The organism is Pseudomonas sp. GW822-FHT01E03 (genome assembly GCF_058802985.1).
On the sequence record NZ_JBXAOQ010000012.1, the window covers coordinates 1 to 111,982 of the forward strand.

Sequence of the window (111,982 nt, forward strand, 5' to 3'; positions counted from 1 at the left end):
CTATGGAGCAAAAAGCGGCATAAACACCGTAATCGGTGTCTGGGATTACTTGACCAGTTCAGGCTCGCTCCTACAGGGGGGGGCTTCGTTGTTAGTTGAGTTGTGAATAACCCCTATTCCAAACCAGTCTCCAAACCTGCTGCATTTTCCCCCGCCAGATAGCGTCCAATCTGGAGAACCCGGCTGATCGGAACTAGATTTGACTCAGCACCAGACAGGCACTCAACGAAAGGAAGGAATCGGCTATGAACAGGTTGTTTCGCGTTTTACTGCTGTTGAAGGTGATGGTGATGCTCTCGCTCGGAGCTTCGACGGCGTGGGCCGAGTGTATCGATCACGGGGAGCAGGCTTCGAGCGGGCAGGCGGGTTATGCGGGGTTGATGATCGCCAAGTCTGAATCGGAACCGGGAGATCAGGGGCAGGGCGGTGCGGACAACGACGATGACTCGACCACCGACGAACCGGACTCCGATGAGGAAGAGGGCGACAGCCAGACGTAGTCGCTCTATTGCAGGCAAAAGAAAACCCCTTCTACCTGAGTGATGCGCATTCGAGGCAGAAGGGGTTTGGTTAACGCGTAATTACTTGAGCTACTCAATCCCTGTGGGAGCGGGCTTGCTCGCGAAAGCGATCTGTCAGTCGACATTGAGGTTGACTGGAATGACGCCTTCGCGAGCAAGCCCGCTCCCACATTTTTATGCCGCGCCGTCGAGGAATTGCTCGGCGTAGTGGCAAGCCACCTGGCGGCCGGCGATCAGGCGCAGGGCCGGCTCTTCAGTGCTGCAACGCTCGGTGGCGTACGGGCAGCGCTTGTGGAAGGCGCAGCCGGACGGCGGGTTCAGCGGGTTGGGCAATTCGCCGACGATCTTGATTTTCGGCTTGTCCGGATCCGGGTGGATGGCCGGCGTCGCCGACAACAGCGCCTGGGTGTAAGGGTGCAGAGGTCGGGAGTAAATGTCCTCTTTCGTGCCCATTTCCACCGGACGACCGAGGTACATCACCATCACATGGTCGGCAACGTGGCGTACCACTGCCAGGTTGTGGGAGATGAACACATAGGCGGTGTTGAACTCTTGCTGCAAATCCATGAACAGGTTGAGCACCTGTGCCTGAATCGACACGTCCAGTGCCGAGGTCGGTTCGTCCGCCACCAGCACTTTCGGTTGCAGCATCATCGCGCGGGCCAGGGCGATCCGCTGGCGCTGACCACCGGAGAACATGTGCGGATAACGCTGATAGTGCTCGGGACGCAAGCCCACCTGCTTCATCATCGCCTGGACTTTCTCGCGACGTTCCGCGGCGCTCAGGTTGGTGTTGATCAATAATGGCTCTGCAAGCTGATCACCGACTTTCTGCCGAGGGTTCAACGAGGCGTACGGGCTCTGGAACACCATCTGTACGTCTTTGCGCAGTTGCTTGCGCTGGGCCTTGTCGGCACCGGCGACTTCCTGCCCGGCAATTTTCAAGGAGCCGGAGGACGGCTCTTCGATCAGGGTCAGGGCACGGGCCAGGGTGGATTTGCCGCAACCCGACTCGCCTACGACAGCGAGGGTCTTGCCGGCTTCCAGTTCGAACGACACGCCGTTGAGGGCGCGCACGGTGGCGTGACCCTTGAACAGGCCTCGGGACACCTCGTAGTGACGGGTAAGGTCGCGGGCGGTAAGAACGACGGCCATTACGCCACCTCCTGGTTCAGCGGGTAGAAGCAGCGAGCGAGGCTGTTGCTTTTCTGGTCAAGGGCCGGACGTTGTTGACGGCAGTTGTCTTTCACGTACGGGCAGCGTGGCGACAGCAGGCAACCTTGCGGGCGGTCGTAGCGACCGGGAACGATGCCCGGCAGGGTCGACAGGCGCGAGGCACCCAGGCTGTGTTCCGGAATTGCCTTGAGCAACGCTTCGCTGTACGGGTGTGCCGGAATGTCGAACAGTTGCGGCACCTGGCCGACTTCGACCGCCTGGCCGGCGTACATCACGCACACGCGCTGGGCTGTTTCGGCCACGACGGCGAGGTCGTGGGTGATCAGCACCAGGCCCATGTTCTGCTCTTTCTGCAACGCCAGCAGCAGGTCCATGATTTGCGCCTGGATGGTTACGTCCAGCGCCGTGGTCGGTTCGTCGGCGATCAGCAGTTTCGGTTCGCCGGCAATCGCCATGGCAATCGCGACACGCTGGCTCATGCCCCCGGACAGTTGATGCGGGTAGGCGTCCATACGGCTGGCGGCACCCGGGATTTCAACTTTTTCCAGCAGTTCGATGGCGCGCTTGCGCGCAGCCTTGCCGGACATTTTCAGGTGCAGGCGCAGCACTTCTTCAATCTGGAAACCGACGGTGTAGCTCGGGTTCAGGGCAGTCATCGGATCCTGGAAGACCATGGACAGGTCTTTACCCACGATCTGGCGACGCTGGCGATTGTTGAGCTTGAGCATGTTCTTGCCGTCGAAATTCAGGGCGTCAGCGGTGACGATCCCCGGATGCTCGATCAGGCCCATCAGCGCCATCATGGTCACGGACTTGCCGGAACCGGACTCGCCAACGATGGCCAGCACTTCGCCCTTGTCCACTTGCAGGTCGAGACCATCGACGACTGGCGTGGCGTTTTTGTCGCCGAAGCGAACGTTGAGATTCTTGATTTCTAGCAGTGACATGGGAATCTCCTCAGGCGGCGTTCTTGAGTTTCGGGTCCAGCGCATCGCGCAGGCCGTCGCCCATCAGGTTGATTGCCAGCACGCTGAGCAAAATGGTCAGACCAGGCAGGCTCACTACCCACCAGGCGCGTTCGATGTAGTCGCGGGCCGAAGCCAGCATGGTGCCCCACTCAGGGGTTGGCGGTTGTACGCCAAGGCCGAGGAAGCCCAGTGCGGCGGCATCGAGGATCGCCGAGGAGAAGCTCAGGGTGGCCTGAACGATCAGCGGCGCCATGCAATTAGGCAGCACGGTGACGAACATCAGGCGCGGCAGACCGGCACCGGCCAGGCGCGCGGCGGTTACGTAGTCGCGGTTCAGTTCGCCCATCACCGCAGCGCGGGTCAGACGAACGTAGGACGGCAGGGACACCACGGCGATGGCGATCACGGTATTGATCAGGCCAGGGCCGAGGATGGCGACGATCGCCACGGCCAGCAGCAGGGACGGCAGGGCCAGCATGATGTCCATCAGACGCATGATGCTCGGGCCAAGTATGCGCGGGAAGAACCCGGCGAACAGACCCAGCAGGATCCCAGGGATCAGCGACATCACCACCGACGACAAACCGATCAGCAACGACAGGCGCGAGCCCTGGATCAGGCGCGACAGCAGGTCGCGACCCAGTTCATCGGTGCCGAGCAGGAACTGCATCTGTCCACCTTCCAACCAGGCCGGCGGGGTCAGCAGGAAATCACGGTATTGCTCGCTCGGGTCGTGAGGGGCAACCCACGGGGCGAAGATGGCGCAGAAAATCACCAGCAGCATGAACATCAGGCCGGCGACGGCACCTTTGTTCTTGGAAAACGCTTGCCAGAATTCTTTGTACGGAGACGGGTACAGCAGGCTTTGATCGACTGCTACCGATGGAATTGGAGTGGTCATGGTCATGATCTCAGCGCTGATGACGGATGCGTGGGTTGGCAAAGCCGTAGAGGATGTCCACTACGAAGTTGACCACAATCACCAGGCAGGCGATTAACAGGATGCCGTTTTGCACAACGGGATAATCCCGGGCGCCAATGGCTTCGATCAGCCATTTGCCGATGCCGGGCCACGAGAAGATGGTTTCGGTCAGGACCGCACCGGCCAACAGGGTGCCGACTTGCAGGCCGACCACGGTGAGCACCGGGATCAGCGCGTTGCGCAGGCCGTGTACGAACACCACGCGTGCCGGCGACAGGCCTTTGGCCTTGGCGGTGCGGATGTAGTCTTCACGCAGCACTTCGAGCATCGACGAACGGGTCATCCGCGCGATCACGGCCAGCGGAATGGTGCCGAGCACAATGGCCGGCAGGATCAGGTGGTGCAGGGCGTCGAAGAAGGCGTCCGGCTCGTCGGCCAGCAGCGTATCGATCAGCATGAAGCCGGTGCGTGGCTCGATGTCATACAGCAGGTCGATCCGCCCGGATACCGGGGTCCAGCCCAGACTTACCGAGAAGAACATGATCAGGATCAGGCCCCACCAGAAGATCGGCATCGAGTATCCCGCCAGGGAGACACCCATCACTCCATGGTCGAACAGGGATCCTCGCTTGAGTGCCGCGATCACCCCGGCCAGAAGGCCCAGGATGCCGGCGAACAACAGGGCGGCCATGGACAGTTCCAGGGTCGCGGGGAACAGGGAGGTGAATTCGCTCCACACGCTTTCACGGGTACGCAGGGATTCCCCGAGATCGCCGTGGGCCAGCTTGCCGATGTAATCCAGGTACTGGGCATACAGGGGTTTGTTCAGACCTAGGCGTTCCATTGCCTGAGCGTGCATTTCGGGATCGACCCTACGTTCTCCCATCATGACTTCTACGGGGTCGCCCGGGATCATGCGAATCAACGCGAAAGTCAGCAAGGTGATGCCGAAGAACGTGGGGATCAGTAACCCCAGTCGGCGGGCAATAAAACTAAACATCGTGTGTTGTACCTCATCAGCCGGTTAGGCGTGCCCGGCATGCCTGGGTCAGGAATGCCGGGAGTTTTCTTATTACTTCACCTGGGTGGTGGCGAAGTTATTCGTGGTGAGGGGGCTAATGTGATAGCCCTCTACGTTGTTGCGCATTGCGGTAAACATTCTAGTGTGCGCCATGCTGATCCACGGCTGGTCCTGGTTGAAAATAACCTGGGCCTGTTCGTAGAGCGCTGCGCGTTCGGCCGGATCGGTTTTTTCCCGGGCCTGGTCGAGCAGCGCCTGGAACTTGTCATTGCACCAGCGTGCGTAGTTTTCTCCGTTCTTGGCCGCTTCACAACTGAGCATAGGCGTCAGGAAGTTATCCGGGTCGCCGTTATCACCCGCCCATCCGGCGGAAACCATGTCGTGCTCGCCGTTTTTGGCGCGTTTGAGCATTTCGCCCCATTCCATCACGCGGATGTCGATCTTGATCCCGACCTTGGCCAGGTCGGCTTGCATCATCTGCGCGCCGAGCATCGGGTTCGGGTTGGTCGGACCGCCACCGTTGCGGGTGAACAGGGTGAAGGTGGTGCCTTCCGGTACGCCGGCTTCCTTGAGCAGGGCGCGAGCCTTGTCCAGATCACGGGCCGGGTTTTTCAGGCTGTGGTTGTAGCCCAGCAGGGTGTCCGGGTACGGGTTGACCGCGGCGGTCGCATTGCCCTTGCCGAACAACGCATTGACGTATGCCTCTTTGTCGAAGGCGATGTCGATGGCTTTGCGCACCCGCACATCACTCATGTATTTGTGCGTGGTGTTCATGGCGATGTAGGAAACGGTCATCGCGTTCAGTTCATCGACTTTCAGCTTGTCGTCTTTCTTGATGCTCGGAATGTCATCCGGCTTTGGATAGAGCGCGACCTGGCACTCGTTGGCCTTGAGCTTCTGCAGGCGCACGTTGTTGTCGGTGGCGATGGCCAGGATCAACGCATCGGCTGGCGGTTTGCCACGGAAGTAGTCCGGGTTGGCCTTGAAGCGGACCTGGGCGTCCTTGTTATAGCGCTGGAAGACGAACGGGCCAGTGCCGATCGGCTTGTTGTTCAGGTCGCCGGTCTTGTTCGCTTTGAGCAACAGGTCGGCGTACTCGGCGGAGTAGATCGAGGAGAACGCCATGGCGATGTCGGCCAGAAACGGTGCTTCGCGACGGGTCAGGGTGAACTTGACCGTGTTGTCGTCGACTTTCTCGACGCTCTTGAGCAGTTCCTTGAAGCCCATGCTTTCAAAGTACGGGAAGCCCACGCTCGACAGCTTGTGCCACGGATGATTCGGGTCCAGCTGACGCTGGAAGCTCCAGACCACGTCGTCGGCATTCATGTCGCGGGTCGGCTTGAAGTATTCGGTGGTGTGGAACTTGACGCCTTTACGCAGATGGAACGTGTAGCTCAGGCCGTCTTCGCTGATGTCCCAGGAGTCGGCCAGTGCCGGAATCACGTCGGTGGTGCCGGGCTTGAAGTCTGCCAGGCGATTGAAGATGGTTTCGGCCACGGCATCGGCGGTGACTGCAGTCGTGTACTGGACCATGTCGAAGCCTTCGGGGCTGGCTTCCGTGCAAACCACCAGGGGCTTGGCCGAAACACCGACAGCGACACTGAGCAACGCGGCCGCGATGGCCGCACGTAGGGGAAGCATTTTCATCAAGAACCCTCTGCAATCAGTTAAAGGACAAAAGCCGAACGGCCGATTCGTCACTGAATCAGCCGTTCGGCACGGGCATTACAGGATGTTGAACGGAACCGTGGTCACGAGGCGGAACTCGTTGATGCTGCCGTCAGCCTGGTTTTCGCTGGCACGGTGAGCGGTGTAGGTGCCGCGAATCGTGGTGGCCTTGAGCGGGCCGCTCTGCACGGCGTAGGTCGCGCCGATGCCGTATTCATAATGGTGTTCGCCATCCTGGGACTGGATGCCGTCGTAACCCTTGCCTGCCACGCCGCCGTTGCCGGTGTAGTGAGTGCCGTCGATACCCCAGCCGCGAGCCTGGTAGATGTTGAACTTCAGGCCCGGCACGCCGTATTCGGCCATGTTCAGACCGTAGGCAACCTGGAACGATTTTTCGTTCGGGCCGTTGAAGTCCGACAACAGGGAGTTGGCCAGGTAGATGCCGTTGGTTTCGTGCAGGTAGTCGAAGTACTCGTTACCGTTCACTTCCTGGTACGAGAAGGTCAGGGTGTGGGCCTGGTGGGTCAGGCCGAACGACAGCGAGTAGGTGTCGTTGTCGATGTCGCCGATCAGGGCTTTACCGGTTTCCTTGGTTTTGTAGTAGTTCAGGCCGGTGGTCAGGCTCAGTACCTGGCTGTCGCCCAGTACGTGAGAGGCGCCGAAGTAGTACTGGTTCCAGATATCTTCAGCCTGGGTCGCCCAGAGACTGGTGGTCAGGCTGGCGAACGGGTTGTAGGTGATACCGCCGGTGTAGACGTGGTCGGTTTCGACGATGCCGTTTGCGTATTCGGTGCGGAATTTGCGCTGGCTTTCTTCGGTACGCGGTGAGTTGCGGTCGAAGGTGGCCAGGTCGAAGGCCAGGTTGTTCAGCTCTTCGCTGTGGAGGGCCACGCCCTGGAAGCTCGAAGGCAGTGCACGGTTACCGATCACGTCGACCATCGGGCTGCTGAAGTTCATGCGGCCGGCGGTCAGGGTGCTGTTGGAGACACGAGCCTTGACGTTGGCCAGGCCCAGTTTGCTCCACTGGCCTTGAGCGTCGCCGCCCTCTTTGGTCAGGGTACGGTTGTTGCCCGCGCCTGGACGAGTGCCCGGTGCGCCGCCGTTGTTGGACGCCAGGTCTTTGCGGTCCTGGTCCAGTGCGATGGCGTTGTACGCCGCCACCTCAGTGCTGAAGCCAACGGTGCCTTCGGTGAAGCCCGAGTTGTACTTGAGGATGGTGCCCTGGACCCAGTTGATCCGGCGATCGGTCGGGGTCGAAACGCCGTCTTTCTTGTAGGCGAACTTTGCGCCGCGTTGCAGTTGTTCGTTGGCGTACCAGTTGCGCGTGGTGCCGGTGATCGACTGGCCTTCGATAAAGCCGGTGGCTTCGCTTTGGGCGCTTTTCTCGTTCACGGTAACCGGGGTGAAAGCCTGGCTTTGGGTTTCTGCGTAAGCCGTGGCGGTTACGCTGCTGATGGCCATGGCCAATAACGCGGTGCTGCTCAGTTTCATGGGTAAAGCTCCTTACTTTCTTTTTTTTATGCCGGTCTTTTTTTGTGATCCGGCTATTGGTTTAGAACTCATTCACGGCATCGCAAACGTTTGCTGTCAGCCAAATTGGCAAAAGACGGCAAAGCGTCTGCGTGAGGGCGGAAAATCCGCCCTCCGGCATTTCTGGCTAATCGGTTATTTTTCTATGCTGACACCCGAGAAAACATTGCGACCGAACGGGCTCACCTTGAACCCTTCGATTTTGGCGCTCAGCGGCTGGTTGACCGTCGAGTGGGCGACTGGCGTCATCGGCACTTGCTGCTTGAGCAATTGCTGCGCCTGTTTGTAGAGCAGGGTGCGCTGGTCGCGGTCGGTGACGACCTTGGCCTGTTTGATCAGCTTGTCGTAAGCCGGATCACACCACATCGAGTAGTTGTTGCCGCCAATGGCGTCACAGCTGTAGAGCGTGCCCAGCCAGTTGTCCGGGTCACCGTTGTCGCCGGTCCAGCCGATCAGGCTGATGTCGTGTTCGCCATTCTTGGTGCGCTTGATGTACTCGCCCCACTCATAACTGACGATCTTGACCTTGAGGCCGATCTTCGCCCAGTCAGCCTGGAGCATCTCGGCCATCAACTTGGCGTTGGGGTTGTACGGACGCTGGACCGGCATGGCCCAGAGGGTGATTTCGGTGCCTTCCTTGACGCCGGCAGCTTTGAGCAATTCCTTGGCTTTTTCCGGGTTGTAGGCGGCGTCCTTGATAGTCTCGTCGTAGGACCATTGGGTCGGCGGCATGGCGTTGACCGCCAGTTGCCCCGCGCCCTGGTAGACGGCATTGAGAATGCCTTGCTTGTTCACCGCCATGTCCAGCGCCTGGCGTACTTCAAGCTGGTCGAATGGTTTGTGGCGCACGTTGTAGGCGATGTAACCGAGGTTGAAACCGGGCTTCTCGATCAGTTGCAGGGCCGTGTCGTTCTTCAGTGCGGGCACATCGGCAGGGCGCGGGTGCAGGGTGATCTGGCACTCGCCGGCCTTGAGTTTCTGCACGCGCACCGAGGCGTCGGTGTTGATGGCGAAAATCAGGTTATCGAGCTTGACCCGGTCAGGGGCCCAGTAATGCTTGTTGCCGGTGTAACGGATGTTCGAGTCTTTCTGGTAGCTCTTGAACACGAACGGCCCGGTGCCGATCGGCTTCTGGTTGATGTCGCTCGGCTTGCCTTCGGCCAGCAGCTTGTCGGCGTATTCGGCCGAAAGGATGGCGGCGAAGCTCATGGCGATGTTCTGGATGAACGCGGCGTCCACGCTATTGAGCGTAAAGACCACGGTCAGTGGCCCGGTCTTTTCGACCTTGGTGATGTTCTTGTTCAGGCTCATGCCGTTGAAGTACGGAAACTCTGTCGGATAAGCCTTACGGAAAGGTTGCTGCGGGTCGAGCATGCGATTGAAGGTGAACAGCACGTCATCGGCATTGAAGTCTCGGGTCGGCGTGAAGTATTTGGTGGTATGAAACTTCACCCCTTCGCGCAGGTGAAACGTGTATTTGAGGCCGTCCTCGGAAATATCCCAGCTCGTGGCCAGGCCCGGTACGACGTTGGTCGCGCCTTTTTCGAACTCAGCCAACCGGTTGTACAGCGGCTCGGCGGCGTCGTTGTCGGTCGCAGTGGTGTACTGCGCCGTGTCGAAACCGGCGGGGCTGCCTTCGGAGCAGAACACCAGGCTGTTGTTGGCGGCCTGGCTGATGGAAGTGGCGGCCAACAGGCCGGTGCCCAGCAATGCGGATAAAACCAAGGTATGGCGCATAACGCTCCCTTCTCTCTCAAAGTGTTTTCAATGAGTCGCCGTCCCGTCCGCGGACGTAGAGGCATCACTGATTTCAAGCCATGCGCGCAGCATTAACCGATGACCCACGCGTGCACTGGTCAGATCCCGACGGTATGAGCCACGGGTCCGGCAGTAAATGCGTAGAGTCCTAAAGACTCGTAGGAAATGGCAACGCGTCCTCGCCCGATGCTGTAGTCAGCTGCGGACTAGGATGTAGGCGAATTCCTGCTTTCTCGGAAGATAAAGCAACGGCGACGTCAGGAACGTCGCCGTTGCAAAACCTTATTTGCTGACGCTGACGCCGTAGAAGGAGTTCAAGCCAAATGGGCTGATCTTGAAGTCCTGCACGTTGGCGCGCATGGGTTGGAACACCGTCGAGTGAGCGATAGGTGTCATAGGCACAGCATCCTTGAGGACGTGTTGCGCCTGTTTGTACAGTTCGGTGCGTTTGCTTTGGTCCGAAGTGCGCTTGGCTTGCTTGACGATGTCGTCAAACTTCTTGTCGCACCATTTGGAGAAGTTGTTGCCTTCCAGCGAGTCGCAGCCGAACAGCACGTTCAGCCAGTTGTCCGGGTCACCGTTGTCGCCGCTCCAGCCAATCAGCATCGCGCCGTTCTCGCCGCCCTTGGAGCGCTTGATGTACTCGCCCCACTCGTAGCTCTGGATCTTGACCTTGAGGCCGATCTTGGCCCAGTCGGACTGCAGCATTTCTGCCATCAGCTTGGCGTTCGGGTTGTACGGACGCTGAACCGGCATCGCCCACAGGACGATTTCGGTACCTTCCTTGACGCCGGCTTCCTTGAGCAGCTCCTTGGCTTTCTCGGGATCGTACTTGGCGTCCTTGATGGTGGTGTCGTAGGACCACTGGGTCGGCGGCATGGCGTTGACCGCCAGTTGGCCGGCGCCCTGGTACACGGAGTCGATGATCTGCTGCTTGTTGACGGCCATGTCCATTGCCTGGCGCACTTTCAACTGCGACATCGGGTTTGGCTTGTCGTCGCCCTTGATCTTGTCCATCACGTTGTAGGCGATGTAGCCCAGGTTGAACCCCGCCTGCTCAGGCATCTTCAAGGACTTGTCTTCCTTGAGCGCCTTCAGGTCGGCCGGACGAGGGAACAGGGTGACCTGGCACTCGTTCTTCTTCAGCTTCTGGATGCGTACCGACGGGTCGGTGGTGATGGCGAAGATCAGGTTGTCGATCTTCACGTCGTCAGGCTTCCAGTAGTCCTTGTTCCCTGTGTAGCGGATGTTGGAGTCTTTCTGGTAGCTCTTGAACACGAACGGGCCGGTGCCGACCGGCTTCTGGTTGATGTCGGCGGCCTTGCCTTCCTTGAGCAGCTGGGCAGCGTACTCGGCGGACTGGATCGAGGCGAAGCTCATGGCCATGTTCTGGATGAACGCGGCATCAACGTCCTTGAGGGTGAACTTGACCGTGTGGTCGTCGACTTTATCGATCTTGGTGATGTTGGTATCCATCCCCATGTCGGTGAAGTACGGGAATTCGGTCGGGTACGCTTTGCGGAACGGATCATCCTTGTTAATCATGCGATTAAAGGTGAACAGCACGTCGTCGGCGTTGAACTCACGAGTCGGTTTGAAATACGGGGTAGTGTGGAACTTGACGCCTTCACGCAGGTGAAAGGTGTAGGTCAGGCCGTCATCGGAAACGTCCCACTTGGTCGCCAGCCCAGGAACCACGGCGGTGCCGCCACGTTCGAACTGGGTGAGGCGGTTGAACATGGTTTCTGCAGAGGCGTCGAAGTCGGTTCCGGTGGTGTATTGACCTGGATCGAAACCGGCCGGGCTCCCTTCGGAGCAGAACACCAGGTTAGTCGCTGCTTGGGCGAACGGTGCGCTGGCTAACAAGCTTGCGCCAACTAAGAACGGAATGACCGCGTGTTTAAGCATGGTGGCCTCATGATTTGTTGTCATTTTTGGAATTAGAGGACGACCTCGTGAGTCGTGCCTGCGGATACTTATGCAGGGGCCATACCCAATGCAAGATCCAGAGTGACTACAAGCCTTAAACGGTGGCACGAACGTACCTTAATGTCGCATTTGTATAATTCCTGACGCATTTGACCGTTTGCGCGGCGTTTTTATGGTGCAAATGACGCACTTTTACAGTGCGCTCTTGACTCGGGTTGCTCCCGCGTGGGGCGGGGGTGTTACTTATTCATACCCCGAATTGTGGGGTGGGCATGGCGTGAATAAGAGTGGTTATTGTTGTACCGATAGTGGCCAATCGACGGCTTTTCTCGGGGGACCTATCCAGTTATAGCTCATGCCTGAAAACTGCCAAAAAAAACGGCGATCATTTTCATGATCGCCGTTTTTGTTTACGGGCTACCGATTCAAGGCATCAGCACTTCAATCGAGCCATCGGCGGTCATGCTGACCTGGCTGGTGCCGGCCTCGACATCCGGCGTCACCGGTGCGCTGTCCATGGCGGCGGCTTTCATCATCATCGGCGCGCGCATGTAAGGCTGTGGATAACCGTTGCTGTTGAGGTTCAGGTTGACGATTTTGTAGCTCTTGCCGCCAAGGGCGTCGGTGGCCAGTTGGGCGCGGGCCTTGAAGGCGGTCACGGCGTCCTTGAGTAGGGCATCTTCGCTGGCCTTGCGGGTCGGGGTGGCGATGGCGAAGTCCATGCCGCCCATTTTCAGGTCGGTGAGCAGTTCGCCGGTCAGCTTCGACAGCGCAGCGAAGTCCGGGCTTTCCAGGCGCAATTCGGCGCGCTCGCGCCAGCCGGTGATTTTCTGGCCCTTGGTGTCATAGATCGGGTAGCTGTTGCGGCTGCCCTGGCGCAGAGTGATGTCCTTGACTTGCTTGGCCTTGGCCAGCGCCTTGTTCATGGTGGTGCTGACATCGGCGGCGAGTTTGGCCGGGTCGGTGTTCTGTTCTTCGGTGTAGAGGGTCACGATCATCAGGTCGCGGGCCACTTCCTGACTGACTTCGGCGCGCAGGGAAATCTGGTTGTAATGAAGCTCGTCGGCGGCCAGGGCCGGGAGGCTGGCGACGGTGCCAACGCTCAGGGCGAGGACGGCGGCGCTGCGGCGGAATGTGTGCATGAAGGCTCCTTGAAAGGTGCGCAGGGGCATGGTCCGGACCTGCGTGAAACCATCAGACTCTAGCTTTTAAGTTTCGGTTCGCACAGTTACAACTTCTATACAGATGGAACTCAGGTGGCCCTGTGGCGAGGGGGCTTGCCCCCGTTGGACTGCGCAGCAGTCCCAAAACCTGCACCGCGTAATGACAGTTAGACCGCATCGACCTATTTGCGACTGCTTCGCAGCCTAACGGGGGCAAGCCTCCTCGCCACAGTTGTCATCGCCCGCGAAATTATGGGTAGCACTGTGGCCGTTTGCCGCACTTTTGCCTGTCAGCCCCCGCGCTTGGTTATACTCCCTGCGATCCGCCTGGAGCGCTCATCAGGAGAGCTCATGCTCGCCCCCGTTCAAATCACTTCCGCCACTCGCCAGAACCTCTGGCGGCTGACGTTCATCCGCACGTTGGTGCTGGCCGCCCAGGCCGGTTCCGTTGGTCTGGCCTACTGGCTCGAATTGCTGCCACTGCCCTGGTTTCAATTGGCGGCGACGCTCGCATGTTCAATGCTGCTGTGCGTGTTCACGGCCATTCGTCTGCGTACCTCGTGGCCGGTGACCGAGCTCGAATACGCCGTGCAACTGGCCTGCGATCTGTTTATCCACAGCGCATTGCTGTATTTCTCCGGTGGTTCGACCAACCCCTTCGTCTCCTATTACCTGGTGCCGCTGACCATTGCCGCCGTGACCTTGCCGTGGCGTTACTCGGTGATCCTGTCGGGTATAGCGCTGACGATGTACACGCTGTTGCTGGCGCAGTTCTACCCGCTGCAAACCTTCCCGATCGCCCGGGAGAACCTGCAGGTGTACGGAATGTGGCTGAGCTTCGCCCTGGCTGCAGCGGTGATCACGTTTTTCGCCGCGCGCATGGCCGAAGAGCTGCGTCGTCAGGAAGAGTTGCGCGCCATTCGCCGCGAAGAAGGCCTGCGCGATCAGCAACTGCTGGCCGTCGCCACCCAGGCCGCCGGTGCGGCCCATGAACTGGGCACGCCGTTGGCGACCATGAGTGTGCTACTCAAGGAAATGCGCCAGGATCATCATGATCCGATGTTGCAGGACGACCTGAGCGTGCTGCAGGATCAGGTCAAGCTGTGTAAAGAGACCTTGCAGCATCTGGTACGCGCCGCCGAGGCCAATCGCCGGTTGGCGGTGGAGATGCAGGACGTCACCGATTGGCTTGATGAAGCCCTCAATCGCTGGCACCTGATGCGCCCGGAAGCCAGTTATCGCTTCCAGCGCCTCGGCCAGGGCCCGGTCCCCCGGATGGCGCCGCCGCCGGACCTGACCCAGGCTTTGCTGAATCTGTTGAACAACGCTGCCGATGCCTGCCCCGAAGGGCTGCAAGTGACGCTGGACTGGGATTGGGAAAACCTCACCATCAGCATTCGTGACCATGGCGCCGGTGTGCCGCTGGCCATCGCCGAGCAAATCGGCAAGCCGTTTTTTACCACCAAGGGCAAAGGCTTCGGCCTGGGCCTGTTTTTGAGCAAGGCCAGCGTGACACGCGCCGGCGGCTCAGTGAAACTCTACAGTCATGAGGAAGGTGGCACGCTCACCGAGCTGCGCCTGCCCCGTGTCGCCCGAGGAGACGAACATGAGTGAAGAGATCCAAGTCGAAGGCGAAGAACTGCCGCATTTGTTGCTGGTCGATGACGACGCCACATTCACCCGCGTCATGGCCCGTGCCATGGCTCGCCGCGGTTTTCGCGTCAGCACTGCCGGTTCCGCCGAGGAAGGCCTGGAGCTGGCCAAGGCCGATCTGCCGGATTACGCCGCCCTTGACCTGAAGATGGACGGCGATTCCGGCTTGGTGCTGCTGCCCAAGTTGCTGGAAATGGACCCGGAAATGCGCGTGGTGATCCTCACCGGTTACTCGAGCATCGCCACTGCCGTCGAGGCGATCAAGCGCGGTGCCTGCAACTACCTGTGCAAGCCGGCGGACGCCGACGACGTGCTGGCGGCGCTGCTGTCCGAGCACGCCGACCTCGACAGCCTGGTGCCGGAAAACCCGATGTCCGTGGACCGCCTGCAGTGGGAGCACATCCAGCGCGTGCTGACCGAACACGAAGGCAACATCTCCGCCACCGCCCGTGCCCTGGGCATGCACCGCCGCACCCTGCAGCGCAAACTGCAGAAGCGTCCCGTTCGCCGCTGAACCTGCGCTGAACGAATGCGGGCCGTATCTCGCGAAAAACCGGACCGATCATCTATGATCGGTTCGTGTGTGTACTTTTTTCTATCGAGCCTTATCCATGAATCAGAACGCTGAGTATTCCGCGGTCAACGACGCTGTGCGCGGGCAGTTTTTTCGCAAAGTGTGGGCGATGATCACGCCTTACTGGCGCAGTGAAGAAAAGGTCAAAGCCTGGACTCTGCTGATCGCCGTGATTGCGCTGTCGCTGATCAGCGTAGGGATCTCGGTGTGGTTCAATACCTGGTACAAGGATTTCTACAACGCGCTGCAACAAAAGGACGAGGAGGCATTCTGGCGGCTGATCCTGTATTTCTGCGGGATTGCTGCGGTGGCGATCGTCGGCGCGGTGTATCGGCTGTACCTGACGCAGATGCTGACGATCCGCTGGCGGGCATGGCTCACCGAAAAGCATTTCACCCGCTGGCTGGGTGACAAAAACTACTACCAGCTGGAGCAGGGCGGTTACACCGATAACCCGGACCAGCGGATTTCCGAAGACCTCAACAACTTCACCTCCAACACCCTTGAGCTGGGTATCGGGCTGCTGCGCAATATCGTCAGCCTGGTGTCGTTCTCGATCATCCTGTGGGGTGTGTCAGGCAGTATTGAAGTATTCGGCATCACCATTCCCGGCTACATGTTCTGGTGCGTGCTGGTTTACGCGGTGGTCGGCAGCTGGTTGACGCATTTGATCGGTCGTCGCCTGATCGGCCTGAACAACCAGCAACAACGCTTCGAAGCTGACCTGCGTTTCTCCATGGTGCGAATTCGCGAGAACGCCGAAAGCATCGCGTTGTACAACGGAGAGCCGAACGAAAACCGCCGGTTGAGCAGCCGCTTCGGGATGGTCTGGCATAACTTCTGGGACATCATGAAGGTGTCCAAGCGCCTGACGTTCTTCACCGCTGGTTACAGCCAGGCCGCGATCATCTTCCCCTTCATGGTTGCCGCCCCGCGTTACCTTTCCGGCAAGATCGAACTGGGCGAACTGATGCAAATCAGCTCGGCGTTCGGCAATGTGCAGGAGAGCTTCAGCTGGTTTATCAGTGCCTACCAGAGCCTCGCTTCCTGGCGCGCCACCTGCGATCGTCTGTTGAGCTTCCACCAGGCCATGCGTGACAACGAAGAACGTGCGCCGGCCATCGACGTCCAGAATTCGGGCTCGGTGCTGAAGGTGCACAACCTCGGCCTCGACCTGGCTGAAGGTCGTCACCTGCTGACCAACGCCGACATGACCGTGAAGGAGGGCGAGCGTGTGATGCTCAGCGGTCGTTCCGGCAGCGGCAAGTCGACCCTGCTGCGGGCGATGGGGCATCTGTGGCCGACCGGCCACGGCAGTATTCGCCTGCCATCGGCGCGCTACCTGTTCCTGCCGCAAAAACCGTATTTACCGATTGGCACCCTGCGTGATGTCCTCAGTTATCCACAGCCCGGCGATACCTATCCGAACGAGCGCTACGCGCAGGTGCTGGAAACCTGCCGCTTGCCGCACCTGATTGCCCGTCTCGACGAAGCCAACCACTGGCAGCGCATGTTGTCGCCGGGTGAGCAGCAGCGCCTGGCCTTCGCCCGTGCGCTGCTTTATGCACCGCAATGGCTGTACATGGATGAAGCCACCTCGGCGATGGACGAAGAAGACGAGGCCACGCTTTATCAGGCGCTGATCGACGAGTTGCCGGGGCTGAGCATCGTCAGCGTCGGCCATCGCAGCAGCCTGAAGCGCTTCCACCCTCGGCACATTCGTATCGAGAATGGCCATCTGGTGGACCAGGCTGTGACTGCATAACACCACAATCCCTTGTAGGAGCGAGCTTGCTCGCGATGGTGGCAAACGATAACGCGTGCTTCCTGTAAACACGCGGCGCTTGCCAGTCCATCGCGAGCAGGGGTGGTGGTGATCGTACAACCGCGTTGCGCTATGATGCGCTTTCAGCCGCCGATTTTTTCGAGACAGATGTTCACCATGGAAAACCCGAACGACGTACCACGCCTCCCACGCAAGCGCCGCAGCCTCGCTCAGGAACTGGTGACGGTGCTGTCGGAGCAGATCCGCGACGGCCATCTCAAGCGTGGCGACAAGTTGCCCACCGAGTCGGCCATCATGGATGCCCATGGTGTCAGCCGCACGGTGGTGCGCGAGGCGATTTCCCGTTTGCAGGCGGCAGGGCAAGTGGAAACCCGCCACGGTATCGGCACCTTCGTGCTCGACACGCCGAGCCCGAGCGGTTTCCGTATCGACCCGGCGACTGTGGTAACCCTGCGAGATGTGCTGGCGATCCTGGAACTGCGCATCAGTCTGGAAGTGGAGTCTGCCGGGCTGGCGGCGCAACGTCGCAGTCCGGAACAACTGGCCAACATGCGCGCCGCCCTCGATGCGTTGAATGAAAGTGCCGCTCACGCCAGTGACGCCGTGGCTTCGGACTTCGCCTTCCACCTCGAAATCGCGCTGTCCACCGGCAACCGCTACTTCACCGACATCATGACCCACCTGGGCACCAGCATCATTCCGCGCACACGGCTGAACTCCGCGCGCCTGGCTCATGACGACCAGCAGCACTACATGAGTCGCCTGAGCCGTGAGCACGAAGAAATCTACGACGCCATTGCCCGTCAGGATTCCGATGCGGCGCGGGCCGCCATGCGTTTGCACCTGACCAACAGCCGTGAGCGGTTGCGTCATGCCCATGAAGAGGCTGAGGCGCAGCGCGGATAAGAAATCTGACTCCGGTAATCCCTCGCCTGATCTGCCGCCATCGCGAGCAAGCTCGCTCCCACAGTGTCTTGTGTCGATCGTAGAATCGAGATCACACACAGCCCCTGTGGGAGCGAGCTTGCTCGCGATTGGGCCGTAAGCCACACCAGAAAAAGCCTCGTTCCTACTGACTTCTCTTCTGACAACGTATCTCTGATACGCCTACGGTCGCGACTTTTTTCCTCCGCGCTCTTAGGTCGGAGAGCCTCTGATTTGCTGGTTTCCTGATCCGGTTGTCCAACAATTTTCACCCGCAGCGATGAAATGCAGTTGACGGTTGTATTTTAAGTTGTACGATGACCTACAACTTCAGCGCAGGCTGAACGGTTTTCTCACACAACGTCGCAATCCAGGGTGTTCGAATAATGAATCCACAAGAACTGAAGTCCATCCTCTCTTCCGGTCTGCTGTCTTTCCCGGTTACCGATTTCAATGCACAGGGCGACTTCAACCGCGCGGGTTACATCAAGCGTCTGGAGTGGCTGGCCCCATACGGCGCCTCGGCTCTGTTCGCCGCAGGCGGCACCGGTGAGTTCTTCTCTCTGGCGGCCAGCGAATATTCGGAAATCATTAAGACTGCGGTCGACACTTGCGCCACCAGCGTGCCAATCCTGGCCGGGGTCGGCGGTTCGACCCGCCAGGCTATCGAATACGCACAGGAAGCCGAGCGTCTGGGCGCCAAAGGTCTGCTGCTGCTGCCGCACTACCTGACCGAAGCCAGCCAGGACGGCGTTGCCGCCCACGTTGAAGCCGTGTGCAAGTCGGTAAACATCGGCGTGGTGGTCTACAACCGTAACGTCTGCCGCCTGACCGCGCCGCTGCTGGAACGTCTGGCCGAGCGCTGCCCGAACCTGATCGGCTACAAGGATGGCCTGGGTGATATCGAGTTGATGGTGTCGATCCGTCGCCGCCTCGGTGATCGCTTCAGCTACCTGGGTGGCTTGCCGACCGCCGAAGTCTACGCCGCGGCCTACAAGGCACTGGGCGTGCCGGTCTACTCCTCGGCGGTGTTCAACTTCATTCCGAAAACCGCGATGGACTTCTACCACGCGATCGCTCGAGAAGATCACGCCACCGTCGGCAAGATCATCGACGACTTCTTCCTGCCGTACCTGGACATCCGTAACCGCAAAGCCGGTTATGCCGTAAGCATCGTCAAGGCCGGGGCAAAAATTGCCGGCTACGACGCAGGTCCTGTGCGTGCACCGCTGACCGATCTGACCGGCGAAGAGTACGAAATGCTCGCCGCGCTGATCGACAAGCAGGGTGCGCAGTAATACATCCGTTCAAGTAAGGCCGCTGAGCAATCAGCGGCCTTTTGCGTGAGGAGATCTCAAAGTGGCAGATGCAAAGCGTTTCGATAACTACATCAACGGCGAATGGGTTGCCGGTGGCGATTATTCGACCAACATCAACCCGTCCGAACTGACCGACGCCATCGGCGACTACGCCAAGGCTGATCTGGCTCAGGTCCACGCTGCCATCGACGCCGCCCGTGCCGCGTTCCCGGCCTGGTCCACGTCCGGCATTCAGGCGCGTCACGATTCCCTGGATAAAGTCGGCACTGAGATCCTCGCCCGTCGCGAAGAACTCGGCACCCTGCTGGCCCGGGAAGAGGGCAAGACCCTGCCTGAAGCCATCGGCGAAGTGACCCGCGCCGGCAATATCTTCAAGTTCTTCGCCGGCGAGTGCCTGCGCCTGTCCGGCGACTACCTGCCGTCGGTGCGTCCGGGCGTCAACGTTGAAGTCACTCGCGAAGCTTTGGGCGTGGTTGGTCTGATCACCCCGTGGAACTTCCCGATCGCCATCCCGGCATGGAAAATCGCCCCGGCCCTGGCCTACGGCAACTGCGTCGTGCTGAAACCCGCAGACCTGGTTCCAGGTTGCGCCTGGGCCCTGGCCGAAATCATCTCCCGCGCAGGCTTCCCGGCCGGTGTATTCAACCTGGTGATGGGCAGCGGTCGCGTGGTGGGCGATGCACTGGTTCACAGTCCGAAAGTCGACGGCATCAGCTTCACAGGTTCCGTGGGCGTGGGTCGTCAGATCGCTGTCAGCTGTGTATCGCGCCAGGCCAAAGTCCAGTTGGAAATGGGCGGCAAGAACCCGCAGATCATTCTCGACGACGCCGACCTCAAACAAGCGGTCGAGTTGTCAGTGCAGAGCGCGTTCTACTCCACCGGCCAGCGTTGCACGGCTTCCAGCCGCTTTATCGTCACCGCCGGGATTCACGACCAGTTCGTCGAAGCCATGGCCGAGCGCATGAAGTCGATCAAGGTCGGCCATGCATTGAAGGCGGGTACCGATATCGGTCCGGTGGTCTCGCAAGCGCAACTCGAGCAGGACATGAAGTACATCGACATCGGCCAGTCCGAAGGTGCGCGTCTGGTCAGCGGCGGTGGTCTGGTGACGTGCGACACCGAGGGCTACTTCCTCGCGCCAACCCTGTTTGCCGACAGCGAAGCTTCGATGCGCATCAGCCAGGAAGAGATCTTCGGCCCAGTGGCCAACATCGTCCGCGTCGCCGATTACGAAGCCGCGCTGGCCATGGCCAACGACACCGAGTTCGGGCTGTCGGCGGGCATTGCCACCACCTCGCTGAAGTACGCCAATCACTTCAAACGGCACTCCCAGGCCGGGATGGTGATGGTCAACCTGCCGACCGCCGGTGTGGATTACCACGTTCCGTTCGGTGGGCGTAAAGGTTCATCCTATGGATCACGTGAGCAAGGTCGCTATGCGCAAGAGTTCTACACGGTCGTGAAGACCAGCTACATCGGTTCGTAACAAGAAACACCGCGGTATTGGCAACGATACCGCACCCCCTGTAGGAGCGAGCTCTGCTCGCGATGGTCTCGAGATCGCGAAGTTCAGCCTGATGCCCAGCGTCATCGTTGACGACCATCGCGAGCAAGCTCGCTCCTGCAAAGCACCGTTATTACCCGCATAAAAATAATCAGTGGGAGTACATCTACATGCAATCGACCCAGAAGCCGACTCACGTCCGCTATTTGATCCTGCTCATGCTGTTTCTGGTGACCACAATCAACTACGCCGACCGGGCTACCATCGCAATCGCTGGCTCCAGCCTGCAAAAAGACCTCGGCATCGACGCCGTGACCCTCGGCTACATCTTCTCCGCATTCGGTTGGGCCTATGTGGCCGGGCAAATCCCCGGCGGCTGGCTACTGGACCGTTTTGGCTCGAAAAAAATCTACGCATTGAGCATCTTCACCTGGTCGCTGTTCACCGTGCTGCAAGGCTTCGTCGGTGAATTCGGCATGTCCACGGCGGTGGTTGCGCTGTTCATGCTGCGCTTCCTGGTGGGCCTGGCTGAAGCGCCGTCTTTCCCTGGTAACGCCCGAATCGTTGCGGCGTGGTTCCCGACTGCTGAACGCGGTACGGCCTCGGCGATCTTCAACTCGGCGCAATACTTCGCCACCGTGCTGTTCGCTCCGCTGATGGGCTGGATCGTCTACTCCTTCGGCTGGGAGCACGTGTTCATCGTCATGGGTATCCTGGGCATCATCTTCTCGCTGGTCTGGCTGAAAGTGATCTACAGCCCGCGCGAACACCCACGGATCAACGATGCTGAGTTCAAGCACATCTCCGAAAACGGCGGCATGGTCGACATGGACCAGAAGGGCAAGAAGTCCGACGGTCCGAAGTGGGATTACATCCGCCAATTACTGACCAACCGCATGATGCTCGGCGTGTACCTGGGCCAGTACTGCATCAACGGCATCACTTACTTCTTCCTGACCTGGTTCCCGGTGTACCTGGTGCAGGAGCGCGGCATGACCATCCTCAAGGCCGGTTTCATCGCGTCCTTGCCGGCAATCTGCGGCTTCATCGGTGGTGTGCTCGGCGGGGTGATTTCCGATTACCTGTTGCGCAAGGGCCATTCCCTGACCTTCGCCCGCAAGGCGCCGATCATTGCTGGCCTGCTGGTTTCCAGCAGCATCGTGGCGTGCAACTACGTGGACGTAGAATGGATGGTCGTCGGCTTCATGGCCCTGGCGTTCTTCGGCAAAGGCGTCGGCGCACTGGGCTGGGCCGTGGTGTCCGACACTTCGCCGAAGCAGATCGCCGGTCTGAGCGGTGGCCTGTTCAACACCTTCGGTAACATTGCTTCGATCACCACTCCAATCGTGATCGGTTACATCATCAGCTCCACCGGTTCATTCAAGTGGGCGTTGGTGTTTGTCGGTTGCAACGCACTGGTTGCGGTGTTCAGCTACCTGGTGATCGTGGGCCCGATCAAGCGCGTGGTGCTCAAAGAGCCACCAGCGAACGGTACTGAAGCCCCAGGCAAATTGTCTCAAGCGCATTCCTGAGGAGCGGCGTCATGCAGTTGATTGAACATTCCGACTCGCCGCGCTACATCCGCCTGCACGAGCGGGACAACGTAGTGATCGTGGTCAATGATCAGGGTGTACCGGCCGGCACCGAGTTTGCGGACGGTCTGGTTACCGTGGATTTCGTGCCGCAGAGCCACAAGGTCACCCTGGAAGACATTCCCGAAGGTGGCCAGGTGATTCGTTATGGCCAGGTCATTGGCTATGCCTTGCAGCCGATTCCCCGCGGCAGTTGGGTCAAGGAAGATCAACTGCGCATGCCGACCGCGCCACCGCTGGACAGCCTGCCGCTGTCCACCGACGTGCCGGCCGCGCAGGCACCGCTGGAGGGCTTCACTTTCGAGGGTTATCGCAACGCCGACGGCACCGTCGGCACGCGCAACATTCTCGGCATCACTACCACCGTGCAGTGCGTGACCGGAGTACTGGATCATGCGGTCAAGCGTATCAAGGACGAGTTGCTGCCCAAGTACCCGCACGTCGATGACGTGGTGGCGCTGACCCACAGCTACGGCTGTGGCGTGGCCATCACCGCCACCGACGCGTACATCCCGATCCGCACCGTTCGCAACCTGGCGCGCAACCCGAACCTGGGTGGCGAAGCCTTGGTGATCAGCCTGGGCTGCGAGAAACTGCAGGCCGGGCAAGTGATGCACGAGAACGACAGCTCGGTGGATTTGAGCGAGCCATGGCTGTACCGCTTGCAGGATTCCAGTCACGGCTTCACCGAGATGATTGAGCAGATCATGGAACTGGCCGAGACGCGCTTGAAGAAGCTCGATCAACGTCGCCGGGAAACCGTGCCGGCATCCGAGTTGATCCTGGGCATGCAATGCGGTGGCAGTGATGCGTTCTCCGGCATCACCGCCAACCCGGCGCTCGGCTATGCCTCGGACCTGCTGCTGCGCGCCGGTGCGACGGTGATGTTCTCCGAAGTCACCGAAGTGCGCGATGCAATTTATCTGCTGACCTCCCGCGCGGAAAATCAGGACGTCGCCCAGGAACTGGTGCGGGAAATGGACTGGTACGACCGCTACCTGGCCAAGGGCGAAGCGGATCGCAGTGCCAACACCACGCCGGGCAACAAGAAGGGCGGGTTGTCGAACATTGTCGAGAAATCCCTGGGATCGATCGTCAAGTCCGGCAGCAGCGCGATCAACGGCGTGCTTGGCCCTGGCGAGCGATTCAAGCGCAAAGGCCTGATCTTCTGCGCGACCCCGGCCAGCGACTTTGTCTGCGGGACCTTGCAGTTGGCGGCGGGGATGAACCTGCACGTGTTCACCACCGGTCGCGGCACGCCTTACGGGCTGGCCATGGCGCCGGTGGTGAAGGTATCGACCCGGACCGAACTGGCGCAACGCTGGCCGGACCTGATCGACATCGACGCCGGGCGTATTGCCACCGGCCGGGCTTCCATCGAAGATCTTGGCTGGGAGTTGTTCCACTACTATCTGGACGTGGCGAGCGGCAAGAAGCAGACGTGGGCCGAGCAGCACAAGCTGCATAACGACATCACCTTGTTTAACCCGGCGCCGATCACCTAAGACCGAGTCGCCTTCATCGCGAGCAAGCTCGCTCCCACAATGGATTTTCGCCGTGCACAGATTTTGTGTTCGGCACTGGAAAAATGTGGGAGCGAGCTTGCTCGCGATATCGGTCTAACAGACGCCAGGGGACTTGGTGGCTTATCATTAGCCCCCTAACGACGCCCACCCCAAGGTCCTCCCGGCATGCTGGCAATTTTCCTCGAAACCCTGAACATCACCGCGCCGGTGTTCGTCATGCTGTTTCTGGGTGTGCTGCTCAAACGCATCGACTGGATCAACGACAACTTCATCCACACCGCGTCGGCATTGGTGTTCAACGTCACCATGCCGGCGTTGCTGTTTTTGGGCATCCTGCATGCCGACCTGCACGCGGCGTTGCAGCCGGCGCTGCTGATCTATTTTTCCCTTGCGACCCTGGTGTGTTTTGCCATCGCCTGGGTTTGGGCGATCTGGAAGTGCCCGCGGGAAGATCGGGGGATCTACACCCAGGGTGCCTTTCGCGGTAACAACGGAGTCATCGGCCTGGCGCTGGCGGCAAGCATGTATGGCGACTACGGGATTTCCCTCGGGGCGATCCTCGCGGCGCTGGTGATCCTGTTCTACAACACGCTGTCGACCATCGTGCTGGCGGTGTACAGCCCGGTGATCAAGTCCGATCCGTGGAGCATCTGTAAAAGCGTGTTCAGCAATCCGCTGATCATCAGCGTGATTGCGGCTGCACCCTTCGCCTATTTCAAGATCGGCTTGCCCGGCTGGCTGGAAACCTCCGGCCAGTACCTGGCGCAAACCACGTTGCCGCTGGCGCTGATCTGCATCGGCGGCACGCTGTCGCTGGCGGCACTGCGCAAAAGCGGTTCGATGGCGTTCAGTTCGAGCCTGGTGAAAATGCTCGGTCTGCCGATCCTGGCGACACTCGGTGCGTGGCTCTGGGGCTTCCGTGGTGCGGAGCTGGGGATTCTGTTTTTGTACTTCGGCAGCCCGACGGCAGCGGCCAGTTTCGTCATGGCCCGGGCGGCGGATGGCAATCATGAACTGGCGGCGGCGATTATCGTGATCACCACGTTGATGGCGGCGGTGACCACCAATATCGGGATCTTTTTGTTGCAGTGGGGTGGGTGGATTTAGCTTCCGGATTGTCGCTGTGCTTTAGGGCCTCATCGCGAGCAAGCTCGCTCCCACAGGTTTCTTTGTTGCTGATCAAATTCTATTCACACCGAATACCCCTGTGGGAGCGAGCTTGCTCGCGATGGCGCCAGATCAGGCAGCCTGAATTTCTTTGATTCACTCTGGCTTCTGGTAACTGTCGATCACTTCCTGCGCCGCCCGAAACGCATCGATCGCCGCCGGCACACCGGCATACACCGCGCAATGCAGCAGCGCTTCGCGAATTTCATCCACAGTGCAGCCGTTGTTCAGCGCACCGCGCACGTGACCTTTCAACTCCTGCGGGCACTTGAGTGCGGTCAGGGCTGCGAGGGTAATCAGGCTGCGGGTTTTCAGCGGCAAGCCTTCGCGATTCCACACGCCGCCCCAGGCGTGTTCGTTGACGAAGTCTTGCAGCGGCTGGGTGAACTCGGTGGCGTTGCCCAGTGCGCGGTCGACGAAGGCGTCGCCCATCACTTGGCGGCGGACTTCAACGCCGGGTTTTTTATTCTCGGTCATGGGACTTCCTTCTTATGGTGTTGGCGACGCCAGGCGCGAAGTGACGTGAACAGCAAAAACGCTACCAGCGCTGGCAGGACGAATAACAGCATCAAGTGTTCCAGCTTGCCGGCCAGTGGCATGCCGGTGGTGAACGACACCACGTGCAGCCCATACGCCAGGTACAAACCCAGAAACAGCAGGCCTTCGGCGCGGGTCACCCGATAGCCGGAGTAGAACACCGGCAGGCACAGCGCCGCGATGCCGAGCATCACCGGCAGGTCGAAATCCAGGGCGTTGGGCGACACCGACAGCGGTGACGGTGCCACGAGCGCGGTAAAGCCGAGCACGCCCAGGAGGTTGAACAGGTTGCTGCCAATCACGTTGCCCACGGCAATATCGCGTTCGCCGCGTATAGCTGCGATCAACGAAGTGGCGAGCTCAGGCAGTGAGGTGCTGACGGCGACGATGGTCAGGCCGATGATCCGCTCCGACAGCCCAAGGTCGGTAGCGACCGCAACGGCTGCCCCCAGCAGCAAGTGTCCGGCGTACACCAGCATCGCCAGTCCGGCGACGATCATCAGCAGGCTGCTCAGCCATGACGCCTGGCCGTTGTGATCATGGCTCGATACCGGGCGTGCCGAGTGTCGCGACTGACGCAGTAACAAGCCCAGGTAAATCGCCAGCGCCGTCAGCAACATCACGCCGTCGGCCCGGGTCAGTTCTTCATTCCAGGCGAGTACGAACACCAACAGGCTGGCGCCGATCATCAACGGAATATCCAGGCGCACCAATTGTCGGGAAACCCGCAGCGGAATGATCAGTGCAGACAACCCGAGGGTGACGAGGATGTTGAAAATGCTGCTGCCGATCACACTGCCGACGGCGATGTCGGCATTGTGCGCCAGGGTCGCTTGCAGGCTGACCGCCATCTGCGGTGCGCTGCTGCCGAGGGCGACGATAGTCAGGCCGATGATCAGCGGTCGTATGTGCAACCGCGCGGCGATGCGTACGGCGGCGCGCACCATCAATTCCGCACCGACAATCAGCAGGAGCAATCCGCTGAGCAATTCGATCACGCTGATCAGGGGTAAATCGGCTAATCCGAAAATGGTCGGGGCTCCATCGGTCAGTCGTCGAGGGCTTGCACGCGAACCCGCGCGGTGCCGCTGCGCAGCATGCCCAGGCGCTCGGCGGCTTCCTTGGACAGGTCGATCAGGCGGCCCCGGGTGTGCGGCCCGCGATCATTGATGCGCACCACGCAGGATTTGTCGTTATTCAGATTGGTGACCTTCACCCGTGTACCGAAGGGTAGCTGGCGATGGGCGGCGGTCATGGAATTCATGTTGAAACGCTCGCCGTTGGCGGTGCGTTTGCCTTGGTGTTTGGCGCCGTAGTACGAAGCCACGCCGGTTTTGTCGTAGCCATGCGGATCGACGGTGTCGGTGCTGGCGCAACCGGCCAGGAGCGAAAGGAGGGCGCAAAGTCCAAGTAGACGCTTCATTTGAAAGCTTCCGAAAACAAATGTGGGAGCGAGCTTGCTCGCGATTGGCATTCTGACAGTCAACTTTGTGTTGAGTGCCGGACCGCTATCGCGAGCAAGTCGAATCGTCGCACCGTCGCTCCCACAGGGAATGGAGCCAGATTTTAGGGCTGGCTCCATTCTCATCAGCCTTCGAGCTTGCTTTTGAGCAGTTCGTTGACCTGTTGCGGGTTGGCCTTGCCTTTGGAGGCTTTCATGGCCTGACCGACGAAGAAGCCGAACATCTTGCCGCGCTTGGCTTCGTCTGCCGCGCGGTATTGTTCGACCTGCTCGGCGTTGGCCGCGAGCATTTCGTCCAGCACCGCCGAGATGGCGCCGGTGTCGGTCACTTGCTTGAGGCCGCGCTTGTCGATGATCTCGTCTGCGCTGCCTTCGCCGTTGGCCATCGCTTCAAACACCACCTTGGCGATCTTGCCGGAGATAGTGTTGTCCTTGATGCGCAGCAGCATGCCGCCCAGAAGCTCGGCGGAAACCGGCGACTCTTCGATGTCCAGACCTTGCTTGTTGAGCAGGCTGCCCAACTCGACCATCACCCAGTTCGCCGCCAGTTTGGCGTCGCCGCCGATGCTCGCGACTTTCTCGAAGTAATCGGCTTGCTCGCGGCTGGTGGCCAGCACGCTGGCGTCATAGACCGACAGACCGAATTGCTCCTGGAAGCGCTCGCGCTTTTGCGGTGGCAATTCCGGTAGGGTGGCGCGCACGTCGTCGAGGAAGGAGTTCTCTATGACCACTGGCAACAGGTCAGGATCGGGGAAGTAACGGTAGTCGTTGGCTTCCTCTTTGCTGCGCATTGGACGGGTCTCGTCCTTGTTCGGGTCGTACAGGCGGGTCTGCTGGATCACCTTGCCGCCGTCTTCGATCAATTCGATCTGACGCTGGATTTCGCTGTTGATCGCCTTCTCGATGAAGCGGAACGAGTTGACGTTCTTGATCTCGCAGCGGGTGCCGAACTCGGCCTGGCCTTTCGGGCGGATCGAAACGTTGCAGTCGCAACGCAGCGAACCTTCAGCCATGTTGCCGTCGCAAATCCCTAAGTAACGCACCAGGGCGTGGATCGCCTTGACGTAGGCCACGGCTTCCTTGGCACTGCGCATGTCCGGCTCGGAAACGATTTCCAGCAGCGGCGTGCCGGCACGGTTCAGGTCGATGCCGGTGGCGCCGCTGAATTCTTCGTGCAGGCTCTTGCCGGCGTCTTCTTCCAGGTGCGCACGGGTGATGCCTACGCGTTTGACCGTGCCGTCCTCGAGGGCGATGTCCAGGTGGCCCTTGCCGACGATCGGCAGCTCCATCTGGCTGATCTGGTAGCCCTTGGGCAAATCCGGGTAGAAGTAGTTTTTACGGGCGAACACGTTGTGCTGGCCGATCTCGGCGTCAATCGCCAGACCGAACATCACCGCCATGCGTACCGCTTCCTGGTTCAGCACCGGCAATACGCCCGGCATGCCCAGGTCTACCAGGCTGGCCTGGGTGTTCGGCTCGGAACCGAAGGTGGTGGAACTACCGGAAAAGATTTTCGACCGGGTGGTGAGCTGGGTATGAATCTCCAGCCCGATCACGACTTCCCATTGCATGTGTGTCTCCTCAGAAGCCGGTTGGGGTGCGGGTGTGCCAGTCAGTGTTCAACTGATACTGGTGGGCAACGTTCAACAGGCGACCTTCCTGGAAATACGGAGCGAGCAATTGCACGCCGACCGGCAGGCCGTCGACAAAACCGGCCGGCATCGACAGGCCGGGCAGGCCTGCGAGGTTGGCGGTGATGGTGTAGACGTCTTCCAGGTACGCAGCGACCGGGTCGCTGTTCTTGGCGCCAAGCTTCCAGGCCGGGTTCGGCGTGGTTGGGCCGAGGATGATGTCGACCTCATTGAAAGCGGCCATGAAGTCGTTCTTGATCAAGCGACGAATCTTCTGCGCCTTCAGGTAGTAGGCGTCGTAGTAACCGGCGGACAGGGCGTAGGCACCGACCATGATCCGGCGCTGCACTTCTGTCCCGAAACCTTCGCCACGGGAGCGCTTGTACAGGTCTTCCAGGTTTTTCGGGTCTGCGCAACGGAAGCCGAAACGTACGCCGTCGAAGCGCGACAGGTTGGAGGACGCTTCCGCCGGGGCGATCACGTAGTACGCAGGAATCGCGTGCTGCATGTTCGGCAGGCTGATTTCCTTGACCACGGCGCCGAGTTTTTTCAGCGCTTCGACGCTGGCCATGACCAGGTCGGCAATGCGCGGGTCGAGACCGGCGCTGAAGTACTCTTTCGGCACACCGATACGCAGGCCTTGCAGCGAACCGTTGAGGCTGGCGCTGTAGTCCGGCACGGGTTCGTCGATGCTGGTGGAGTCATTCGGATCAAAGCCAGCCATACCTTGCAACAAAATTGCGCAGTCTTCGGCCGTGCGCGCCAACGGGCCGCCCTGATCGAGGCTGGAGGCGTAAGCGATCATGCCCCAGCGCGATACGCGACCGTACGTCGGTTTCAGGCCGGTGAGGTTGGTCAATGCTGCTGGCTGGCGGATCGAGCCGCCGGTGTCGGTGCCGGTAGCCGCAGGCAGCAGACGAGCGGCAACCGCCGCCGCCGAACCGCCGGACGAACCACCCGGAACGTGTTCCAGGTTCCACGGGTTTTTCACCGCGCCGTAGTAGCTCGACTCGTTGGCCGAACCCATGGCGAATTCGTCCATGTTGGTCTTGCCCAGGGTCACGGCGCCGGCAGCGGCCAGCTTGGCGACGACGGTGGCGTCGTACGGGGCCTTGAAGTTGTCGAGCATCTTCGAGCCGCAGCTGGTGCGAATGCCCTGGGTGCAGAACAGGTCCTTGTGGGCGATCGGCGCGCCGAGCAGGGCGCCGCTCTCACCATTGGCCCGGCGGGCGTCAGCGGCTTTCGCCTGCGTCAGCGCCAGGTCTTCGGTGAGGCTGATGAAACTGTTGAGCTGCGGATCGAGCTGGGCGATGCGCGCCAGCAGGACCTTGGTCAGCTCTTCGGAGGAAAACTTTTTATCGGCGAGTCCGCGGGCGATCTCGGCCAGAGTCAATTGATGCATTGCAGGCTCTTTCCCTATTAGTCGATGACTTTCGGAACCAGGTACAGGCCGTTTTCGACCGCTGGTGCGATGGACTGGTAGGCCTCGCGGTGATTGGTCTCGGTCACGACGTCTGCGCGCAGGCGCTGGCTGGCTTCCAGTGGGTGGGCCAGCGGTTCGATACCATCGGTATCGACCGCCTGCATTTCGTCGACCAGCCCGAGAATGCTGTTAAGGGCCGAAGTGATGTGTGGAAGATCGGCATCATTGAGGCCAAGGCAGGCCAGATGAGCGATTTTTTCCACGTCGGAGCGTTCAAGCGCCATTGGGATTCTCCAGTGGAAAACAAAACGGACGGCGTCCGTGTGTTAGATTGTCGGAACACTACCGCACTTCTACGGTCATAAGGCCGCGATTGTGGGGCTTGGTGCACAGAAAAGCGGCCAATTTAACATATTGGCGCCTTGCCCAAAATCCCTGTCGTTGTTAGAGTTTGCCGCACTTTTTTACCCACGCGTTGCCTAGGGTCCCTTTCCCATGTTCAAGAAACTGCGTGGCATGTTTTCCAGCGATCTTTCCATTGACCTGGGCACTGCCAACACCCTTATTTACGTGCGCGAGCGCGGTATCGTCCTGAATGAGCCCTCCGTTGTGGCCATTCGGACACACGGTAACCAGAAAAGTGTCGTTGCTGTCGGCACCGAAGCCAAGCGCATGCTGGGCCGTACGCCGGGCAACATTGCTGCCATTCGTCCGATGAAAGACGGCGTGATCGCCGACTTCAGCGTGTGCGAAAAAATGCTGCAGTACTTCATCAACAAGGTTCACGAAAACAGCTTCCTGCAGCCTAGCCCACGCGTGTTGATCTGCGTTCCATGCAAATCCACCCAGGTTGAGCGTCGTGCCATCCGTGAATCGGCCCTTGGCGCCGGTGCCCGTGAAGTGTTCCTGATCGAAGAGCCAATGGCCGCTGCGATCGGTGCCGGCCTGCCGGTTGAAGAAGCTCGCGGTTCGATGGTCGTGGATATCGGTGGCGGTACCACTGAAATCGCGCTGATCTCCCTGAACGGTGTGGTTTACGCCGAATCCGTACGTGTGGGCGGCGACCGCTTCGACGAAGCGATCATCACCTACGTGCGTCGCAACTACGGCAGCCTGATCGGTGAATCCACCGCCGAGCGCATCAAGCAGGAAATCGGTACCGCGTATCCGGGCGGCGAAGTTCGCGAAGTCGACGTTCGCGGCCGTAACCTGGCCGAAGGCGTTCCACGCGCATTCACCCTGAACTCCAACGAAGTGCTGGAAGCTCTGCAAGAGTCCCTGGCAACCATCGTTCAGGCCGTGAAAAGCGCCCTGGAGCAATCGCCTCCGGAGCTGGCTTCCGATATCGCCGAACGTGGCCTGGTACTGACCGGTGGTGGCGCCTTGCTGCGTGACCTGGACAAATTGCTGGCCCAGGAAACCGGTCTGCCGGTGATCGTTGCCGAAGACCCGCTGACCTGCGTTGCTCGCGGCGGTGGCCGTGCATTGGAAATGATGGATAAACACACCATGGACCTGCTTTCCAGCGAATAAGTCGCCGGATTGCCTCTATGCTGTTGAGCGCGCAGGCGGCACTTTGCAGTGCTGCCTGTTCGCGTTTATCTTCTGTCAGTCTGCATCCAGGCCGGATTGCTGCCGTATGAATAAACAGAACATTTGCCTGGGAGGAGCGGCTTATTAAACCGCTTTTCACCAAGGGCCCTTCACTTGGCGTGCGCCTGTTGGTGCTGGTCGTGCTATCGGTCGCGCTGATGGTGGTCGATGCCCGTTTCAGTCTGCTCAAGCCTGCACGCAGCCAGATGTCGCTGGTGCTGATGGACGCCTACTGGATCACCGACCTGCCCGGACGACTGTGGGAAGGCGTTGCCAGTCAGTTTGGCAGCCGGACCGAACTCGTCGCCGAAAACGAAAAACTCAAGACCGAGAACCTGCTGTTGCAGGGGCGCATGCAGAAGCTTGCCGCCCTGACCGAGCAGAACGTTCGGCTGCGCGAGTTGCTCAACTCTTCGGCCCTGGTCAACGAGAAGGTCGAAGTGGCCGAGTTGATCGGCATGGACCCCAACCCCTTCACCCATCGCATCATCATCAATAAAGGTGAGCGCGATGGCGTGGTCCTCGGTCAGCCGGTACTCGATGCCCGTGGCCTGATGGGGCAGGTGGTCGAGTTGATGCCCTACACCTCCCGCGTCTTGCTGCTGACCGATACCACCCACAGCATTCCGGTGCAGGTGAACCGTAACGGTTTGCGGGCGATTGCCAGCGGCACCGGCAACCCGGAACGTCTCGAGTTGCGGCATGTGGCCGATACCGCCGACATCAAGGAGGGCGACCTGCTGGTCAGCTCCGGCCTCGGTCAGCGTTTCCCGGCGGGTTATCCGGTGGCGACGGTCAAGGAAGTGATTCACGATTCCGGCCAACCGTTTGCCATTGTCCGCGCCGTTCCGACCGCCGCCTTGAACCGTAGCCGTTACCTGTTGCTGGTGTTCAGCGACAACCGGACTGCCGAAGAGCGCGTCAACGCTGCCGCCCAGGCCCAGGAAAGCCTGGATGCGCAGGGCGGTGGGCCGATCATTCCGTCGACGGTTCCGAAACCGGTCAGCCCCGCGGTCCCCGCTGCACCGGCCGCCGCACTGGCGATTCCTGCGACGGCGGCACCTGCGGTCACCGCGCCAGCCAAGCCAACCACCACGCCAGCCAAGCCTGCGGCCTCGCATCCTGCGGCGGCTAAACCGCCGGCGGCGCAACCCGCTGCCGCGAAGCCTGCCGCCAAACCGCCAGTGTCCGCGCCGGCCACTCCAGTGGGGAGAGAATAATGGGCGGTGTGAAAGCATCCCGAAACGGCTGGATAGTCTGGCTGACGTTCGCCGTCGGTCTGCTGTTGAGCGTTTCGCCTCTGCCGCAATTCATGGAAATCCTGCGCCCGCTGTGGCTGGCGTTGTTGCTGGCATTCTGGGCGTTGAACCTGCCGCAGACCGTCGGGATGGTGACGGCGTTTTGCCTGGGGCTGGCTGAAGACGTGCTCTACGGTACCTTGCTGGGTCAGAATGCCTTGATCCTGACGCTCATCACCTATCTGGTGCTGGCGCTGCAGCAACGCCTGCGGATGTTCCCGATGTGGCAGCAGAGCCTGGTGATCCTGGTGATCTTCGGCCTCGCCCAGCTAGTACAGCTGTGGCTCAGTGCCTTGACCGGCAATCGTCAGCCGACGTTGGCGCTGGTGCTGCCGGCACTGGTCAGTGCGCTGCTCTGGCCCTGGATCAGTTTCGGTTTGCGCGGACTGCGTCGACGCTACAAAATCAATTAATTCGCTCAGGCATTGGACAGGGAGAGGTCTTGATGAAACGGTTGTACCTCGCCTCTGGTTCGCCGCGTCGACGTGAATTGCTCACGCAGATCGGCGTTGCGTTCTGCGCCGTCAATGCGGACATCGATGAAACTCCATTAGCTCAAGAATCCCCATCGGCCTACGTCGAGCGTCTGGCACGCGGCAAGGCCGAGGCCGGGCGCGTCGTCGTCGTGTCTGACGAACCATTCTGCGTGCTCGGTGCCGATACCGCCGTGGTGCTCGATGGAAAAATTCTCGGCAAACCGGTTGATCAAGCGGATGCGTGCGCCATGCTGACGATGCTGTCAGGGTGTGAACATGAAGTCCTGACCGCGATTGCCGTGCTCGATGGCGGACGTTGCGAATCCCGGGTTGTCACCAGCCGGGTGCGTTTTCGAGATATCAGTCGTGAGGAAGCCGCAGCCTACTGGGCCAGCGGCGAACCACGGGACAAGGCGGGCGGTTATGGCATTCAAGGACTGGGTGCGGTGTTTGTCGCCGGGCTCGATGGAAGTTATTCAGCGGTGGTCGGACTACCGCTTTGCGAAACCGCGGAACTGCTCGGCCATTTCGGCATACCCTGTTGGCAACCCCGGAACGCACACCAAGCAACGTTCTGAACAGATGCGGCCATTATCGTGAACATGCCTGAACGAGACCCTGCCATGAGTGAAGAGATTCTGATCAACATCACGCCGATGGAGTCGCGCGTGGCGGTGGTCGAAAACGGTGTCCTGCAAGAGGTCCACGTCGAGCGTACGCAAAAGCGCGGGATCGTCGGCAACATCTATAAAGGCAAAGTCGTGCGGGTATTGCCTGGAATGCAGGCGGCATTCGTCGATATCGGCCTGGACCGTGCCGCGTTCATTCATGCGTCGGAAATTTCCGTGCGAGAAGGCCCGGCGGTCGAGAGCATCAGTGCACTGGTGCACGAGGGCCAGAGCCTGGTGGTGCAGGTGACCAAGGATCCGATCGGTTCCAAAGGCGCACGCCTGACCACCCAGCTTTCGATTCCTTCACGTTATCTGGTGTACATGCCGCGCACGGCCCATGTCGGTATTTCTCTGAAGATCGAAGACGAAGCCGAGCGCGAACGCCTCAAACAGGTGGTCACTGATTGCGTGGCCAAGGAAGGTATCAAGGAAGCTGGCGGTTTCATCCTGCGCACGGCAGCCGAAGGCGCCGGCGCGGATGAAATCCTCATGGACATCCGTTATCTGCGCCGTCTCTGGGATCAGATCAACGCCCAGATCAAAACCATCAGTGCGCCTAGCGTAATCTACGAAGACCTTGGCCTGGCGCTGCGCACCCTGCGTGACCTGGTGAGCCCGAAAATCGAGAAGATCCGCATCGACTCCCGGGAAACCTTTCAGAAAACCACGCAATTCGTCGCTGAACTGATGCCCGAGATTGCTGACCGCCTGGAGCATTACCCGGGCGAGCGGCCGATTTTCGACCTGTATGGCGTCGAAGACGAAATCCAGAAGGCACTCGAACGCAAGGTCCCGCTCAAGTCCGGCGGTTATCTGGTGGTCGATCCGGCGGAAGCCATGAGCACCATCGACGTCAATACCGGGGCGTTCGTCGGCCATCGCAATCTCGAAGAGACCATCTTCAAGACCAACCTCGAAGCCGCGACGGCCATCGCCCGTCAATTGCGCCTGCGTAATCTGGGCGGAATCATCATCATCGACTTCATCGACATGGAAGATGAAGAGCACCAGCGCCAGGTGTTGCGCACGCTCGAAAAGCAACTGGAGCGCGATCACGCCAAGACCAACATCATCGGTATCACCGAGTTGGGCCTGGTGCAGATGACCCGCAAGCGCACTCGCGAAAGCCTTGAACAGGTGTTGTGCGAGCCGTGCAATGCCTGTCAGGGACGGGGCAAGCTCAAGACCCCGGAAACCGTTTGCTACGAAATCTTCCGTGAAATCCTACGCGAGGCTCGCGCCTATCAGGCGGAAGGCTATCGTGTATTGGCAAACCAGAAAGTGGTGGACCGCCTGCTCGACGAAGAGTCGGGCAACGTTGCCGAACTGGAAGGGTTTATCGGGCGCACCATCCGCTTCCAGGTCGAAACCATGTATTCCCAGGAACAATACGACGTGGTGCTGCTCTGAAGCGTTTTGTTTTGATTGTTCGAGAATGGCTGGCCTCAGCTTTTTGCAAAACTTTTGCCATGGGAGCCACCTGACATGGACCGTCTGACACGCATATTGGCCGCACTGACCCGCTGGGGTCTGGGCCTGTGCGCGTTGGTTTTGGTGTTGATGGCGCTCTACGTCAGCCTTGGCCGGGAGCTGACGCCGCTAGTCGCCGAGTACCGCGCCGACATCGAAACCAAAGCCAGCGATGCCTTGGGCATGCCGTTGCAGATCGGCGAGCTCGAAGGCAACTGGAGTGGATTCGCCCCTATATTGATGGCCCGCGACGTGACGGTCGGCGACGGCGCCAATGCCTTGCACCTGGATCAGGTGCGCGCGGTGCCGGACCTTTGGGCCAGCTTGTTGGCCCGCCAGGTACGCATCGCTCATCTGGAGTTCAGCGGCCTCAAGATCAACCTCAGGCAAGGTGAGGGCGGTCAGTGGGCTCTGGAAGGTTTGCCGATGCGCCAGGACCAGCCCACCGATCCGGAGCAACTGCTCAATCAGATGCAGATGATCCAGCAACTGTCGGTGCTCGACAGCCAGGTGACCTTGCAGCCGTTTGGCGAATCGCCGCTGACCTTGACTTATGTCGGCCTGAATCTGAAAACCGGGGCGTCGCGGCAGCGGCTCGACGCACGGCTGACCCTGCCGGACGGGCAACCGGTGGCCATGAGCCTGCGTACCCGTATTCGAGCCAGTCAATGGAAGGACGGTGAAGCCGAGGTCTACCTGAGCCTGCCGCAAAGCGACTGGTCGAAGTGGTTGCCTGAACGTCTGACCCAACAGTGGAATTTTTCCGAGATCAAGGCCGGCGGCGAGCTGTGGGTGACTTGGGGCAAAGGCGCCTTGCAAAGCGCTGCGGTGCGCGTGAACGCGCCACAACTCAAGGGTGCCTACGCCGAGCGCAAGCCGATCCAGATCAATAACTTGGCGCTCAATGGTTACTTCCAGCGCAGTGCCAAAGGTGCGTCAGTGACTCTGGACTCCCTGGCGATGAACTTCGGCGAGACCCGCTGGGAAACGCATCTGCAGCTCACGCAAAACGCCGCCACTGATAAAACCGAAGAACTCTGGCACCTGCAAGCCGACCGGGTTGATCTCACGCCGCTGACCCCGCTGCTCAACGCCCTGGCGCCGTTACCAGAGGGTTTTGCCACGGTCGTCGAGCGGCTCAAGGTCACGGGTGGCCTGCGTAACGTGCTGGTCGACTTCCGCCCCAATGCCACCGACGACAGCAAGTTCGGGTTTGCCGCCAACCTCGACCAGGTGGGCTTCGACGCCTATCACGGTGCGCCGGCGGCGCGAAATGTCAGCGGCAGCATCAGCGGTGACCTGGGGCACGGCGAACTGCGCATGGACAGCAAGGATTTCATGCTGCACCTGGACCCGATTTTCGCCAAGCCATGGCAGTACATTCAGGCCAATGCGCGGCTGACCTGGAAACTCGATAAAGAAGGTTTCACCCTGATCGCGCCGTATCTGAAAGTGCTGGGCGAGGAAGGCAAGATCGCCGGCGACTTCCTGATTCGCCTGTATTTCGATCACACCCGGGAAGACTACATGGACCTGCGGGTCGGCCTGGTGGACGGTGACGGTCGCTACACCGCCAAGTACTTGCCGACGGTCCTCAGTCCGGCGCTGGACGAATGGCTGCGCACGGCGATTCTCAAGGGCGCGGTGGATCAAGGCTTCTTCCAGTATCAAGGGTCGCTCAGCCCCGGTGCCGCGGATGTCGATCGCAGCATCAGCCTGTACTTCAAGGTTCACGATGCCGAACTGGCCTTCCAGCCGGGCTGGCCCCATGTCAGCAAGGTCAGCGGCGATGTGTTTGTCGAAGACAGCGGCGTACGGATTCTGGCCAGCACGGGCCAGTTGCTCGACACCCAGGTCAACGATATCTACGTCGACATTCCCCATGTGCCGGCCGGACAGAACGTTCATTTGTTCCTCGATGGCGGATTTGCGGGCGGTTTGGGCGATGGCCTGAAAATCCTCCAGGAAGCACCGATCGGCACCGGAGCAACCTTTGCCGGCTGGGAAGGCGAGGGTGACCTGCAAGGCAAGTTGAAGCTCGATATTCCCCTGGCAAAAGGCGAGGAACCGAAGATCCTCGTCGATTTCAAGACCGCCAAGGCGCGCTTGAAACTGGCCGAACCTGCGCTGGAACTGACCCAACTCAAAGGTGATTTCCGTTTCGACAGCGGCAAAGGCCTGACCGGGCAGAACATCAGCGCCCGGGCGTTCGACAAACCGGTCACCGCACAGATATTTGCCGATGGCAGCCCGGGCAAGCACAGTACCCGGGTGGCCGCGTCAGGGCAGGTCGAGGTCAAGAAACTGACTGACTGGCTGAAGGTCACCCAGCCTCTGCCGGTGAGCGGTGTGATCCCGTATCAACTGCAACTGACCCTGGACGGCGCCGACAGCCAGTTGATGGTCAATTCCAGCCTCAAGGGCGTGGCCGTCGATTTGCCTGCACCGTTCGGCATAACCTCCGAGGCCGGGCGCGACACCACGTTCCGCATGACCTTGCAGGGCGACGAGCGGCGTTATTGGGTCAACTACGGGGACTTGGCGAGTTTCACGTTCGCGGCCCCGGCCAGTAGTTTCGCCGACGGTCGCGGGGAGTTGTTCCTCGGTGGCGGCGAGTCCGTCTTGCCTGGCACCAAAGGCTTGCGGATACGGGGCGTGCTGTCGGAGCTGGACGTTGGCCCGTGGAAGGATCTGGTGGACAGATACGCCGGACAAGACCCCGGCGGCAGCGCCAGGCAACTGCTCAGCGGCGCGGATTTCAAGGTGGGCAAACTCAGCGGTATCGGCACCACCCTCGATCAGGCCTCGATCCAGCTGGCGCGCAAGCCTTCCGCCTGGGCGCTACAACTGGACAGCCAGCAGATCAATGGCAGCGCCAGCCTTCCCGATGCGAAAGCCACGCCGATCACGATCAATCTGCAAACTGTGCGCCTGCCCGCACCGGACCCGACCGTGCTGGCCGATGAAAATTCGCCGGATCCGCTGGCGTCGGTGGACCCGACAAAAATCCCCGCGATGGACATCACCATCAATCAGCTATTCCAGGGGCAGGATCTGGTGGGGGGCTGGTCGCTGAAAATTCGTCCGACGCCCAAGGGCATAGAGTTCAACTCCCTGGACCTGGGCCTCAAGGGCATGCTGTTGGTGGGCAGCGGTGGTTGGGAAGGCGTGCCTGGCGCCAGCAACAGCTGGTACAAGGGTCGTATCAGCGGCAAGAACCTCGCCGATGTGCTCAAGGGCTGGGGGTTTGCGCCGAGCGTCACCAGCCAGGACTTCTATATGGATGTCGATGGCCGCTGGCCCGGCTCACCGGCCTGGGTGGCGACCAAGCGTTTCTCCGGCACGCTTGATGCGACCCTCAATCAGGGTCAGTTCGTCGAGGTTGAGGGCAGTGCCCAGGCGCTGCGGGTATTTGGCTTGCTCAACTTCAACTCCATCGGCCGGCGCCTGCGCCTGGATTTCTCCGACCTGTTCGGCAAAGGCCTGAGTTATGACCGGGTCAAGGGGCTGCTGGTCGGGACCAATGGTGTGTATGTCACCCGTAAGCCGATCCAGCTGACGGGCCCGTCGAGCACCATTGAACTCGACGGCACCCTGAACATGGTGGCCGATCAGATCGATGCGAAACTGATGGTGACCTTGCCGGTGACCAATAACCTGCCGATTGCCGCATTGATCGTCGGTGCACCCGCGGTCGGCGGGGCGCTGTTCCTGATCGACAAGCTGATCGGAGACCGGGTCGCCCGTTTCGCCAGTGTGAAGTACACCGTCAAAGGGCCTTGGAAAGAACCGAAGATTGCCTTCGACAAGGCTTTTTGAAACGCCATCCTTCGGGCCTATGGAGTAGCATGGCCATTGCGGCTCGCCCCTTGTAGGAGCGAGCCCGCTCGCGATGGACGTGAACGATGACGCAGGCTGTCTGAAAAAACGCGTCGCATTCAAACTCATCGCGAGCAAGCTCGCTCCTACAAGGTCTGTGTTGGTTTCAATAAGGAAAAGGCCATGTCTCTAGCGGTGATTCAAATGGTCAGCCAGAGCGATGTGCTGGCCAATCTGGCCCAGGCCCGTCGGCTGCTCGAGCAAGCGGCCGCCGGTGGCGCGAAGCTCGCGGTATTGCCGGAGAACTTCGCCGCCATGGGCCGGCGCGACATTGCCGACATCGGACGCGCCGAAGCACTGGACGAAGGCCCGATCCTGCCCTGGTTGAAACAGACCGCACGCGACCTCAAGTTATGGATTGTGGCTGGCACGTTGCCGTTGCCGCCGGTGGATCAACCGGCGGCCAAGGTGCATGCCTGTTCGTTGCTGGTCGATGACCAGGGTGAAACGGTGGCGCGCTACGACAAGCTGCACCTGTTCGACGTCGACGTGGCCGACAATCGCGGCCGTTATCGTGAATCCGATGACTATGCTTATGGCAGTGGGGTCGTGGTGGCGGACACACCGGTTGGGCGGGTTGGCCTGACGGTCTGTTACGACTTGCGCTTCCCGGAGCTGTACAGCGAATTGCGCGCGGCCGGCGCGGAACTGATTACCGCCCCTTCGGCTTTCACGGCGGTGACCGGCGCGGCGCATTGGGATGTACTGATTCGCGCACGGGCCATCGAGACACAATGTTATGTGCTCGCGGCTGCCCAGGGTGGGACGCATCCGGGGCCGCGGGAAACTTTCGGTCATGCTGCCATCATCGACCCGTGGGGGCGTGTGCTGGCACAACAGGATCAAGGCGAGGCCGTGCTGCTGGCCGAACGCGACAGCAGCGAACAGGCGTCCATCCGGGCGCGGATGCCGGTGTCCAGTCACCGGCGCTTTTTCTCGCAGGGCGCCCAGCGACCTGCATCAGAACGACGAATTTAAGGCGTAAAGCATATGAGCGAGTTGTTGTCCTCAGTCAGTGAACACCTGCTGGCGCCCGGTGGCGTCACGATCGAGAGCCTGCAAGGCGTGCTAGGCGACCTGGCCGGGCCGGGCATCGATGCGGCCGACCTGTATTTCCAGGGGCAGATCTCCGAGTCCTGGGCGCTGGAAGACGGCATCGTCAAGGAAGGCAGCTTCAACCTTGACCAAGGTGTGGGCGTGCGCGCGCAATCGGGTGAAAAAACCGGTTTTGCCTACAGCAATGCCATCACCCTGGAAGCCCTTGGCGCGGCGGCGCGGGCCGCCCGTTCGATTTCCCGCGCTGGCCAGAATGGCACTGTGCAGGCATTCACCAGCCAGGATGTCGCGCAGTTGTATGCGCCGGACAATCCCCTGGAAGTGCTGACCCGTGCCGAGAAAGTCGATTTGCTCAAGCGAATCGATGCCGCGACCCGCGCCCTCGACCCTCGCATCCAGCAAGTCACCGTGAGCATGGCCGGTGTCTGGGAACGGATTCTGGTGGCTTCCACCGACGGCGGTCTGGCGGCGGATGTACGGCCGCTGGTGCGCTTCAACGTCAGTGTGATCGTCGAGCAGAACGGTCGCCGCGAGCGCGGGGGGCATGGCGGTGGCGGTCGGACCGATTACCGTTATTTCCTCGGCGAAGACCGCGCCATGGGCTATGCCCGTGAAGCGTTGCGCCAGGCGCTGGTCAACCTCGAAGCCATTCCGGCACCGGCCGGTACCTTGCCGGTGGTGCTCGGTTCCGGCTGGTCGGGCGTGTTGCTGCACGAAGCGGTCGGTCATGGTCTGGAAGGCGACTTCAACCGCAAGGGCAGTTCGGCCTACAGCGGTCGCATGGGCGAGATGGTTGCGTCGAAGCTGTGCACCATTGTCGATGACGGCACCCTGGCCGGTCGCCGTGGCTCGTTGAGTGTCGACGACGAAGGCACGCCGACCGAGTGCACCACGCTGATCGAAAACGGCGTACTCAAAGGCTACATGCAGGACAAGCTCAACGCCCGCCTGATGGGCGTGGCACGCACCGGTAACGGCCGTCGCGAATCCTACGCGCACCTGCCGATGCCGCGCATGACCAACACCTACATGCTCGCCGGCGAAAGCGACCCGGCGGAAATCATCGCTTCGGTGAAGCGCGGCATTTACTGCGCCAACCTGGGTGGCGGTCAGGTGGACATCACCAGCGGCAAGTTCGTGTTCTCCACCAGCGAGGCGTACCTGATCGAGGACGGCAAGATTACCGCTCCGGTCAAGGGCGCGACCCTGATCGGCAACGGGCCGGAAGCCATGAGCAAGGTGTCGATGGTCGGTAATGATCTGTCGCTGGACAGCGGCGTGGGTACGTGTGGCAAGGATGGGCAGTCGGTGCCAGTGGGTGTCGGCCAGCCAACGCTGAAGATTGATGCGATCACCGTGGGTGGCACGGGGTCGTAAGAAGTGAGGCTGCGGGTGAGCTGCGAGGCAGCTCACCCGCTTCGAGAATTAACGCAGACCGCGTTGAGTCTCGTCCAGCTCACGGATGTACTTGAAGATTTTACGGCTGGAAGCAGGAGGTTTGTTTTGCGCAACCTCATGCTGGGCCTGACGGATCAGGGATCGCAATTGCTGGCGGTCCGCGTCCGGGTAGTCGACGACGAATTTTTCCAGTACGGCATCGTCGCCGGCAATCAGACGATCGCGCCAGCGTTCCAGGTTATGGAAGCGTTCGTTGTATTGACGGGTGGAGGCATCGAGTTGATCGAGCAGAACCAGAATGGCGGCAGTGTCCTGATCGCGCATCAGTTTGCCGATGAACTGAAGGTGCCGTTTTCGCGCGATGTTCGCGGTGTGCTTGGGCGCATCGGCCAGAGCCCGACGCATTCCGTCGGTCAAGGGCAGTTTTGCCAGCAAGTCAGGCTTGAGTGTTGTAAGGCGCTCGCCAAGGTCAACCAGAGCATGCAGCTCGCGTTTGACCTGGGATTTGCTTTTTTCTCCCGTATCGAGGGAGTCGTCGTAAGAATCAACCATGGTGGCCGTCCGCAAAGAAACGCCGCCATGATAACCAGTCGGGGGCCGCTTGTCCGGCCCGGTCGCTCGATGACCGTTACCGAAAGCAGAATTTGAGTGGAGAACAGCATGAGTGCAGTTGAAAGCGTCGGCCCACAAGCGTTGCCGGCACTGCAGGAACAAGTCGAGCAGATCATCGCTGAAGCCAAGCGCCAGGGGGCCAGCGCCTGTGAAGTGGCGGTGTCGCTGGAGCAGGGGTTGTCGACTTCGGTGCGCCAGCGTGAAGTCGAAACCGTTGAGTTCAACCGCGACCAGGGGTTTGGCATCACCTTGTACGTGGGGCAGCGCAAAGGCTCGGCCAGCACCTCGGCCAGCGGTCCTGATGCGATTCGCGAAACCGTCGCCGCTGCACTGGCCATCGCCAAACACACTTCGGAAGACGAAGCCTCGGGCCTTGCGGATGCCGCGCTGATGGCGCGCGATATTCCGGATTTCGACCTGTTCCACCAATGGGACATCACTCCGGAACAAGCCATCGAACAGGCCCTGGCCTGCGAAGCCGCGGCGTTTGCCGCCGACAGCCGGATCAAGAACGCCGACGGCACCACCCTCAGTACCCATCAGGGCTGCCGCGTTTATGGCAATAGCCACGGCTTTATCGGCGGGTACGCATCGACTCGGCACAGCCTGAGCTGCGTGATGATCGCCGAGGCCGATGGCCAGATGCAGCGCGATTACTGGTACGACGTGAACCGCCAGGGCAATCTGCTCGCCGACCCGGTGAGCATCGGTCAGCGCGCTGCGCAACGGGCGGCGAGTCGTCTGGGCGCGCGTCCGGTGCCGACTTGCGAGGTGCCGGTGCTGTTTTCCGCAGAGTTGGCTGGGGGGCTGTTCGGCAGTTTCCTGTCGGCGATTTCCGGCGGCAGCCTTTATCGCAAGTCGTCCTTCCTCGAGGGCACCCTTGGGCAGAAGCTGTTTCCGGAGTGGCTGACCATCGACGAACGTCCGCATCTGATGCGTGCCATGGGCAGCGCAGCGTTCGACGGTGATGGTTTGGCAACCTACGCCAAACCGTTCGTCGAAAAGGGCGAGTTGGTGTCTTACATCCTTGGCACCTATTCCGGCCGCAAGCTCGGTATGCCGAGCACGGCCAACGCCGGCGGCGTGCACAACCTGTTCGTCACCCATGGCGACGAAGACCAGGCGGCGTTGCTGCGGCGCATGGGGCGTGGCTTGCTGGTGACTGAATTGATGGGGCAGGGCCTCAACATGGTCACCGGCGATTACTCCCGTGGTGCAGCGGGTTACTGGGTCGAGAACGGTGAAATCCAGTTCGCGGTCCAGGAAGTGACCATCGCCGGCAACATGCGCGACATGTTCAAGCAGATCGTTGCCGTGGGTAATGATCTGGAACTGCGCAGTAACATTCGCACCGGCTCGGTGCTGATCGAGCGGATGACGGTGGCAGGCAGCTAAGCCACGGCCGCTTCACCAAAAGGCGCGCCACCCATTGGGTGGCGCGCCTTTTTTGTTGGCTACAACTCAGATCCCCTGTGGGAGCGAGCTTGCTCGCGATAGCAGCGTGTCAGACGAAATCAATGTTGAAAGTGATGACGCCTTCGCGAGCAGGCTCGCTCCCACAATGGAGCTGCTGTGTCGGCACGGTCTTGTTTTGGTTATCATTATCATATAATAATAAATCTCACTATCGAATGAGCCCCGGATCATGAGTTCTGCCTTGCACGAGCAGCCTTATCTCGAAAGCTGGCGCTGGATGAGTCGCCAGATCCGTTGCGCGATGAACCCCGACGAGCCTCGCCTGATCGACCACTACCTGGCCGAAGGCCGGTACCTGGCGTGTTGCACGGCCACCTCGCCGTGGACCGTCGCCGAAACTTCCTTCCGATTGTTGCTCGATACGGCCGCCGATGTCGCGCTGCCGTGGCACTGGCGCACTTACTGTCTCGACCAGGCCTGGCGCCCACTGCGCGAACTGGAACGCCTCTCGTTGTGCAAATGCCGCCTCAAGCGCTGGCAGAGCTACACCTGGCAACTCGCTACCTGTGAGTTGCAGCCCTCGATTCCTCTCATAGAACTGATGCAAGGATCTCCCGATGAGTAATACCCGTATCGAACGCGACAGTATGGGCGAGCTTCAGGTCCCGGAGGACGCCCTCTACGGCGCACAGACCCAGCGTGCGGTGGATAACTTCCCGATCAGCGGCAAACCGATGCCGGTTCAGTTCATCCGCGCGTTGATCCTGGCCAAGGCAGCGGCCGCCCGCGCCAACGTCGAACTCAAGCAGATCGGCGAAGCCCAGGGCAAAGCCATCGTCGACGCAGCCCAAGGCTTGCTCGAAGGCGATTTCATGCAGCACTTCCCGGTGGATGTGTTCCAGACCGGTTCCGGTACCAGCTCGAACATGAACGCCAACGAAGTGATCGCCACGCTGGCCAGCCGCTTGCTGGGCGAGGCGGTGAACCCCAACGATCACGTCAACTGCGGGCAGAGCAGCAACGACATCATCCCAACCACCATTCACGTCAGCGCAGCACTGGCGCTCCATGAACAACTGCTGCCGGCGCTGACACATCTGGTGCAGGTCATCGAGCGCAAGGCCGAGCAGGTTCATCACCACGTCAAAACCGGGCGTACGCACCTGATGGACGCCATGCCGGTGCGCATGAGCCAGGTGCTCAACGGTTGGGCGCAGCAGCTCAAGGCCAACATCGGCCATCTGCAGGGCTTGCAGCCAAGCCTGCAATCCCTGGCTCAAGGCGGCACGGCGGTGGGCACGGGTGTCAACGCTCACCCCGAGTTCGCGGCGCGTTTCAGCCAGCAGCTAAGCAAATTGACCCGGGTTGAGTTCCAGCCAGGCAAGGACCTGTTCGCGCTGATCGGCTCCCAGGACACTGCCGTTGCCGTCTCCGGACAGCTAAAGGCCACCGCCGTGTCGCTGATGAAAATCGCCAACGATCTGCGCTGGATGAACTCCGGCCCGCTGGCCGGCCTTGGCGAGATCGAACTGCAAGCCTTGCAGCCGGGTTCTTCGATCATGCCGGGCAAGGTCAACCCGGTCATTCCAGAGGCCACCGCGATGGTCGCGGCTCAGGTCATCGGCAACGACAGTGTTATCACCATCGCCGGTCAGTCGGGCAATTTCGAACTGAACGTGATGCTGCCGATCATCGCCCAGAACCTGCTGAGCAGTATCGAGTTGCTGGCCAATTCCAGTCGTCTGCTGGCAGACAAGGCCATCGCCAGCTTCAAGGTCAACGAGGGCCGGATCAAGGAAGCACTGTCACGCAACCCGATTCTGGTTACCGCGCTCAACCCGATCATCGGTTACCAGAAGGCTGCCGAGATTGCCAAGAAGGCCTATCAGCAAGGTCGGCCGGTGATTGACGTCGCGCTGGAACACACCGACCTGACGCGCAGCCAACTGGAAGAATTGCTCAACCCGGAAAAACTCACTGCGGGCGGCGTCTAAGCCCCGTTACCGCTTTGGAGGCGCACCATGGAGCACTGGAAACGCACGATCGAAAGAGCCAATCGCTTTTTCATGCTGGGTGAACTGGTCGATGCCCGCGAGGCGTACCTGCAGGCATTGGCTCTGGCCCAGGTGCTGTTCGAGCGCTGGGCGGATGCCGACGAAGCGGTAGCGGCCTGCGTGATTTCCCATCACAACCTGGCGGACCTGCACTTGCGTCTGAATCAGCCGGAGGAGAGCGCCGAATACTTGTGTGCCATCCACCAACGGCTCTTGCAGACCATGCAGGACCCACGGCTACCTCAAACATTGCGAGAAGCCGCGTTGCGCCAGAGCAGCAAGACCTACGTCGAGCTGCTGAATTTCATCAGTGAGCACGGCGAGTATCCGCGTACCCATCGGCTGCTGCACATCGATGCCGCTTCGCCTGCGCCTCATCATCAAGGAGTCCATTGAACATGGCTTTTACCTTGCCTGCCTTGCCGTACGCCTACGACGCCCTGGAGCCGCACATCGATGCGCAGACCATGGAGATCCACTACACCAAGCATCACCAGACCTACATCAATAACCTGAACGCGGCTGTTGAAGGCACCGAGTATGCCGAGTGGCCCGTGGAGAAGCTGGTGTCCGCCGTTCAGCAACTGCCGGAAAAACTACGGACGGCGGTGATCAACCAAGGTGGCGGCCACGCCAATCATTCGTTGTTCTGGGAAGTCATGGCGCCCGACGGTGGTGGCGAGCCCGAAGGCGTGCTGGCCAAGGCCATCGATGAACAACTGGGCGGTCTCGACAGCTTCAAGGAAGCCTTTACCAAGGCCGCGTTGACCCGCTTCGGCAGCGGCTGGGCCTGGCTGAGCGTGACCCCGCAAAAGACCTTGGTAGTGGAAAGCAGCGGTAACCAGGACAGCCCGTTGATGAGCGGCAATACCCCGATTCTGGGTCTCGACGTCTGGGAGCACGCCTATTACCTGCGTTATCAGAACCGTCGTCCGGAATACATCAGCGCGTTCTACCGCGTGATCAATTGGCCGCAAGTCGCTGCGCGCTATCAGGCCGCACTGGTTTAAGTCTTCCATAAAAACAATCCAAGGCTGGACTATGGGCACTGAAACACTGGCGATCGGAAATGGACGGATGTTTCGTTACGCGTTTGGATCGCTGTTACTGCTGGCGGGAATGAGCCTTTTGGTTGCCCATGGGCTGGCATGGCTCGACCTTGAGCCGAAGTTGCTGCGCGCACTGCAGGGCGGTGCGATCTGCGCCTTGGGTACCGCGTTGGGCGCGGTGCCGGTGTTGGTGATTCGGCGGATGCCGCAGAGGCTCAGCGACACTTTGCTTGGCTTTGGCGCTGGCGTGATGCTGGCTGCGACGGCATTTTCGCTGATCGTTCCGGGCATCTCTGCCGCCGAAGGGCTTGGACTGTCACCTTGGGCGTCCAGTGGGTTGATCAGCTTCGGCATTATGCTCGGCGCCTTCCTGTTGTTCCTGGTGGATCGGAAGGTCTCTGGCGCCAGCCCGGACATGCTGGTCGGCACGCTGGAACGACCGGTCATTGCTCCGCGGATCTGGCTGTTCGTATTTGCCATCATCGCCCACAACATCCCGGAAGGCATGGCGGTAGGTGTTTCGGCCGGTGGCGCAATGCCTGACGCCGACAGCCTCGCCATGGGCATTGCCTTGCAGGATGTACCGGAAGGGTTGGTCATCGCTTTGGTGCTGGCCGGGGCAGGGATGTCCCGGGGCAAGGCGTTCCTGATCGGTGCGGCGTCAGGTTTGGTAGAACCGGTGTTCGCACTGCTATGCGCGTGGCTGGTAAGCCTGGCCGAACTGCTGCTGCCTTTGGGATTGGCGCTGGCGGCGGGGGCGATGCTGCTGGTGGTGACCCACGAAGTCATTCCCGAGTCGCGCCGCAATGGTCATGACAAGCTTGCCAGCCTCGGGCTGCTGATGGGGTTTTGTTTGATGATGGTGATGGATACGGCCCTCGCTTGATTTGTGCTGAGGGGCTTTTGTGGTTGTATTACTCGCCTTCGTCGAAGAAGTTGTTGATCAACGCCACCAGCGCATCCAGCGCTTCCTGTTCCTGCTCGCCTTCTGTGCTCAAGTGGATCGTGGTGCCTTTGCCGGCGGCCAGCATCATCATCGCCATGATACTTTTGCCATCGACCATGGACTGTGGTGTACGTCCGGCCCTGATCTGGCACGGGAACTGACCTGCTACCCCAACGAATTTTGCAGAAGCGCGAGCGTGCAGACCCAGTTTATTGATGATTTCGATTTCCAGAGCAGGCATCGCGATGTGAATCCTTTAGCTGAGGTCGCGGTGGCGGACCTGGACGTTCTTCAGGGATTGTTGCAGCGTTTGCCCCAGACGCTCGGTCAGGTAGACGGAACGGTGATGTCCGCCAGTGCAGCCAATGGCAATGGTGACGTAGGCGCGGTTGCTGGCGGCAAAGCGAGGCAGCCACTTTAGCAGGTATGTGGAAATGTCCTGGAACATCTCTTCGACATCCGGCTGGGCCGCCAGGTATTCGGCAACCGGTTGATCGAGCCCGGACTGTTCGCGCAACTCCGGTTTCCAGTAAGGGTTGGGCAGGCAGCGCACATCGAACACCAGGTCGGCGTCCACCGGCATGCCGCGCTTGAAGCCGAAGGATTCCACCAGGAACGCAGTCCCCGGCTCCGGCTGATTCAACAGACGCAGTTTGATGGCATCGCGCAGTTGATAGAGGTTCAGGCTGGTGGTGTTGATCTTGAGATCGGCGAGGTCGGCAATCGGCCCGAGCAGGACGCTCTCGACGCTGATGGCTTCGGCCAGCGAGCGGTTGGCGTTGGTCAGGGGGTGACGTCGGCGGGTTTCCGAGAAACGCTTGAGCAGGGTTTCTTCGTCGGCGTCCAGGTACAGCACATCGCACTGGATGTGGCGGGCACGGACTTCCTCGAGCAGGTCGGGGAAGCGTGACAGGTGGCTGGGAAGGTTGCGCGCGTCAATGGAAACGGCGACCAGCGGCTGCAACATCTCGGTATGAACCAGGGCGCGTTCGGCCAGCTCCGGCAGCAGACCGGCTGGCAGGTTGTCGATGCAGTAGTAGCCGCTGTCCTCAAGAACGTCGAGGGCGGTACTTTTACCTGAGCCGGAACGGCCACTGACGATGATCAAGCGCATGATTACTGACCGTTTTGCTCGTCAAGGACAACCTGATACAGGGCTTCGTTGCTTGCAGCACTACGCAGCTTTTCGCGAACTTCCTTGCGGTCGAGCATGCTGGCGATCTGTCGCAGCAGCTCAAGGTGCGCATCGGTGGCGGCTTCCGGGACCAACAGCACGAACAGCAGGTCAACCGGCGCGCCGTCGATGGCGTCGAAATCGATAGGGGCGTCCAGGTGCATCAATGCACTGATGGGCGAAACACAGCCCTTGAGACGGCAATGTGGAATAGCGATGCCATTGCCAAACCCGGTGGAGCCGAGTTTTTCACGGGCGATCAGCGCCTCGAAGACATCTTGCATCTCCAGGGCCGGCACTTCGCGGGCGATAAGATTGGCAATTTGTTCGAGGGCTTTCTTTTTACTGCCTCCCGGCACGTTCACCAAGGAACGGCCGGGGGTCAGGATACTTTCAAGTCGGATCATGGGTTGGGAGTGTTAACGACCGGTTGCGCCCTGGAGGAGGCTCTGGGTCTTTTCCTTATGCTTTTTGAGTTGTTTATCCAGCTTGTCGGTGAGTGCGTCGATCGCGGCATACATATCGGTATGTTCCGCGTTGGCGACCACTTCATTCCCGGGAATATGCAGCGTGGCTTCGATTTTCTGCTTCAGTTTTTCGACGGTCATCGTGACCTGCACATTAGTGATCTTGTCGAAATGTCGCTCCAATCGTTCGAGTTTTTCGCCGATGTAGGTGCGAAGAGGTTCGGTCACTTCCAGTTGGTGTCCACTGATGTTGACTTGCATACAGCTTCTCCTTCGTTGCCAGTGCATAAAGCGGCAGATCAGATGATCTACCACTGGAACGCTGTGGTGTGGCCCTACATCAACCGCTTGCGTTCGCTCGAAGGCGCGATCCCGAGGGATTCGCGGTACTTGGCGACGGTGCGGCGAGCCACCTGAATGCCTTGTGCCTCCAGTAAACCAGCGATCTTGCTGTCACTCAACGGCTTTTTCTGATTTTCCGCTGCAACCAGTTTTTTGATGATCGCCCGGATCGCCGTGGACGAGCATTCGCCGCCTTCGGAGGTGCTTACGTGACTGGAAAAAAAGTACTTCAGTTCATAAATGCCCCGGGGGGTGTGCATGAACTTCTGGGTGGTCACCCGTGAAATCGTCGATTCATGCATGCCGACCGCTTCGGCGATGTCATGCAGGACCAGCGGCTTCATGGCTTCGTCGCCGTACTCCAGAAAGCCGCGCTGATGCTCGACGATCTGGGTGGCAACCTTCATCAGGGTTTCATTGCGGCTTTGCAGGCTCTTGATGAACCAGCGGGCCTCCTGCAACTGATTGCGCATGAAGGTATTGTCGGCGCTGGTGTCGGCGCGGCGCACGAAACCGGCGTACTGGGCATTGACCCGCAGCCGTGGCACCGACTCCTGATTGAGCTCCACCAGCCAGCGCTCGTTGTCCTTGCGCACGATGACGTCAGGAACGACGTACTCGGCTTCGGTGGACTCGATCTGCGAGCCCGGGCGCGGGTTGAGGCTCTGGACTAGCTCGATGACCTGGCGCAGCTCATCTTCCTTGAGCTTCATGCGACGCATCAACTGGCTGTAGTCGCGGCTGCCAAGCAGGTCGATGTAATCGGTGACCAGGCGCTTGGCCTCGGCCAGCCAAGGGGTCTTGGCAGGCAGCTGGCGCAATTGCAGCAGCAGGCATTCGCCCAGGTTGCGGGCGCCGATGCCGGCGGGCTCGAATTGCTGGATGCGGTGCAGGACGGCTTCGATTTCGTCCAGTTCGATGTCCAGTTCCGGGTCGAACGCTTCGAGGATTTCCTCGAGGGTTTCGTCCAGGTAGCCCTGATTGTTGATGCAGTCGATCAGGGTTACGGCGATCAGGCGATCGGTGTCGGACATCGGGGCCAGGTTCAGTTGCCACAGCAAGTGGCTCTGCAGGCTTTCGCCGGCCGAGGTGCGGGTGGTGAAGTCCCACTCGTCATCATCATTGCTGGGCAGGCTGCTGGCGCTGGTCTGGTAAACGTCTTCCCACGCGGTGTCGACGGGGAGTTCGTTGGGGATACGCTCGTTCCAGTCACCCTCATCGAGGTTATCAACCGTCGGGGCGCTCTCCTGGTAGGAGGGCTCCTGGATGTCGGTGTTGGGCTTTTGTTCGGCGTTGTCGGCCAGGGGGTCGGAATTGTCGAAGTCGTCGCCTTCTTCCTGGCGTTCGAGCATCGGATTGGACTCCAGGGCCTCCTGGATTTCCTGTTGCAGGTCCAGGGTCGACAATTGGAGCAGGCGGATGGCCTGTTGCAGCTGCGGTGTCATCGTCAGCTGCTGGCCCATTCTCAAGACTAGCGATGGTTTCATGGCAGGGGCTTAACACCTTATTCGCCGGCGCACATGCGCCATCCACTACAGGGCGCCGGGGCGCCAAACTTAAGCAAATTATATGCCTGAAACTAAAGGGTTTGCCTAGAGCGCTGTAACAATAAAAAACTATAAAGCTGTGTTGCAGCGCTGCCCTTGTCGAGGGCTGACCACGCTTGTCGGCACGGAAGCGCTGGTGAGTGGCTGGTCAGGTGCCCGGGCAAGCTGCCTGGGCACGGCTCAGCGCTTACAGGCGGAACTCATGGCCCAGATACACTTCCTTGACCAGGTCGTTGGCCAGGATGGTCTCTGCGTCGCCTTCGGCAATCAGTTGGCCGTCATTGACGATATAGGCGGTTTCACAGATATCCAGGGTTTCACGAACGTTGTGGTCCGTGATCAGCACGCCAATGCCCTTGGCCTTGAGGTGGTGAATGATCTGCTTGATGTCGCCGACCGAAATCGGGTCCACGCCGGCGAAGGGCTCGTCGAGGAGGATGAATTTCGGGTTGGTGGCCAGGGCGCGGGCGATTTCCACGCGACGGCGCTCACCACCGGACAGGCTCATGCCCAGGTTGTCGCGGATGTGGCTGATGTGGAATTCCTGCAGCAGGCTTTCCAGCTCCTTGCGACGACCGGCCTTGTCGAGTTCCTTGCGGGTCTCGAGGATGGCCATGATGTTGTCGGCCACCGACAGTTTGCGGAAGATCGATGCTTCCTGCGGCAAGTAGCCGATACCGGCCTTTGCGCGGCCGTGCATCGGTTGGTGGCTGACGTCCAGGTCATCGATCAGGACACGGCCCTGATCGGCTTGCACCAGGCCGACGATCATGTAGAAGCAGGTGGTCTTGCCAGCGCCGTTCGGGCCAAGCAGGCCGACGATCTGGCCGCTGTCGATGGACAGGCTGACGTCACGCACGACCTGGCGGCTCTTGTAGCTCTTGGCCAGATGCTGAGCTTTCAGAGTTGCCATTACTGGGCCTTTTTCTCGTCGGTTTTCTTCTTCGGCTGGATCACCATGTCGATACGCGGACGCGCCTCGGTGACTTTGCTGCCTGTGGCGCGACCGGCGCTGGCGAGTTTCTTGTCCGTGTCGTAGACAATTTTCTCGCCTTGGGTGACGTTGTTGTCCTTGTCGACAACTTTGGCCTTGTCGATCAGTACGACGCGATTTTGCGAAGCGTGATACTGGATCGTCACGCCCCAACCCTGGACAGGCTTGGTATCGCCAGCCGTTTGCAATTGCTCGAAGTACGCCAGGTTGCCCACCGAGGTCACTACGTCAATGTCGCCAGCCGGGGTGCGGGTGATGGTAACGGTGTTGCCTGTCACCTTCATCGAGCCTTGGGTGATGATCACGTCACCCTTATAGGTAGCAATACCTTGCTTGTCGTCCAGCTGGGCATCGTCGGCCTGAATACGGATAGGCTGCTGTTGGTCTTCCGGCAGAGCCCAGGCGCTCACGCTTCCCAGTGCTGCGCCCAGACTGAGCAAAATCGGGAGGGTTTTAACGAGCCTCATACTGTCCTCTTACGTTCGATAGCAGGTGTATCCTGCTTTCTTTCAAATACGCTTTCATTCCCTTGCCAGTCGATACACCGCCAGCGCCGTCGATTCTAACGTCTTGCTCGGTCTGCGCATATTGCTGCTGCGGGAACACGGTCATGCGGGTGCTGGTGATCAGGGTTCTACGGTTTTTCTCGTCGAAGCGCGTGATGCGCACGTCATCGATCAGTTCGACCTGTGTGCCATCAGGGTTGACCTCGCCGCGCAGGCTCTGGACGTGCCACGGGAATTCAGTGCCGCGGAACACATTCAGGTCGGGGTTGGTCAGCAATGTCACCTCGGTCGCTTTCACGTGCTCGACCTTGTCGGACACCAGATCATATTGCAGCTTGCCGTCGGGCAGGTACTGCACGCTGTGGGCGTTGATGGCGTAATAGTCGATCGCGCTTTCATCGACCGGCGTTACCGGCTTGTCGAGGAAGCGTTCCGGGCTGATGTTCCAGTAGCCAACCGCAGCGAATATCGCCGCGATGCAACTGAACATCAGGGTGTTGCGAAACTTTTTGCTCAGCATAGTGGGCTCACAGGTACGCCGCATTGGCCGCGTCGAGGCGGTCCTGGGCGCGCAGGATCAATTCGCAGAATTCGCGAGCGGCACCTTCGCCGCCACGGGCGAGGGTGATGCCGTGGGCGTGTTCACGCACGAAGCTGGCGGCATTGGCCACCGCCATGCCCAGGCCGACGCGGCGAATCACCGGCAGGTCCGGCAGGTCGTCGCCGAGGTAGGCCACCTGTTCATAGCTCAGGTTGAGTTGGGCCAGCAGTTCGTCGAGTACCACCAGTTTATCCTCGCGACCCTGATAGAGGTGCGGGATACCGAGGTTTTTGGCCCGCCGCTCGACCACCGGGGTCTTGCGGCCACTGATGATGGCGGTCTGCACGCCGGCGGCCATCAGCATCTTGATGCCCTGGCCGTCGAGGGTGTTGAACGTCTTGAACTCGCTGCCGTCTTCGAGGAAGTACAGGCGCCCATCGGTCAGCACGCCATCGACATCGAACACCGCCAGCTTGATCTGTTTGCCGCGTTGCAGCAGGTCCGCACTCATTACATTACTCCTGCACGCAGCAAGTCGTGCATGTTCAAGGCGCCAACCGGGCGGTCTTCACTGTCGACTACGACCAGCGCGTTGATTTTATGGTCTTCCATGATTTTCAGCGCTTCGGCGGCGAGCATCTCGGCGCGGGCAGTCTTGCCGTGTGCTGTCATGACCTGTTCGATGGTAGCGCTATGGATGTCGATGCTACGGTCCAGCGTGCGACGCAAGTCACCGTCAGTAAAGATCCCGGCCAGCTTTCCGTCGGCTTCCAGGATCACGGTCATGCCCAGGCCTTTGCGGGTCATTTCCATTAGTGCGTCCTTCAGCAGGGTGCCGCGCTGTACTTGCGGTAACTCTTGCCCGGCGTGCATTACATTTTCCACTTTCAGCAGCAGGCGTCGGCCCAGGGCGCCGCCGGGATGGGAAAAGGCGAAGTCTTCCGCGGTAAAGCCACGGGCTTCCAGCAGCGCGACTGCCAAGGCATCGCCCATGACCAGGGCGGCGGTGGTCGACGAGGTGGGGGCCAGGTTCAACGGACAGGCTTCGTGCTCGACGTGAACATTCAGGTTGACCTCGGCGGCCTTGGCTAGCGGCGAGTCAGGCTTGCCGGTCACGCTGATCAACTGAATGCCCAGGCGCTTGATCAGTGGCAGCAGGGTCACGATTTCATTGGTGGAGCCGGAATTCGAGAGCGCCAGAATGATGTCGTCGCGGGTAATCATGCCCATGTCACCGTGGCTGGCTTCAGCCGGGTGCACAAAAAACGCCGTGGTGCCGGTGCTGGCCAAGGTCGCGGCAATCTTGTTGCCGATGTGTCCCGACTTGCCCATGCCGACCACGACTACGCGGCCTTTGCTGGCCAGAATCATCTCGCAAGCGCGTACGAAATCTGCGTCGATATGGGGTAGCAGGCCTTGCACGGCTTCTACCTCGAGGCGGATGGTGCGTTGTGCAGATTGAATCAGGTCGCTGGATTGGCTCATGTCAGAAATCGTATAGCCTGATGAAAAGGCGGCGATTATAACGGTTATGATCGAATCCCTCACGCTAGTTCGTCGCGCATTGCCATCCTTGTTGCCGGAAACCCTCTAAACGGGGCCTTCAACCTGTCGTGCAGTTGAACATGACCTGGCTTTGGCCTTGGGCGCGCAGCCGTTGCAGTGATATAGTTCGCCGCCAGTTCGGCCTGCCCGGGAGGTATGTGCTTTTGTCAGAAAGCCAGGCGTCCGAGTGAGAGGCTGCATCGCAAGGAGTTTAGATGAGTGCCGATAACGCCTACGCGGTCGAGCTGAAGGGACTGTCCTTCAAGCGCGGTGCGCGCAGCATTTTCAATAATGTCGATATCCGTATCCCGCGCGGCAAGGTCACCGGCATCATGGGGCCTTCCGGGTGTGGCAAGACCACGCTCTTGCGTCTGATGGGCGCCCAGTTGCGGCCCACCAAGGGCGAAGTCTGGGTCAACGGTCAGAACCTGCCAAAACTGTCGCGCAGCGACCTGTTCGACGCGCGCAAGCACATGGGCGTGCTGTTTCAGAGCGGCGCACTGTTTACCGACCTCGATGTCTTCGAGAACGTCGCTTTTCCGTTGCGTGTTCATACACAACTGCCGGATGAAATGATCCGCGACATTGTCCTGCTCAAATTGCAGGCCGTGGGCTTGCGCGGTGCTATCGAACTGATGCCCGACGAGCTTTCCGGCGGCATGAAACGCCGTGTTGCGCTGGCCCGGGCGATTGCGCTCGACCCGCAGATCCTCATGTACGACGAGCCCTTTGTCGGCCAGGACCCCATCGCAATGGGCGTTCTGGTGCGCCTCATCCGGTTGCTCAACGATGCGCTGGGCATCACCAGCATCGTGGTATCCCACGACCTGGCCGAGACCGCGAGCATTGCCGACTACATTTATGTGGTGGGCGATGGTCAGGTGTTGGGGCAGGGGACGCCTGACGAGTTGATGAATTCGGATGAACCGCGCATTCGTCAGTTCATGACCGGCGAACCCGATGGCCCGGTTCCGTACCACTTTCCAGCGACGGATTACCGCGCAGATCTTCTGGGGAAGCGCTGATGCGCAGAATTTCATTGATGGAGCGCGTTCGCCGCTTCGGCCAGGCCGGCATCGATGTGCTGGCGGTGTTCGGGCGTTCGAGCCTGTTCCTGTTCCATGCCTTGCTCGGCCGGGGCGGTATCGGTGGCGGCTTCGGGCTGCTGGTCAAGCAGTTGCATTCGGTGGGCGTGATGTCCCTGGTGATCATCGTGGTCTCCGGGGTGTTCATCGGCATGGTGCTGGCGCTGCAGGGCTTCAACATTCTTTCCAGCTATGGTTCGGAGCAGGCTGTCGGGCAGATGGTGGCGCTGACGCTGCTGCGTGAACTGGGGCCGGTGGTGACCGCCTTGCTGTTCGCCGGGCGCGCAGGTTCGGCGTTGACTGCCGAAATCGGCAACATGAAGTCCACCGAGCAGTTGTCCAGCCTGGAAATGATCGGGGTCGACCCGCTCAAGTACATCATCGCGCCACGCCTGTGGGCCGGTTTCATTTCCCTGCCGGTGCTGGCGATGATTTTCAGCGTGGTGGGTATCTGGGGCGGCTCGTGGGTAGCGGTCGACTGGCTGGGGGTCTATGAGGGCTCCTACTGGTCGAACATGCAGAACAGCGTGACGTTCGCCGACGATGTGCTCAACGGGATCATCAAAAGTATCGTCTTTGCCTTTGTCGTGACCTGGATCGCCGTATTCCAAGGCTATGACTGCGAACCCACTTCCGAGGGGATCAGTCGTGCCACTACCAAGACCGTTGTATATGCCTCGTTGGCAGTACTCGGCCTGGACTTTATTCTGACCGCCTTGATGTTTGGAGATTTCTGATGCAAAACCGCACCCTGGAAATCGGTGTCGGCCTTTTCTTGCTGGCTGGCATCCTGGCTTTGCTCTTGTTGGCGTTGCGGGTCAGTGGCCTGTCCCCGACTCCGAGCACCGACACGTATAAACTTTACGCCTACTTCGACAATATCGCCGGTTTGACGGTCAGAGCAAAGGTGACCATGGCCGGTGTGACCATCGGTAAGGTCACGGCCATCGATCTGGATCGCGACAGTTTCACCGGTCGGGTGACCATGCAGCTGGAAAAACGCATCGATAATCTGCCGGCGGACTCCACTGCATCTATCCTGACTGCTGGCCTGTTGGGCGAGAAGTACATCGGTATCAGCGTGGGCGGGGAAGACACCCTGCTCAAGGATGGTGGAACCATCCATGACACGCAGTCATCGCTGGTGCTCGAAGACCTGATCGGTAAATTCCTGCTCAATACCGTTAGCAAAGAAGCTAAATGAGGAACTGTTAAATGATCTCTATCTTGCGACGTGGCCTGTTGGTAATGCTCGCGGTGTTTCCGTTGGTGTCCCACGCCGTAGCGGCGACTTCGGCGCACGATCTGGTGCAGGACACAACCAACCGTATGCTCGCGGACCTGGCGGCAAACAAAGAGAAGTACAAGCAGGATCCGCAAGACTTTTATGCGGCGCTGAACACCATCGTCGGGCCGGTCGTGGATGCCGAGGGTATTTCCAAGAGCATCATGACGGTCAAGTACTCGCGTAAAGCTACGCCTGCACAGATGAAGACCTTCGAAGAAAACTTCAAGAAGGGTCTGTTCCAGTTCTATGGCAATGCCTTGCTGGAGTACAACAACCAGGGCATCACCGTTGAACCGGCCAAAGACGAGTCGGGCGACCGTACCAGTGTAGGCATGACTGTCAAAGGCAGCAGCGGCGCGATCTATCCAGTGTCCTACACGCTGGAAAAGATCAACGGCGAGTGGAAACTGCGTAACGTCATCATCAATGGCATCAATATCGGCAAGCTGTTCCGCGATCAGTTCGCCGACGCGATGCAGCGCAATGGCAACGACCTGGACAAGACCATCAATGGTTGGGCCGGGGAAGTCGCCAAGGCCAAGGAAGCCACCGACAAGAAACCAGAGCAGTCAGCCCAATGAGTGAGTCGGCAGTCCAGATGGACGAAGCGGGCGAGCTGCGACTCAGTGGCGTGCTGGATTACCGCACCGGCCCTGGCCTGCGCGAGCAGGGCAAGGCGCTGATCAAAGCCAGCAACGCTGCAGCGCTGGTGGTCGATTGCTCGGCGGTAACCAAGTCCAGCAGTGTCGGTTTGTCGTTGCTGCTGTGCTTTATCCGTGATGCGCAGGAGGCCGGCAAGGCCCTGAGCATCCGTGGGATGCCGGAAGACATGCGTGAAATCGCTCAGGTCAGCGAGCTGACCGAGCTGTTGGCGCATCCCTAACCCGCATCTATGAATAAGCCCCCCGTCTGAGTCCTGCTTGGCGGGGTTCGCAGGCGCGGGGCTTTTTTGTATGATGTCCGACCCGCGCGCACAGGGCGCCGATTGAGGTTGAGCATGCAGGCCAACGAAGTTAAGAGCTTTCTTGAAGGAAAGCTGCCCGGAACGAAAGTAGAAGTCGAGGGCGAAGGCTGCAATTTCCAGCTGAACGTGATTAGCGATGAACTGGCGGCGTTGAGCCCGGTCAAGCGTCAGCAGCAGGTCTATGCCCATTTGAACCCATGGATCACCGATGGCAGCATCCATGCGGTCACTATGAAATTTTTCAGCAGCGCGGCCTGGGCCGAGCGCACCTGAGCCCAAGGGCGTCGAGATTCTTATGGATAAATTGATTATTACTGGCGGTGCTCGTCTTGACGGCGAGATCCGCATCTCCGGGGCAAAGAACTCTGCCCTGCCGATCCTGGCGGCTACCCTGCTGTGCGATGGCCCGGTGACTGTGGCCAACCTGCCGCACCTGCACGACATCACCACCATGATCGAGCTGTTCGGGCGCATGGGTATCGAACCTGTGATCGACGAGAAGCTGGCCGTCGAAATCGACCCGCGCACCATCAAGACCCTGGTCGCACCTTACGAACTGGTTAAAACCATGCGTGCGTCGATTCTGGTGCTCGGTCCTATGGTTGCTCGTTTCGGTGAAGCCGAAGTCGCCTTGCCTGGCGGTTGCGCCATCGGTTCGCGTCCGGTTGACCTGCACATCCGTGGCCTGGAAGCCATGGGCGCCGTCATCGACGTCGAAGGCGGCTACATCAAGGCCAAGGCGCCTGAAGGTGGCCTGCGCGGTGCGCACTTCTTCTTCGATACCGTCAGTGTGACCGGTACCGAAAACATCATGATGGCCGCGGCCTTGGCCAAGGGCCGTAGCGTCCTGCAAAACGCCGCTCGCGAGCCTGAAGTGGTCGACCTGGCGAACTTCCTGAACGCCATGGGCGCCAAGGTTTCCGGCGCCGGTACCGATACCATCACCATCGATGGCGTCGAGCGTCTGCACACCACCACTTATAAAGTAATGCCTGACCGCATCGAAACCGGCACCTATCTGGTGGCGGCGGCGGTGACCGGTGGTCGTGTGAAGGTCAAGGATACGGATCCGACCATCCTCGAAGCCGTTCTGGAAAAACTCCGTGAGTCCGGTGCCGAAATCACTTGTGGCGAAGACTGGATCGAGCTGAACATGCACGGTAAGCGTCCGAAAGCCGTCAACGTGCGGACCGCTCCGTACCCGGCGTTCCCGACCGACATGCAGGCGCAGTTCATCTCCCTCAACGCCATTGCCGAAGGCACCGGCGCTGTGATCGAGACGATCTTCGAAAACCGCTTCATGCACGTCTACGAGCTGCACCGCATGGGCGCCAAGATCCAGGTCGAAGGCAACACCGCCATCGTCACCGGCACCGAAAAGCTCAAGGGCGCGCCAGTGATGGCGACCGACCTGCGTGCTTCGGCCAGCCTGGTGATCTCGGCCCTGATCGCCGAAGGCGACACGCTGATCGACCGCATCTACCACATAGACCGTGGCTACGAGTGCATCGAAGAAAAACTGCAGATGCTGGGCGCCAAGATCCGTCGCGTTCCGGGCTAGTCCCTGCTGTATGGGCATAAGGACATGCCCGTTGATTTGTTGAAGTCGAGCCGTTTTCGGCTCGATGTGTGTCCGGCGCCATTTGCGACCGGGCATGAGTACCTTGATAAGGACTGACGTTTCCCATGTTGACCATCGCACTGTCCAAGGGCCGCATCCTTGACGACACCCTGCCGCTTCTGGCTGAAGCGGGCATCGTGCCGACCGAGAATCCGGACAAGAGCCGCAAGCTGATCATTCCCACGACCCAGGAAGATGTACGCCTGCTGATCGTGCGTGCCACCGATGTGCCAACTTACGTCGAGCATGGTGCCGCCGACCTCGGTGTCGCCGGTAAAGATGTGCTGATGGAATACGGCGGCCAGGGCCTGTATGAGCCGCTGGACCTGCAAATTGCCCAGTGCAAGCTGATGACCGCCGGCAAGGTCGGCGCGGTCGAGCCCAAGGGCCGCCTGCGTATCGCCACCAAGTTCGTCAACGTTGCCAAGCGCTACTACGCCGAACAGGGCCGTCAGGTCGACATCATCAAGCTCTACGGTTCGATGGAGCTGGCGCCGCTGATCGGCCTGGCGGACAAGATCATCGACGTGGTCGACACTGGTAACACGCTGCGGGCCAACGGTCTGGAGCCACAGGATTTCATTGCTGCCATCAGCTCCCGGCTGATCGTCAACAAAGCTTCGATGAAGATGCAGCACGCCCGTATCCAGGCGTTGATCGACACCCTGCGCAAGGCAGTGGAGTCTCGACACCGCGGCTGATTCACCTGCGCGACGTTAAGTCGCGCCCGTCTATCCGCCTCATAGCCAGAATTCTCAGGTGCCCAAGCGGAAACGACTGCTAAGTTAGGGCGCCTGAGTTTTTGCCATTCCTATGAGGCTCTCGCTATGACCGCACCGACTGCAATTCGCCGACTCAACGCTGCTGACCCGGATTTCGCGCATCATCTGGATCATCTGCTGAGCTGGGAAAGTGTGTCTGACGACTCGGTCAATCAGCGGGTGCTGGACATCATCAAGGCTGTGCGTGAGCGTGGCGACGCGGCACTGGTGGACTTTACCCGCCAGTTCGACGGCCTGGACGTGAAGTCCATGGCCGACCTGATCCTGCCGCGTGAGCGTCTGGAATTGGCACTGACGCGCATTACCGTGGCCCAACGCGAAGCGCTGGAAGTCGCTGCCGCCCGTGTACGCAGCTACCACGAAAAACAGAAGCAGGACTCCTGGAGCTACACCGAGGCCGACGGCACCGTGCTGGGCCAGAAAGTCACGCCGCTGGACCGTGCCGGCCTGTACGTACCCGGTGGCAAGGCGTCGTACCCGTCGTCGGTGTTGATGAACGCGATTCCGGCCAAGGTCGCCGGCGTCACCGAAGTGGTCATGGTCGTACCGACCCCGCGCGGTGAAATCAATGAACTGGTGCTGGCCGCTGCCTGCATCGCCGGCGTCGACCGTGTGTTCACCATCGGTGGCGCTCAAGCCGTTGCCGCATTGGCTTACGGCACCGAAAGCGTGCCGAAGGTCGATAAAGTGGTCGGCCCGGGCAACATCTATGTCGCCACCGCCAAGCGCCACGTGTTTGGCCAGGTCGGAATCGACATGATCGCCGGTCCCTCCGAGATCCTGGTGGTGTGCGACGGCCAGACCGATCCGGACTGGATCGCCATGGACCTGTTCTCCCAGGCCGAGCACGACGAAGACGCCCAGGCGATTCTGGTCAGCCCAGACGCCGAATTCCTCGACAAGGTCGCCGCCAGCATCGCCAAGCTGATGCCGACCATGGAGCGCGCCGCGATCATCGAAACCTCGATCAATGGCCGTGGTGCACTGATCAAGGTGCGCGACATGGAGCAAGCCATCGAAGTGGCCAACCGCATCGCGCCGGAGCACCTCGAATTGTCCGTTGCCGATCCACAAGCCTGGCTGCCGCAGATCCGCCACGCCGGCGCGATCTTCATGGGGCGCCACACCTCTGAAGCCTTGGGCGACTACTGCGCAGGTCCCAACCACGTGCTGCCGACCTCCGGCACCGCGCGTTTCTCCTCGCCGCTGGGTGTGTACGACTTCCAGAAACGCTCGTCGATCATCTTCTGTTCCGAGCAGGGCGCTTCCGAGTTGGGCAAAACCGCTTCCGTGCTGGCCCGTGGCGAATCGCTGACCGCCCACGCGCGTAGCGCCGAGTACCGCATCGTCGACGAAGACTTTCCACAAGGGCAGGGGAACTGAACATGAGTAAATTCTGGAGCCCGTTCGTCAAGAATCTGGTGCCTTACGTCCCGGGCGAGCAGCCGAAGCTGGCAAAACTGGTGAAGCTCAACACCAATGAAAATCCGTACGGTCCATCGCCCAAAGCCTTGTCCGCGATGCAAACCGAACTGAACGACAACCTGCGTCTGTACCCGGACCCGAACAGCGATCTGCTGAAGAACGCGGTCGCCAGGTACTACGGTGTGCAAAGTAATCAAGTGTTCCTCGGCAACGGTTCCGATGAAGTGCTGGCGCACATCTTCCACGGTTTGCTGCAGCACGATCAGCCGCTGTTGTTCCCGGACATCAGCTACAGCTTCTACCCGGTCTACTGCGGTTTGTACGGCATCAAGTTCGACGCGGTGCCGCTGGACGAGCAGTTCCAGATCAACCCGGCGGACTATGCCAGGCCGAACGGCGGGATCATCTTCCCCAACCCGAACGCACCGACCGGCTGCCTGTTGGCGCTGGAAGCGGTGGAGCAGATTCTCAAGGCAAGCCCGGATTCGGTGGTGGTGGTCGACGAGGCCTACATCGACTTCGGTGGCGAGACGGCAATCACCCTGGTGGACCGTTATCCGAACCTGCTGGTGACCCAGACCCTGTCCAAGTCCCGTTCCCTGGCGGGCCTGCGGGTTGGATTGGCGGTGGGCCATCCGGACCTGATCGAGGCGCTGGAGCGGATCAAGAATAGCTTCAACTCCTATCCGCTGGATCGCATGGCGAATGTCGGCGCTGCCGCCGCGTTCGAGGATCGCGAGTATTTCGACAAGACCTGCCGGTTGGTGATCGAGAATCGCGAGAAGGTCGTTGCACAGCTGGAGGAGAAGGGTTTTGAAGTGCTGCCATCGGCGGCGAACTTCATTTTTGCCCGTCACCCCCGGCACGATGCGGCGGGGCTTGCGGCGAAGCTGCGCGAGCAAGGCGTGATCGTTCGGCACTTCAAGCAGGAGCGGATTGCCCAGTTCCTGCGGATCTCCATCGGCACGCCGGAGCAGAATCAGGCGCTGATCGACGGTTTAGGCGATCTCTAAACCATCCCCCGAACCTGTGGGAGCGAGCTTGCTCGCGATGAGGCCATAACATTCAATATTTTGTTGAATGTCACACCGACATCGTCGGAACGCCGCCCGGAGCAAGCTCGCTCCCACAGTGTTTAGTGTCGCTTTGACTTATTCGTGATGCGGCTCGCCCAGGAACGTCAGTGAACTGAACAGCCCGCGACTATTCACATCAATGCTGTCCTTCACCGGCACTTCCACCTGCGCCGAAATCACGTTCAAGCCTTCATTGCGCACCAGCACCTGCGCCCGGCCGTTTGCATCGGTTTCGGTGCTCAAGGTATTCGGTGCGTTGCGATAGTCCCCCACCAGCTTCACGCCCGCAGCGGGTTTGCCATCCAGTAACACTTGGACTGGCAGCGACTGGCCCGGCCCTACGGTCAGCGGATCGACCTCAGGCAGAATCAGCAATTTCATTTGATCCAGCTTGGGCAGCTTTGCACCCGGCTGATAGATCGCCAGGCTGTACTTGAACGTCTGCGTCGCCTCGATCGCTCCCGGCACTTTGCTGCGTCCTTCGTTGATCCATTTCTTGTCGGCGGTCTGCGACCACATCCCATTGTCGAGCGCCACCGCCATCACGGCGGGTGGTTTAAGCGGTTGCAGGCGCGCGTGATCAGGCAGGCGCTGCACCGTCACCGGAATCATTTTTCCATTGACGTCATAGGCCCAGGCACCGCTGATTTTCTGTGCCTTGAAGGTGTTGTCTTCGGCGCCGTGCCCGTAAATGACCTCGATGTTTCCACGACGTTGTTCGGTCCACAGGCCGTGGGCCGAGACCTCGGTGGCAAACAGCAAGCCGAGCAGTGCCAGGGGTTTGAGTGGGTGCATGGGGACGTCCTTTTACAGAGTGAGTGTCAGGCTGACGGTGAAATTGCGCGGCTCGCCGGGGTTGACCCAGTAGTTGCTGTAGGAGCGCTCGAAATACTTTTCGTCGAAAATGTTGTTCAGGTTCAGGCCCACCGTGATGTTGTCGCTGGTCTTGTAATGGGCCAGCAGGTCGACGGTGTGATACGCGGGTAACTCAAAGTCGCTGCCAGCTTCGCCCGAGCGATCGCCGACATAAGTGAACGCGGCGCCAAGGTCCGAGCCGCGCAGTCGACCGTCCTGGAACTCATAAACACCCAACAGGCTGCCACTGCGTTTGGCCACGCCGAGAATGCGGCTGCCGGCGGGAATGACCTTGTCGCCCTCAGTGACTTCAGCGTCGATGTAGGCGAAGGCGCCAATCACGCGAACAGCGTCGCTGACATGTCCGGTGACTTGCAGATCGATGCCCTGACTGCGTGCCTTTCCCATGGCGCGGCTGGTGTCTGTACCCGGGTCGAGGGCGAGGACGTTTTCTTTCTCGATATGGAAAGCGGCGAGGGTGCTGCTCAAACGGTCATCGAACAGCTCGCTCTTGATCCCGATTTCGTAGCCGATGCCTTCTTCCGGGTCGAAGGATTTACCGGCCGCGTCCAGGCCATTGTTCGGCTTGAACGAGGTCGAGGCGTTGGCGAACAGGCCGACTTCAGGTGTCAGTTGATAAAGCAAGCCAGCCCGTTGGGTCAGCGCGTCGTGGCTCTGAGTGCTGGTAGCGCCACGGGTGTGATCGTCGATGTGTTGCTCGAAATGTTCGAAGCGCACACCGAGCATGCCCCGCAGCTTATCGGTGAAGATGATCTGGTCCTGCAGGTTCAGTGCATGGCTTTCGACGTGTTCGAAGAAATCCGTGCCAGAGCGCGCGCCGTTGGGTTTTGGCTGGCCATAGACCGGTTGGTAGATGTCGATGGCGTAGGGGCTGCCGGCAATGGTCGTCACCCGTTCGTTCTTGCGGTAGTTCTCGTATTCGCTGCCGATCAACAGTTCGTGCTGCAAACTGCCGGTGTCGAAAAAGCCGCGCAGTTCGAGTTGGGTAATGCTGTCGTGCCAATCGTTGTCACGCTCGCGATAGCGGCGGTTGACGGTACGGCCGTCGGCATTCAGCGGGCGCGCTTCTGACGCGAAACCCCAGAGTTTGCCTTCCTTGTAATGGCTGGCCAGGCGCAGTTTCCAGCTGTCGCCGAGCTGATGTTCGAGGGCGGCCTGCAGCATGTTGTTGTGGTTGTCGATGTCTCCATCATCGGGTTCGCCGAGGAAGGTCGAACGGGAGACGCCGCTCCAGGTGTTGTTGGGGGCGACGATGCCGCGATCGAAGGTCGAGCTGTGGCGAACGAATTCGCTTTCCACCAACAGGCTCGTGTCCTGGTTCAGTTGCCAGCTGAAGGAGGGCGCGACAAATACGCGCTGGCTGTCGACGTGATCGCGGAAGCTGTGGTTGTCCTCTATGGCCAGGTTGACCCGCGACAGCACGTTGCCTTGGTCATCCAGTGGCGTGTTGACGTCCAGCGCCGTGCGATAACGATCCCAGCTGCCCGCGCTGGTGTTCAGGGTCGCGAAGGCTTCGGGCTGAGGTTTCTTGGTGACGATGTTGACTGTGCCGCCCGGATCACCTCGGCCATACAAACTGGCGGCGGGGCCTTTGAGCACCTCGATGCGCTCGATGTTCGCCACATCCGGCGTGCTTGGGTAGCCACGGTTGGCGCTGAAGCCGTCCTTGTAGAACTCCGACGTGGTGAAGCCGCGTACGCTGTATTCGTATAGCGTCAGGCCACCGAAGTTGTTCTGCTTCGAAACGCCGCCGGCAAAGTCCAGCGCGCGCTCAACGCTGGTGCTGCCCAGATCGTTGAGCACGCTGATGGGGACCACGCTGATCGATTGCGGGATGTCGCGAATGGCGGTGTCGGTTTTGGTCGCGCTGGCGGAACGGGTGGCGCGGTAGCCAGCGACAGGCCCGGTAGGGGATTCGTAGTCGGAAGTGACGCTGATGGCATCCAGTTCCAACGCTTGGGGTTCTTCGGCGAAGGCCGGTTCTCCCAACAGCCCGAGGGCAAGACTTGCCACCGAGGCCTTTATTCGAGACGACATGTTATGTTGTTCCAATTTCAAGAATTGAAACAACATAACATAACTAATGAGAATGTCTTCCATCGACCCGAAATGATCGGGTCTGGCTTATTCCTCTTCTTTTTCCTTGATCGGAGCCGGCGGCGGACGCAGGCCGACTTCAGCCATCAGCTTGAGCTCCTTGCCGTTGCGCATCACCTCGATCGCGACCTTGTCGGTCGGCTTGATCCGCGCTACCTGATTCATCGAGCGACGGCCATCACCGGCCGGTTCGCCATCGATGGCAAGAATCACATCACCCAGTTGCAGACCGGCCTTCTGTGCCGGGCCATCGCGGAAAATTCCCGCCACGACAATGCCTGGACGACCGGACAAGCCGAACGACTCGGCCAGTTCCTGGGTCAGCGGCTGCACCTCGATACCCAGCCAGCCACGAATCACCTGGCCGTGCTCGATGATCGACTTCATCACTTCCATCGCCAGCTTCACGGGGATTGCGAACCCAATGCCCTGGGAGCCCCCGGACTTGGAAAAGATCGCCGTGTTGATGCCGGTCAGGTTGCCGATGGCATCCACCAGCGCACCGCCAGAGTTGCCCGGGTTGATCGCCGCATCGGTCTGGATGAAGTCTTCGTAGTTGTTCAGGCCCAATTGATTGCGCCCGGTGGCGCTGATGATGCCCATGGTTACGGTCTGGCCGACGCCGAACGGGTTGCCGATGGCCAGCGCGACATCGCCGATGCGGATGTTGTCGGAACGCCCCACGGTGATCGCCGGCAAGTTTTTCAAGTCGATTTTCAGAACCGCGAGGTCAGTCTCCGGGTCGCTGCCGATCACTCGCGCCAGGGTTTCCCGGCCGTCCTTGAGCGCCACCACGATCTGGTCGGCACCGCTGGTCACGTGGTTGTTGGTCAGGATGTAGCCTTCCGGGCTCATGATCACGCCGGAACCGAGGCTCGACTCCATGCGTTTCTGCTTGGGCGAGTTATCGCCGAAGAAGCGACGAAACTGCGGATCTTCGAACAGCGGATGGTTGGGTTTGTTGATGACTTTGGTGGTGTACAGGTTCACCACCGATGGCGCGGCAGTGGATACCGCTTCGGCATAAGACACCGGACCCTGCTGCATGCTGGTGGTTTGCGGCGCCTGTTGCAGATTGACGTCGAGGCTCGGGAGCCCGACCCATTGCGGGTAACGCTGGATTATCAAAAGAGCGACAAGCACGCCGGCCAACAGCGGCCAGCCGGAAAAACGCAGCGCCTTGAGCATTAAGCAGTTCCTGAGAGAGTTGCAGGCGGTCTGAGACCGCTCATAATGACGCGCATTATACGAGGCCGCACGCGCCTCTGAACGGGATATTTAGGAGTCTTTTATGGCCGTCGCCCTGAGCACCCTGGTCGAAGAAGCCGACCGCTACCTCAACAGCGCCAAAATCGCCGATTATTGCCCCAACGGCCTGCAGGTCGAGGGGCGGCCACAAGTGATGCGCATTGTCAGTGGGGTCACCGCCAGCCAGGCCTTGCTCGATGCGGCCGTGGAGGCCAACGCAGACCTGGTGCTGGTGCATCATGGCTACTTCTGGAAAGGTGAAAACCCGTGCATCACCGGCATGAAGCAGCGCCGCTTGAAGACCCTGCTCAAGCACGATATCAGCCTGTTGTCCTATCACCTGCCGCTGGACCTGCACCCGGACGTCGGCAATAACGCGCAGCTCGCGCGACAGCTCGACATCACCGTCGAAGGACCGCTGGATCCGGACAACCTGAAGATTGTCGGCCTGGTCGGCTCGCTGAACGAGCCAATGATGCCCCGGGATTTCGCCCGCCGCGTCCAGGAAGTGATGGGGCGTGAGCCGCTGTTGATCGAAGGCAGCGCCATGGTACGCCGCGTCGGCTGGTGCACCGGTGGTGGCCAGGGTTACATCGATCAAGCCATTCTGGCGGGTGTCGATCTGTACCTCAGCGGCGAGGCTTCCGAGCAAACCTTCCACAGCGCCAGGGAAAACGACATCAGCTTCATCGCCGCCGGTCACCATGCGACCGAGCGCTACGGCGTTCAGGCGCTGGGGGATTATCTGGCCCGCCGGTTTGCGCTGGAGCACATCTTCATCGATTGCCCGAATCCGATCTGACGAAACGCTATCCCTGTAGGAGCGAGCCTTGCTCGCGATGTACCCGAGAACACCGCGGGGTGTCAGACTCCCAGCGTTATCGTTGACGACCATCGCGAGCAGGCTCGCTCCTACAGAGCGCCGTTCTGCCCAAACGGGCAGGCATATTCATATGCTCTTTCGATCTAGTTGGCGTCCTGATTAGAAGGGGTCGCTGTGCTAGGATCCCCGCTCGAACACGGCCCGGTGGCCGTTCATAAGAAAGTTTTCGTGAGTAGCCATGGTCGACAAACTGACGCATCTGAAACAGCTGGAGGCGGAAAGCATCCACATCATCCGCGAGGTGGCCGCCGAGTTCGATAACCCGGTGATGCTGTACTCCATCGGTAAAGACTCCGCCGTGATGCTGCATCTGGCACGCAAGGCGTTCTTCCCGGGCAAGCTGCCGTTTCCGGTGATGCACGTCGACACTCGCTGGAAATTCAAGGAGATGTACAGCTTCCGCGACAAGATGGTCGCCGAGCTGGGCCTCGACCTGATCACCCACGTCAACCCGGACGGCGTGGCGCAGGACATCAACCCGTTCACCCACGGCAGCGCCAAGCACACCGACATCATGAAGACCGAGGGCCTCAAGCAGGCACTCGACAAGTATGGTTTCGACGCAGCATTTGGCGGCGCCCGTCGCGATGAAGAGAAATCCCGCGCCAAAGAGCGCGTGTACTCGTTCCGCGACAGCAAGCACCGCTGGGATCCGAAAAACCAGCGCCCCGAGCTGTGGAACGTCTACAACGGCAAGGTCAACAAGGGCGAGTCGATCCGCGTCTTCCCGCTGTCGAACTGGACCGAGCTGGACATCTGGCAGTACATCTACCTTGAAGGCATCCCGATCGTTCCGCTGTATTTCGCCGCCGAGCGTGAAGTCATCGAGAAGAACGGCACGCTGATCATGATCGACGACGAGCGCATCCTCGAGCACCTGAGCGACGAAGACAAAGCGCGCATCGTCAAAAAGAAAGTGCGTTTCCGTACCCTTGGTTGCTACCCGTTGACGGGCGCGGTGGAGTCCGAGGCCGAAAGCCTCACGGACATCATTCAGGAAATGCTCCTGACGCGAACTTCCGAGCGCCAGGGCCGTGTCATCGACCACGATGGCGCAGGCTCGATGGAAGACAAAAAACGTCAGGGTTATTTCTAAGGGGTTGTCATGTCGCACGCATCTGATTTGATCAGCGAGGACATCCTCGCCTACCTGGGCCAGCACGAACGTAAAGAGCTGCTGCGCTTTCTGACCTGCGGTAACGTCGACGACGGCAAGAGCACCCTGATCGGGCGCCTGCTGCACGACTCCAAGATGATCTACGAAGATCACCTGGAAGCCATTACCCGCGATTCGAAAAAAGTCGGCACCACCGGCGAAGACATCGACCTGGCGCTGCTGGTCGACGGCCTGCAGGCCGAGCGTGAACAAGGCATCACCATCGATGTCGCGTACCGCTACTTCTCCACCGCCAAGCGCAAATTCATCATCGCCGACACCCCTGGCCATGAGCAGTACACCCGCAACATGGCCACCGGTGCCTCTACCTGTGACCTGGCGATCATCCTGGTCGACGCCCGTTACGGCGTGCAGACCCAGACCCGTCGCCACAGCTTCATCGCCTCGTTGCTGGGCATCAAGCACATAGTCGTGGCCATCAACAAGATGGACCTCAAGGACTTCGACCAGGGTGTGTTCGAGTCGATCAAGGCCGACTACCTGCAGTTCGCCGAAGGCTTGAAGCTCAAGCCCACCAGCATGCACTTCGTGCCGATGTCTGCGCTGAAGGGCGACAACGTGGTGAACAAGTCCGAGCGCTCGCCGTGGTACACCGGCCAGTCGCTGATGGAGATCCTCGAGACCGTGGAAGTGGCGGGCGATCGCAACTTCACCGACTTGCGTTTCCCGGTTCAGTACGTCAACCGTCCGAACCTGAACTTCCGTGGCTTCGCCGGCACCCTGGCCAGCGGCATCGTCAAGAAAGGCGACGAAGTCGTGGTCCTGCCGTCGGGCAAGAGCAGCCGCGTGAAATCCATCGTCACCTTCGAAGGTGAACTGGAGCACGCAGGCCCTGGTCAGGCTGTAACGCTGACCATGGAAGACGAAATCGATATTTCCCGTGGCGACCTGTTGGTACATGCCGACAACGTGCCGCCAGTCACCGACAGCTTCGAAGCGATGCTGGTGTGGATGGCTGAAGAGCCGATGCTGCCGGGCAAGAAGTACGACATCAAACGCGCCACCAGTTACGTGCCTGGCTCCATCGCCAGCATCGTCAACAAGGTCGACGTGAACACCCTGGAAGAAGGTCCGGCCAGTGCGTTGCAGCTGAACGAAATCGGCAAGGTCAAGATCGCGCTCGATGCGCCGATTGCCCTCGACGGTTACGACAGCAACCGCACCACCGGCGCCTTCATCATCATCGACCGCTTGACCAACGGCACCGTTGGCGCGGGCATGATCGTCGCCCAGCCTGTAGCTCACGGCAGCTCCACGCACCACGGCAAACTGGCCCACGTCGCCACCGAAGAGCGTGCACAGCGCTTCGGCCAGCAACCGGCCACCGTGTTGTTCAGCGGCTTGTCGGGCGCGGGCAAAAGCACCCTGGCGTATGCGGTTGAACGCAAGCTGTTCGACCTGGGGCGCGCGGTGTTCGTGCTCGATGGCCAGAACCTGCGTCACGACCTCAACAAAGGTCTGCCACAGGATCGCGCCGGGCGTACAGAGAACTGGCGTCGTGCCGCGCACGTGGCGCGTCAGTTCAACGAGGCTGGTCTGCTGACCCTCGCTGCGTTCGTTGCCCCGAGTGCCGAAGGGCGTGAACAGGCCCGGGAACTGATCGGCAAGGAGCGTCTGCTGACGGTCTACGTCCAGGCTTCGCCGACGGTCTGCGCCGAGCGTGATCCGCAAGGTTTGTACGCGGCGGCCGGGGATAACATCCCGGGCGAGTCCTTCCCGTACGATGTGCCGCTGGATGCCGACCTGGTGATCGACACCCAGTCCGTGTCGCTGGAGGAAGGCGTCAAGCAAGTGCTGGGTCTGCTGCGTGAGCGTAGCGCGATCTAAGCGCTGGCCGGTAAAAAGAAACCCGTCGATGAGTGATCATCGGCGGGTTTTTTTGTGTCTGGTAATCAGTCAAAACAAACACTAAACCTGTGGGAGCGAGCTTGCTCGCGATAGCGGCGGATCAGTCGACATCAATGTTGAATGTCAGTCCGCAATCGCGAGCAAGCTCGCTCCCACAGGGGATTAGTGTTTGCCTGGGAATTCGTGGTGCATCTGGTCCAGCAACGCATCCTTGTCCTGCCACAACTGATTGATCCAGCCCTGAAACTGCAGGCGGTATTCACCGTCCTGGTCGTAGTTCTTGCCGATGAACTGCGGCGGGATCTTCAGCTCCTCAAAGTGCACCACCACATCCGCAACGTTCCCGCACAGCAAATCCCAGAAACCCGGGCGCCCGGCGGGGTAGTGGATGGTCACGTTGACCAGGGATTCAAGCTGCTCACCCATCGCATCCAGCACAAAGGCAATGCCGCCGGCCTTGGCCTTGAGCAGGTACTTGAAGGGTGACTGCTGTTGCTTGTGCTTGCCCTCGGTGAAGCGCGTGCCTTCGACGAAGTTGAAAATGCCCACCGGGTTGTCGCGGAATTTCGCACAGGTCTTGCGGGTGGTTTCCAGGTCCTTGCCTTTCTTCTCCGGGTGCTTTTCCAGATAGGCCTTGGAGTAACGCTTCATGAACGGAAAGCCCAGCGCCCACCAGGCCAGACCGATCACCGGAACCCAGATCAACTCCTGCTTGAGAAAGAACTTCAGCGGCTGAATGCGCCGGTTTAGCACGTATTGCAGCACCAGGATGTCGACCCAGCTCTGGTGGTTGCTGGTGATCAGGTACGAATGCTGATAGTCGAGGCCTTGCAGGCCGCTGATGTGCCAGCGTGTGCGGCGCACCAGGTTCATCCAGCCTTTGTTGATGCTGATCCAGGCTTCGTGGGTATGGCTCATCAGCCAGCCCGCGAGGCGCTGGGTGAGGGCGAACGGCAATACTTTGACGAGTGCCACGCAGAACAGGAACGAGCAGAGCAGAATCGTGTTCAATGCCAACAGCAGCGAGGCGATCACGCCCCGCAGCGCAGCAGGTAAGAAATCCAGCATTTACACATCCATAGGTCGGTTGGCGGCTTGAATCGCGGTCAGGGCGATGGTGTAGACGATGTCATCGACCTGCGCGCCGCGCGGCAAATCGTTCACCGGTTTGCGCAGGCCTTGCAGCATCGGCCCGAGGCTGACGCAGTCGGCGCTGCGCTGTACGGCCTTGTGCGTGGTATTGCCGGTGTTGAGGTCGGGGAATACGTACACCGTGGCACGACCGGCCACCTGACTGTTCGGCGCCAGTTGCCGGGCCACGCTTTCGTTGGCGGCGGCGTCGTACTGCAAGGGGCCGTCGATCAGCAGCGAGTGCTGTTGTTCGTGGGCGAGCAGGGTTGCCTCGCGGACCTTCTCGACTTCTTCGCCGCTGGCCGACTCGCCGCTGGAGTAGCTGATCATCGCCACCCGTGGCGTGATGCCGAACGCGGCGGCCGAATCAGCGCTTTGCAGGGCGATCTCGGCCAGTTCACTGGCGCTCGGGTGCGGGTTCATCACGCAGTCGCCGTAGACCAGCACCTCTTCCGGAAACAGCATGAAGAACACCGACGACACCAAGGTGCAGCCTGGCGCGGTTTTAATCAGCTGCAGGGCCGGGCGGATGGTGTTGGCGGTGGTGTTGATCACGCCCGATACGAGGCCGTCGACTTCATCCAGGGCCAGCATCATGGTGCCGATCACAACGGTGTCTTCCAGTTGTTGCTCGGCCATTGGCGCATTGAGGCTTTTGCTTTTGCGCAGCGCGACCATCGGCTCGACATAGCGTTCGCGGATCGAGTCCGGATCAATGATTTCCAGGCCCGGTGGCAACTCGATGCCCTGGGCACGGGCGACGGCCTGCACGTCCTCGGGCTTGGCCAGCAACACACAGCGAGCGATGCCACGGGCCTGGCAGATCGCGGCGGCCTGCACGGTCAGCGGCTCGCTGCCTTCGGGCAGTACGATGCGCTTGTTGGCCGCCTGGGCGCGCTGGATCAATTGATAGCGGAAAACCGCTGGCGACAGGCGCATTTCCCGTGGCGTACCGCAGCGCTGGTGCAGCCAGTTGGCATCGAGATGGCCGGCGATGAAATCGGTGATGATTTCGGCGCGCTCGCGGTCATCGATGGGGATTTCCTTGTTCAGGCCATTGAGCAGATTGGCGGTGTCGTAGGAGCCGGTACTCACCGACAGCACCGGCAAACCAGCCTGCAGGGCGCCACGGCACAGGTCCATGATGCGTGGGTCGGGCAGGGTGTCGCTGGTCAGCAGCAGGCCGGCGAGCGGCACGCCGTTCAAGGCCGCGAGGCTGACGGCGAGGATGATGTCGTCGCGGTCGCCGGGGGTCACCACCAGCACGCCGGGCTTGAGCAACTCCACGGTGTTACGCATGGTGCGGGCGCAAATGATGATCTTGGTCATGCGCCGGGTTTCGTAATCACCGGCGTTGAGCACTTGCGCGCCCATCAGGTCGGCGACGTCGCGGGTGCGCGGGGCGTTCAGTTCCGGCTGGAACGGAATGCAGCCGAGCAAGCGGAAATCACCACTGCGCAGCAACGGCGAATGCTCTTTCAGGCGCGTGGCGAAGGCCTCCATGCTTTCTTCGGTCTTGACCTTGTTGAGGATCACACCGAGGACTTTCGGGTCTTTCGGGCCGCCGAACAACTGCGCCTGCAACTCGACGCGACCGGAGAGCTCGGTCAGCACTTCGTTTTCCGGTGCCGAGACCAGGATCACCTCGGCGTCGAGGCTCTTGGCCAGGTGCAGGTTGACCCGCGCGGCATAACTGGCGCTGCGGGTCGGCACCATGCCTTCGACGATCAGCACGTCCTTGCCGATGGCAGCCTGCTGATAAAGGGTGATGATTTCTTCGAGTAACTCATCGAGCTGGCCGTCGCCGAGCATGCGCTCGACATGGGCCAGGCCCAGGGGCTGGGGCGGTTTCAAGCCGTGGGTACGCGCCACCAGTTCGGTGGAACGTTCCGGGCCCGTGTCGCCCGGATGCGGCTGGGCAATCGGTTTGAAAAAACCGACCTTGAGCCCGGCCCGCTCAAGGGTGCGTACCAGCCCGAGGCTGATGGAGGTCAGACCCACACCAAAATCGGTGGGCGCGATAAAAAAAGTTTGCATGCGGATTCTCTGAAGGAGCATGGCAAAGGTGATCATCTATATCTGACGATCTACCGAAATTCAGTCGCCAAGGTTATCGCTAACCGAGCCCTGTGCGCACCAACCGCAAGCAAAGGGCTGGCCTATTTTTTCAAGGCGTTGCACAGGGTCCATGACCCAGGCGCGGGATTGCCAGGGTGGCTGGTGCCGCAGGTGCTGGGTGTGGCCGCAGGAAAGCTCGGCCACCCAGTGTCCGTCCTCGTCCTGATGGAAGCCTGTGATCGTCGAATCCCGTCTGTCCGGGTTGTGTTCGCTTTCGGACGATTGCTTCGCTAAACTTGGCCTTTCAATTTTCCTATGCAAAAGGTCTCGCCCCATGCTGATCGCCGCCAATAAGGCTGTCTCCATCGACTATACCCTGACCAACGACGCTGGTGAGGTCATCGACAGCTCCGCCGGCGGCGCGCCGCTGGTCTACCTGCAAGGTGCAGGCAACATCATCCCGGGCCTGGAAAAGGCTCTGGAAGGCAAGGCTGTCGGCGACGAGCTGACCGTAGCCGTTGAACCGGAAGACGCTTACGGCGAATACGCCGCCGAACTGGTCAGCACCCTGAGCCGCAGCATGTTCGAAGGCGTCGACGAGCTGGAAGTGGGCATGCAGTTCCACGCTTCCGCTCCGGACGGCCAGATGCAGATCGTGACCATCCGTGATCTGGACGGCGACGACGTCACCGTTGACGGCAACCACCCGTTGGCCGGTCAGCGCCTGAATTTCCAGGTCAAGATCGTTGCCATCCGTGACGCCAGCCAGGAAGAAATCGCTCATGGTCACGTCCATGGCGAAGGTGGCCATCACCACTGATTTCTGCGCTAAGCTCAGATAACTGGAGAGGCGCCTTGTGGGCGCCTTTTTAGTCTGCGGCCGTCCCTGATGACACCGCCAAGTGGCTGTTTCGAGAAGAACACGGGAATCTGGAGTACGCCATGAGTGCTTTTCACGACCTTAAATTGACAGCCCTGGATGGACAGGAGCTACCTCTGGCGCCTTTCAAAGGCCAAGTCGTACTGGTGGTCAACGTCGCCTCCAAATGCGGCCTGACCCCGCAGTACGCGGCGCTGGAAAATCTCTATCAGCAATTCAAGGCCAAGGGCTTCAGCGTCCTGGGCTTGCCGTGCAACCAGTTTGCCGGGCAGGAACCGGGGACCGAGCAGGAAATCAAGGATTTCTGCAGCCTCAACTATGGCGTGACCTTTCCGTTGTCCAGCAAGCTGGAAGTCAACGGGCATGAGCGTCATCAGTTGTATCGCCTGCTGGCGGGAGAGGGCGCGGAGTTTCCCGGCGACATCACCTGGAACTTCGAGAAGTTCCTGCTGGGCAAGGACGGGCGTGTGCTGGCACGGTTCTCGCCACGCACGGCGCCGGATGATCCGACCATCGTTCACGCGATTGAAAAAGCGCTGAGCTGATATCCCCCCTATAGGAGCGAGCTCGCTCGCGATGGTTGTAGGAACACCGCGGGGCATCAGACCGCCAGCGTTATCGTTGACCACCATCGCGAGCAAGCTCGCTCCTACATCACCCAAATCAATAGTGCTGTTCAGTACGTGCGAACCTCCATATTATCGCCGTCATAAAGTCATTTCTGTGGAGCGTCCCATGCCCGTCAAAGCCCTGTTCAAACCGTTCCACCTCGGCACCCTCGAACTGCCGACCCGCGTCGTCATGGCGCCGATGACCCGCTCCTTTTCCCCAGGTGGCGTGCCTAATTCCAAAGTGATCGAATACTACCGTCGCCGCGCCGCAGCCGGCGTCGGCCTGATCATCACCGAAGGCACCACCGTCGGTCACAAGGCTTCCAACGGCTACCCGAACGTTCCGCATTTCTATGGCGAAGCAGCCCTGGCCGGCTGGAAGAATGTCGTCGACGCCGTTCACGCCGAAGGCGGCAAGATCGTTCCGCAGTTGTGGCATGTGGGCAGCGTGCGCCGGATCGGCACCGAGCCGGACGCCAGCGTGCCGGGTTATGGCCCGTCGGAAAAATTGAAGGAAGGCCAGGTCGTGGTTCACGGCATGACCAAACAGGATATCCAGGACGTGATCGCCGCGTTCGCCCAGGCCGCCAAGGATGCCCAGAGCATCGGCATGGACGGCGTGGAAATCCACGGTGCCCACGGTTACCTGATCGACCAGTTCTTCTGGGAAGGCAGCAACCAACGTACCGACGAATACGGCGGCAGCCTGGCCAACCGTTCGCGCTTCGCCATTGAGTTGATTCAGGCCGTGCGTGCCGCGGTCGGTGAAGGTTTCCCGATCATATTCCGTTTCTCCCAGTGGAAGCAGCAGGACTACACCGCACGTCTGGTGCAAACCCCTGAAGCCTTGGGCGAGTTCCTCAAGCCGTTGGCCGACGCAGGCGTGGACATTTTCCACTGTTCGACCCGCCGCTTCTGGGAGCCGGAGTTCGACGGTTCCGAGCTGAACCTGGCTGGCTGGACCCGCCAACTCACCGGCAAGCCGACCATCACCGTGGGCAGCGTCGGCCTGGACGGCGAGTTCCTGCAGTTCATGGTCAACACCGACAAGGTCGCGCAGCCTGCCAGCCTGGAAAAACTGCTGGAGCGCCTGAACAACGACGAGTTCGACCTGGTGGCGGTCGGTCGTGCGTTGCTGGTGGACCCGGACTGGGCGCAGAAAGTGCGTGACGGCCGTGAGGAAGACATTCTGCCGTTCAGTCGTGAGGCGTTGATGACGCTGGTTTAAGCGGCGACCGGGAAGGCCTCATCGCGAGCAAGCTCGCTCCCACAGGGGATTTGTGTACGACACAGAACCAATGTAGGAGCGGGCTTGCTCGCGAAGACTGACTAAAGAGCACTGCAAAATCAGGGAACAGTCGGCGCATTCGGCACCACCATCTCCCCGGCACAGGCCCCGCGCAACTGTCCCTCGAACTGCTCGATAATCGTCGCCCAACCCTGGCGACTGGCATGCTGGCGCGCATTGAGCCTGACATTGCGCAAGGCTTCCCTTTCCTCCAGCAGCCATGCCGCTGCATCGCAGAACGCTTCTTCATCCCCCGGCATCGCCAATACGCCGTTGTAGCCATGACGAATATGCTGGGCGGCCGCCGCCTGGTCGTAGGCCACCACGCCGAGCCCGGAGGCAAGTGCTTCAAGCACCACATTGCCAAAGGTTTCGGTCAGACTGGGAAACAGAAACACGTCGCCCGACGCGTAATGACACGCCAGGGCTTCACCCCGTTGGGTGCCGCAGAAAATCGCCTCGGGCATTTCGTTTTCCAGTTCCTGGCGCTGCGGGCCATCGCCGACCACGATCAGTTTCAGCGTGCGCTGGGGATAACTCGCCTTGAGGGTATTGAAGGTGCGCTTGAGCAGGCCAAGGTTCTTTTCCGGGGCCAGGCGTCCGACATGAATGACGGCGATGTCTGCTTCGGCCAACCCCCATTGCTCGCGCAGGGCATTCAAGCGTTTGGCCGGGTGAAACAATTCGCTGTCGACCCCACGGGACAGCAACGCCAGGCGCTCGAAATGCCGCCGCTCGAGTTCCATGCGTTGGCTGACGCTGGGCACCAGGGTCATGGTCGAGCGGTTGTGGAACCAGCGCAGGTAGTGAGTCAGCAGGCGCGTGAGCAAACCAAGCCCGTACTGGTTGGAGTACTGCTGGAAATTGGTGTGGAAACCGCTGACCACGGAAATTCCCAGTCGCCGTGCCGCACGCAACGCAGAGAGCCCCAGCGGGCCCTCGGTGGCGATGTAGAGCACATCCGGGCGGTGACGCGTCCAGCGCCGCAGCAGCTTGTGCATCGACGACTGACCCCATTGCAGGCCGGGATAGCCCGGCAGTGGCCAGCCGCGGCACAGCAGCAATTCATCGTCGCTGCCCAGTTGCTGGTCGCAGCCCTGACGCGGCCGCACCAGTTCCACTTGATGCCCGCGCGCGCGCAAACCGTCGCACAAGCGACCAAGGGTATTGGCCACGCCGTTGATTTCCGGTGGGAAGGTTTCGGTGATCAGGGTGATATGCAGAGCTGTCGTCATGACCCCAGTGTCGGCTGGGGCCATGTCGTCAGTGTGACGTCGGGATGATGGATTTGTGACTTAGCGCTGGGTCACCAGGTTTTCTGCCCCGCGCTCACGCACCCAGAACAGCGTCGCCCCGGCCACGGCAGCCGGCATCATCAGGATGTTCACCACAGGGATCAGCAGCACCAGGTACACGCTGCCGCCGAAGCTCATGCTCTGCCAGCGCTTCTCGCGCAGCCAGGCGAGCATCTCGTTCCAGCCCAGCTTGTGGTTGTCCGCCGGGTAGTCGATGTACTGGATCGCCATCATCCACACCCCGAACAACAGCCACAGCGGCGCGGCGATGATGTTCACCACCGGGATGAACGAGAGGATGAACAACCCGATCGCCCGGGGCAGAAAATAGCCGAGCTTGCGCATTTCCCGGGCCAGGGTACGCGGAATCATGGCAATCAACTCACCCCAACTGAAGGCCGGGAAGTCGTCGGTGCCGCGCACCACCACTTCGACTTTCTCCGCGAGGAAGCCGTTGAACGGCGCGGCAATGACGTTGGCGAGCATGGTGAAGGTGAAGAACACCATCAACACCACCAGCACCACGAACAATGGCCAGAGGATGTAGCTGAGAAAACTCAGCCAGTCGGGCAGCGATGGCATCAAGGTGTCGACCCACAGGCTGAATTGATGGCTGGCCAGGTAGATCAATCCGACGAACAGCACCAGGTTGATTGCCAATGGCAACAGCACAAACAAACGCAGGCTGGGGCTCAACACCAGCTTGAGGCCTTCGCGCAGGTATTGCGGGCCGGACAGAACAGGGGCGGGCATAAGGTGCTCCGAGCAGAGGGAAAACGCGCCGACCTTACCGGCTTTGCTTCACAGGCGAAAGCGCGGTGGCGGTATCGACATTCACTGTAACAAAGACGTCGATATCGTCGGTCAGATGCCATAGAGACCACCTATGAGCTGGATTGTTAAACCGTATTTCCTTAATCTTCGCCCCCTCGATACGCTGCACCCAATCTTTTTACAGGACGGTCGGGTCAAGCCTTCCCCAAGTGCTTTCAACCGTTCTTTTTTATTCCAGCCGGCAATCCGGCGTTCCGTGCCAGGTAATCCGGGCCGGTCAACAGGAGCAGGTCATGTCTGAAGTCCGTCATTCGCGAGTGATTATTCTCGGTTCCGGCCCTGCCGGTTACAGCGCCGCGGTCTATGCCGCCCGTGCCAACCTCAAGCCACTGCTGATCACCGGCATGCAGGCCGGCGGTCAACTGACCACCACCACCGAAGTCGACAACTGGCCGGGCGACGTCCACGGCCTGACCGGCCCGGCGCTGATGGAGCGGATGCGTGAGCACGCCGAGCGCTTTGAAACCGAGATCGTTTTCGATCACATCAATGCCGTCGACTTCGCCGCCAAGCCATACACCCTGACCGGCGACAGCGCGACTTACACCTGTGACGCCCTGATCATCGCCACCGGCGCCAGCGCTCGTTACCTGGGCCTGCCATCGGAAGAAACCTTCATGGGCAAAGGCGTTTCCGCCTGCGCAACCTGCGACGGTTTCTTCTATCGCAACAAGCCGGTGGCCGTGGTCGGCGGCGGCAACACCGCTGTTGAGGAAGCCCTGTACCTGGCCAACATCGCCAGCAAAGTCACCCTGATCCACCGTCGTGAAACCTTCCGCGCCGAGAAGATCCTGATCGACAAGCTGAACGCCCGTGTCGCCGAAGGCAAGATCGAGCTGAAGCTGAACGCGACCCTGGATGAAGTGCTGGGCGACAACATGGGCGTGACCGGTGCCCGCCTGAAGAACAACGACGGCAGCTTCGACGAAGTGAAAGTCGACGGCGTGTTCATTGCCATCGGCCATACCCCGAACACTTCGCTGTTCGAAGGCCAGTTGACCCTGAAAGACGGCTACCTGGTTGTGCAGGGCGGCCGTGACGGCAACGCCACTGCCACCAGCCTCGAAGGTATCTTCGCCGCTGGTGACGTGGCTGACCACGTGTACCGTCAGGCCATCACCTCGGCTGGCGCAGGTTGCATGGCGGCACTGGATGCCGAGCGTTACCTGGATAATCTGCAGAACGCTTGATTCTGTAGAAACGAAAAACCGGCTTCGGCCGGTTTTTTTGTGCCTTCGGAAAATACACATGTCCCTGTAGGAGCGAGCGTGCTCGCGATGGTCGTCAACGATAACGCTGGGAGCCTGACACCCCGCAGGGCCCTCAGGTTCTTCGCGAGCATGCTCGCTCCTACAGTGGGTGCTGTGGATCAGGCCAATTTCTTCAGACACGCCTCAAGGATATCCAGTCCTTCCTCCAGCACCGCAGCCTCGATGGTCAGCGGTGCCAGCAAGCGAATGATGTGCCGCGACTTGCCGCTCGGCATCAGCAGTAAACCAGCGTCGCGCGCCAGTGCCAGCAGTTGGGTCAATTGTGTCGGTGCGGGCGAGCCATCGGCGTTGATCAACTCGATACCACGCATGGCGCCGACGCCGGTCAGGCGTCCCAGGTACGGCGTCAGGTTGTTCGCGCGCCAGGTTGCATGGCGACCGACAATCGCTTCTTCCTGTTGGGTGCCCCAGGCATGCAGGTTGGCATCGGTCATTTCGTCCAGGGTTGCCAGTGCCGCTGCACAGGCGATGGGATTGCCGGAGTAAGTGCCACCGAGTCCGCCCTTGGGCAAATTGTCGAGCAGTGACTTGCGCCCGACCACCGCACCCAGCGGCACGCCGCCGGCGATGCTTTTGCCGAGCAGAATCAGATCGGGCTCGATGCCCAGCCGCGAGAAGGCGAAACGCTCCCCGGTACGGCCGAAACCGGACTGGATTTCATCGGCGATCAGCACAATGCCCTTGTCGTCGCAGAACTTGCGCAGCGCCTGGGCGAACTCGACGTCCATGGCCAGGAAACCCGCTTCACCCTGCACCGGTTCGACGATAAAGCAGGCGACGTCTTCGACATCGATCTCGACGCTGAACAGGCGCTCCATGGCCTTGAGGGCCTCGGCACAGGTGACGCCGTTGTCCCGGCTGGGGAAGGGCAAGTGAAACACCGGCCCCGGCAACACGCCGACTTTTTGTTTGTACGGCGCGACTTTGCCATTGAGGTTGAGGGTGGCCAGTGTGCGGCCGTGGAAAGCGCCGTCGAAGGCGATGACCGCGCTGCGGCCGGTGGCGCCACGGACGATCTTCAGGGCGTTTTCCGCCGCTTCCGCGCCGCTGTTGGTGAGCATGCCGCTGACCGGGTAAGCCACAGGCATGAATGCGCTGAGGCAATCCATCAGTTCGAGGTAAGGCTCATGGGGTGCAGCGTTGAACGCGTAGTGGGTCAGACGGGTGGCTTGTTCGCGAATGGCTTCGACGATGCGCGGATGGCAATGGCCGAGGTTCAACACGCCGATGCCGCCGACAAAGTCGATGTAGCGTTTGCCATCGGTGTCCCAGACCTCGGCATTCTTGCCATGGCTGAGCGTGACAGGGTGAACGATGTTGATCGACTGGCTGATGGTTTCGCTGCGCATGAATGACCGGCTCGGAAGAAGGAGGACTTCTTTTTATCTAAGCCGTGAGCGGTGGTACGGGGCAAACGAAATAAAGTTGCCGGGTCAATCTTAAAAGTCGGGTTGTGCTTGTGATCAATTGCGCGCCATGAACGCAAAACCTGTAGGAGCGAGCTTGCTCGCGATGGTGGTGAACGATGACGCTGGGAGCCTGACACCCCGTGGCGTTCTTCAGTCCATCGCGAGCGGGCTCGCTCCTACAAATCAAATCAGCGGCGTGTCAGCGGCTGTTGAGCGAACTTCACACCGGCCAGACCATGGGCGATCAGCGCGCGGATGTTGCCGTGGTCGCTGCCTTCCGGCGTTGCCAGCACCGAGCGGTAATGCTCGCCGAAAGCCAGCAGGGCTTCTTCATCGCTCAAGCCTTCGAGCAGCGCCAGGCCCAGGGTCTTGCACGAGCCTTCGTTCTGCCCGGCCGCGTTTTCCACACCACCGTTGTTGAAGGCCTGAGGCTGGTAGTCGTATCCGGCGGCAATGAACGCAAGGGTGTCGGCGAAGGCGTGTTCGCCGGTCTTGAGGCTGGCGCGCAGGGTGTTCAAATCACTCATTGGGTTTTCCTTTGGCGAACGCCGCTTGCTGGTCGGCGCTGGCTTCTTGCTGATATTGGGCTTTCCATTCGGCGTACGGCATGCCGTAAACCACTTCGCGGGCTTCGTCGAGGCTGACCTCGATCTGGCGGTCGTCGGCCGCGGCCTTGTACCACTTGGACAGGCAGTTGCGGCAAAAGCCCGAGAGGTTCATCAGGTCGATGTTCTGCACATCCTTGCGGCTGTCCAGGTGGGCCACCAGCCGACGAAAGGCGGCGGCTTCGAGTTCCAGGCGTTGTTGATCGGTCATGGCGGTCTCTGCGAGACAGCTTCAAGCGGCGCGCTTGAAGCTGCAAGTTGGATTGCGATGGCTTGAAGTCTACCGCTTGCAGCTTGAAGCTTGAAGCTCAGCGGCTTGCCGCGAGTGTTATCGACACCGACTCGGCGAATCGCAGCGCGTGGGGCTTGTCGACCTCGACCTCGGCGTACAGCACCGATGCGTTGGCCATCACCAGGTCGAGAATTTCCTGGGTCAGGCGTTCGAGCAGCGCAAAGCGGTTGCCTTCCACATGGGCGATGATTGCCTTGGTAATGGTCCGGTAGTTCAACGCGTGATCGATGTCGTTGTCCCGTACCGCTTCCTGGGCTGCGTACAGAATGGTGAGGTTGATCAGCACATCCTGCTTGTTGAGGATTTCATCCTCGTTGATGCCGATGAAGGTACGCAGGCACAGGTCTTTGACCCGGATGCGTGCCATGCCTGGCTGAAGTTGTGGCATTGCTACTTGCTCCGTCCAATCAATTGCAGGAACTCCTGGCGGGTATTGCTCGACTCGCGGAAGGCACCGAGCATCACCGAGGTGTTCATGGTCGAATTCTGTTTCTCGACGCCGCGCATCATCATGCACATGTGCTGCGCCTCGATGACCACTGCGACGCCTGCCGCGCCGGTCACTTGCTGCACCGCGTCGGCGATTTGCCGGGTGAGGTTTTCCTGGATTTGCAGGCGCCGGGCGAACATGTCCACCAGCCGCGCGATCTTCGACAGGCCCAGCACCTTGCCGGTTGGAATATAAGCCACATGCGCCTTGCCGATGAAGGGCAGTATGTGGTGTTCGCACAGCGAGTACAGCTCGATGTTGTCGACGATTACCATTTCATCGTTGTCGGAGGCGAACAGCGCGCCATTGACGATCTCTTCGACACTTTGCTCATAGCCATGGCAAAGGTACTGCATGGCTTTGGCTGCACGCGTCGGCGTATCGAGCAAACCCTCGCGGTCGGGGTTTTCACCGAGACCGATGAGGATCTCTCGATAATTCTGGGGCAGGGATAACGTCATGGAAAATCCTCGCGGGACACTATTTGATGTGCCTTCCGCCATTGACGGTCAGGGTGGTGCCGGTGACATAAGGGTTGTCGAGCAGATAGCGCAGGCTCTGGTAGATCACTTCGCAACCGGGTTCGATGCCCAGCGCGGACTTGGCCAGCGCCTTGGCGCGGTAGGCCGCGTCGTCTTCAGGGTTGAACAGTAGCAGGGCCGGCGCGATCCCGTTGACCTTGATGGCCGGCGCGTACCGGGCGGCGAAGGACAGGGTCAGGCTGTCGAGCCCGGCTTTGCTGGCGCAATAGCCGATATGCCTGCTGCTGCCCTTGCGGGTCACGTCATCGCTGATGTGCACGATGTCGGCGGGGCTCGAGCGTTGCAGCAGGTCGGCGCAATGCAGGTTGATCAGGTAGGGCGCCAGCATGTGCACGCTGAACATGCGGGTGAATGCCGCGGCGTCGGTGTCCGGCGTTTCAGCCAGCCATTCGGAGGCGTTGTGGACGATTGCCCGCAGGCTGTCGGTATGGGTTTTCAGCTCGTTGATGAAGGCGAAGATTCCGGCCTCACTGGCGAAGTCCGCGAACACCGCGGTGGCCCCCAGGTCGCGCAGGGCTTGTACGCCGGGGCGCTCGCTGCGGTAGCTGAAAATCACCCGATGGCCATCTTCCAGCAATCGCCGGGCGCAGTGCAGGCCGACACGCTGGCCGGCGCCGGTAATGAGGACAGGGGCTGCGGAAGAAGTCATGAACGGCTCGCATCGCGGTGAGAGCAAAACTATACCAGCGACGGGAGCGCTCTACCTATTGCGAGGGAAACAAGTGTGGGAGCGAGCTTGCTCGCGATTGCGGACTGTCAGACATACACATATGTTGACTGACACGCCCTCATCGCAAGCAAGCTCGCTCCCACAGGAGGGATCAATGATTCTGTGTGGAGGGTTCGGCACGCAATTGGCTTGCCGGCGTGCTGTTCAGCCAGCCGGCCAGCAAACGGGTCGACAATGGAATGAACAGGTAAACCATCAGCGGCGTCAGGCACAGGGTGCTGATGAACACCCGCGGCAGCAGGCTCATGTCACTCAACAGCGGCCCCAGCACAAAGTTGAACAGCAGCGAGACCGGAAAGAACGCCAGCCAGATCGCCACGGCCTGTTTCCAGCGTGGCGGGCGTTGACCGACGGCACCGAACCAGCCCTCGATGCCGCTGACCCGGTGTTCTGTCGGGTGGGCGAACAGGTCGCCGCCACGTCCGAGCCAGGCGCTGCGCGAAGCGGAATGTTCCCAGGCTTGCAGGGTCTGCTCGTCGGCGAAGCGGAAAATGATCTGGAATTCGTCATCGCCGGGCGGCGGAGCGAGCACACCGGAGCCGAGATAACCGGGAAAATCGGTGGCCAGTTGTTCGCCTTCGCGCAACCAGGCGATCAGGTCCTGGTAGCGTCCATTGGCAACGCGGCGTGCAACCATCAGCGTGACGGGAGGGCTAGACATTGTGTATCTCCGTAAGGCATTTGCGTCGCTCCGGATAGGAACTTCGCCAGGCACAGCGCCGGGGTGGTGGGCTGCGACTCGAAACAAGCAAGGATTATTCCTGATTCAGTCAATCGCGTCTGCGGCGTTTTTCGCTCGTTCGCGGCATGGAATTTTTTACGGAAACTTTACGGGGCAGGGGCGTTAGAATACGCCTTGGACGATACAAGGATGTTTCAACAGGATGCCCATATTTACAGACGTCGCTTCAGGCTCCACGCAGGCCGTCGCTCTCGAACAGGAAGAGCTCTTTCCCATTCGTGAGGTGGCGCGACTGACAGGTGTAAACTCGGTCACGCTTCGAGCCTGGGAGCGACGATATGGCCTGATTGTTCCAACACGCACCGACAGTGGGCATCGACTGTATTCGATGTCCGATATTGAGCGTGTCCATAGCATTCTCGGCTGGATCGAGCGCGGGGTTGCCGTCAGCAGGATCGGCAAGATCCTGGCCAGGACCGAGCCACTCCAGGCGTTGTCGCATATCATCCCCAACAACCTCGTGGAAGCCGATTACGCGCAGTGGCGGCAGCAGATTCATGTTGCGGTCAACGGGTTTAACGAGCTTCGGCTGGAGGAGCTCTACGGGCAAATCTTTTCCAGCTACTCCCTGCCGGTGGTGTTCCAGGGCATTCTGATGCCCGTCTGGAAGCGGTTGTTGCAACGCCAGGACCAGTTCGGCGGCACCAGCGAGTGGCTGTTCCTGGATGGCTTTTTGCGTTCCCGGGTGTTGCAGCGTCTGTTGTTGATGCGCGAAAAACAGCCGCGTCGCGTGGTCATCTGTGCCCTGGATGGCAATTGCCGGGAACTGGAACTGTTGGTCGCCGCCCTGTTCCTGAGTTCCGGGCCATTGGCCGTTCGCGTACTGAACATGGGCCAGCCATTCGAGGAACTGGCGCTGATGTGTGAAAGGATCAAGCCCCTGGCTCTGGTGCTGTTTTCCAATCATGTGCCGGCTCCCGAGTTGCCGCGGCGTCTGAATCGCCTGGCCATGAGTCTGGAGTGCCGATTGTTGTTGGCCGGCGATGCTTCTGACCTGGCACAGGAAAGCCTGGCCGGGTCATCGATCGGTTGCCTGGGCAATGAAGGGGAGGTCATGAGCCAGCGTCTGAAGCAGTTCCTGGCGGGTACTCTGGATACTTGACGTTCAGAGATGCAGCGCGGGATGAGTCAAACGATGCTGTTGCAGGATGAACTGGCGCAGACGCTCGGCTTCATCGGTATCGCTCAGGCTCAGTTGATAGGCGTAGAAGCCCTGTTCGTTTTCTTTCTCGAAAGTACCGCGCAAGGCAATCCGCTCGTAGCCTGAGGGGCTGAACCACAAGGCGAAATGCTTCGGTGGTTTGGTCCTGTTGCGAGCTTCCAGCAAAACCCCTTTGCACGACACTTCGTGTACCCACAGGGTGCCGGGTTGACCCTTGGCGTTTTCCAGCGCTACCGGTTCATCCAGTACCAGGCGCCAAGGCCGGACCATCGGCCCGTCTTCGTAGATGCTGGGCACGCCGAGGCGCAAATGCAGCGCATGGAACTCGTCTTCCACCAAGTGCAGGGGGAAGGTCATTTGCTGGTTTTCGAAGCTGGCTTGAATGGTGACCTGCTCATGGGCCGCCAGGCGGGTGAGCAGGTCACGGATTTGCGACCCACCGTTGACGAGAAGGCTCGACGTTGCGTCCCGCACATTGAGTTGCGGGTTGTGTTGCATGGTCTGGATGAAATCCAGCTCATCTTGGGTCAGGAGCGCGTCGCGTTGCATGGCCAGCTCGAAAGATGTAGTTACAAAGTCATTGGTGATTGTAATTACTGACCATTAATTCTGAGTTTCGTTTGCGCCGTTCGTCGCCTTGAGCGCAGCAAGCTCGGCCTGGAGTTCAGCCAACTGCCTCTCCAGCTGTGCCACGCGCTGTTGCGCCTTGATCTGCACAGTGACGTCTTTCTGTACGCCGACAAAATAGGTTTGCCCGTCCGCTGGATTTTTCACCGTTGAAAGGGACAGCTCGTTCCAGAACGGCGTGCCGTCCTTGCGGTAGTTGCGCAGTATTTCCCGGCAGGATCCTCCACGGTTCAATGCATCGCGAATCAGCGGCAGCGCTTGCTGATCGCGGTCCCCCGACTGCAGGAAGCGACAATCCTGATAGAGGATTTCTTCACTGGAGTACCCCGTCAGGCGTTCGAACGCGGGGTTGACGTAAATGAGGATCTTGTCCTGATCGCCTTCCTTTTCGGCAATCACGATACCGTCGTTGGAGGCGTTGATCACCATTTGCAGCAGTTGTGCATTAATCATCGGAGTATCCTTTCCTGATTGATTGTCAATTGCATTCTAAAAGAATAATCACAACCGTGGTGTTAATATCCGGGTCTTTCACTCGGATTCAGGATCAGCTCGATGAAAGTCGCCATCATTTCCGGCTCGGTGTACGGCACGGCCGAAGAAGTTGCCCGCCACGCCACCAGCCTGTTGAACGCCGCCGGTTTCGAAACCTGGCACAACCCGCGTGCGACCCTCGCCGACATTCAGGCGTTTGGCCCTGAAGCCTTTCTGGCGGTGACCTCGACCACCGGCATGGGTGAGCTGCCGGACAACCTGCAGCCGCTGTATTCGACCATTCGTGACCAATTGCCAGCAGCCTGGCGCGGTTTGCCGGGCGCGGTGATCGGATTGGGCGATGCGAGTTATGGCGATACTTTTTGTGGCGGCGGCGAGCAGATGCGCGAATTGTTCGCTGAACTTGGCGTTCGCGAAGTGCTGCCGATGCTGCGCCTGGATGCCAGCGAAACGGTGACCCCAGAGACGGACGCCGAGCCTTGGCTGGCGGACCTGATCAGCGCACTGCGCGGCTGAGCGTTGCCCTGGCCCCATGCCTGTCAGACCCTTGCTGGCGCCGGTCATTTGACATGGATCCAGGACAGCGGGGCGGCTGACTCGCTGGGCCATCAAGCTGGCTGCCAATGCAACTACACGAACCTCAAGGGCTGACTAGACTCGGTGAACATAGGAAACACTCCATAATAAAAACACCGAGGCTCCTTGCCGTGACTGTCGCTCCCGTCCAATCGCCACCCAGCGTCAAAGACCAGGTCAGTGCTGCCGAGTGGCAGACCCGCATCGACCTGGCAGCCTGTTATCGCCTGGTCGCCCAACATGGCTGGGATGACCTGATCTTCACCCATATCTCCGCCAAGGTGCCCGGCACCGAAGACTTCCTGATCAACCCGTTCGGGTTGATGTTTCACGAAATTACCGCGTCGAGCCTGGTCAAGGTGGATCAGGCCGGCAACAAGCTGATGGACAGTCCTTACGAGATCAATCCGGCGGGTTACACCATCCACAGTGCCGTGCATGAAGCCCGTCACGATGTCGTCTGCGTGCTCCACACCCACACGGCTTCGGGGGTGGCGGTGTCGGCGCAGAAGCAGGGTGTTTTGCCGATCAGCCAACAGTCGTTGTTCGTGCTTTCCAGTCTGGCCTACCACGCCTACGAAGGCGTGGCGCTCAACCATGAAGAGAAAGTGCGGCTACAGGCCGATCTCGGTGAAAACAATTTCCTGATGTTGCATAACCACGGTCTGCTGACCTGCGGCAGCACCATCGCCGATACGTTCCTGATGATGTTCACCTTTCAGCGTGCCTGCGACATTCAGGTCATGGCGCAAAACGGTGCCGCTGAACTGATCGCCATCGAACCGCAGATTCTGGCCGGCGCCAAAGCCATGATCGCGGGTGTCACCCGAAGTGCTCAAGGAATGGGCGGAGCGCTGGCCTGGCCGGCACTGCTGCGCAAACTCGATAAACTGGACCCGGGTTATAAACTCTGATGGAGCTCGCCGAGATCCCCTTGTGTGTCTGGCGCAAACGCAGCCAGACGTTCGTATTCCGTGGCCAGAGCATCCGCTACTGGGCAGCAGGCCAGGGTGAGCCGCTGTTGCTCATTCACGGCTTTCCATCCGCCAGTTGGGACTGGCATTACCTGTGGCAGCCATTGGCCCAGCGCTTTCGCGTGATCGCTTGCGACATGCTGGGCTTCGGCGATTCGGCCAAACCGGCGAATCACGAATACAGCCTGCTGGAGCAAGCGGATCTGCAACAGGCACTGCTTGAACACCTGAATGTCGAGCAGCCAGTGCACCTGCTCGCCCACGATTACGGCGACAGCGTGGCTCAGGAACTGCTGGCCCGGCATTACGAATCGCGGGTGGAGCTGGCCAGTTGCGTGTTTCTCAATGGCGGGTTGTTTCCGGAAACCCACCGCCCGGTACTGATGCAAAAACTCTTGCTCAGCCCTTTGGGCTGGATGATCGGCCGCGCCTTCAGCCGTGATGGCCTGGTAAGAAGCTTTCGGCAGATTTTCGGTCCGCAAACCCGTCCCAGTGAAAGCCAGATGGATGATTTCTGGAGCCTGGTCGAAAGCCATCAAGGGCCACGGATCATGCACAAATTGATCGGGTACATCCCGGAGCGGCGCGTCTGGCGCGACCGCTGGGTGAGCGCGATGCAACGCGGTGAAGTGCCGCTGCGAGTGATCGATGGCGGGGTCGATCCAGTCTCCGGCGTGCACATGGTCGAGCGTTACCGGGAGTTGATCCCGGAGGCGGACACGGTAGTGTTGCCCGACATTGGCCACTACCCGCAGATCGAGGCGCCCTGCGAGGTGCTCAAGCACTACCTGGCGTTTCGCGATCAATTGCTCTTGCCGCCGCGCAAGGTGGCGTGTTCCTGAACCTTAAGGTGAACTGTTGTGGCGAGGGGGCTTGCCCCCGTTGGGCTGCGCAGCGGCCCCAAACCATACGGCGCAGTGATTCAGGTATAACGCGTTTAGCCGGTTTACGACTGCTTTGCAGCCGAACGGGGCGATGCGGCGATCCGACAAGCCCCCTCGCCACAGGGTTCATGCCTATTTCTCTTTCAATCATCCCCCTGCCTTATCGCGCACCATTCAGCCTCTCCCGTGTTCATTGTGACCCGCTGCGCTGTGCCTGAAACTCGGACTCACTGTCCCTAGGCCTGCTGGAGTCCCCCCATGAATGAGTCTGTGCGCTTCGAAGATAAAGTCGTGATCATCACCGGAGCCGGTGGCGGCCTGGGACGGACGCATGCACTGTTGTTCGCCAAACAGGGCGCCAGGGTGCTGGTCAACGATCTTGGCGGCTCGGCCCAGGGCGAAGGCGCCAATGCCTCGGCCGCCGACCGCGTGGTCGCGGAGATTCGCGAGGCCGGCGGCATTGCCGAAGCCAACCACGATTCGGTCACTGACGGTGACAAACTGGTCCAGCACGCCCTGGACGTCTTCGGTCGCGTCGACGTGGTGGTCAACAATGCCGGGATCCTGCGGGACAAGACCTTCCACAAAATGGATGACGCCGACTGGGACCTGGTTTACCGCGTCCACGTCGAAGGTGCCTACAAAGTCACCCGCGCGGCCTGGCCGCACATGCGCGAGCAGAATTACGGCCGGGTGATTTTCACCGCGTCGACCTCGGGCATCTATGGCAACTTCGGCCAGTCCAACTACGGCATGGCCAAGCTCGGTCTCTATGGCCTGACCCGCACCCTGGCCATCGAAGGCCGCAAGAACAACATCCTGGTCAACGCCATCGCCCCCACCGGCGGCACGCGCATGACCGAAGGCCTGATCCCGCCGCAAGTCTTCGAACAGCTCAAACCCGAACTGGTCAGCCCGCTGGTGGTGTACCTGGCCAGCGAGAACTGTCAGGAAACCTCCGGTCTGTTCGAAGTCGGCGGCGGCTGGATGGGCAAGGTCCGCTGGGAGCGCAGCCTCGGCATCGGTTTCGATCCACGGGCCGGCTTCTCCCCGGAAGACGTGGCGGCGCACTGGCAGCAGATCTGCGACTTCGAGGGCGCGGCGCATCCGAAGGACAACATCGAAGCGCTGAAGGAAATGATGGGGAATTTGCAGAAATATACGCTTTGATACCACCGGCAAGGTCACATTGACTGACCTTGCCGGTTGTTGCATTTGTCGGCTGCAAAGCGGTTTGCCAATGGTCAGCAGGGAAAGTATTTGACGACCAGCGCCTTCAGGTTGGCGGCTGTTTGCGCGTCCATTTTTCCATCGAAGTTTTCCGGGCGAAAATGCATCTGGAATGCCCGCACCAATTGTTGAAAACCGCCTTCCGTGGACGCCCCCGAAACATCGTATCCATAGGATTTGAACAGCCCCAGCAACTCGCTTCGGGCTGGAACCCCCGATGTGTTGTATTGGTGCAGATACTCGTCCCGAGTGGCTTCATCGAACCAGGCGCCGACACCTTTCAAGTAAAGCTCCCGCCAGGGAAACATCGGCCCCGGGTCACTTTTGCGGCCGATCGAAACATCGGAGTGGCCCAGAACCTGCGTCGGCGTGATATCCGGGTAGCGCATGAGGATATTCAGTGCCAGTTGTTCAATCGCAGCAATCTGCTCGGGGTGATACGGCGGAAAGGTGAATTCGCCCTTGTTGTCGGTCGCCAGGTTGACGATTTCAATGCCGATGGACGTATCGTTCAGATTGCTGCGGCTACCCCACTGACTGACACCTGCGTGCCACGCGCGATAGGTTTCATCCACCAGGCTGAAAACTTCCTGCCCGGTATGGCCGGCTTTCAGGTAACTGGGGTCCGTGATATCCGGAACCAGATAGTGCGCGCTGACATTGGGGCCGGTCAGGGCACTGACAGAACTCGCAAAGTCAGCGGCCGTGTAGTGAAGAATCAGAAAGCGTATTCGACTGTTGAAACTTCTGGTTGAGCGATACCGGTTGTAGTTGATGGATTTCATGGTTGCACTCGCAATAAGTAGGTTTGAAGTCGGACGAAGATAAAAGTCGTTCGCCGACTTGCTGTTCAACTTAAAGACTTGAGTGCTTTTGGTGTTTACCTATGCTTGTGGGTACTTTCTGAAAGAAAAGTAGGTATGCGAAGCTTTGCCTGGATACTCCGGGGTCACTGACTGGCAGCTGTTAATTATCAAAAACCATCGCCCATAAAAAAGGCCGCTGCAAACGCAGCGGCCAAAGTAAGACGTTGGATCAGGAGCTACAAATCAACGTCAGTGAACACAGGGTGACGAACCGAATCCTCGATTCATCTGAAGTCTCTCAGTCACGGCGCAGGCGGGTACAGGGTGCCTGCGGTGGTTTACTGTGACAGTGAGGTAAGAATAAGCCCTCGGCGCTGTAGGAAAAATACCAATTCCCGACATGCACTGTTGCAGCCCCGGCAACAGTCGGGATTCGGGTGCTCGTCGTCTGTGCCAGTCATCCTTTAGAGGTACACCACGAATACCTCCTTGGTGCGCTTATCGACCCCCGGTGCCCGGCAGTAGGGTGAGGCCTTCTGTCACTCACCGGGGAAGACGCATGACAAAAACAACAATGCGCGCCATCTTCACACCGCAGGCGCTGGCGGTTGCGGTCGCATTAGGCTGTTGCGCCCAGGCGCAGGCCCTTTCATTCAACATCGGGGAGATCGAGGGGACGTTCGACTCCTCGTTGTCGGTCGGCGCGAGCTGGGGCATGCGTGACGCGGATAAATCCCTGGTGGGCATCGTCAACGGCGGCTCCGGCCAGTCTTCGACCGGTGACGACGGGCGATTGAATTTCAAGAAAGGTGAAACCTTCTCGAAGATCTTCAAGGGTATTCACGACCTCGAACTGAAGTACGGCGACACCGGTGCGTTTGTGCGAGGCAAGTACTGGTACGACTTTGAACTCAAGGATGAAAGCCGCCCCTTCAAGGACATCAGCGATCACAATCGCAAAGAAGGCGCCAAGTCTTCAGGCGGACAAATCCTCGACGCTTTCGTCTATCACAACTACTCCCTCGCCGATTTGCCGGGCACGGTCCGCGCCGGCAAGCAGGTGGTCAGTTGGGGGGAGAGCACGTTCATCGGCAACTCGATCAACAGCATCAATCCGGTCGACGTGTCCGCGTTCCGTCGTCCTGGCGCCGAGATCAAGGAAGGCCTGATCCCGGTCAACATGTTGTTCGCCTCCCAGGGGCTGACGGAAAAGCTGACCGTGGAAGGCTTCTATCAACTGGAATGGGACCAGACGGTCGTCGATAACTGCGGCACTTTCTTTGGTGTCGATGTGGTGGCGGACGGCTGCAACAAGGGCTACACCGTCGCCAGCCCGGCCATTGCACCCTTGCAGCCGATTGCGGCTGCCTTTGGTCAGGGCTTCGAGGTCAGCAAAGAGGGGGTGATCGTTCCCCGTGGCGGTGACCGCGATGCCCGGGATTCCGGGCAGTGGGGTACGGCGCTGCGCTGGCTGGGGGACGACACCGAGTACGGCCTGTACTTCATGAACTACCACAGTCGTTCACCGAATGTCGGGACCACCACCGCCGGCCCCGGTACGCTGGCAAGCATTCCGGGAATCGTTGCCACCGCCAACCGCATCGCCCCCGGCAGCGGTTCGGGCCTGGCCCAAAGTGTGATGCTCGGTCGCGGCCAGTATTACCTCGAATACCCGGAGGACATCCGCCTCTACGGCGCCAGCTTCGCCACCACGTTATCCACCGGCACCGCGTGGAGCGGGGAAATCAGCTACCGCCCCAACCTCCCGGTGCAGGTCAACACCAATGACCTGACCCTGGCCATGCTCAATCCGATTGCAGGTGGTGCGGCATCACCGATCGCCACGTCACCCGGGGCTGACAACAAAGGCTACCGCCGCAAGGAGGTGACGCAGATCCAGAGCACCCTGACGCACTTCATCGATCAGGTCGCGGGTGCAGATCGCCTGACCCTGGTAGGCGAGGCGGCGGTGGTTCGGGTCGGTGGTCTGGAAGCACGCACCAAACTGCGCTACGGCCGCGACTCGGTGTATGGCCAGTACGGATTCGGCGGCGATACCGACGGTTTCGTGACCTCGACTTCATGGGGTTATCGCGCTCGGGCCATCCTCGATTACAACAACCTCATCGCCGGGATCAACGTCAGGCCCAACCTCTCGTGGTCCCACGACGTCGCAGGCTTTGGTCCCAACGGTCTGTTCAACGAAGGCGCCAAGGCCATCAGCCTCGGAGTCGATGCGGACTATCGCAACACCTATACCGCCAGCCTCAGTTACACCGACTTTTTCGGCGGCGACTACAACGTCCTCACCGACCGTGACTTCGTGGCGTTGAGCTTTGGTGTGAACTTCTGATCTGGCTGAAAAGGATGAATTCAATGCGCAAGATGATTCTGCAATTGGGCACCGTTCTGGCCCTGAGTCTGCTGGCCGCCAACGTGATGGCGGCGGTGTCGCCGCAAGAAGCCGGCCTTCTCGGCACCAGCCTTACACCGCTCGGTGCCGAGAAGGCCGGCAATGCCGATGGCTCGATTCCGGCCTGGACCGGCGGCATCCCGAAAAACGCTGGCGCGGTGGACAGCAAAGGTTTCCTGGCCGACCCGTTCGCCAACGAAAAGCCGTTGTTCGTGATCACCGCGGCGACTGTCGACAAGTACAAGGACAAACTCTCCGACGGCCAGATCGCAATGTTCAAGCGCTATCCAGAGACCTACAAGATTCCGGTCTACCCGAGCCATCGCACCGTGGCGTTACCGGCAGAAATCTATGAGTCGGCCAAGCGCAGTGCGCTGAACGTAACACCGATCAACGAGGGTAACGGTCTGGCCAACTTCACTGGTAATCGCTACTACGCATTCCCGATTCCGAAGAATGGCGTGGAAGTGATATGGAACCATGTCACTCGTTACCACGGCGGCAATCTGCGCCGCACCATCACCCAGGCAACACCGCAGTCCAATGGCGACTTCACGGTGATCCGCTTCAAGGACGAAGTCGCCGTGCCGTCGTTGCTCAGCGATCTGAAACCGGGCAGCGACGATAACGTCCTCAACTACTTCAAGCAGGAAGTGACCGCGCCGGCTCGGTTGGCGGGCAACGTGTTGCTGGTCCACGAGACCCTCGACCAGGTCAAGGAACCGCGCAAGGCCTGGATCTATAACGCTGGCCAGCGCCGGGTACGGCGTGCGCCGCAGGTCGCTTATGACGGTGTCGGCACCTCATCCGACGGCCTGCGAACTACCGATAACTTCGACATGTTTTCCGGCGCGCCGGATCGCTACGATTGGAAACTGATCGGCAAGAAGGAGATGTACATTCCCTACAACAGCTACAAGCTCGACTCGCCCAACCTCAAGTACACCGATGTGATCAAGGCCGGGCACATCAATCAGGACCTGACCCGCTACGAGTTGCACCGTGTCTGGGAAGTCGTCGCCACGGTCAAGCCGAGCGAGCGTCACGTGTACGCCAAGCGCCACATGTACATCGACGAAGACAGCTGGCAAGTGGCGCTGGCCGACCACTACGACGGGCGTGGTCAACTCTGGCGCGTCGCCGAAGGGCATGCTCAGTTCTACTACGATCACCAGGTGCCGGCCTACACCGTCGAGGCGCTCTATGACTTGATCGCCGGTCGCTATATCGCCCTGGGAATGAAGAACGAAGAGAAACGCAGCTTCGAATTCAATATCGATGCAAAAGCGGGGGACTACACTCCAGCAGCCTTGCGGAGCACGGGAGTCAGGTAGGTTTCCTACAGGGTCTTACACAAAAGGGTGACTTTGCGGTCACCTTTTTTATAGCGGTCGATCAGTGTGTTGAATACTTCTTCAACAAGCGCTCGGGAGGGGGCTAGGGTGGCGCCAGAATTATAAAAAAGGCGCACCACAATGACTGCAATGACGCACTGTCTGGACCGCCCTGGCTTCCTGCCCCGACTGTCGTCCCATCATCTGTCCCGCGAGCGACTGATCGAGCCCATGCTGGTTTCGACCGCTCGGGTGAAGTTGCTTTGCGCACCGGCCGGTAGTGGCAAGAGCGCGTTGCTTACCGAATGCCTGCTGCGGGCGCCGGAGCACGCTCGGACCTGTTGGCTGCCGCTGGCGGGGGCGTCGTTGAGTGCAGCCGATTTACTATTGCGCCTGACGCAAGCGCTGGGTCTGCCCTCGACGGATGAGCCCGGGCTGTTGGCGCATCTGGCCCGATTACAGGCACCGACCTGGCTGTTTATCGATGATTACTGTCGAGCACCCAATCCGGAACTCGACCGGATGCTCGATCGCCTGTTGGCCGTCGACAGCCCGGCGCTGACCTGGTGGCTGAGCTCCCGTCGACGACCACCCTGCAACTGGCCGCGGCTGCTGCTCGATAATGAGTTGTACGAGTGCGAAGGCCGGACGCTGGCGTTTACCGAGGCCGAGGTCGGGCAGTTGCTCGGTCATGTCGAGCCGGCCCTGGCGGCACAAACCGCCAAAAGGGTGGCTCAGCGCAGTGGTGGCTGGTGCGCTGGCGTGCGGATCGCATTGCTTAATGGTTGTCCGTGGTCGGGTGAGCAGGGGCGTTCGGCGACATTGCTCGATTATCTGCAACACGAGTTGTTCAACACCTTGCCGTCGGAGTTGGTTGAGGTCTGGAAGGTGTTGGTTCATCTGCCACGCTTCAACGCCAGCTTGTGCGAGCATCTTTTCGGTACGGGTGAGGGCGCGCAGTGGTTGCACGCGTTGCAGGACATGGGCTGCTTCATTGAACCCTGGGAAGACTCCGTCGAGTGGTTGCGGGTCTTCGAGCCACTGGCCCGGGAGATGCGTGAAGAACCGACCCCGGCCGGGCGGTCCTGGCATCGCCGCGCGTGCCAATGGTTCAGCGCCGAAGAAGACTGGCAGGGCGCCTTCGAGCAGGCGTTGCTGGCGCAAGAGCACGAGGTCGCGGTCAGCCTGTTGCAACACTTCAGTTTTGAGCATCTGTTCAAGTGTCAGAACGTCAGCTGGTTACTCAAACTGCACGAGCAGCTGGGTGAACAGTTGACCCTTGGCACGCCGCAACGGGTGGGGTTGATCACCGCGGCGTTGCTGTTTGCCGGGCGTTTCGAGCAGGCGGCTGCCTGCATTGGGCAACTGTCCCGATTTGCCCCGCAGCCGACGGCATCCTTGCAACGCCAACTGCTGGCGCGTTGGCAGGCGCAACAGGGTTGGTTGCTGCATTTGCAGGGACGCCTGCCGGCGGCTCGGGCGCATTTTATCGAGGCGCTGGACGAACTGGCGGCCGAGGCATGGCCCGCACGGTTGTTGTGTCTGTCCGGGCTGACCCAGCAAGCACTGCTCAACGCCGACCTCGATGCCGCCCAGGCCTTCAATCGTGATGCCCTGTGCCTGGCGCGGGCGCAAGGCTCGTTGCTGTTTGAAGGCTTGCTCGAACTCGATCATGCGCAGTTGCTGGAGCAGCGTGGCGCACCGCGGCGAGCAGGGCAGTTGCTGGCCGACATCCATGAAATGCTCGGACGGCAGGCTGATCGACCGACGCCGCTGCTGGGACGAATCGCCCTGCGGCGTGGGCGCTTGGCCTTGTGCCAGGGCCAGGATGAATTGGCCGGTGAATGTTTCCAGGCGGGCCTCGATGACTGCCTCCACAGTCAGGACAAGCATGTGCTGTACGGGTTTCTCGGGCAGGCGCAACTGGCGGCCAACCAACGTGATTACGCCCATGCATTTGATCGTCTGCGCGAGGCCGAACGGTTGATGCAGCAACGGCAGATCCCCGACACGGTGTATCGCGGGGTACTGCTGCAAATCAGCAGTCATTTCTGGCTGCAACAAGGGCGCCCGGAGTTGGCCCGGGAAGCGCTGACCCGGGTCTTGCGTCATTATCGTGGGGCCAACGCGCGCCAGGCACCGCCGGCCACGCTGCAACTGATTGCGCGTATCGAATACCAGTTGGTGTTGGCCGAGACTCAACTGCAACTGGTGCAACGTCCACTGGATCGACTCAGGGCGTTACTCGAACACGCGCAACAACACGCCATGCTGGCGCTGGAAACGGAGCTGCAATTGGCAATCTGCGAAGTGGCGGACCTGACGGGTGAGCCGGACACGGCTCACGCAGCGCTGGAGGCCGGGCTGGCGTTGGTCAAGCGTTGTCAGGGACAACAGGCATTGCGTGATTTGAACTTGCGCCAGCCGAACCTGATCTGTCGTTTGCAAGGCGAGGAGACGGTGACCGCGCTGGCCCCGGATGCCAGCCTGCTGAGCGGTCGGGAACTGGAAGTGCTCGGCCTGATTGCCCAGGGTAATTCCAATCAGCAAATTGCCGAGCAGCTGTTCATTTCGCTGCATACGGTGAAAACCCATGCCCGGAGAATCCATAGCAAATTAGGTGTTGAACGTCGCACGCAAGCGGTGGCGATGGTCAAGAAGTTGGGCCTGATCCTGCCCGCCTGATCATCGCCGCTGCGTTCAGGCTGTCGATGAGTCGGGCTCAAAGCCCATGCGCCAGCTCACGGCGCGGGTGGCGGCTAACAAACGCTGCGCCGCCGGGCCGTTTTCATCGGCATGAAACAGCGAGGTCGGCCCGACCACGGTCAGTACTGCCGTGATCCTGCCCATGGCGTTGAACACCGGTGCCGACAAGGCATCCACTCCGGGCATCAAGAGTCCATGCACATGATGCAGGCCCCGATGGCGGATCTGTTCGCACATCGTTGCGTAGGCCTGATCATCCGCCAAGGCGTGGGCGGTAACGTTTTGCAGTTCCTGTTCACGCAGATCCACGGTTTCACGCGCAGGCAGGTAGGCGCCAAACACCAGTCCCGTCGAAGAGCTGAGCAAGGGCAACACCGAGCCCAGTTGTGTCACCACCGTCACCGCACGCACCGCCGGTTCGATATGGACCACTGTCGCGCCCTGATTGCCCCACACCGCCAGAAAACAGGTTTCGTTCAAGTCATCGCGCAGTTCAGCCAGGGGCAGGGCGGCGATTTTCAGCACGTCCATACTGTTGAGTGCCGCCAACCCTACGCGCAGGGCTTCGCGGCCCAGGCCGTAATGGTTGGTGGCGGCGTTCTGTTCGGCGAATCCGCTGGCGATCAAGGCCTGCAAATAACGGTGAACCTTGCTCGCCGGCATCTGCACGTGTTCGGCCAGGCGCGACAGCGAAGTCGAAGGCGACAACTCGGCCAGAGCCTTGAGGATGTCGGTGCCAACCTCGGCCGAGCGGACTTTCTGTTTACCGTTGTTGTCGCTGGTTTTTTCCATGGTGGCTGGGATCCCGGGACGAATGGGCGTCTTTATAGCTTGACGGTCAATACCAATCAAATTACGTTATGCGTAATCAAATTACGATAAAAACAACCCAGGCGTGCCTCGACCTCTGCAACAGAGCGAGCGGCCACTGCCGACTCCCTGTTCAGGAGGCTCCATGAACCCCGATTCAACGACGCCAGCGCTGGCCTACCTGTCAGGCTTCGGCAACGAATTCAGCAGTGAAGCGTTGCCCGGCGCATTGCCTGTCGGCCAGAACTCCCCGCAAAAAGCCCCGTACGGCCTTTACACCGAACTGTTCTCCGGCACGGCGTTCACCATGGCGCGCAGTGAAGCGCGGCGGACCTGGATGTACCGCATTCAGCCGTCGGCCAATCATCCGGCATTCGTCAAACTGGATCGGCAACTGGCCGGTGGCCCGCTGGGTGAGGTGACCCCCAACCGGCTGCGCTGGAACCCGCTGGACATTCCCGCCGAGCCGACCGATTTCATCGACGGCCTGGTGAGCATGGCCGCCAACTCGGGCGCAGAAAAACCGGCCGGGATCAGCATCTACAACTACCGCGCCAACCGTTCCATGGAACGCGTGTTCTTCAACGCGGACGGCGAGATGTTGCTGGTGCCTGAACTGGGACGCCTGCGCATTGCCAGCGAACTGGGCGTGCTTGAACTGGAGCCGCTGGAAATTGCCGTACTGCCTCGCGGCCTTAAATTCCGCATCGAACTGCTCGACCCGCAAGCCCGCGGTTACGTCGCCGAAAACCATGGCGCACCGCTGCGTCTGCCGGACCTGGGGCCGATTGGCAGCAATGGTCTGGCCAATCCGAGGGACTTTTTGACCCCGGTGGCGGCCTACGAAAACCTGCAACAACCCACCACGCTGGTGCAGAAATTCCTCGGCCAGTTGTGGGCTTGCGAGCTCAATCATTCGCCGCTCAACGTGGTCGCCTGGCACGGTAACAACGTGCCGTACAAATATGACCTGCGCCGATTCAACACTATCGGCACCGTCAGTTTCGATCACCCCGATCCGTCGATCTTCACTGTGCTGACCTCGCCGACCAGCGTTCACGGCCTGGCCAACCTCGACTTCGTGATCTTCCCTCCACGCTGGATGGTGGCCGAGAAAACCTTCCGTCCGCCGTGGTTCCATCGCAACCTGATGAATGAATTCATGGGGTTGATCCAGGGCGAATACGACGCCAAGGCTGAAGGCTTTGTGCCCGGCGGCGCATCGTTGCACAGCTGCATGAGCGCCCACGGTCCGGACGGCGAGACCTGCACCAAAGCGATCAACGCTGACCTCAAACCGGCGAAAATCGACAACACCATGGCGTTCATGTTCGAGACCAGCCAGGTGTTGCGCCCAAGCCGTTTCGCCCTCGATTGCCCGCAACTGCAAAACACCTACGACGCCTGCTGGGCTACGCTGCCCGCCACTTTCGACCCGACCCGGAGATAACCCATGACGCAGACTTCCATCACTCGCAGCTGGGTTGCATCCGCCAACGGCCACGCGGACTTCCCCCTGCAAAACCTGCCGCTGGGCGTGTTCAGCCTCAACGGCTCGGCACCGCGCAGTGGCGTGGCGATTGGCGAGCATATCTTTGATCTGCAAGCGGCCCTTGAGGCCGGATTGTTCGATGGCGCCGCGAAGGCTGCCGTCGAGGCCACCCGTGGCGGCCAGCTGAATGCGTTCTTCGAACTGGGCCGCGAGGCTCGCGTCGCATTGCGCGAGCGTTTGCTGGAACTGTTCGCCGAGGGCAGCACCCTGCACGGCAAGATCGAAGCCCAGGGTGCAAAATTGCTGCCGCTGGCGGCAAATTGCGAGATGCACCTGCCGGCGAAAATCAACGATTACACCGACTTCTACGTCGGCATCGAGCACGCGCAGAACGTCGGCAAGCTGTTCCGTCCCGACAACCCGTTGCTGCCGAACTACAAGTACGTGCCAATCGGCTACCACGGTCGTGCGTCGACCATTCGTCCGTCCGGTACCGATGTGCGCCGCCCGAAAGGCCAGACGCTGCCGGCCGGTCAGAGCGAACCGACGTTCGGCCCTTGCGCGCGCCTGGACTACGAACTGGAGCTGGGCATCTGGATCGGCCAGGGTAACGACATGGGCGACTCGATTGCCATTGGCGACGCCGCCGACCACATCGCCGGTTTCTGCCTGCTCAACGACTGGTCGGCACGGGACATCCAGGCCTGGGAATACCAGCCGCTGGGGCCGTTCCTGTCGAAAAGCTTCATCACCAGCATCTCGCCGTGGGTGGTCACCGCCGAAGCGCTGGAGCCGTTCCGTCGTGCCCAGCCTGCACGTCCCCAAGGCGATCCGCAGCCGCTTCCGTACCTGCTCGACAAGCGCGACCAGGCCGCTGGCGCGTTCGACATCGAACTGGAAGTGTTGCTGCTCACCGAGGCCATGCGTGAACAGAACCTGCCAGCCCATCGCCTGACCCTGAGCAACACCGGGCACATGTACTGGACCGTGGCACAAATGGTCGCGCACCACAGCGTCAATGGTTGCCAATTGCAGGCTGGTGACTTGTTCGGCTCGGGCACGTTGTCGGGGCCGCAGAGCGGTCAGTTCGGCAGCCTGCTGGAAATCACCGAAGGCGGTAAAAAGCCGATCGAACTGGCCTCGGGCGAAGTGCGTAAATTCCTTGAGGACGGTGACGAAATCATCCTGCGCGGCCGTTGCCGCCGCGACGGTTTTGCTTCCATCGGTTTCGGCGAATGCCGCGGCAAAGTGCTGCCGGCGCGCTAACAGGAGCGGGGCATGGAACTCTATACCTACTACCGTTCGACATCTTCGTACCGGGTGCGTATCGCGTTGGCGCTCAAGGGCCTGGATTATCAATCCTTGCCAGTCAACCTGATCGCACCGCAGGGTGGAGAGCATCGTCAGCCGCCTTATCTGGGCATCAACCCGCAGGGCCGCGTGCCGGCCTTGCGCACCGATGAAGGCGAGTTGCTGATCCAGTCTCCCGCGATCATCGAGTACCTGGAGGAACGTTATCCACAGGTCCCGCTGCTGTCCAAAGACCTGGCTGCCCGTGCTCACGAGCGCGGTGTGGCGGCAGTGATCGGCTGCGATGTGCACCCGCTGCACAACGTCAGCGTGCTCAATCGGCTGCGCCAGTCGGGCCACGACGAACCGCAGGTGGTGGAGTGGATCGGTCACTGGATCGGCCAAGGGCTGGCCACGGTGGAGCAGTTGATCGGTGATGACGGTTACTGCTTCGGCCCCGAACCCGGGCTGGCGGACGTCTACCTGATCCCGCAGCTGTACGCGGCCGAGCGTTTCAATGTTTCTCTTGAAGCTTATCCACGTATCCGGCGAGTGGCGGCATTGGCGGCCACTCACCCGGCGTTCATCAAGGCGCATCCGGCGAACCAGCCAGACACGCCCTGAAACCTCACACCGTTCCAATGTGGGAGCGAGCAGGCTCGCTCCCACAATGATTTGTGATCAGTGAACGATGGAGTTCGGCGGCAAATGCCCCAGCCGCTCCGTCAGGCGAATCCGCTGGATCGGATCGTCGCTGAGCAGCAGCGCATGCTCCAGGTCAAAACGCTCGGCGTTCGGACAGTCCAGCCGTTGGTACAGGCTGGCCCGGGCCAGATAGTCGGCGGCGCTGGCGTTGCCCAGTTCCAGAACGCGTTCGGCGTCGATCAAGGCATTGATGACGTCGTCGTGGGACAGGTACAACTGGCGCAGGTTGCGCGACAGCCGCTGCAACATCTGCACTGGCTCGGCGGTTTCCAGGTGCTCGGCGCTGAGCTTGATGTTCGGGCCGTACTGGCGGAGCAACAACTCCCGACAATCGTTGGGATAAAGGCGACGGCCGCCGCAGGGGTCGAGCAAATGATCGGCGCCCGGCACCCGCAGCAGGAAATGCCCGGGGAAGTTGACCCCGACCATGGGAATCTCCAGCCCCCTGGCCAACTCCAGCGCAATCAGCCCCAGCGTCAAGGGTTGTCCACGTCGGCGTTCCAGTACTTTGTCCATCAGTGCCACTTGCGGGCGCAATGGCGTGAAGTCGTCCTGGGCGAAGCCAAGGTCATTCATGCGCCGCAGCAGCGGTTGGGCCAGTTCACTGACCGGCAGCATTGGCAAGCCACCGCTGACCCGTTGTTGCAACGCCTGGAAATCGGCCAGCAGCGCTTGCGGTTCCACCTCGCTGTCGTGCTCGGCCGCAATCCACAGTGCCGCCTCGAACAGCGCGGGCGGTGAACGTTGCAGACAGGCGAAGAACGATTGGCGCGGGGTCATCAAAATCTCCGGGCAATGCCTCGTTTTAGCCCCCTCTCCGGCATTCGTCCAGTACCGTACAAGAGCGACCACGGGTTATTTCCGAAAGCCTGCATCGGGGCCGTGCTTATTCCGGTGCGCTTCTGCAATTTTTGGGCGCAAGCCTATACTGGCGACTACAAGAAGTGATTCGGGAGCCCTACGATGTTCGCTCTCATGCAAAGCACTCGCCTTGAATCGCTGCATCTGAGCGTTGACTCGGTCACCGGGTTGAAGGCGGTCATTGCCATTCATAACAGCCGGCTGGGGCCTGCCCTGGGTGGTTGTCGTTACCTTGCCTATCCCAGCGACGAGTCTGCGGTCGAGGATGCGGTGCGCCTTGCCCAAGGCATGAGTTACAAGGCGGCACTGGCCGGCCTGGCCCAGGGCGGCGGCGTGGCGGTGATCATTCGCCCCGTTCATGTGGCCAACCGCGCGGCGCTGTTCGAAGCCTTCGGGCGCTGTATCAATCAGCTCGACGGGCGCTACATCACGGCCATCGACAGTGGCACCTCAGTGGCGGACATGGATTGCATCGCCCAGCAGACCCAGCATGTCACCAGCACCACCGCGGCGGGCGACCCTGCGCCACACGCGGCGATGGGCGTATTCACCGGCATTCGCGCCACAGCGATGGCGCGACTGGGCAGCGATAACCTCGAAGGCCTGCGCGTTGCCATTCAAGGCTTGGGCAACGTTGGTTATGCCCTGGCAGAACAGTTGCACGCCGCCGGGGCCGAACTGCTGGTCAGCGATATCGATCACGGCAAGGTGCAACTGGCGATGGAGCAACTCGGGGCTCACCCCATCGCCAACGACGCACTGCTCAGCACGCCTTGCGATATTCTTGCGCCGTGCGGTTTGGGCGGGGTGCTCAACAGCCACAGCGTGACGCAACTGCGCTGCTCGGCAGTGGCCGGTTCGGCGAACAATCAGCTGACCCATCTGGATGTTGCCGACCAACTGGAACGTCGCGGCATCCTGTACGCACCGGATTACGTGATAAACGCCGGCGGACTGATTTACGTGTCGCTCAAGCACCGCGGCGAGGAACTGTCGACCATCACCGCGCACCTGTCGAAAATCAGCTCGCGCCTGACTGAAGTGTTCGCCCACGCCCAGGCGGAAAAACGCTCCCCCGCGCGGGTGGCCGACGAGTTGGCGGAGAAGGTGTTGTACCGGTGAAACTGGCATGAGTTTTCCACAGGCATGAAAAAGGCCCTGGGTCATTCGACTCAGGGCCTGTTCAATTCGGGCTTTGCCTATTTGGCGGCTTTTGGGGCCTTGGCAGGCTTGGCCGGGGTGACCGGCTCAGCGGCCTCAACGACCTCGGTTGCCGCAACAGGTTGTGCGACTTCAACCGGTGCGCTGAGCAGTTCGGACAGGGCGTCCGGCTGGCTCTTGAACGCCTTGGCGAACACGTCGCGATTTTTCGCCATGTAGATCCCGGCTTCTTCCACTTGCTGCTCGGTCAGGGACGGAACGGCTTTTTGCAACACTTCAGCCAGCAATTCGGCCAGTTCGAGCATTTTGTCATGACGGTCAGCTTCGGCTTTATCCATGAACAAGCGCTCCAGATCTCGGCTGCTGCGGTATACCACTTCGACGGCCATTCACCACCTCACATGCCTTCACATTGGTTGTCGATTTCGACTACTGTATCTATATACAGCTAAAGGATAAGCGAATCCCTGCCTTTTGGGTAGTGGCTTTTTAATGTAGACCGAATTCGGGATTTGTCAGGCGGGGCGCTGCACAGGTGCGACCAAACGCCACGGCGCACAATCCCGAGCGGCTCGCCATCATGGGCTGGCCTTTTTTCTGCATGCAGAAAAACCGTCACGTCCAACCCGCATCATCCGGTCGAGCCGACCTAAGGAAGCATCATCGTGAAAATCAACTGGGCCGAAAAACTGCGGCAGAACGTGCATGAACTGGCCGAGTCCCTGGGCAATCTGTTTGTCGAAACCTTTCACTACCTGGCGCTGTTCGCCATTGGTGCGGTGACCGCATGGGCGGCGGTGATGGAATTTCTCGGGATGATCGAAGAAGGGCACATCAAGATCGATGACATCTTGCTGCTGTTCATCTACCTGGAACTGGGGGCGATGGTCGGGATTTACTTCAAGACCAACCACATGCCCGTGCGCTTCCTGATCTACGTGGCGATCACCGCGCTGACGCGGCTGCTGATTTCCAACGTTTCGCACCACAACCCGCCGGACCTGGGGATCATCTACCTGTGCGGCGGGATTCTGCTGTTGGCGTTTGCGATTCTGGTGGTGCGTTACGCTTCGTCGCAATTTCCTTCGGTGAAGATTGAGAACCCACACCGCAAAACAGGTAAGGGCTCCAGTGAACATCCGGAAGTAGAAAAGGGCGAGCTTTAAAGCCCCATGGTGGGTCGGTGGCGGTCACTGGCTGGTGGGGGCAGGCTGCGCGCGCCGCCGTCGGTCATTGATTCGAGGATGGCCACGGCGCAGTGGCCTTGCTCGATGGCAATGCCGAACTGAATGCTTTGCACCAATCGTTTCAGGCGCTCGGGGTCATTGCGTTGTTCGGCGCTGATCATGCGTTTGGCCACCACGCGGCCACTGTTGGACAGGGTCAGCATGATGCGGCCGTCCAGGCCCTGAATACTCAGGTTGATCTGGTAATCCGCTGCAAAGGCATCGGTAATGAGCTGGAAAGGGTTGTCCATGATGCGTCACCGCCTGATTGAACGTGCAGTTGTTGACCGGCCATGATCGGGTTGGTTCGCAACGCCAGACCACCGGCCATCTCGCCATCATTGTTCCAGCATGGAAGTAGCAAGGCCCATGCCGGAAAATTGTCGGACAAAAAACACGTTCTGTAGGAGCGAGCCTGCTCGCGATGGTCGTGAACGATAACGCGTCAAACCAGATGGTTTGCGGCGCCTGAGGGTTTTTCGCGAGCAAGCTCGCTCCTACGGGGGGGCCGCGTTTTCTGCACGTTTCAGGGCAATTAACCTCGACGTGCCTCCAAAACGGTCAACATTCCACCCAGTTCACCGCCAGTCCGCCCCGCGACGTCTCTTTGTACTTGTCGTGCATGTCGGCCCCGGTGTCGCGCATGGTGCGGATCACCCGGTCCAGGGAAATGAAGTGTTTGCCGTCGCCGCGCAGGGCCATTTGCGTGGCATTGATGGCCTTGACCGCGGCGATCGCGTTGCGCTCGATACACGGCACTTGCACCAGTCCGCCAACCGGGTCGCAGGTGAGGCCGAGGTTGTGTTCCAGGCCGATTTCGGCGGCGTTTTCCAGCTGCTCCGGGGTGGCGCCAAGCACCTCTGCCAGGCCTGCGGCGGCCATGGCGCAAGCGGAGCCGACTTCGCCCTGGCAGCCGACTTCGGCCCCGGAGATCGAAGCGTTTTTCTTGCACAGGATGCCGACGGCAGCTGCACCCAGGAAAAATGCGACCACGTCATCGTCAGACGCATCGGCATTGAATTTCATGTAGTAGTGCAGCACCGCCGGAATGATCCCCGCCGCGCCGTTGGTCGGCGCCGTGACCATGCGCCCGCCGGCCGCGTTTTCTTCGTTCACGGCAAGGGCGTACAGGTTGACCCATTCCATCGCTGACAAGGTGGACGTAATGACATTCGGCTTGCCGATTTCCTGCAGGCTGCGATGCAGTTTCGCCGCTCGACGCGGAACACTCAGGCCGCCGGGCAAGATGCCTTCGTGGCGCAAACCCTGCTCGACGCATTCGCGCATCACCGACCAGATATGCAACAGACCCTGGCGGATTTCTGCGTCACTGCGCCATGCCCGTTCGTTGGCCATCATCAGTTCGCCCACCCGCAGCCCGTGCTCGTTGCAGAGTTTGAGCAGTTCGGCGGCGCTGGAGAAATCGTAAGGCAGCACCACGTCGCCGGCCGGCGCGATCCCGGATTCGGCTTCGGCTGCTTCGATGATAAAACCACCGCCCACCGAGTAGTAGGTCTGCTCGAACAGTTCGCCGGTTTCACCGAAGGCTGTCAGGGACATGGCGTTGGGGTGGTAGGGCAGGCTTTCGTCCAGCAGCAGGAGATCGCGTTGCCAGTCGAAGGCAATTTGCGCAACGCCTGCCAGGCACAGTTTGCCGGTTTCGCGCAGGGTGTGAATGCGGCTGTCGATGGTGGTTGGATCGATGCGGTCGGGCCATTCGCCCATCAGGCCCATGACGCAGGCGCGGTCCGTCGCGTGGCCGACGCCGGTCGCTGAAAGAGAACCATAGAGACGGATTTCCACGCGTCGCACGTCGGCCAGAAAACCGTGATCGACCAGCGCTTGGGCAAAGGTTGCGGCAGCGCGCATCGGACCGACGGTATGGGAACTGGACGGGCCGATACCCACTTTGAAGAGATCGAAAACACTGATAGCCATGCTAAAGCCTGTACACGTAATGGAAGGGAAATCGCTGCCATTTCTGTAGGACAAGCGCAATTTGGGCGATACTGCCTGTCACGAGCCTGCGTGACCAACGAAAATTCCTAAGACATCCTTTAGCAGGACTAAACGATGAGCCGTCAATTACACGCCCAGACATATGTCTGGCTGAACGTGTTTGCCTGTGCCGCGCGGCACCTGTCGTTCACCCGCTGCGCCGAAGAACTGCACATCACACCGGGGGCGGTCAGCCAGCAGATCCGCCAGCTGGAAGAACGCCTGGGCTTTCGCCTGTTTCACCGCCGCGCCCGCGGAGTGGAGCTGAGCGCAGAGGGTCAGCGCCTGGCCATTACCGTCAACGAGGCCTTTGGCAGCATCGACTCGGAATTGCGGCGACTGGACGCGGGCATGATCAGCGGGATTCTGCGGGTGCGTTCGATTCCGTCGTTCCTGAGCAAATGGCTGACGCCGCGACTGCCGCGTTTGCAGCAGCGTTTTCCGGACATCCAGTTGCGCCTGGTGGCCGAAGACAGCAGCGTGCCGTTGCATGAAGGTGACTTCGACCTGGCGATCGATCTGAACGACGGCAGTTATCCGGGCCTGTTATCCACAGCCTTGCTTGATGAACAGATTTTTCCGGTGTGCGCGCCGAGCCTGTTGCGTGGTCGTCCACCGCTGCATGGTCCGGCGGACCTGATGCACTTTCCCTTGCTGCACGACATCACCGCCTGGCGCGGCAGCTACGAGTACGCGGAATGGGAGTTTTACCTCAATGCCATCGGCTTCGAGGGGGCGGATGTGCGACGCGGGCATACCTTCAATCGCAATCACCTGACGATCGAAGCGGCCATCGCCGGGATGGGTGTGGCGATTGCGCGCCGAACCTTGCTCAATGATGAGTTGGAACGTGGTGCCTTGATCGTGCCGTTCGGCCTGGCGGTGCCCAATCACAAGCGCTACATGCTGCTTTACGCACCCGGGGCGTTGAGCCATCCGGGTGTGCGCGCGGTGCACGATTGGTTGGTGGAGGAGGCGGGTGCTTTTCGCAGCCTGCACCCGTTGGGGGAGCGGCAAATGTGAGCAATTATTACGTAAGAGCAGGGCGACCCAACTCCCGACCTTAACAGCGCTTTTACCGGTTGTCCGGCTTTTTTTGCGATTGAAAATTTATCTTTTTTAGGGGGTTGAATTGTTCAGCGTACAGACCGATTGTGTAAGTAAGAGGTCACGGTGATGACGCCCAAGGGCTTAGCTGACCGGCCTCTCGCGAGCTAGCTGAAATAAGGGATGAACTATGCAAATCCAAGTCAATAGCGATAACCATATTCAAGGCAGTAAACGACTGGAGGAGTGGGTACGTACGACCATTGAGAGCACGCTCGAACGCTACGAAGAGGACCTGACACGAGTCGAGGTTCACCTGCGGGACGAGAACGGCGACAAGCCGGGTCCCCACGACATGCGCTGCCAGCTGGAGGCGCGGCCAAAAGGCCATCAACCGATTTCCGTCACCCATAAAGCCTCCACCATGGAGCAGGCGATCGACGGAGCGGCTACCAAACTTGAACATGCGCTGGAGCATATGTTCGGCAAATTACGCGGCAAACGAGCCAATGTGGTGCCCATCGAGAGTGCCGCCCATGCCGACCATCTGCTGGAAGAAGAGTTTCTTGAGAACGAACAGGCAGCGCTTAACGGCTGACACCTGATTCACTTTTTTACCTTCCCATGAAAACGGGCCTGCATTGCAGGCCCGTTTTGTTTTCGGTGGCTTTTGGATTCCATGGCTATGCCATTGGTGCAACCAACGGGCGTAATAAAGGGCTGCACCCGATCCTTTTGCATATGAGAATATTTATCATTAATATTGCGACCTTTCCGGTCCCCTGACGCTGTCGTGGCCTCCCCGGTTTTCAGGTCGAAACATGAACGATGATCACTCTGCCCCCGAGCCCCACGATATCGAGCGCGATCAACAGCGTGGGGACCGTGCGCATTTTCTCCAGGTGTTTCTCTCCCAGCGTTCGCAAATGGAAGCACTGGTGAGCCGGCGTGTCGGTTGTCGGGCGACGGCGGCTGACCTGGTACAGGATTTGTTCCTGCGATTCTGGCGGCGGCCGTTGGTGCAAGTGGAGGAACTCAGCACCTACCTGCTGCGCTGCGCCGGCAACATCGCCATCGATCACTTGCGCAGTGAAGGCACGCGGGTCCGGGCCAGCGAAGGTTTGATGGTGGAATCACCAGACAGCCATGGCAGCGGACCGCAAGCGGCGCTGGAGGCGGGCAACGATCTGCGCCATGTCGAAGCCGCATTGCGCGCCTTGCCGGAGCGTACGCGGCAGATCTTCTTGCTCAATCGCATTCACGGCCGCAAATACGCCGAGATCGCCAAGGCCATGGGCTTGTCCCAAAGTGCCGTGGAAAAACATATGATGCGCGCCCTCGAAGCCTGCAAGGCCAGCCTTCGGGAACCCGAACCGCGTACGCCAGGGACAGCACCGTGAACGACTTCAAACGCGTCACCCCGACGCCGACGCCGGCGCAGGAGCAGGCCGCGCTGGCCTGGCTGAGCCTGTTGCATGACCAGCCCAATAGCGGTGACCAGGCGACGTTCAGCCAGTGGTTGCAGGCCGACCCCGCCCATGCCGAGGCCTATGCCCGGGCGCAGGTCCTGTGGGAGTTGAGCGAAGGACCGGCGCGCGCACTCGCCGATGAAGACGCTTTTGCCTTGCAGGGCTATCTCAACGCCATGGACAAGCCGCGGCGCAGCACGCTCGGGCGCTGGTCCGGTGCGCTGGCGATGGCCGCGTGTCTGCTGTTGATGATCAGTGTCGGTACAGGCTGGCAGCCTATGCGTTGGATTGATGACCTGGGGGCGGATTACGTCTCGGCACCGGGGGAAATTCGCACCGTTATCCTGGCCGATCAGTCGCAGGTGACACTGGATGCCGACAGTGCCATCGCCGTGGATTTCAGTCGCGGTGAGCGGCATGTGCAACTGCGCCGCGGCGCCGGCTTTTTCAGCGTTACCCATACCGGCGAGCCGTTTGTGGTGGACGCCGAGAAAGGCCAGACGCGGGTCCTGGGTACGCAGTTCGAAGTCCGTTTGCAGCCCCACGGTGCACAGGTCACGGTGCTGTCGGGACGGGTTGGCGTGACGGCGCACCAGAAAGCCGATCAGCAAGTGCTCACCGCCGGCCAGCAAGTGGCCTATGGCGAAGGCTCGGCGCAAACACTCCACTCGGTGGACAGCGAAGCGCAGTTGGCATGGCGCCAGGGCTGGCTCAATTACTACAAGGCGACGTTGGCCGATGTGGTACAGGATTTGGCGCGCTATTACCCCGGACGGATCGTGTTGCTCAATGATGAACTGGCGAGGCGCCGGATCAGTGGCAGTTTTCCGAGCAGGAACCCGCAGGCGGTGTTGAGTTCGTTGCAGGGGGTGTTGGGGTTTGAGCAGCATCAGGTTTTGGGGCATCTGATTATTCTGCGCTAAAGCTGTTGGCCTCTTCGCGGGCAAGCCCGCTCCCACGGGGTTATGTGTTGCCCCAATATTGTGGCCGACTCAATACCTGTGGGAGCGAGCTTGCTCGCGAAGACGGCAGATCAGACACCCAACCACTCAAGTAAAAATATTTTAAAGTTTTTGCTGAGGTAAACCCGATTGCCATCCGTGTAGTGACTGAAACTGCGAGTCATTCGCATCCGTTGCGGTTCTACACAGGTCATGAGTCATGAAGTCCAGGGCAAAATCGGGTTCGGTCAAACAATGGTTGGGTGTGTCTGCGTTGAGCTTTTCGGCATTGTCCTTGTTGCCGCTGAGCGTAGCGCTGGCCGCAGAGGCAGGCAGTAGTCAGTCGCGTGGGCAATTCAATTTCGCGCTGGCCGCCAAACCGTTGCCCCAGGCCCTGAGCGATTTCAGCCGAGTGACCGGCATCAGCGTCGTCTACACC

Annotated in this window: 107 protein-coding genes and 2 pseudogenes (1 of these 109 cut by a window edge); 60 read left to right on the forward strand and 49 right to left on the reverse strand. The window is 60.2% G+C overall.

Annotated features, from left to right (window positions below; translation table 11 throughout):
* Nucleotides 1-245 precede the first annotated feature (245 nt).
* Nucleotides 246-500, forward strand: coding sequence for a hypothetical protein (locus tag AC1RP7_RS22545; protein WP_057716452.1), 255 nt, complete (start codon nt 246-248; stop codon nt 498-500).
* Nucleotides 501-695: 195 nt separating this feature from the next.
* On the opposite strand, the gene AC1RP7_RS22550 is transcribed toward AC1RP7_RS22545, so the two are convergent.
* The 9 genes from AC1RP7_RS22550 to AC1RP7_RS22590 all read right to left on the reverse strand — a co-directional run bounded on the left by AC1RP7_RS22550 (nt 696) and on the right by AC1RP7_RS22590 (nt 12,635).
* Nucleotides 696-1,676, reverse strand: coding sequence for a peptide ABC transporter ATP-binding protein (locus AC1RP7_RS22550; protein ID WP_057716451.1), 981 nt, complete (start codon nt 1,674-1,676; stop codon nt 696-698).
* Entirely contained in the window at nt 1,676-2,644 is a 969-nt protein-coding gene (locus tag AC1RP7_RS22555) for an ABC transporter ATP-binding protein (protein WP_057716450.1), read from the reverse strand. The genes AC1RP7_RS22550 and AC1RP7_RS22555 overlap by 1 nt, the downstream gene beginning before the upstream one ends.
* Nucleotides 2,645-2,654: 10 nt before the next feature.
* Entirely contained in the window at nt 2,655-3,566 is a 912-nt protein-coding gene (locus AC1RP7_RS22560; protein WP_057716449.1) for an ABC transporter permease subunit, read from the reverse strand.
* Between the two features lie 10 nt (nt 3,567-3,576).
* Nucleotides 3,577-4,587 (reverse strand): ABC transporter permease subunit, encoded by a 1,011-nt coding sequence (locus AC1RP7_RS22565; RefSeq protein WP_008051717.1) that lies wholly within the window; start codon nt 4,585-4,587, stop codon nt 3,577-3,579.
* A gap of 72 nt (nt 4,588-4,659) precedes the next feature.
* A complete protein-coding gene (locus AC1RP7_RS22570; protein WP_407514389.1) occupies nt 4,660-6,255 on the reverse strand; it encodes an ABC transporter substrate-binding protein in 1,596 nt (531 codons plus the stop codon).
* A 78-nt stretch (nt 6,256-6,333) separates the two neighbouring features.
* Nucleotides 6,334-7,767 carry an OprD family porin gene (locus AC1RP7_RS22575; RefSeq protein ID WP_057716447.1) on the reverse strand — a complete coding sequence of 478 codons (1,434 nt, stop codon included), beginning with the start codon at nt 7,765-7,767 and terminating at the stop codon, nt 6,334-6,336.
* 174 nt (nt 7,768-7,941) lie between these two features.
* The gene (locus tag AC1RP7_RS22580; protein ID WP_493182908.1) at nt 7,942-9,543 is read right to left on the reverse strand and encodes an ABC transporter substrate-binding protein; all 1,602 of its coding nucleotides are present in this window, start codon (nt 9,541-9,543) and stop codon (nt 7,942-7,944) included.
* A 303-nt stretch (nt 9,544-9,846) separates the two neighbouring features.
* A complete protein-coding gene (locus AC1RP7_RS22585) occupies nt 9,847-11,472 on the reverse strand; it encodes an ABC transporter substrate-binding protein (RefSeq protein ID WP_218494908.1) in 1,626 nt (541 codons plus the stop codon).
* 446 nt (nt 11,473-11,918) lie between these two features.
* Nucleotides 11,919-12,635 carry an SIMPL domain-containing protein gene (locus AC1RP7_RS22590; protein WP_057716444.1) on the reverse strand — a complete coding sequence of 239 codons (717 nt, stop codon included), beginning with the start codon at nt 12,633-12,635 and terminating at the stop codon, nt 11,919-11,921.
* A 372-nt stretch (nt 12,636-13,007) separates the two neighbouring features.
* Here AC1RP7_RS22590 and AC1RP7_RS22595 point away from each other — a divergent pair, with 372 nt between their 5' ends.
* The 9 genes from AC1RP7_RS22595 to AC1RP7_RS22635 all read left to right on the forward strand — a co-directional run bounded on the left by AC1RP7_RS22595 (nt 13,008) and on the right by AC1RP7_RS22635 (nt 24,641).
* Nucleotides 13,008-14,270, forward strand: coding sequence for an ATP-binding protein (locus AC1RP7_RS22595; protein WP_057716443.1), 1,263 nt, complete (start codon nt 13,008-13,010; stop codon nt 14,268-14,270).
* Nucleotides 14,263-14,823: a response regulator transcription factor gene (locus tag AC1RP7_RS22600; protein WP_007973041.1), complete on the forward strand. Its 561-nt coding sequence runs from the start codon at nt 14,263-14,265 to the stop codon at nt 14,821-14,823. Before AC1RP7_RS22595 ends, AC1RP7_RS22600 begins: the two co-directional genes overlap by 8 nt.
* A gap of 97 nt (nt 14,824-14,920) precedes the next feature.
* Nucleotides 14,921-16,648 (forward strand): ABC transporter ATP-binding protein/permease, encoded by a 1,728-nt coding sequence (locus AC1RP7_RS22605; protein ID WP_057716442.1) that lies wholly within the window; start codon nt 14,921-14,923, stop codon nt 16,646-16,648.
* A 177-nt stretch (nt 16,649-16,825) separates the two neighbouring features.
* Complete coding sequence (locus AC1RP7_RS22610; protein ID WP_178081865.1) at nt 16,826-17,575, forward strand: FadR/GntR family transcriptional regulator; 750 nt, start codon at nt 16,826-16,828, stop codon at nt 17,573-17,575.
* Between the two features lie 404 nt (nt 17,576-17,979).
* Nucleotides 17,980-18,891, forward strand: a complete 912-nt coding sequence (gene kdgD / locus AC1RP7_RS22615) for a 5-dehydro-4-deoxyglucarate dehydratase (RefSeq protein ID WP_007976489.1) — start codon at nt 17,980-17,982, stop codon at nt 18,889-18,891.
* A 61-nt stretch (nt 18,892-18,952) separates the two neighbouring features.
* A complete protein-coding gene (locus AC1RP7_RS22620; RefSeq protein ID WP_150812819.1) occupies nt 18,953-20,398 on the forward strand; it encodes an aldehyde dehydrogenase family protein in 1,446 nt (481 codons plus the stop codon).
* Between the two features lie 188 nt (nt 20,399-20,586).
* A complete protein-coding gene (locus AC1RP7_RS22625; protein ID WP_057716439.1) occupies nt 20,587-21,948 on the forward strand; it encodes an MFS transporter in 1,362 nt (453 codons plus the stop codon).
* A gap of 11 nt (nt 21,949-21,959) precedes the next feature.
* On the forward strand, nt 21,960-23,513 hold the full coding sequence (gene garD, locus AC1RP7_RS22630; RefSeq protein WP_057716438.1) for a galactarate dehydratase: 1,554 nt from the start codon (nt 21,960-21,962) through the stop codon (nt 23,511-23,513).
* Between the two features lie 186 nt (nt 23,514-23,699).
* A complete protein-coding gene (locus AC1RP7_RS22635) occupies nt 23,700-24,641 on the forward strand; it encodes an AEC family transporter (protein WP_150812817.1) in 942 nt (313 codons plus the stop codon).
* Between the two features lie 156 nt (nt 24,642-24,797).
* On the opposite strand, the gene AC1RP7_RS22640 is transcribed toward AC1RP7_RS22635, so the two are convergent.
* From AC1RP7_RS22640 to gatC, 6 genes are all read right to left on the reverse strand, one after another.
* Complete coding sequence (locus tag AC1RP7_RS22640) at nt 24,798-25,178, reverse strand: carboxymuconolactone decarboxylase family protein (RefSeq protein WP_046040018.1); 381 nt, start codon at nt 25,176-25,178, stop codon at nt 24,798-24,800.
* A complete protein-coding gene (locus tag AC1RP7_RS22645; protein ID WP_090453073.1) occupies nt 25,175-26,236 on the reverse strand; it encodes a calcium/sodium antiporter in 1,062 nt (353 codons plus the stop codon). Before AC1RP7_RS22645 ends, AC1RP7_RS22640 begins: the two co-directional genes overlap by 4 nt.
* 50 nt (nt 26,237-26,286) lie before the next feature.
* The gene (locus AC1RP7_RS22650; RefSeq protein ID WP_008051680.1) at nt 26,287-26,661 is read right to left on the reverse strand and encodes a septal ring lytic transglycosylase RlpA family protein; all 375 of its coding nucleotides are present in this window, start codon (nt 26,659-26,661) and stop codon (nt 26,287-26,289) included.
* Nucleotides 26,662-26,825: 164 nt separating this feature from the next.
* Nucleotides 26,826-28,271 (reverse strand): Asp-tRNA(Asn)/Glu-tRNA(Gln) amidotransferase subunit GatB, encoded by a 1,446-nt coding sequence (gene gatB, locus AC1RP7_RS22655; RefSeq protein WP_090453075.1) that lies wholly within the window; start codon nt 28,269-28,271, stop codon nt 26,826-26,828.
* A 10-nt stretch (nt 28,272-28,281) separates the two neighbouring features.
* Nucleotides 28,282-29,733: an Asp-tRNA(Asn)/Glu-tRNA(Gln) amidotransferase subunit GatA gene (gatA, locus tag AC1RP7_RS22660; RefSeq protein WP_493182905.1), complete on the reverse strand. Its 1,452-nt coding sequence runs from the start codon at nt 29,731-29,733 to the stop codon at nt 28,282-28,284.
* 17 nt (nt 29,734-29,750) lie between these two features.
* Complete coding sequence (gatC, locus tag AC1RP7_RS22665; protein ID WP_003221657.1) at nt 29,751-30,038, reverse strand: Asp-tRNA(Asn)/Glu-tRNA(Gln) amidotransferase subunit GatC; 288 nt, start codon at nt 30,036-30,038, stop codon at nt 29,751-29,753.
* Nucleotides 30,039-30,249: 211 nt separating this feature from the next.
* Between gatC and mreB the strand changes: the two genes are divergently transcribed.
* The 8 genes from mreB (at nt 30,250) to tldD (ending at nt 41,574) form a co-directional block, all read left to right on the forward strand.
* Complete coding sequence (gene mreB / locus AC1RP7_RS22670) at nt 30,250-31,287, forward strand: rod shape-determining protein MreB (RefSeq protein ID WP_002555108.1); 1,038 nt, start codon at nt 30,250-30,252, stop codon at nt 31,285-31,287.
* Nucleotides 31,288-31,430: 143 nt separating this feature from the next.
* Nucleotides 31,431-32,567 carry a rod shape-determining protein MreC gene (mreC, locus tag AC1RP7_RS22675; protein ID WP_493182910.1) on the forward strand — a complete coding sequence of 379 codons (1,137 nt, stop codon included), beginning with the start codon at nt 31,431-31,433 and terminating at the stop codon, nt 32,565-32,567.
* Entirely contained in the window at nt 32,567-33,058 is a 492-nt protein-coding gene (mreD, locus tag AC1RP7_RS22680) for a rod shape-determining protein MreD (protein WP_007970244.1), read from the forward strand. Before mreC ends, mreD begins: the two co-directional genes overlap by 1 nt.
* Nucleotides 33,059-33,090: 32 nt before the next feature.
* Nucleotides 33,091-33,699 (forward strand): Maf family protein, encoded by a 609-nt coding sequence (locus tag AC1RP7_RS22685; RefSeq protein WP_493182903.1) that lies wholly within the window; start codon nt 33,091-33,093, stop codon nt 33,697-33,699.
* Between the two features lie 45 nt (nt 33,700-33,744).
* The gene (rng, locus tag AC1RP7_RS22690) at nt 33,745-35,202 is read left to right on the forward strand and encodes a ribonuclease G (RefSeq protein ID WP_090453080.1); all 1,458 of its coding nucleotides are present in this window, start codon (nt 33,745-33,747) and stop codon (nt 35,200-35,202) included.
* 75 nt (nt 35,203-35,277) lie between these two features.
* Nucleotides 35,278-39,081, forward strand: coding sequence for a YhdP family protein (locus AC1RP7_RS22695; RefSeq protein WP_493182901.1), 3,804 nt, complete (start codon nt 35,278-35,280; stop codon nt 39,079-39,081).
* Between the two features lie 183 nt (nt 39,082-39,264).
* Nucleotides 39,265-40,119 (forward strand): carbon-nitrogen hydrolase family protein, encoded by an 855-nt coding sequence (locus AC1RP7_RS22700; protein ID WP_493182900.1) that lies wholly within the window; start codon nt 39,265-39,267, stop codon nt 40,117-40,119.
* Nucleotides 40,120-40,131: 12 nt separating this feature from the next.
* Complete coding sequence (gene tldD / locus AC1RP7_RS22705) at nt 40,132-41,574, forward strand: metalloprotease TldD (RefSeq protein WP_057716428.1); 1,443 nt, start codon at nt 40,132-40,134, stop codon at nt 41,572-41,574.
* A 48-nt stretch (nt 41,575-41,622) separates the two neighbouring features.
* Here the strand turns inward: tldD and yjgA are convergent, their stop codons facing one another.
* Nucleotides 41,623-42,147, reverse strand: coding sequence for a ribosome biogenesis factor YjgA (gene yjgA, locus AC1RP7_RS22710; protein WP_056728351.1), 525 nt, complete (start codon nt 42,145-42,147; stop codon nt 41,623-41,625).
* 108 nt (nt 42,148-42,255) lie between these two features.
* Between yjgA and pmbA the strand changes: the two genes are divergently transcribed.
* From pmbA to AC1RP7_RS22740, 6 genes are all read left to right on the forward strand, one after another.
* Entirely contained in the window at nt 42,256-43,602 is a 1,347-nt protein-coding gene (gene pmbA / locus AC1RP7_RS22715) for a metalloprotease PmbA (protein ID WP_057716426.1), read from the forward strand.
* Nucleotides 43,603-43,852: 250 nt separating this feature from the next.
* Nucleotides 43,853-44,248 carry a FagA protein gene (locus tag AC1RP7_RS22720; protein ID WP_090453084.1) on the forward strand — a complete coding sequence of 132 codons (396 nt, stop codon included), beginning with the start codon at nt 43,853-43,855 and terminating at the stop codon, nt 44,246-44,248.
* Nucleotides 44,241-45,617 (forward strand): class II fumarate hydratase, encoded by a 1,377-nt coding sequence (locus tag AC1RP7_RS22725; RefSeq protein WP_218494921.1) that lies wholly within the window; start codon nt 44,241-44,243, stop codon nt 45,615-45,617. The genes AC1RP7_RS22720 and AC1RP7_RS22725 overlap by 8 nt, the downstream gene beginning before the upstream one ends.
* A 27-nt stretch (nt 45,618-45,644) precedes the next feature.
* Nucleotides 45,645-46,073: a DUF2753 family protein gene (locus tag AC1RP7_RS22730; protein WP_429520778.1), complete on the forward strand. Its 429-nt coding sequence runs from the start codon at nt 45,645-45,647 to the stop codon at nt 46,071-46,073.
* 2 nt (nt 46,074-46,075) lie between these two features.
* Nucleotides 46,076-46,687, forward strand: a complete 612-nt coding sequence (locus AC1RP7_RS22735; RefSeq protein WP_493182897.1) for a superoxide dismutase — start codon at nt 46,076-46,078, stop codon at nt 46,685-46,687.
* Nucleotides 46,688-46,718: 31 nt separating this feature from the next.
* On the forward strand, nt 46,719-47,612 hold the full coding sequence (locus AC1RP7_RS22740) for a ZIP family metal transporter (protein WP_057716421.1): 894 nt from the start codon (nt 46,719-46,721) through the stop codon (nt 47,610-47,612).
* 28 nt (nt 47,613-47,640) lie between these two features.
* On the opposite strand, the gene AC1RP7_RS22745 is transcribed toward AC1RP7_RS22740, so the two are convergent.
* The 10 genes from AC1RP7_RS22745 to AC1RP7_RS22790 form a co-directional block, all read right to left on the reverse strand.
* On the reverse strand, nt 47,641-47,913 hold the full coding sequence (locus AC1RP7_RS22745) for an HPr family phosphocarrier protein (RefSeq protein WP_057716420.1): 273 nt from the start codon (nt 47,911-47,913) through the stop codon (nt 47,641-47,643).
* A gap of 15 nt (nt 47,914-47,928) precedes the next feature.
* A complete protein-coding gene (rapZ, locus tag AC1RP7_RS22750) occupies nt 47,929-48,786 on the reverse strand; it encodes an RNase adapter RapZ (RefSeq protein WP_057716419.1) in 858 nt (285 codons plus the stop codon).
* Between the two features lie 2 nt (nt 48,787-48,788).
* Entirely contained in the window at nt 48,789-49,253 is a 465-nt protein-coding gene (gene ptsN / locus AC1RP7_RS22755; RefSeq protein ID WP_008046148.1) for a PTS IIA-like nitrogen regulatory protein PtsN, read from the reverse strand.
* A gap of 12 nt (nt 49,254-49,265) precedes the next feature.
* A complete protein-coding gene (gene hpf, locus AC1RP7_RS22760) occupies nt 49,266-49,574 on the reverse strand; it encodes a ribosome hibernation-promoting factor, HPF/YfiA family (RefSeq protein ID WP_007941242.1) in 309 nt (102 codons plus the stop codon).
* A gap of 74 nt (nt 49,575-49,648) precedes the next feature.
* Nucleotides 49,649-51,142 carry an RNA polymerase factor sigma-54 gene (locus AC1RP7_RS22765; RefSeq protein ID WP_015093497.1) on the reverse strand — a complete coding sequence of 498 codons (1,494 nt, stop codon included), beginning with the start codon at nt 51,140-51,142 and terminating at the stop codon, nt 49,649-49,651.
* 247 nt (nt 51,143-51,389) lie between these two features.
* Nucleotides 51,390-52,115: an LPS export ABC transporter ATP-binding protein gene (lptB, locus tag AC1RP7_RS22770; RefSeq protein WP_008054366.1), complete on the reverse strand. Its 726-nt coding sequence runs from the start codon at nt 52,113-52,115 to the stop codon at nt 51,390-51,392.
* Nucleotides 52,115-52,663, reverse strand: coding sequence for a lipopolysaccharide transport periplasmic protein LptA (gene lptA, locus AC1RP7_RS22775; RefSeq protein WP_057716418.1), 549 nt, complete (start codon nt 52,661-52,663; stop codon nt 52,115-52,117). Before lptA ends, lptB begins: the two co-directional genes overlap by 1 nt.
* On the reverse strand, nt 52,650-53,222 hold the full coding sequence (gene lptC, locus AC1RP7_RS22780; RefSeq protein ID WP_057716417.1) for an LPS export ABC transporter periplasmic protein LptC: 573 nt from the start codon (nt 53,220-53,222) through the stop codon (nt 52,650-52,652). The genes lptA and lptC overlap by 14 nt, the downstream gene beginning before the upstream one ends.
* Nucleotides 53,223-53,229: 7 nt before the next feature.
* Entirely contained in the window at nt 53,230-53,754 is a 525-nt protein-coding gene (locus AC1RP7_RS22785) for a KdsC family phosphatase (protein WP_008018712.1), read from the reverse strand.
* Complete coding sequence (locus tag AC1RP7_RS22790) at nt 53,754-54,728, reverse strand: KpsF/GutQ family sugar-phosphate isomerase (protein ID WP_218494925.1); 975 nt, start codon at nt 54,726-54,728, stop codon at nt 53,754-53,756. Before AC1RP7_RS22790 ends, AC1RP7_RS22785 begins: the two co-directional genes overlap by 1 nt.
* A 275-nt stretch (nt 54,729-55,003) precedes the next feature.
* Between AC1RP7_RS22790 and AC1RP7_RS22795 the strand changes: the two genes are divergently transcribed.
* The 10 genes from AC1RP7_RS22795 (at nt 55,004) to hisC (ending at nt 62,966) form a co-directional block, all read left to right on the forward strand.
* The gene (locus AC1RP7_RS22795; protein ID WP_007986707.1) at nt 55,004-55,813 is read left to right on the forward strand and encodes an ATP-binding cassette domain-containing protein; all 810 of its coding nucleotides are present in this window, start codon (nt 55,004-55,006) and stop codon (nt 55,811-55,813) included.
* Nucleotides 55,813-56,610: a lipid asymmetry maintenance ABC transporter permease subunit MlaE gene (mlaE, locus tag AC1RP7_RS22800; protein WP_057716415.1), complete on the forward strand. Its 798-nt coding sequence runs from the start codon at nt 55,813-55,815 to the stop codon at nt 56,608-56,610. The genes AC1RP7_RS22795 and mlaE overlap by 1 nt, the downstream gene beginning before the upstream one ends.
* Entirely contained in the window at nt 56,610-57,077 is a 468-nt protein-coding gene (gene mlaD / locus AC1RP7_RS22805; protein WP_007970271.1) for an outer membrane lipid asymmetry maintenance protein MlaD, read from the forward strand. The genes mlaE and mlaD overlap by 1 nt, the downstream gene beginning before the upstream one ends.
* Nucleotides 57,078-57,088: 11 nt before the next feature.
* Nucleotides 57,089-57,742: an MlaC/ttg2D family ABC transporter substrate-binding protein gene (locus AC1RP7_RS22810; RefSeq protein WP_057716414.1), complete on the forward strand. Its 654-nt coding sequence runs from the start codon at nt 57,089-57,091 to the stop codon at nt 57,740-57,742.
* Nucleotides 57,739-58,044, forward strand: a complete 306-nt coding sequence (locus AC1RP7_RS22815) for an STAS domain-containing protein (RefSeq protein ID WP_090453094.1) — start codon at nt 57,739-57,741, stop codon at nt 58,042-58,044. Before AC1RP7_RS22810 ends, AC1RP7_RS22815 begins: the two co-directional genes overlap by 4 nt.
* A 114-nt stretch (nt 58,045-58,158) precedes the next feature.
* Nucleotides 58,159-58,398, forward strand: coding sequence for a BolA family protein (locus AC1RP7_RS22820; RefSeq protein ID WP_020796650.1), 240 nt, complete (start codon nt 58,159-58,161; stop codon nt 58,396-58,398).
* A 22-nt stretch (nt 58,399-58,420) separates the two neighbouring features.
* Nucleotides 58,421-59,686 carry a UDP-N-acetylglucosamine 1-carboxyvinyltransferase gene (gene murA, locus AC1RP7_RS22825; RefSeq protein ID WP_056728381.1) on the forward strand — a complete coding sequence of 422 codons (1,266 nt, stop codon included), beginning with the start codon at nt 58,421-58,423 and terminating at the stop codon, nt 59,684-59,686.
* A 125-nt stretch (nt 59,687-59,811) separates the two neighbouring features.
* Nucleotides 59,812-60,447 carry an ATP phosphoribosyltransferase gene (gene hisG, locus AC1RP7_RS22830; protein ID WP_008018703.1) on the forward strand — a complete coding sequence of 212 codons (636 nt, stop codon included), beginning with the start codon at nt 59,812-59,814 and terminating at the stop codon, nt 60,445-60,447.
* Between the two features lie 126 nt (nt 60,448-60,573).
* Complete coding sequence (gene hisD / locus AC1RP7_RS22835) at nt 60,574-61,911, forward strand: histidinol dehydrogenase (protein WP_057716412.1); 1,338 nt, start codon at nt 60,574-60,576, stop codon at nt 61,909-61,911.
* 2 nt (nt 61,912-61,913) lie between these two features.
* Nucleotides 61,914-62,966 carry a histidinol-phosphate transaminase gene (hisC, locus tag AC1RP7_RS22840; protein WP_218494926.1) on the forward strand — a complete coding sequence of 351 codons (1,053 nt, stop codon included), beginning with the start codon at nt 61,914-61,916 and terminating at the stop codon, nt 62,964-62,966.
* Between the two features lie 138 nt (nt 62,967-63,104).
* Here the strand turns inward: hisC and AC1RP7_RS22845 are convergent, their stop codons facing one another.
* From AC1RP7_RS22845 to algW, 3 genes are all read right to left on the reverse strand, one after another.
* On the reverse strand, nt 63,105-63,824 hold the full coding sequence (locus tag AC1RP7_RS22845; protein WP_218494927.1) for a DUF4198 domain-containing protein: 720 nt from the start codon (nt 63,822-63,824) through the stop codon (nt 63,105-63,107).
* 12 nt (nt 63,825-63,836) lie between these two features.
* Nucleotides 63,837-65,942: a TonB-dependent siderophore receptor gene (locus AC1RP7_RS22850; protein ID WP_218494928.1), complete on the reverse strand. Its 2,106-nt coding sequence runs from the start codon at nt 65,940-65,942 to the stop codon at nt 63,837-63,839.
* An 87-nt stretch (nt 65,943-66,029) separates the two neighbouring features.
* Nucleotides 66,030-67,190 (reverse strand): Do family serine endopeptidase AlgW, encoded by a 1,161-nt coding sequence (gene algW, locus AC1RP7_RS22855; protein WP_057716410.1) that lies wholly within the window; start codon nt 67,188-67,190, stop codon nt 66,030-66,032.
* A 103-nt stretch (nt 67,191-67,293) separates the two neighbouring features.
* Here algW and AC1RP7_RS22860 point away from each other — a divergent pair, with 103 nt between their 5' ends.
* From AC1RP7_RS22860 to cysN, 3 genes are all read left to right on the forward strand, one after another.
* Complete coding sequence (locus AC1RP7_RS22860) at nt 67,294-68,052, forward strand: Nif3-like dinuclear metal center hexameric protein (RefSeq protein ID WP_057716409.1); 759 nt, start codon at nt 67,294-67,296, stop codon at nt 68,050-68,052.
* 259 nt (nt 68,053-68,311) lie between these two features.
* Entirely contained in the window at nt 68,312-69,229 is a 918-nt protein-coding gene (gene cysD / locus AC1RP7_RS22865) for a sulfate adenylyltransferase subunit CysD (protein ID WP_008046199.1), read from the forward strand.
* A 9-nt stretch (nt 69,230-69,238) separates the two neighbouring features.
* Nucleotides 69,239-71,137 carry a sulfate adenylyltransferase subunit CysN gene (gene cysN, locus AC1RP7_RS22870; protein ID WP_493182895.1) on the forward strand — a complete coding sequence of 633 codons (1,899 nt, stop codon included), beginning with the start codon at nt 69,239-69,241 and terminating at the stop codon, nt 71,135-71,137.
* Between the two features lie 183 nt (nt 71,138-71,320).
* Here the strand turns inward: cysN and yihG are convergent, their stop codons facing one another.
* From yihG to AC1RP7_RS22885, 3 genes are read right to left on the reverse strand one after another with little or no spacing between them, the layout of a single operon-like run.
* Nucleotides 71,321-72,226 carry a 1-acylglycerol-3-phosphate O-acyltransferase, YihG family gene (gene yihG / locus AC1RP7_RS22875; protein ID WP_349733689.1) on the reverse strand — a complete coding sequence of 302 codons (906 nt, stop codon included), beginning with the start codon at nt 72,224-72,226 and terminating at the stop codon, nt 71,321-71,323.
* The gene (pta, locus tag AC1RP7_RS22880) at nt 72,227-74,326 is read right to left on the reverse strand and encodes a phosphate acetyltransferase (RefSeq protein WP_090453103.1); all 2,100 of its coding nucleotides are present in this window, start codon (nt 74,324-74,326) and stop codon (nt 72,227-72,229) included.
* A 60-nt stretch (nt 74,327-74,386) separates the two neighbouring features.
* The gene (locus AC1RP7_RS22885; RefSeq protein ID WP_057716672.1) at nt 74,387-74,713 is read right to left on the reverse strand and encodes a DUF3565 domain-containing protein; all 327 of its coding nucleotides are present in this window, start codon (nt 74,711-74,713) and stop codon (nt 74,387-74,389) included.
* On the opposite strand from AC1RP7_RS22885, the gene AC1RP7_RS22890 reads away from it, so the two are divergent.
* The 3 genes from AC1RP7_RS22890 to AC1RP7_RS22900 all read left to right on the forward strand — a co-directional run bounded on the left by AC1RP7_RS22890 (nt 74,682) and on the right by AC1RP7_RS22900 (nt 77,066).
* Nucleotides 74,682-75,167: an FKBP-type peptidyl-prolyl cis-trans isomerase gene (locus AC1RP7_RS22890; RefSeq protein ID WP_007942189.1), complete on the forward strand. Its 486-nt coding sequence runs from the start codon at nt 74,682-74,684 to the stop codon at nt 75,165-75,167. The genes AC1RP7_RS22885 and AC1RP7_RS22890 overlap by 32 nt on opposite strands.
* A 122-nt stretch (nt 75,168-75,289) precedes the next feature.
* Nucleotides 75,290-75,772, forward strand: coding sequence for a glutathione peroxidase (locus AC1RP7_RS22895; protein WP_056728393.1), 483 nt, complete (start codon nt 75,290-75,292; stop codon nt 75,770-75,772).
* Nucleotides 75,773-75,962: 190 nt separating this feature from the next.
* Nucleotides 75,963-77,066, forward strand: a complete 1,104-nt coding sequence (locus AC1RP7_RS22900; protein WP_493182892.1) for an NADH:flavin oxidoreductase — start codon at nt 75,963-75,965, stop codon at nt 77,064-77,066.
* 119 nt (nt 77,067-77,185) lie between these two features.
* On the opposite strand, the gene AC1RP7_RS22905 is transcribed toward AC1RP7_RS22900, so the two are convergent.
* Nucleotides 77,186-78,385 carry a glycosyltransferase family 4 protein gene (locus AC1RP7_RS22905; RefSeq protein WP_154861600.1) on the reverse strand — a complete coding sequence of 400 codons (1,200 nt, stop codon included), beginning with the start codon at nt 78,383-78,385 and terminating at the stop codon, nt 77,186-77,188.
* Nucleotides 78,386-78,421: 36 nt separating this feature from the next.
* Complete coding sequence (gene cysZ, locus AC1RP7_RS22910; RefSeq protein ID WP_057716404.1) at nt 78,422-79,174, reverse strand: sulfate transporter CysZ; 753 nt, start codon at nt 79,172-79,174, stop codon at nt 78,422-78,424.
* A 314-nt stretch (nt 79,175-79,488) separates the two neighbouring features.
* Between cysZ and trxB the strand changes: the two genes are divergently transcribed.
* The gene (gene trxB / locus AC1RP7_RS22915) at nt 79,489-80,445 is read left to right on the forward strand and encodes a thioredoxin-disulfide reductase (protein WP_057716403.1); all 957 of its coding nucleotides are present in this window, start codon (nt 79,489-79,491) and stop codon (nt 80,443-80,445) included.
* A gap of 87 nt (nt 80,446-80,532) precedes the next feature.
* Nucleotides 80,533-80,622: pseudogene (locus AC1RP7_RS22920) on the forward strand (outer membrane lipoprotein carrier protein LolA); the annotation flags it as partial.
* Between the two features lie 2 nt (nt 80,623-80,624).
* Here the strand turns inward: AC1RP7_RS22920 and AC1RP7_RS22925 are convergent.
* The 7 genes from AC1RP7_RS22925 to AC1RP7_RS22955 form a co-directional block, all read right to left on the reverse strand.
* The gene (locus AC1RP7_RS22925; RefSeq protein ID WP_493182890.1) at nt 80,625-81,875 is read right to left on the reverse strand and encodes a 2-aminoadipate transaminase; all 1,251 of its coding nucleotides are present in this window, start codon (nt 81,873-81,875) and stop codon (nt 80,625-80,627) included.
* Between the two features lie 248 nt (nt 81,876-82,123).
* Nucleotides 82,124-82,462 carry a HopJ type III effector protein gene (locus AC1RP7_RS22930; RefSeq protein WP_102669101.1) on the reverse strand — a complete coding sequence of 113 codons (339 nt, stop codon included), beginning with the start codon at nt 82,460-82,462 and terminating at the stop codon, nt 82,124-82,126.
* Nucleotides 82,455-82,751, reverse strand: a complete 297-nt coding sequence (locus tag AC1RP7_RS22935; protein ID WP_046040093.1) for a DUF1244 domain-containing protein — start codon at nt 82,749-82,751, stop codon at nt 82,455-82,457. Before AC1RP7_RS22935 ends, AC1RP7_RS22930 begins: the two co-directional genes overlap by 8 nt.
* A 97-nt stretch (nt 82,752-82,848) precedes the next feature.
* The gene (gene folX / locus AC1RP7_RS22940) at nt 82,849-83,220 is read right to left on the reverse strand and encodes a dihydroneopterin triphosphate 2'-epimerase (protein WP_007970304.1); all 372 of its coding nucleotides are present in this window, start codon (nt 83,218-83,220) and stop codon (nt 82,849-82,851) included.
* Between the two features lie 2 nt (nt 83,221-83,222).
* Nucleotides 83,223-83,783: a GTP cyclohydrolase I FolE gene (gene folE, locus AC1RP7_RS22945; protein ID WP_008046221.1), complete on the reverse strand. Its 561-nt coding sequence runs from the start codon at nt 83,781-83,783 to the stop codon at nt 83,223-83,225.
* Nucleotides 83,784-83,802: 19 nt separating this feature from the next.
* The gene (gene folM, locus AC1RP7_RS22950; protein WP_090453111.1) at nt 83,803-84,513 is read right to left on the reverse strand and encodes a dihydromonapterin reductase; all 711 of its coding nucleotides are present in this window, start codon (nt 84,511-84,513) and stop codon (nt 83,803-83,805) included.
* Between the two features lie 172 nt (nt 84,514-84,685).
* A complete protein-coding gene (locus AC1RP7_RS22955) occupies nt 84,686-85,255 on the reverse strand; it encodes an antibiotic biosynthesis monooxygenase (RefSeq protein WP_493182889.1) in 570 nt (189 codons plus the stop codon).
* 223 nt (nt 85,256-85,478) lie between these two features.
* Here AC1RP7_RS22955 and AC1RP7_RS22960 point away from each other — a divergent pair, with 223 nt between their 5' ends.
* Complete coding sequence (locus tag AC1RP7_RS22960; protein ID WP_493182887.1) at nt 85,479-86,438, forward strand: MerR family transcriptional regulator; 960 nt, start codon at nt 85,479-85,481, stop codon at nt 86,436-86,438.
* 3 nt (nt 86,439-86,441) lie between these two features.
* Here the strand turns inward: AC1RP7_RS22960 and AC1RP7_RS22965 are convergent, their stop codons facing one another.
* Together AC1RP7_RS22965 and AC1RP7_RS22970 are read right to left on the reverse strand one after the other, a co-directional pair.
* Nucleotides 86,442-87,047, reverse strand: coding sequence for a hypothetical protein (locus tag AC1RP7_RS22965; protein ID WP_057716397.1), 606 nt, complete (start codon nt 87,045-87,047; stop codon nt 86,442-86,444).
* A 54-nt stretch (nt 87,048-87,101) separates the two neighbouring features.
* A complete protein-coding gene (locus AC1RP7_RS22970; RefSeq protein ID WP_493182882.1) occupies nt 87,102-87,578 on the reverse strand; it encodes a PAS domain-containing protein in 477 nt (158 codons plus the stop codon).
* 102 nt (nt 87,579-87,680) lie between these two features.
* On the opposite strand from AC1RP7_RS22970, the gene AC1RP7_RS22975 reads away from it, so the two are divergent.
* From AC1RP7_RS22975 to AC1RP7_RS22990, 4 genes are all read left to right on the forward strand, one after another.
* On the forward strand, nt 87,681-88,136 hold the full coding sequence (locus tag AC1RP7_RS22975) for a flavodoxin (RefSeq protein ID WP_493182881.1): 456 nt from the start codon (nt 87,681-87,683) through the stop codon (nt 88,134-88,136).
* A gap of 191 nt (nt 88,137-88,327) precedes the next feature.
* Entirely contained in the window at nt 88,328-89,110 is a 783-nt protein-coding gene (locus AC1RP7_RS22980; RefSeq protein WP_493182880.1) for a class II aldolase/adducin family protein, read from the forward strand.
* Entirely contained in the window at nt 89,110-90,012 is a 903-nt protein-coding gene (locus AC1RP7_RS22985) for an alpha/beta fold hydrolase (protein ID WP_057716393.1), read from the forward strand. Before AC1RP7_RS22980 ends, AC1RP7_RS22985 begins: the two co-directional genes overlap by 1 nt.
* A 300-nt stretch (nt 90,013-90,312) precedes the next feature.
* Entirely contained in the window at nt 90,313-91,224 is a 912-nt protein-coding gene (locus AC1RP7_RS22990; protein ID WP_057716392.1) for an SDR family oxidoreductase, read from the forward strand.
* 74 nt (nt 91,225-91,298) lie between these two features.
* Here the strand turns inward: AC1RP7_RS22990 and AC1RP7_RS22995 are convergent, their stop codons facing one another.
* Nucleotides 91,299-92,069 carry an N-acetylmuramoyl-L-alanine amidase gene (locus tag AC1RP7_RS22995; RefSeq protein ID WP_493182878.1) on the reverse strand — a complete coding sequence of 257 codons (771 nt, stop codon included), beginning with the start codon at nt 92,067-92,069 and terminating at the stop codon, nt 91,299-91,301.
* A 580-nt stretch (nt 92,070-92,649) separates the two neighbouring features.
* Between AC1RP7_RS22995 and AC1RP7_RS23000 the strand changes: the two genes are divergently transcribed.
* From AC1RP7_RS23000 to AC1RP7_RS23010, 3 genes are all read left to right on the forward strand, one after another.
* Entirely contained in the window at nt 92,650-94,443 is a 1,794-nt protein-coding gene (locus AC1RP7_RS23000) for a DUF1302 domain-containing protein (RefSeq protein WP_493182877.1), read from the forward strand.
* A 23-nt stretch (nt 94,444-94,466) separates the two neighbouring features.
* Entirely contained in the window at nt 94,467-95,837 is a 1,371-nt protein-coding gene (locus AC1RP7_RS23005; protein WP_150812787.1) for a DUF1329 domain-containing protein, read from the forward strand.
* A 141-nt stretch (nt 95,838-95,978) separates the two neighbouring features.
* The gene (locus AC1RP7_RS23010) at nt 95,979-98,522 is read left to right on the forward strand and encodes a LuxR C-terminal-related transcriptional regulator (RefSeq protein ID WP_493182875.1); all 2,544 of its coding nucleotides are present in this window, start codon (nt 95,979-95,981) and stop codon (nt 98,520-98,522) included.
* 15 nt (nt 98,523-98,537) lie between these two features.
* Here AC1RP7_RS23010 and AC1RP7_RS23015 read toward each other — a convergent pair whose 3' ends face one another.
* Entirely contained in the window at nt 98,538-99,335 is a 798-nt protein-coding gene (locus tag AC1RP7_RS23015; RefSeq protein WP_493182874.1) for an IclR family transcriptional regulator, read from the reverse strand.
* A gap of 163 nt (nt 99,336-99,498) precedes the next feature.
* Here AC1RP7_RS23015 and hmgA point away from each other — a divergent pair, with 163 nt between their 5' ends.
* From hmgA to maiA, 3 genes are read left to right on the forward strand one after another with little or no spacing between them, the layout of a single operon-like run.
* Nucleotides 99,499-100,803 (forward strand): homogentisate 1,2-dioxygenase, encoded by a 1,305-nt coding sequence (gene hmgA, locus AC1RP7_RS23020; RefSeq protein ID WP_090453136.1) that lies wholly within the window; start codon nt 99,499-99,501, stop codon nt 100,801-100,803.
* Nucleotides 100,804-100,806: 3 nt separating this feature from the next.
* The gene (gene fahA, locus AC1RP7_RS23025) at nt 100,807-102,111 is read left to right on the forward strand and encodes a fumarylacetoacetase (RefSeq protein ID WP_340315214.1); all 1,305 of its coding nucleotides are present in this window, start codon (nt 100,807-100,809) and stop codon (nt 102,109-102,111) included.
* Between the two features lie 12 nt (nt 102,112-102,123).
* The gene (gene maiA, locus AC1RP7_RS23030) at nt 102,124-102,759 is read left to right on the forward strand and encodes a maleylacetoacetate isomerase (protein WP_057716383.1); all 636 of its coding nucleotides are present in this window, start codon (nt 102,124-102,126) and stop codon (nt 102,757-102,759) included.
* A gap of 57 nt (nt 102,760-102,816) precedes the next feature.
* Here maiA and AC1RP7_RS23035 read toward each other — a convergent pair whose 3' ends face one another.
* A complete protein-coding gene (locus AC1RP7_RS23035) occupies nt 102,817-103,620 on the reverse strand; it encodes a SirB1 family protein (protein ID WP_340315218.1) in 804 nt (267 codons plus the stop codon).
* 183 nt (nt 103,621-103,803) lie between these two features.
* Here AC1RP7_RS23035 and AC1RP7_RS23040 point away from each other — a divergent pair, with 183 nt between their 5' ends.
* Nucleotides 103,804-104,823, forward strand: coding sequence for a Glu/Leu/Phe/Val dehydrogenase family protein (locus AC1RP7_RS23040; protein ID WP_057716381.1), 1,020 nt, complete (start codon nt 103,804-103,806; stop codon nt 104,821-104,823).
* A gap of 188 nt (nt 104,824-105,011) precedes the next feature.
* On the opposite strand, the pseudogene AC1RP7_RS23045 reads toward AC1RP7_RS23040, so the two are convergent.
* Nucleotides 105,012-105,251: pseudogene (locus AC1RP7_RS23045) on the reverse strand (YebG family protein); the annotation flags it as partial.
* Nucleotides 105,252-105,527: 276 nt separating this feature from the next.
* On the opposite strand from AC1RP7_RS23045, the gene AC1RP7_RS23050 reads away from it, so the two are divergent.
* Complete coding sequence (locus AC1RP7_RS23050) at nt 105,528-106,028, forward strand: phosphate-starvation-inducible protein PsiE (RefSeq protein WP_057716379.1); 501 nt, start codon at nt 105,528-105,530, stop codon at nt 106,026-106,028.
* On the opposite strand, the gene AC1RP7_RS23055 is transcribed toward AC1RP7_RS23050, so the two are convergent.
* Nucleotides 106,025-106,339 carry a DUF3509 domain-containing protein gene (locus tag AC1RP7_RS23055; RefSeq protein WP_349733665.1) on the reverse strand — a complete coding sequence of 105 codons (315 nt, stop codon included), beginning with the start codon at nt 106,337-106,339 and terminating at the stop codon, nt 106,025-106,027. The genes AC1RP7_RS23050 and AC1RP7_RS23055 overlap by 4 nt on opposite strands.
* Nucleotides 106,340-106,649: 310 nt before the next feature.
* A complete protein-coding gene (locus AC1RP7_RS23060; RefSeq protein WP_057716377.1) occupies nt 106,650-108,026 on the reverse strand; it encodes an L-serine ammonia-lyase in 1,377 nt (458 codons plus the stop codon).
* 135 nt (nt 108,027-108,161) lie between these two features.
* Here AC1RP7_RS23060 and AC1RP7_RS23065 point away from each other — a divergent pair, with 135 nt between their 5' ends.
* From AC1RP7_RS23065 to AC1RP7_RS23085, 5 genes are all read left to right on the forward strand, one after another.
* Nucleotides 108,162-109,109, forward strand: coding sequence for a LysR substrate-binding domain-containing protein (locus AC1RP7_RS23065; protein ID WP_057716376.1), 948 nt, complete (start codon nt 108,162-108,164; stop codon nt 109,107-109,109).
* A 214-nt stretch (nt 109,110-109,323) separates the two neighbouring features.
* Nucleotides 109,324-109,731, forward strand: coding sequence for an HPF/RaiA family ribosome-associated protein (locus AC1RP7_RS23070; protein WP_057716375.1), 408 nt, complete (start codon nt 109,324-109,326; stop codon nt 109,729-109,731).
* 223 nt (nt 109,732-109,954) lie between these two features.
* Nucleotides 109,955-110,533: an RNA polymerase sigma factor gene (locus tag AC1RP7_RS23075; protein ID WP_150812778.1), complete on the forward strand. Its 579-nt coding sequence runs from the start codon at nt 109,955-109,957 to the stop codon at nt 110,531-110,533.
* Entirely contained in the window at nt 110,530-111,525 is a 996-nt protein-coding gene (locus AC1RP7_RS23080) for a FecR family protein (RefSeq protein WP_493182872.1), read from the forward strand. Before AC1RP7_RS23075 ends, AC1RP7_RS23080 begins: the two co-directional genes overlap by 4 nt.
* Before the next feature lie 238 nt (nt 111,526-111,763).
* On the forward strand, nt 111,764-111,982 hold the beginning of the coding sequence (locus AC1RP7_RS23085; protein ID WP_493182871.1) for a TonB-dependent siderophore receptor. It continues 2,211 nt past the right edge of the window; only the first 219 of its 2,430 coding nucleotides appear in the window; its start codon is at nt 111,764-111,766; the stop codon falls past the right edge of the window.

What these genes read in the sequence shown, in the direction of transcription:
- AC1RP7_RS22795 (WP_007986707.1), top strand. Translation starts at nt 55,004, where the DNA reads ATGAGTGCCGATAACGCCTACGCGGTCGAGCTGAAGGGACTGTCCTTC.
- gatA (WP_493182905.1), bottom strand. Translation starts at nt 29,733, where the DNA reads ATGCATCAATTGACTCTGGCCGAGATCGCCCGCGGACTCGCCGATAAA.
- AC1RP7_RS22860 (WP_057716409.1), top strand. Translation starts at nt 67,294, where the DNA reads ATGGCCGTCGCCCTGAGCACCCTGGTCGAAGAAGCCGACCGCTACCTC.
- AC1RP7_RS22730 (WP_429520778.1), top strand. Translation starts at nt 45,645, where the DNA reads ATGGAGCACTGGAAACGCACGATCGAAAGAGCCAATCGCTTTTTCATG.
- AC1RP7_RS22640 (WP_046040018.1), bottom strand. Translation starts at nt 25,178, where the DNA reads ATGACCGAGAATAAAAAACCCGGCGTTGAAGTCCGCCGCCAAGTGATG.
- AC1RP7_RS23000 (WP_493182877.1), top strand. Translation starts at nt 92,650, where the DNA reads ATGACAAAAACAACAATGCGCGCCATCTTCACACCGCAGGCGCTGGCG.
- AC1RP7_RS22735 (WP_493182897.1), top strand. Translation starts at nt 46,076, where the DNA reads ATGGCTTTTACCTTGCCTGCCTTGCCGTACGCCTACGACGCCCTGGAG.
- AC1RP7_RS22965 (WP_057716397.1), bottom strand. Translation starts at nt 87,047, where the DNA reads ATGCAACGCGACGCGCTCCTGACCCAAGATGAGCTGGATTTCATCCAG.
- cysZ (WP_057716404.1), bottom strand. Translation starts at nt 79,174, where the DNA reads ATGCCCGCCCCTGTTCTGTCCGGCCCGCAATACCTGCGCGAAGGCCTC.
- folM (WP_090453111.1), bottom strand. Translation starts at nt 84,513, where the DNA reads ATGACTTCTTCCGCAGCCCCTGTCCTCATTACCGGCGCCGGCCAGCGT.
- AC1RP7_RS22890 (WP_007942189.1), top strand. Translation starts at nt 74,682, where the DNA reads ATGCTGATCGCCGCCAATAAGGCTGTCTCCATCGACTATACCCTGACC.
- gatB (WP_090453075.1), bottom strand. Translation starts at nt 28,271, where the DNA reads ATGCAATGGGAAGTCGTGATCGGGCTGGAGATTCATACCCAGCTCACC.
- kdgD (WP_007976489.1), top strand. Translation starts at nt 17,980, where the DNA reads ATGAATCCACAAGAACTGAAGTCCATCCTCTCTTCCGGTCTGCTGTCT.
- AC1RP7_RS22650 (WP_008051680.1), bottom strand. Translation starts at nt 26,661, where the DNA reads ATGAAGCGTCTACTTGGACTTTGCGCCCTCCTTTCGCTCCTGGCCGGT.
- AC1RP7_RS22575 (WP_057716447.1), bottom strand. Translation starts at nt 7,767, where the DNA reads ATGAAACTGAGCAGCACCGCGTTATTGGCCATGGCCATCAGCAGCGTA.
- AC1RP7_RS23035 (WP_340315218.1), bottom strand. Translation starts at nt 103,620, where the DNA reads ATGACCCCGCGCCAATCGTTCTTCGCCTGTCTGCAACGTTCACCGCCC.
- garD (WP_057716438.1), top strand. Translation starts at nt 21,960, where the DNA reads ATGCAGTTGATTGAACATTCCGACTCGCCGCGCTACATCCGCCTGCAC.
- AC1RP7_RS22695 (WP_493182901.1), top strand. Translation starts at nt 35,278, where the DNA reads ATGGACCGTCTGACACGCATATTGGCCGCACTGACCCGCTGGGGTCTG.
- AC1RP7_RS23010 (WP_493182875.1), top strand. Translation starts at nt 95,979, where the DNA reads ATGACTGCAATGACGCACTGTCTGGACCGCCCTGGCTTCCTGCCCCGA.
- hpf (WP_007941242.1), bottom strand. Translation starts at nt 49,574, where the DNA reads ATGCAAGTCAACATCAGTGGACACCAACTGGAAGTGACCGAACCTCTT.
- AC1RP7_RS23005 (WP_150812787.1), top strand. Translation starts at nt 94,467, where the DNA reads ATGCGCAAGATGATTCTGCAATTGGGCACCGTTCTGGCCCTGAGTCTG.
- lptA (WP_057716418.1), bottom strand. Translation starts at nt 52,663, where the DNA reads ATGAGGCTCGTTAAAACCCTCCCGATTTTGCTCAGTCTGGGCGCAGCA.
- cysD (WP_008046199.1), top strand. Translation starts at nt 68,312, where the DNA reads ATGGTCGACAAACTGACGCATCTGAAACAGCTGGAGGCGGAAAGCATC.
- folE (WP_008046221.1), bottom strand. Translation starts at nt 83,783, where the DNA reads ATGACGTTATCCCTGCCCCAGAATTATCGAGAGATCCTCATCGGTCTC.
- AC1RP7_RS22970 (WP_493182882.1), bottom strand. Translation starts at nt 87,578, where the DNA reads ATGATTAATGCACAACTGCTGCAAATGGTGATCAACGCCTCCAACGAC.
- AC1RP7_RS23065 (WP_057716376.1), top strand. Translation starts at nt 108,162, where the DNA reads ATGAGCCGTCAATTACACGCCCAGACATATGTCTGGCTGAACGTGTTT.
- AC1RP7_RS22820 (WP_020796650.1), top strand. Translation starts at nt 58,159, where the DNA reads ATGCAGGCCAACGAAGTTAAGAGCTTTCTTGAAGGAAAGCTGCCCGGA.
- tldD (WP_057716428.1), top strand. Translation starts at nt 40,132, where the DNA reads ATGAGCGAGTTGTTGTCCTCAGTCAGTGAACACCTGCTGGCGCCCGGT.
- lptC (WP_057716417.1), bottom strand. Translation starts at nt 53,222, where the DNA reads ATGCTGAGCAAAAAGTTTCGCAACACCCTGATGTTCAGTTGCATCGCG.
- cysN (WP_493182895.1), top strand. Translation starts at nt 69,239, where the DNA reads ATGTCGCACGCATCTGATTTGATCAGCGAGGACATCCTCGCCTACCTG.
- AC1RP7_RS22790 (WP_218494925.1), bottom strand. Translation starts at nt 54,728, where the DNA reads ATGAGCCAATCCAGCGACCTGATTCAATCTGCACAACGCACCATCCGC.
- AC1RP7_RS22975 (WP_493182881.1), top strand. Translation starts at nt 87,681, where the DNA reads ATGAAAGTCGCCATCATTTCCGGCTCGGTGTACGGCACGGCCGAAGAA.
- mreD (WP_007970244.1), top strand. Translation starts at nt 32,567, where the DNA reads ATGGGCGGTGTGAAAGCATCCCGAAACGGCTGGATAGTCTGGCTGACG.
- hisD (WP_057716412.1), top strand. Translation starts at nt 60,574, where the DNA reads ATGACCGCACCGACTGCAATTCGCCGACTCAACGCTGCTGACCCGGAT.
- AC1RP7_RS22700 (WP_493182900.1), top strand. Translation starts at nt 39,265, where the DNA reads ATGTCTCTAGCGGTGATTCAAATGGTCAGCCAGAGCGATGTGCTGGCC.
- AC1RP7_RS22685 (WP_493182903.1), top strand. Translation starts at nt 33,091, where the DNA reads ATGAAACGGTTGTACCTCGCCTCTGGTTCGCCGCGTCGACGTGAATTG.
- AC1RP7_RS23075 (WP_150812778.1), top strand. Translation starts at nt 109,955, where the DNA reads ATGAACGATGATCACTCTGCCCCCGAGCCCCACGATATCGAGCGCGAT.
- yihG (WP_349733689.1), bottom strand. Translation starts at nt 72,226, where the DNA reads ATGCTGGATTTCTTACCTGCTGCGCTGCGGGGCGTGATCGCCTCGCTG.
- AC1RP7_RS22550 (WP_057716451.1), bottom strand. Translation starts at nt 1,676, where the DNA reads ATGGCCGTCGTTCTTACCGCCCGCGACCTTACCCGTCACTACGAGGTG.
- AC1RP7_RS22560 (WP_057716449.1), bottom strand. Translation starts at nt 3,566, where the DNA reads ATGACCACTCCAATTCCATCGGTAGCAGTCGATCAAAGCCTGCTGTAC.
- AC1RP7_RS22815 (WP_090453094.1), top strand. Translation starts at nt 57,739, where the DNA reads ATGAGTGAGTCGGCAGTCCAGATGGACGAAGCGGGCGAGCTGCGACTC.
- AC1RP7_RS22720 (WP_090453084.1), top strand. Translation starts at nt 43,853, where the DNA reads ATGAGTTCTGCCTTGCACGAGCAGCCTTATCTCGAAAGCTGGCGCTGG.
- AC1RP7_RS22590 (WP_057716444.1), bottom strand. Translation starts at nt 12,635, where the DNA reads ATGCACACATTCCGCCGCAGCGCCGCCGTCCTCGCCCTGAGCGTTGGC.
- hisC (WP_218494926.1), top strand. Translation starts at nt 61,914, where the DNA reads ATGAGTAAATTCTGGAGCCCGTTCGTCAAGAATCTGGTGCCTTACGTC.
- gatC (WP_003221657.1), bottom strand. Translation starts at nt 30,038, where the DNA reads ATGGCGCTTGAACGCTCCGACGTGGAAAAAATCGCTCATCTGGCCTGC.
- pta (WP_090453103.1), bottom strand. Translation starts at nt 74,326, where the DNA reads ATGCAAACTTTTTTTATCGCGCCCACCGATTTTGGTGTGGGTCTGACC.
- rapZ (WP_057716419.1), bottom strand. Translation starts at nt 48,786, where the DNA reads ATGCGCTTGATCATCGTCAGTGGCCGTTCCGGCTCAGGTAAAAGTACC.
- AC1RP7_RS22740 (WP_057716421.1), top strand. Translation starts at nt 46,719, where the DNA reads ATGGGCACTGAAACACTGGCGATCGGAAATGGACGGATGTTTCGTTAC.
- AC1RP7_RS22895 (WP_056728393.1), top strand. Translation starts at nt 75,290, where the DNA reads ATGAGTGCTTTTCACGACCTTAAATTGACAGCCCTGGATGGACAGGAG.
- AC1RP7_RS23015 (WP_493182874.1), bottom strand. Translation starts at nt 99,335, where the DNA reads ATGGAAAAAACCAGCGACAACAACGGTAAACAGAAAGTCCGCTCGGCC.
- AC1RP7_RS22600 (WP_007973041.1), top strand. Translation starts at nt 14,263, where the DNA reads ATGAGTGAAGAGATCCAAGTCGAAGGCGAAGAACTGCCGCATTTGTTG.
- AC1RP7_RS22545 (WP_057716452.1), top strand. Translation starts at nt 246, where the DNA reads ATGAACAGGTTGTTTCGCGTTTTACTGCTGTTGAAGGTGATGGTGATG.
- folX (WP_007970304.1), bottom strand. Translation starts at nt 83,220, where the DNA reads ATGCCACAACTTCAGCCAGGCATGGCACGCATCCGGGTCAAAGACCTG.
- AC1RP7_RS22595 (WP_057716443.1), top strand. Translation starts at nt 13,008, where the DNA reads ATGCTCGCCCCCGTTCAAATCACTTCCGCCACTCGCCAGAACCTCTGG.
- AC1RP7_RS22605 (WP_057716442.1), top strand. Translation starts at nt 14,921, where the DNA reads ATGAATCAGAACGCTGAGTATTCCGCGGTCAACGACGCTGTGCGCGGG.
- AC1RP7_RS22555 (WP_057716450.1), bottom strand. Translation starts at nt 2,644, where the DNA reads ATGTCACTGCTAGAAATCAAGAATCTCAACGTTCGCTTCGGCGACAAA.
- mreB (WP_002555108.1), top strand. Translation starts at nt 30,250, where the DNA reads ATGTTCAAGAAACTGCGTGGCATGTTTTCCAGCGATCTTTCCATTGAC.
- AC1RP7_RS22990 (WP_057716392.1), top strand. Translation starts at nt 90,313, where the DNA reads ATGAATGAGTCTGTGCGCTTCGAAGATAAAGTCGTGATCATCACCGGA.
- trxB (WP_057716403.1), top strand. Translation starts at nt 79,489, where the DNA reads ATGTCTGAAGTCCGTCATTCGCGAGTGATTATTCTCGGTTCCGGCCCT.
- AC1RP7_RS23060 (WP_057716377.1), bottom strand. Translation starts at nt 108,026, where the DNA reads ATGGCTATCAGTGTTTTCGATCTCTTCAAAGTGGGTATCGGCCCGTCC.
- lptB (WP_008054366.1), bottom strand. Translation starts at nt 52,115, where the DNA reads ATGGCAACTCTGAAAGCTCAGCATCTGGCCAAGAGCTACAAGAGCCGC.
- AC1RP7_RS22955 (WP_493182889.1), bottom strand. Translation starts at nt 85,255, where the DNA reads ATGTCTAGCCCTCCCGTCACGCTGATGGTTGCACGCCGCGTTGCCAAT.
- AC1RP7_RS22900 (WP_493182892.1), top strand. Translation starts at nt 75,963, where the DNA reads ATGCCCGTCAAAGCCCTGTTCAAACCGTTCCACCTCGGCACCCTCGAA.
- AC1RP7_RS22570 (WP_407514389.1), bottom strand. Translation starts at nt 6,255, where the DNA reads ATGAAAATGCTTCCCCTACGTGCGGCCATCGCGGCCGCGTTGCTCAGT.
- AC1RP7_RS22565 (WP_008051717.1), bottom strand. Translation starts at nt 4,587, where the DNA reads ATGTTTAGTTTTATTGCCCGCCGACTGGGGTTACTGATCCCCACGTTC.
- AC1RP7_RS22885 (WP_057716672.1), bottom strand. Translation starts at nt 74,713, where the DNA reads ATGGAGACAGCCTTATTGGCGGCGATCAGCATGGGGCGAGACCTTTTG.
- pmbA (WP_057716426.1), top strand. Translation starts at nt 42,256, where the DNA reads ATGAGTGCAGTTGAAAGCGTCGGCCCACAAGCGTTGCCGGCACTGCAG.
- maiA (WP_057716383.1), top strand. Translation starts at nt 102,124, where the DNA reads ATGGAACTCTATACCTACTACCGTTCGACATCTTCGTACCGGGTGCGT.
- AC1RP7_RS22995 (WP_493182878.1), bottom strand. Translation starts at nt 92,069, where the DNA reads ATGAAATCCATCAACTACAACCGGTATCGCTCAACCAGAAGTTTCAAC.
- AC1RP7_RS22785 (WP_008018712.1), bottom strand. Translation starts at nt 53,754, where the DNA reads ATGAGTGCGGACCTGCTGCAACGCGGCAAACAGATCAAGCTGGCGGTG.
- algW (WP_057716410.1), bottom strand. Translation starts at nt 67,190, where the DNA reads ATGCTCAAGGCGCTGCGTTTTTCCGGCTGGCCGCTGTTGGCCGGCGTG.
- AC1RP7_RS22765 (WP_015093497.1), bottom strand. Translation starts at nt 51,142, where the DNA reads ATGAAACCATCGCTAGTCTTGAGAATGGGCCAGCAGCTGACGATGACA.
- rng (WP_090453080.1), top strand. Translation starts at nt 33,745, where the DNA reads ATGAGTGAAGAGATTCTGATCAACATCACGCCGATGGAGTCGCGCGTG.
- AC1RP7_RS23055 (WP_349733665.1), bottom strand. Translation starts at nt 106,339, where the DNA reads ATGGACAACCCTTTCCAGCTCATTACCGATGCCTTTGCAGCGGATTAC.
- AC1RP7_RS22610 (WP_178081865.1), top strand. Translation starts at nt 16,826, where the DNA reads ATGGAAAACCCGAACGACGTACCACGCCTCCCACGCAAGCGCCGCAGC.
- AC1RP7_RS22850 (WP_218494928.1), bottom strand. Translation starts at nt 65,942, where the DNA reads ATGTCGTCTCGAATAAAGGCCTCGGTGGCAAGTCTTGCCCTCGGGCTG.
- AC1RP7_RS22925 (WP_493182890.1), bottom strand. Translation starts at nt 81,875, where the DNA reads ATGCGCAGCGAAACCATCAGCCAGTCGATCAACATCGTTCACCCTGTC.
- AC1RP7_RS22810 (WP_057716414.1), top strand. Translation starts at nt 57,089, where the DNA reads ATGATCTCTATCTTGCGACGTGGCCTGTTGGTAATGCTCGCGGTGTTT.
- murA (WP_056728381.1), top strand. Translation starts at nt 58,421, where the DNA reads ATGGATAAATTGATTATTACTGGCGGTGCTCGTCTTGACGGCGAGATC.
- hisG (WP_008018703.1), top strand. Translation starts at nt 59,812, where the DNA reads ATGTTGACCATCGCACTGTCCAAGGGCCGCATCCTTGACGACACCCTG.
- AC1RP7_RS23070 (WP_057716375.1), top strand. Translation starts at nt 109,324, where the DNA reads ATGCAAATCCAAGTCAATAGCGATAACCATATTCAAGGCAGTAAACGA.
- AC1RP7_RS22905 (WP_154861600.1), bottom strand. Translation starts at nt 78,385, where the DNA reads ATGGCCCCAGCCGACACTGGGGTCATGACGACAGCTCTGCATATCACC.
- AC1RP7_RS22725 (WP_218494921.1), top strand. Translation starts at nt 44,241, where the DNA reads ATGAGTAATACCCGTATCGAACGCGACAGTATGGGCGAGCTTCAGGTC.
- AC1RP7_RS22745 (WP_057716420.1), bottom strand. Translation starts at nt 47,913, where the DNA reads ATGCCTGCTCTGGAAATCGAAATCATCAATAAACTGGGTCTGCACGCT.
- mlaE (WP_057716415.1), top strand. Translation starts at nt 55,813, where the DNA reads ATGCGCAGAATTTCATTGATGGAGCGCGTTCGCCGCTTCGGCCAGGCC.
- AC1RP7_RS22845 (WP_218494927.1), bottom strand. Translation starts at nt 63,824, where the DNA reads ATGCACCCACTCAAACCCCTGGCACTGCTCGGCTTGCTGTTTGCCACC.
- AC1RP7_RS22635 (WP_150812817.1), top strand. Translation starts at nt 23,700, where the DNA reads ATGCTGGCAATTTTCCTCGAAACCCTGAACATCACCGCGCCGGTGTTC.
- AC1RP7_RS22580 (WP_493182908.1), bottom strand. Translation starts at nt 9,543, where the DNA reads ATGCGCCATACCTTGGTTTTATCCGCATTGCTGGGCACCGGCCTGTTG.
- AC1RP7_RS23040 (WP_057716381.1), top strand. Translation starts at nt 103,804, where the DNA reads ATGTTCGCTCTCATGCAAAGCACTCGCCTTGAATCGCTGCATCTGAGC.
- ptsN (WP_008046148.1), bottom strand. Translation starts at nt 49,253, where the DNA reads ATGATCCGACTTGAAAGTATCCTGACCCCCGGCCGTTCCTTGGTGAAC.
- AC1RP7_RS22985 (WP_057716393.1), top strand. Translation starts at nt 89,110, where the DNA reads ATGGAGCTCGCCGAGATCCCCTTGTGTGTCTGGCGCAAACGCAGCCAG.
- yjgA (WP_056728351.1), bottom strand. Translation starts at nt 42,147, where the DNA reads ATGGTTGATTCTTACGACGACTCCCTCGATACGGGAGAAAAAAGCAAA.
- AC1RP7_RS22625 (WP_057716439.1), top strand. Translation starts at nt 20,587, where the DNA reads ATGCAATCGACCCAGAAGCCGACTCACGTCCGCTATTTGATCCTGCTC.
- AC1RP7_RS22930 (WP_102669101.1), bottom strand. Translation starts at nt 82,462, where the DNA reads ATGAGTGATTTGAACACCCTGCGCGCCAGCCTCAAGACCGGCGAACAC.
- AC1RP7_RS22935 (WP_046040093.1), bottom strand. Translation starts at nt 82,751, where the DNA reads ATGACCGATCAACAACGCCTGGAACTCGAAGCCGCCGCCTTTCGTCGG.
- mlaD (WP_007970271.1), top strand. Translation starts at nt 56,610, where the DNA reads ATGCAAAACCGCACCCTGGAAATCGGTGTCGGCCTTTTCTTGCTGGCT.
- hmgA (WP_090453136.1), top strand. Translation starts at nt 99,499, where the DNA reads ATGAACCCCGATTCAACGACGCCAGCGCTGGCCTACCTGTCAGGCTTC.
- AC1RP7_RS22960 (WP_493182887.1), top strand. Translation starts at nt 85,479, where the DNA reads ATGCCCATATTTACAGACGTCGCTTCAGGCTCCACGCAGGCCGTCGCT.
- fahA (WP_340315214.1), top strand. Translation starts at nt 100,807, where the DNA reads ATGACGCAGACTTCCATCACTCGCAGCTGGGTTGCATCCGCCAACGGC.
- AC1RP7_RS22585 (WP_218494908.1), bottom strand. Translation starts at nt 11,472, where the DNA reads ATGCTTAAACACGCGGTCATTCCGTTCTTAGTTGGCGCAAGCTTGTTA.